Here is a 97270-nt window from a genome sequence, read left to right as displayed (position 1 = left end):
GCCGCGGGTGGCCAGGGCCGGGGTGCCGATACGCAGACCCGAGGTCACCATCGGCGGCCCCGCCCCCCCCGCCCCCAGGTGGCGTGCGCGCGGGGACAAGCCTCGACGGCGATGTCGGGACACTGGCCGGGGCGGGCACGTGCTGCCGCCCCGGCACCGTTGACGGCGAGTGCCGGGCGGCAGAATCAACGAGCGCCAGGGCTACGCTCGGGCGCCAGATTGACCCGATCGGCGGTGCCGACTGCGGCCGGGCGTGGGCGCCGCCTATCGCGTCGCCCCAGCGCCGACCATCACGGCCAATGGCGCCCACGAAAAAAGGATCTGGCAGCTGTGCTGGCGGAGGTGGTCCAGCTCCGGGTAGCGCAGCTCGTGGTGCGGAGACAACGCGTTGGGCCAGCGCACGATTGCTACCTCTACCTCTACCTCGCCACGCTCCGCCATCTGGCGTACCCGCATCCAGCCGCCTCGCTTCTGCGGGACAGGCTCGCCGTACAGGTCTGTGATCGTGGTGACGATCCGCAAGGCATGCTTCTGAGCGAAGGCGTGACCTTCCTCGGTTGCCCGCTCCGTCGCGAGTGTGCTGGTCCCCGCCCGCTCGGCGCAGATGTAGAGCACGGCGGGCGTGCTGATGGTGCTCGGCGTCTCTTGTGGTGCAGTGCTGGTCATCGGGGCCTCTTCGTCAGTGGCGAGGTGGTGCGGCGATGCCTCAGACTCCGCCTGCAGCCGGTGCCATCGCCATGTCGCGCCCGGTGGCAGCTGGCTCTCCTTCAGGTGACAAAGGTGGCGCGCGAGTGGCGCCAACGTGTCATGTGTACGGGGGGTCTTGCGCTGCTTGTTGTGGAGCAGTTCCCCTTCAGGTGAGGGAACCATTGGCGCAGCTGCCGGATGACCAAGGAGCCGACATGAGCCAGGCGACTCGGACGTTGCTCAAAGTCTTGGTGGAACAACGCCGCTGGCGTTACGCGGACTTCGAGCGCCATTTAGGGCGTACGGCGGCTCAGGTGCTCGATGAGCGCGCCCGGAATCTCACGGTCTCCGAGTCGCAGTTCCGGCGTTGGACTTCGGGCAGGATCCAGACCCTCCCCGGGCCTCATACCTGCTTGGTGCTTGAGCACATGTTCGGTGTCGACGCCGCAGCTCTGTTCGGTCCGCCTCCCACGTCGGAATCACCCGCCCCCGCGTTCAACCTGGAAGACGAGATTGCCGTGACCGCACGTGACGCTCAGAGCGACGCCGGCGCCACCGCCGCTGAGTCCATCTCCGAAACAACCCTCGATCAGCTGCGTGATGACGTGATCTCGCTGGCACGCAAGTACAGCAGCACCCCGGCGTTCGACGTCTTCCGCGGAGCGAGGGAACTGCGAGAAGAGGCCGAGACGGAGCGGGACCGTACGCAGGTGCCTGCCCAGAAACAGGAATTGCTGATTCTCGCGGGCCAAGCGTGCGCGCTGCTCTCCACCGCGGCGTTCGACCTCGGGTCCCTCGATAACGCGAGGCGCCTTTCTCGCGCCGCCGCGCTGTACGGCGAGACAGCCCGGTTCGATCCGCTGCGGGCGTTCGCCGGCGGCACCCTTGCCTACCTCGCCTACTTCTCGAACCAGCCTGCCGAGGGGGCGCGCCTCGCACAGCGGGCTCAGATGTTCGCCGGTCTCGGCGATATCGCCCGTCGGCGGCTGGCAGCCATCGAGGCTCGCGCATTTGCGTACCTCGGTGACGTTCCCTCCGCACGACGGGCTCTGGACGCCTCACAGCAGGACGGACATGGCCTCACCGATGACCTCCATGACGAGGTGTCCGGTGAATTCGGGTTCACCGCCGAGCGGCTGGCCATGTCGAAAAGCTCAACATGCCTGCTGGTGGGAGACGGCGAGGGGGCCGAAGCCGCAGCCAAGCGGTCACTGGAACTCGCAGCCGCGAAGCCGCTGGCAGCCCGGTCCGTGCGCGTCGTCGGCGGGGCTGCCGCTGACCTGGCCTCGGCCCGGCTCCTCCGCGGTGACCTCGACGGAGCGGCCGAGGCCATGACGCCGGTGTGGGAGGTCCCGCGGGGACATCGGGCATCCGGTCTGCTGGCCCGTACGGCGCGGGTTCGGCTGGCACTGACCGCCTCCCGGTTCCGGGCTGCTCAGGCGGCGATCGAGCTGGGCGAGCGGATTGAGGATTTCACCCGCCTGTCCGCCGCCCATCAGCTCGGCATCGGCTCAGGGCCGCTTACGCCGTTGGAAGGCTGACCGCCTCAGGTCAGGCGATCGACTCCGAGGGCAGTGAGGGAAGCGACGATCTTCTCCTCCTTCTCGGGGGTGATGCCGTGCTGTGCCCATCGGGGATGGGGGACGGGGCGCCCGTCGGCCTGCAGCCACGCCCAGGTGTCCGCGATCGTCTCGCGCACAGGGCGGCACCGGAGGCCGGCTGCCACCGCCTTGGCGGAATCGACGGACCAGACGCCGGCGTGCGAACGCCACAAGGGCAGCTCCGTCCACTGCTTCACCTCATGCCGGATCAGATGCTCCGGGCTCGCCCACGCCAGGAGTCCGGCACCACCGGTCACCTCCAGGCACGCGGTCACAAAGCTGTCGAAGGTGATGCCCTGGGGGTGGGCCACGTTGTATGCGTCGGATCCGCCACTGACCGCCTGATCCAGGGCGAAGGCCGCCACGTCACGTACATCGACCGGCTGGATGCGCTGCTCCGCCGGTGCCGGGGCGAGGATCCGGCCGCCACGGTGCGCCCGGCCCAGCCACCAGGGAAGACGGCCGACGTACTCACCTGGCCCGAGGATGACCCCCGGCCGCAGGAACACCGCCCGGTCGCCGAACGCCTCGGACACCGCGCGCTCGCCGCCGGACTTCTGGAAGCCGTACTTCGTCGGGGAGCCGTCCGTGCCGGTGTAGCCGTACGTCTCGTCGGCGTCCGGCGGACACTCCAGAAGCTCGGAGTCCTCCCTGAGCGGATGGTGCGGCCAGCCCGCGTATACGGACACGGTGGAGATGTGCACCCAACGGGCCGCCTGGTCGCGCAGGGCTTCTGTGGCGAGGAGTACGTGCCGGGGCGGTAGGTCGGAGCTGGAGGTGTCGATCACGGCATCCCACGGGCCGTTCCGGGCCAACCGGTGCACGTCCTCCGACGATGTCCGGTCCCCGCGGACACGCTCCGTCCCCGGTGCATCCGGCCCCGAGCGCCCGCGGTTGAACGTCGTCACATCCCAGCCGCGCCGTACGGCACCCGCGACGATCTCTCTGCCCAGGAACCACGTACCGCCCAGCACCAGGATTCTCATGGCCTCTGATCCTGCCATCGCACCCGCTCGGCCTCACCCCCTTCTCTCAAGCCCCGCCCCCACCCCCTTGCCCCCGCCCGTTAGGCTCGGCGGCAGGCCGTCGCGATCCGTGGGCGCGAGTCGCGGCGAATCACAGGAGGATTTTCTATGTCCATCCCGACTGTCGACGTCGTCTACACCGCCGTCGCCACCGCTGAGAACGGCCGCGACGGCCGCGTCGCCAGCGACGACGGCAAGCTCGACGTGGTTGTCAACCCGCCCAAGGAGCAGGGCGGCAGCGGCGCCGGCACCAACCCCGAGCAGCTCTTCGCGGCCGGCTACAGCGCCTGCTTCCAGGGTGCGCTCAGCGTCGTCGCCCGCCAGGAGAAGCAGGATGTCTCCGGCTCCCGTGTGACCGCCAAGGTCGGCATCGGCAAGACCCCGGAAGGCGCCTTCGGCCTCACGGTCGAGATCTCCGCCTCGATCCCCAACGTCGATGCGGACACCGCCAAGGCCCTGGTGGAGAAGGCGCACCAGGTGTGCCCGTACTCCCACGCCACCCGCGGCAACATCGAGGTCAAGCTGACCGTCGCCTGACGCGTCCGGCGCGCCTGCCGCAGAGCCCGAAACCGAGGCCGCACCCCAGCGGGGTGCGGCCCTCGGCCATGAGGCAGGCCACTCACTGTGACGCAGGTCACCTTCGCGATGACTTGACCGCACCGCCGTGTAATCGATTACGTAGGGCCTCGCGCAGGGCCACGGAATCGATTACACAGACGGATTCGATGACCCGCCGGTCCCGCGACGGGCCGGCCACGCAACCGGCCGGTTCCGCAACGAGGCGGACCGCACGAAGAGGACGGCAACGGCGCCATGGCGAACATCAAGGATGTGGCAGAGCGGGCGGGAGTCTCCGTCGCCACCGTCTCCCGGGTCCTCAACGGCCACAGCCCGGTCGCCGAGACCCGCGAACGGGTGCTGGCGGCCGTACGGGAGCTGGGCTACCGCCCCAACAACGTCGCCCGCGCCCTGCGCACCGCCCGTACCGGCGCGCTCGGCCTCATCATCAGCGACCTCACCAACCCCTTCTTCACCGAGCTCGCCGACGCCGTCGAGGACGAGGCCCGCAGCCTCGGCTACAGCCTGGTCATCGGCAACGCCGGCGAGCGCGCCGAGCAGCAGGACGACTACATCCGCACCCTGCTCGACCGCCGGATCGACGGCCTGCTGGTCAGCTCGGCAGGCACCGGCTCGGCGATGCTCACCGAGGTCGTCGACTCCGGCACCCCGCTGGTCCTCCTCGACCGCACCGTCCCCGGCATCGACGCCCCCTGCGTACGCGCCGACGGCCGCACCGCGATGACCGACCTCGCCGCCCACCTCGCCGCCCTCGGCCGCCGCAGCCCCGCGATCATCGTCGCCCCGGCCGGCACCCCCACCGGCGAGGAGCGCCTCGACCTCTTCCGTACGGCGCTGGCCGCCCACGGCATCGCCCTGCCCGACGAACGCGTCGGCGCCACCCCCGACCTCCAGCACACCGGCGGCCGCCGGGTGATGAGTGACCTCCTCGACCTGCCGCAGCGGCCGGACGCGGTGCTCGCCACCGACAACCTGATGGCGCTCGGCGCGATGGACGAGCTCAAGGCGCGCGGGCTGCGGGTGCCCGACGATGTGGCGCTGGTGTCCTACGACGACGTGCCCTGGTTCGCCCACACCGACCCGCCGCTGACCGTCATCGCCCAGCCCACCCGCGAACTGGGCCGGGTCGCCGTCCACACCCTGCTGGCGCGCATCGAGGGCCGCCCGGCCGACTCGGTGCTGCTGCCCGCCCGGCTCGTGACCCGCCGCTCCTGCGGCGAGCCGCCCGCCCCCTGACCCAGCCGTACGAGCAACCGGACCCCGCAAGGAGGAGAGGGCACGTATGACCGGCGTCAACGACGACGTACCCGGCGGCCGCGAACTGCTGCGCGTGGAGGGGGTGACCAAGTCCTTCCCGGGCGTGCGCGCGCTGGACGGCGTGGATCTGAGCCTGCGCAGCGGCGAGGTGCATGTTCTGCTCGGCGAGAACGGCGCGGGCAAGAGCACGCTGATCAAGATGCTCGCCGGCAGCCACCGCCCCGACGCGGGCCGCATCCTGGTGGACGGCGAAGAGGTCACCATCCGCTCCGCGCAGGACGCCGAACGCCTCGGCATCGCCACCATCCACCAGGAGTTCACCCTCGTCCCCGGCCTGACCGTCGCCGAGAACCTCTTCCTGGGCCGCCAGCCGCGCACCGCCCTCGGTCTCATCGACAAGAAGGCCATGCGGGCCCGCGCCGCCGAACTCCTGCGCCGGGTACGCCTCGACATCCCCCCGGACACCCCGGTCGCCGAACTCGGCATCGCCCGCCTCCAGATGGTGGAGATAGCCAAGGCGCTCGGCCTCGACACCCGCGTCCTGATCATGGACGAGCCGACCGCTGTCCTGACGTCGGAGGAGATCGAGACCCTCTTCGCGATCGTCCGCGAACTGCGCACGGCCGGCGTCGGCATCATCTTCATCACCCACCACCTCGAGGAGATCGGGGCCCTCGGCGACCGCGTCACCGTCCTGCGCGACGGCCGCTCGGTCGACGAGGTGTCGTCCGCCACCCCCCAGGACGAGCTGATCCGCCTGATGGTGGGCCGGGACATCGCCGAGCAGTACCCGCGCAAGCGGCCCAAGGAGCCGGGCGCGCCCCTGCTGCGCGTCCGCGGTCTGACCCGCAACGGTACGAAGGCGAGGCCCGTTTTCGAGGGCATCGACTTCGAGGTCCGCGCCGGTGAGGTGGTGGGCCTGGCCGGGCTGGTCGGTGCCGGCCGTACCGAGGTCGTCCGGGCGATCTTCGGCGTGGACCGCTACGACTCCGGCACGGTCGAGATCGACGGCAAGGCGCTGGCCCGCGGCGACGTACGGGCCGCGATGCGCGCCGGGCTCGGGCTCGTCCCGGAGGACCGCAAGGCACAGGGCCTGCTCCTGGACGCCTCCCTCCAGGACAACCTCACCCTCGCCCGCCTCGACCGCGACACCCGCGGCGGCCTGGTGGACCGGGTCGCACAGCGGCGCGAGGCGGCCGGCGTCGCCGCCCGGCTGAAGGTACGGATGAGCGGGCTCACCCAGCACGCCCGGACGCTTTCCGGCGGCAACCAGCAGAAGATCGTCATCGGCAAATGGCTGCTGGCGGACACCAGGCTGCTGATCCTCGACGAGCCGACGCGCGGCATCGACGTCGGCGCGAAGGTCGAGATCTACCGGATCGTCAACGACCTGACGGCGGCCGGCCGCGCGGTGCTGATGATCTCCAGCGATCTGCCCGAGGTGCTCGGGATGAGCGACCGGGTGCTGGTGATGTCGCAGGGCCGGCTGGCCGGTGAGCTGACCGCCGAAGAGGCCACCCAGGACGCCGTGGTGGAACTGGCCGTCCGGGCACCCGCACAGAACACCCACGAGAGCGCGAGGGAGGGCTTTGATGTCCGCTGAGACGAAGGCGGTGGCCGCCGCGGAGGCGGCAGTACGGGCGCCGGACCGGGACGGCCCCGGGCAATGGCTGAACCGGGCGGTCCTCAGGAACGGCCCGCTGGGCGGCCTGATCGCCCTGGTCGTCGTCATGGCGGTGCTCTCCCGGGACTTCCTCAACGGCCAGAACCTCCTCAACGTCGGCGTCCAGGCATCGGTCACCGCGATCCTCGCCTTCGGCGTCACCTTCGTGATCGTCTCGGCGGGCATCGACCTGTCCGTCGGCTCGGTCGCCGCTCTCGCCGCCGTCGTCGTGGCCTGGGCGGCCACCGACCAGGGCCTGCCCGTCTGGATTGCCGTACTGCTCGGCCTCGCGGTCGGCGTGGCGGCCGGTCTGGTCTCCGGCGCGCTGGTGGCGTACGGCAAACTGCCCGCCTTCATCGCCACGTTGGCGATGCTCTCCGTCGGCCGCGGCCTGGCCCTGGTCATCTCCGGCGGCTCACCGATTGCCTTCCCCGGCCCGGTCGCCGCGCTCGGCGACACCCTCGGCGGCCGGCTGCCGGTCCCCGTACTCGTCATGATCGTGATGGGGCTGCTCGCCGCGCTGATCCTGGCCCGTACATACTCCGGGCGCGCGATGTTCGCGATCGGCGGCAACGAGGAGGCGGCCCGCCTCTCCGGCATCGACGTGCGCCGCCGCAAGCTCGTCGTCTACGCGCTGTCCGGCCTGTTCGCCGCGGTCGCCGGCATCGTCCTGGCGGCCCGGCTGACCTCGGCCCAGCCGCAGGCCGCCACCGGCTACGAGCTGGACGCGATCGCCGCCGTCGTCATCGGCGGGGCGAGCCTGTCCGGCGGCTCCGGCAAGGCGTCCGGCACGCTCATCGGCGCGCTGATCCTCGCCGTTCTGCGCAACGGCCTCAATCTGCTGAGCGTCTCGGCGTTCTGGCAGCAGGTGGCCACCGGGCTGGTCATCGCGCTCGCCGTCCTGCTGGACACGCTGCGGCGCCGGAGCGCGCGATGAGGGCCCGGATCAGGACGGCGCTGGCGGCCGGGCTGGCCGCGACCTTCGCCCTCGGGACGGCCGGCTGCGACCGCGGCGGCAACACGGACCTGGGGCTCGCCCTCTCCACGATGAACAACCCGTTCTTCGTCGGTATCAAGGAAGGCGCGCAGGCCGAGGCCGACGCCCGCGGCCTGCACCTGAACATCACCGACGCGCAGAACGACCCCACCCAGCAGATCAACCAGATGGAGACGTTCACCAGCCAGAACGTCAAGGCGGCCATCATCAACCCGGTCGACTCCGACGCCGCCGTCCCGGCCGTCGGCGTCGCCAACCGCGCGAACGTCCCGGTCATCTCCATCGACCGTGGCGTCAACGGCGGCACGGTCGGCTCGACCATCGCCTCCGACAATGTCGCCGGCGGCCGCCTCGCCGCCCGTACGCTGGCCCGATCCCTCGGCGGCAAGGGCAAGGTGGCCTTCCTGGAGGGGCAGCCCGGCACCTCCGCCGCCCGCGAGCGCGGCAAGGGCTTCGAGGAAGGCATCAGGAAGTACCCCGGCATCGAGGTCGTCGCCCGGCAGCCCGCCGACTTCGACCGCACCAAGGGCATGGACGTGATGTCCAACATGCTCCAGGCGCACCACGACATCGCCGGGGTGTTCGCCGCCAACGACGAGATGGCGCTGGGCGCGTCCAAGGCGCTGGGCGGCCGCTCCGGCAAGGACGTCAAGGTGGTGGCGTTCGACGGCACCCCGGACGGCGTCACGGCGGTCCGCAGTGGCACCCTGACCGCCACCGTCGCCCAGCAGCCGCAACTCCTGGGCAAGCAGGCCGTGGACTGGGCGCTGAAGGCCGCCCGCGGTGAGAAGCTGCCGCGGACGGTCAAGGTGCCGGTGGTGCTGGTGACGGCGAAGAACGCCGCAAAGTTCGGGACACATGGGTGAGCCGGGCGCACAGGTGAGGGTGAGTGGGGCAGATGAGTGAGATGACGGACAGGAGAGAACGGCGCATGTACGACGTCCTGGTGGTCGGCTCGGCCAACGCGGATCTGACGGTACGGGTGGTCCGGCGGCCCGGCGCGGGCGAGACCGTGCTCGGCACCGACCTGGTCGAATCGGCCGGCGGGAAGGGCGCCAACCAGGCGGCCGCCGCGGCCCGGATCGGCGGACGGACCGCCCTGCTGGCACGGGTCGGCGGCGATGCGTTCGGCGAACTGCTGCTGAACGCCCAGCGCGACGCGGGCACCGATGTCGCGCCGGTCATCGTGGACGAGGCGGCCCGCACGGGCACCGCGATGATCATTGTCAGCCCGGACGGCGACAACAGCATCGTCGTCTCGCCCGGCGCCAACGCCGCCCTCACCCCGGCCGATGTGGCCGCCGCGGCGGACGTCATCGCCGCGTCCTCGGTTCTCTCCCTCCAGCTGGAGATCCCGATGGAGTCGGTACGGGCCGCCGCCGCGGCCGCCGAGGACGCCGGCACCCGCGTCGTCCTCAACCCCTCCCCGGCTCCCGAGGCGGCCCTGGCGCCCGGACTCCTCGCCGTCGCCGACCCGTTGGTGGTCAACGAACACGAGGCGCGGCAGCTGTCCGGCCGCACCGACGGCAAGCCGGGGGAGTGGGCACAGGCGCTGCGCGAGAAGGGCGCCCGCTCGGTGGTGGTCACCCTCGGGGGAGAGGGCGCGCTGGTGCTGGACGCCTCCGGGGTGACCGAGGTCCCGGGCGTACGGGTCAGGGCCGTGGACACCACCGGCGCCGGCGACGCCTTCACCGGCGCCCTCGCCACCCGCCTGGCCCGCGGCGACGCCCTCCCCGACGCGGCCCGCTTCGCCGTGCGGGTCGGCGCCGCCGCGGTCACCAAGCCGGGCGCCCAGCCGTCCTACCCGACGTCGGCGGAGCTGGACGCGCTGCTGGGGGGATGAACGGGGCTGCGGGGCGGCCGGCTCGGCCCGCTCCGGGGCCGCTCCGGGCCGGCCCCGGGCCGCGTCATCGGGGGTCCGGCTCCTTGGCCCCGTACAGGGCATGCTCCGCCCCGGTCATCAGCGCCCAGTAGCGGTCGCCGTACGACCAGTGCCACCACTCGGTCGGGTAGTTGACCAGGCCCGCCGAGGCCAGCGCGGCGCTCAGCACCCGCCGGTTGGCACGAGCGGCGGGCGTCAGGTCCGGGGCGGCGGTGTAGCAGGCGCCGTCGCTCTCCTCCGGGGAGGCATTGATCGGCGTCCCCATGTCGACATGTCCCCCGTCCGTGGTGACGAGGGTCAGATCCACCGCGCCGCCCGCGCTGTGCGGTGCGATGTCCGGCGGGGACACATACCGGCTGGCGGCCTGGTGGACGCGGGCCGCGTCCCAGTCCGGGTGCGCGGCCCGCAGTTCGTCTGCGTACTCCTCGAAGTAGCGGCGCTGGAGCCCCGGCGGCCGGTAGCCCTCGACGACCTCCAGCCGCAGCCCGTCCGGCAGCGCCTCCTGCGCCGCCAGCAGCCGCCGCAGCACCCCCTCGCGCAGCAGGGCGAAGGCGCCCCGTTCGTCGTACCGCCCCTCGGCCACCAGCAGCGCGGGCGCCGCGGTCCGTACGTCCACCAGGGCCTCGCCGCACTCCTTGACCGCAATCGCGGCGATCTCGGGGTCGGCCATCAACGTGATCTGGTCCCGTACATCCGTCAGTACCAGATCCGAGGAGCCGTCGGCCGCCGCCACCTGCTCCCCACTGGGCAGCCAGGCCCCGCTGCGCCCGCAGGCCGGACCGGGACTCCCCACCCCCACCCCGTTGGCCAGCAGCACATGCAGCCCGTTGTCCCGCGCCAGGTCCGCATACCGCGCCACCCGCTGTGCCGCCCCATGGAACGCACTGGCCAGATATACCCGGCACCCGTCCGCGACGGCCCGCGCCGCGACCTCGGGGAAATTGTTGTCGTTGCAGGTGGCGAGCGCGAACCGCACCCCGCCCAGCGTGAACCGGCCGTCGGCCGTCCCCGCCGTGAAGACTGCGTTCTCACCGTTCTCGTCCTCGAACAGATGCCGCTTGTCGTAGCGGGTGAGCAGCCGGCCGTCGGGCCCGTGGACGAACGAGGCGATGGTGGGCGCGGACCCGTCGGCCGACCGCCCCACCGCGTTCACCACGGCGCCGACCCCGGACGCCCGGCAGGCCTCCCGTACGGGCGCCAGGCGGGCGTCATCAGGGGTGACCGCCGACCCCTCCGGATCGCCGGCTATCGCCGCCAGGTCGTAGTGCGTCAGCGCGAGTTCGGCAAAGACCACCAGCCCGGCGCCGCGCCCGGCGGCCTCGGTGATGAGCGCGGCCATCCGCGCGGCATTGGCATCGATGTCACCCGGTACGGAAGCCAGCTGTGCGGCAGCAATGATCATTCGGCCATGATGCCCCGGGTTCAGGAGATCCGTGCCCCGAGCCGACGCGGGATACCGATACTGGAGCCGACCACAAGTCGATCAACGCCGATCGCACACCGATCACCGTACGGGGGACATCCGTTGAGCTCCGAAACCGGCATACCGGCCCACACCGACAAGCCCACGGGGGCACAGGCACCGGACGCCGCCCCCACCACCCGCCGGCCCCGCCTCCGGCGCGACCTCTCCCTCTCCGCCGTACTGGCCGGCTTCGTCGCCGTCGTCGTCTCCTACTCCGGCCCGCTGGTCATCGTGCTCGCCGCCGCGTCGGCCGGACATCTGACCACGGCCCAGACCACGTCCTGGATCTGGGCCATCTCCCTCGGCAGCGGCCTGACCTGTCTGGCCCTCAGCCTGCGGACCCGGATGCCGGTCATCACCGCCTGGTCGACGCCGGGCGCCGCCCTGCTGGTGACGAGCCTGGGGGCCTACTCCTACCCGGAGGCCGTCGGGGCGTTCCTCGTCACCGGCGTGGTGATCACGCTCGTCGGGCTGACCGGAGTCTTCGGATGGCTGATGCGGCAGATACCCCCGGCGGTGGTCTCCGCCATGCTCGCCGGCATCCTCTTCTCCTTCGGTACGGGCGTGTTCACTTCGCTCCGCACCGCCCCGCTGATCGCCGGGGCCGTCCTGCTGGCCTACCTCCTGGGCAAGCGGTGGCTGCCCCGCTACGCCGTACTCCTGGCCCTGGTCGCGGGCGTGGCCTCGGCCGCCGCCACCGCACGGCTGCACGTCCACCTGGACCACATCGAGCTCGCCCGCCCCCACTTCACCACCCCCGCCTTCTCCGTCGCCTCCCTCATCGGCATCGCGGTCCCGCTGACCCTGGCGACCCTCGCCTCACAGAACGCCCCCGGCATCGCCGTCCTCACCGCCTCCGGCTACCGCCCCCACGACCGCCTGCTGATCGGCTCGACCGGCCTGGTCTCCACCGCACTCGCCCCGTTCGGCTCCCACGCGATCAACCTCGCGGCCATCACCGCCGCCATCTGCACCGGCCCCGAAGCACACCGCGACCCCGCACGCCGCTATGTCGCGGGCGTCGCCTCCGGAGCGTTCTACCTCCTCATCGGGGCCTTCGGATCGACCCTTGTGGCCCTCTTCGCCGGCCTGCCCAAGGAGCTGGTCGCCGCGCTGGCAGGCGTCGCCCTGTTCGGCGCGCTGGCCGGCGGCCTGACCGGCGCCGTCAAGGAGGAAAAGGACCGCGAGGCCGCCTTGATCACCTTCCTGGCCACCGCCTCCGGGGTCAGCCTCTTCGGCATCGGATCGGCCTTCTGGGGGCTGGTGTTCGGCGTTGCCGCGCATCTGGCGCTGCGGGTCCGGCGCAAGGACCCGGCCGGCCGCTCCTGACGGCGTCGGCCCCGGGCCTCACACGGCCGGGCCCGGCCCCGTCCCGTCGGCGGCCCCGGTCCGCGGCCCGGGGAACGCCTGCCGGTACGCGCTCGGCGAGACCCCGACCTGCTTGAGGAAGTGGTGGCGGAAGTTGTTCGCGGTCCCCAGTCCGCACAGTGCGCCGATCCGCTCGACCGGCAGATTGGTGGACTCCAGCAGTGCCTGCGCCCGCCCGATGCGCTGGTTGAGCAGCCACTGCAGCGGGGTGGTGCCGGTGGCCGCCTGGAGCCGCCGGTAGAAGGTCCGCGGGCTCATCGCCGCCCGCCGGGCCAGGTCCTCGACCGTCAGCGGGCGGTCGAGCCGGTCCAGCGCCCAGGCCAGTACGGGCCCCAGGCCCCCCTCGTCCGACGCGGGCACCGAGAAGTCGATGAACTGGGCCTGGCCGCCCGGCCGGTGCGCGGGCACCACCATCCGGCGGGCCAGCTGATTGGCGACCTGCGCGCCGAGGTCGCGGCGGACCAGATGCAGACACAGATCGAGCCCGGCGGTCAGCCCGGCGCTGGTGAGCACATCGCCGTCGTCCACATAGAGCACGGAGTCGTCGACCCGCACCTTCGGGTAGCGCCGGGCGAGCGGGCCGGTGTGCATCCAGTGGGCGGTGGCCCGCCGGCCGTCGAGCAGCCCGGCCTCGGCGAGCGCAAACGCTCCGGTGCACAGCGAGACCATCCGGGCGCCCGCCTCATGGGCCCGGCGCAGCGCCTTGACCAGCTCCGGGTCCACCGGCCGGCCGTCCTCGACACAGGCGTCCGGCACCGAGCTGATGATCACCGTGTCCGCGTCGGCGAGATCGTCGAGGCCGTAGTGCGTCCGTACGGCGAGCCCGAACTCGGCCCGGTCCCCGTCCTGTTGGTCCCCTCGGCTGCCGCACAGCCGCAGTTCGTACCAGGGGTCGGCCAGATCGGGCTGCGGCTTGCCGAACACCGTGCACGGGATGCTCAGTTCGTACAGGTCCCAGGAAGGGACCCCGATGTCCTCCGGGACGACCACGGCGACTGATCCGGCGCTCATGCGCCGAGGGTAGAACAGCGCGGCCCGGCCCTGGCAGGAATTTGGTGGCAGCGGGCACTCCGGTCACTGTCCCGGCGCGCTGCGCGCTGCAAATGTGGTCCGTACGTGATCAACCGCCACCGGGCGGAGGGATCAGGCATACACGCCGTACAAGGGGATACCGCATGCATTCCGCACAGGAGACCGCGACCGTCCGTGAGCCCGTAACCGTCATCGGACTGGGACAGATGGGCTCGGCGCTCGCCGCCGCGCTGCTCGACCACGGCCACCCGACGACCGTATGGAACCGCTCGCCGGAGAAGGCCGGACCGCTCGTCGCCCGCGGCGCACGCCTGGCCGCCACACCGGCCGAGGCGGTGGCGGCCGGCTCGCTGGTCATCGCCTGTGTGCTGGACTACGAGGTTCTGCACACGCTGCTGGACCCGCACTCCGACGCTCTCGCGGGCCGGACGCTGGTCAACCTCACCTCGGGCTCTCCCGAGCAGGTCCAGGAGGCCGCCGCCTGGGCGGCCGCGCGGCGCGTCGCCTACCTGGACGGCGCGATCATGACCACTCCGCCGGGCGTCGGCACCCCCGAGGTGATGATCCTCTACAGCGGCTCACCCGAGGTGTTCGCCGCCCACCGCCCGGCGCTGGCCGCGCTCGGCGACCCCCTGCACCTGGGCTCCGAACCGGGGCTCGCCGCCCTCTACGACGCGGCCCTGCTCAGCCTGATGTGGGCGGCCCTGACCGGCTGGCTGCACGGCACCGCGCTGGTCACCGCCGAGAAGAGCGCGGCAACGGACTTCACCCCGATCGCGGTCCGCTGGCTCGGCGCCATCGGCGGATTCTTCGCCACCTACGCGCCCCAGGTGGATGCCGGCCGCTACCCCGGCGACGACGCCACGGTCGACGTCCAGATAGCCGCGATCGACCACGTCCTCCACGCCGCCGCGGCCCGCGGCATCGACAATGCCCTGCCGGAACTCCTCAAGTCCGCCATGGAGCGGGCCAGGAAGGCGGGCCACGGACGCGACAGCTACGCGAGCGTGATCGAGGTGCTCAGGGACCCCCAGGTCCCGTAGCGGGCGGATGCGGGCCGCCGCTCGCGTCCTCCTGGAGCATCGCCACGAAATCCCGGAACGCCCCCGGCATGTCCACGTTCTCCGGGTCCAGCAGCCACTGCAGCTGCAGCCCGTCCATCACGGCGACCAGCAGCGGAGCGGCCCGTTCCGGGGTCAGACCGCCGGGCAGCGTGCCGCCGAACTCGGCGCGCAGCGCGGCCGCCATCGATTCCCGTACGGCGCGGAAGCGGGACTCGAAGAAGGCGCGGGCCGGGTGGTCCTCGGTGACGCTGTCGGCGGACAGGACCGTATAGGTCTGGACGATGCCGGGGCGGGTGGCGTTGTAGTCGACGAGCTGGGTGAGGCTCTCGGTGCGCCAGGTGCCGGCGGCCGCCGCGGCCGAGGAGGCCAGATCCCAGCGGTCGCGCGCCTCCAGGACGGCGACCAGCAGGAGTTCCTTGGTGGGGAAGTGGTGCAGCAGCCCCTGCTGGGTGAGCCCGGCGCGTTCGGCCACGGCCGCGAGGGAGGTACGGCGGTAGCCGCGCTCGGAGATGAGCTCCATGGCGGCCTCCAGGATCGCCTCGCGCCGCTCCGCGCGCTGCGCCTGCCGCCCGCCGGTCCGGCGTGCGCCTTGATCTCGTGCAGTCACCGGCAGAGGGTAACTCCCCAGGACGAACCTCCCCGTGAGGATAACGGAATGATCACGTCACCTACCGTCCGCACGGTGAAGGGGTAAGGATTCGGCCAGGGGTCCGCCGGCGAATCCGCCGCGGAACTGCCACGGGATCCGTCCGTCCACTCAGGGAGCGCCGCATGACCGACCCGTACGAGCCGTACGACCGCGTTGCGGCAGGGGAGCAGGCGAGGGAACAGGCGGTGGAGCGGGCGCTGGCCGCGCTCGACCTCGACACCAAGGCCCGCTTGCTGTCCGGCCAGGACATGTGGACCCTGCCCGCCGTGCCCGGCATCGGCCTGAAATCACTGGTGATGTCGGACGGGCCGATCGGGGTGCGGGGCCGCCACTGGAGTGCCGAGGACCCCTCCGTGGCGCTGCCCAGCCCCACCGCGCTGGCCGCCACCTGGGACCCCGGCCTGGCCCGCCGGGCCGGCCACCTCCTCGCCCAGGAGGCCCGCCGCAAGGGCGTCCACGTACTCCTTGCGCCGACCGTCAATCTGCACCGCTCGCCCCTCGGCGGCCGCCACTTCGAGTGCTATTCGGAGGACCCGCTGCTCACCGGCGCGATCGGCGCAGGGTATGTACGGGGCGTCCAGGAGGGCGGCGTCGGCACCACCGTCAAGCACTTCGTCGGCAACGACGCCGAGACCGAGCGGTTCACCGTCGACAACCGCATCGCGGCCCGCCCGCTGCGCGAGCTCTATCTCGCGCCCTTCGAGCACATCGTCGAAAACGCCCGCCCCTGGGGCATCATGACGGCCTACAACCAGGTCAATGGCTCGACGATGACCGAGCACCGCCTTCTCGTACAGGACGTTCTGCGCGGCACATGGGGCTTCGACGGCGTCAACGTCTCCGACTGGACGGCGGCCCGCCACACGGTGCGCGCACTGCGCGGCGGCCTGGACGTGGCCATGCCGGGACCCCGTACGGTCTACGGCGCACCCCTCGCCGCGGCCGTCCGTGCGGGCAAGGTGACCGAGGCGGAGGTGGACGACGCGGTGCGCCGGGTGCTGCGGCTGGCCGCCCGTACGGGATGCCTGGCGGGAGCGCCGGCCGCCGTCGCCCCGGACGAGGTCCCACAGGGGATCGACGGCCCGGCGCTGGCCCGCGAGATCGCCCGCCGCGCCTTCGTGCTGCTGCGCAACGAGCCGGTGGGCGGGGCGGCGGACGGAGCGGCGGGCGCGGGCGGGGCGGCGGGCGCGGCGCGGCCCGGGATCCTGCCGCTCGACGCCACCGCGCTCCGCAAGGTCGCCGTCATCGGGGCGGCAGCCCGCGACGCGCGCGTCCTCGGCGGCGGCTCCGCCACCGTCTTCCCCGACCGGATCGTCTCCCCTCTGGAGGGCCTGCGCGCCGCGCTGCCCGACGACACCGAGATCACCTTCGCCCTCGGCGCCGACCCCCGCACCCGCGTCCCGCAGGCCCGCGAGGGCTTCACGCTGCGCGCCCGCTACCTCGCCGCGGACGGCCGACTCCTCGCCGAAACACCACAGTTCGACGGCAAGGTCTACGCCGTCGGCAGCTTTCCCGAAGGCGTCACCCCGCAGCACCTCCACACCGTCGAACTGACCGGCACCTTCACCCCGCAGGCCACCGGCAGCCACACGTTCGCCGTCTCCGGCACGGGCGCCCTGCGCCTGACGGTCGGCGGCCCGGCTGTCTTCGACGAGCACTGCGCGCCCGCCGGCAACGACCCCTTCGAGGACTTCCTGAACCCGGTGGAACGGCGCATCGCCGTACCGCTCACGGCGGGCGAGCAGATCGCGGTGACCCTGCGCTACGTCCCCCGCCGCACCGGCCTCGGTGAGGACACGGCCGCCCTGAACTTCGCCCTCGGGCACAGCGAACCGCAGCGCGACCCCGACGCCGAGCTCGACGAGGCCGTCCGTGTCGCGGCCGCCGCCGATGTCGCGATCGTCGTCGTCGCCACCACGGACGAGGTCGAGTCCGAGGGCTTCGACCGCAGCGACATCACGCTCCCCGGCCGCCAGGACGAGCTGGTCGGCCGGATCGCCGCCGCCAACCCGCACACCGTCGTGGTCGTCAACGCCGGCTCCCCGGTGGAACTCCCCTGGCGCGACCAGGTCCCGGCCGTGCTCCTGACGTGGTTCCCCGGCCAGGAAGCCGGCGCCGCACTCGCCGATGTCCTCCTGGGCACCCACGAACCCGGCGGCCGCCTCCCCACCACCTGGCCGGCCCGCCTCGAGGACGCACCGGTCACCGGCGTCACCCCGGCCGATGGCCAACTCCCGTACTCCGAGGGCATCTTCATCGGCTACCGGGCCTGGCAGCGACGCTCCGCCCGCTCCCCGCTGGCCCCCGCCCCCGCATACGCCTTCGGTCACGGCCTCGGCTACACCGACTGGGAGTACGAGTCACTGGACACCACCCCTGACTCGGTACGCGTACGGCTGCGCAACACGGGGCAGCGCCCCGGCCGTGAGATCGTCCAGCTCTACCTCGCCCCCAAGGGCGGCGAAGACACGGCCTCCACCGCCGTCGAGCGGCCGGTCCGCCTGCTGGCGGGGTTCGCCGCCGTCGAGGCCGGCCCCGGCGAGAGCGCGGAGGTCGAGATTCCGCTGCCGGGCCGCGCCTTCGAGATCTGGGGCGCCGCTGCCGAGGACCCGGCAGCGGCCGGAGGCGGAGGGCAGCACAGCGAACACACCGGCGGCTGGCACCGCATCCAGGGCGACTACCTCGTCGAGGCCGCCCACAGCATCGCCGACCGCCGACTGACCGCAGAGGTCACCGCCGTCTGACGCCGCAGGTCACCCCGTGGGACAGCTCCCCCCACACGCCGTCACCTCATACGCCGTCACCCACACGCCCTCACGGCGCCGCGGTCTCCACCGTCACATCCCCACCGCTCGTCTTCGCCGCTATCTTGTGCGCGGAGCCGCCGTCCGTCGGCACCGAGACCGTGCGGGTCCCGCCGCTGGTCGAGGCGTCCACCGCGTACGAACCCTTCGGCACGCGGATGGTGACGTCCCCGCCGCTGGTCTGCCCCGACACCTCGTCAGGCACCGCGGCCAGGGTGAGTTCCACGTCCCCGCCGCTGGTCTTGACCTTCGCCTTGCGCGCGGTGGAGTCCGCGACGGTGATGTCCCCGCCGCTGGTCTCCGCGGAGATGGGGCCGGAGGTGCCGCGCACCGTGACGTCCCCGCCGCTGGTGCGCAGATCGACCGCGGCGTTGCGCGGCAGCAGCACCCGGTAGGACACCTTGCACTGCTTCCCGGAGCCCGTGCACTCCTCGGCCTCGAGCGTGAGCCGGCCGTCCTTCACCGCATGCGCGGGGTGCGGCTTCTCGTCGTTGTACTCGTATTTCTCCGTGACCTTGACCGCGCCGCCGGCCGCTATCGGCACGATCTCGATGTCCCCGCCGTGCGTGGTCGCCTCCACGGCCGTGACCTTGCCGTCCACCGTGTAGGTACGCTGCGCCTTCTCCGTCGGGCCGAACGTCAGTGAACAGGCCGTCAGCGACGTGCCCGCCGCCAGCACGGCGCCGAAGAGAACAAGAGGAAGAGCGCGGAGCCGGGCCATGACGAAATCTCCTGATGCGGTCAAGGGAACCTTTCGTGATCCATCGTTCCGCCTCGCGCGCCCGCGCACGTCACCATTCGGGATGAACCAAGGCTCCCGCACCCCTACGGGTTTTCGGCCCGCAGCTAAGGGTTCCGGCCCGCGCGCTGCCGACGATGCCCGGGGAGGCGGTCACTGACCTGCGGGTTCCGTCGGCTCCGTCACGTACGGGGTCTCCCGGACGGCCGGGTGACGGTCCGGAACGCCAGCTCCGCCAGCTCCCGCTGCCCGCGCAGGCCCGGATGGAACCAGTCCCAGGTGCTCAGCTGACGCCCCGTGAAGCGGTAGTCGAAGACCGACCCGTCGAACCGGCACAGCGCGTCCTTGCGGCACACCCGCGCCAGCGCCCGGTTGTACGCCATCACCCGGTGCCGCACCTTCTTGCGCCGCCGCTCCGCCGTCTGCGTCAGATCGTCGGGATTGCGCAGCATCGACCCGCAGATCCCCAGCTTCCACACCTGCTTGCCGAGCGGGTTCTTGCGCCCCTCCGACCACAGCCGCAGCAGATCCGGCACCGCGGCGACATACACCTGGGTGCGCGGCAGGGCGCGCCGCAGTTTCTTCATCGACTGCTCGAAGCCGGCGCGGAAGGCGCGGGCGGAGGTCATCGCCCGTACATTGCTGCGGCAGGCGTCGTTCGCGCCGATCAGGATCGTGACCAGCTCGGGCCTGCGGGCGGCGGCGGCCGTGATCTGGTCGGGCAGTTCGCTCATCAGGGCACCCGTCCGGGCGTAGTTCCAGCTGCGCTTGGCGGGGTTCTTCACCAGCCGCCGGGCCAGGCTGTCGACCTTGGGGTTGGTGCCGGTGGCCCAGGAGGCCTCCGGGCAGTCGGACAGGACCGTGCAGGCGTCGAAACCGACGGTGATGGAGTCGCCGAGCGCCGCGAGGGAGCCGGGGTCGGTGCGCCAGACGGGCCCCGCCTTTGCGGCCGGGCGCTTGGTGGCCGGGCCGGGGCGCGGGTCGGCGGAGCCGCCGCCGCATCCGGCGAGGGTGAGGGCCAGGGCGGCGGCGACGGCGGCGGAGCGGGTGGCGAGGCCTGCGGAGCGGTGACGCCGAGGGCGAAACAGCCGGTCGATCTGCGTCATCCCCTGTCCCCTCCGGCGTGCGAGTGATATCTCTTCGGGTACCGACGGTACGTCACCCCTCGTCCGGCGCCGCGCGGTAGCTTTGCCCCGTGCCTGCCGGGCGGTGACGCAAAGTGGCATGTGCAGTCGGCACAGATAAATTACATCACGTCATTTCCTGTCCCTTTTGCGGCAAATTACGGCTAATGGTGTTTACTGTAGGTCACCTCGCATGCTGGTGCCGACGTGATCACTGGGGCAGAATGTCAGCTGTCCCGGCCGCAACCGGAACGGGCACGAGGCCGCTGGGGAAGGCGAACCTCGAACCGCACTGGAGGTCCCGGTGACGACACGTGGAGTTCTCTACGTCCACTCCGCTCCGCGCGCGCTGTGCCCGCACGTCGAATGGGCCGTGGCGGGCGTCCTCGGCGTGCGCGTCAATCTCGACTGGATCCGCCAGCCGGCGTCCCCGGGCACCTGGAGAGCCGAGTTCTCCTGGCAGGGCGAGGCCGGTACGGCCTCCAAGCTGGCCTCCGCCCTGCGCGGCTGGCATCTGCTGCGCTTCGAGGTGACCGCGGAACCCTGCTCCACCGCCGAGGGCGAGCGCTACAGTTCCACCCCCGACCTGGGCATCTTCCACGCCGTCACGGGCATCCACGGCGACATCCTCATCCCCGAGGACCGGCTGCGCGCCGCGGTCGCCCGCTCCGCCCGCGGCGAGACCGAGCTGGCCGCCGAGGTCTCCAAACTGCTCGGCAAGCCCTGGGACGACGAACTGGAGCCGTTCCGGTACGCGGGCGAGGGCGCCCCGGTGCGCTGGCTGCACCAGGTCGTATGACGCCGCCGCCCCGCTGTTGCCCTGGAGCGCGCTCCAAGGCCTAGCGTTCCCGGCATGGCTGATCTGGCTGACAACACTTCAGTAGCGGTGCTCGGCACCGGAATCATGGGCTTCGCGATGGCCCGCAACCTCGCCCGCGCCGGTCTGGACGTCCGCGCCTGGAACCGCACCCGCGCCAGGGCGGAGCTGCTGGCCGCCGACGGGATCCGTGTCACGGACACCCCCGCACAGGCCGTGGACGGCGCCGATGTGGTCCTCACCATGCTCCTCGACGGCCCCGCCGTCCTCGACGCCCTGCGCCGGGCCGCCCCGCAACTGGCGCCCGGCACCCTCTGGCTCCAGATGAGCACCGTGGGCACCGAAGCGTTCGCGCCGCTCGCGCAGTGTGCCCGGGAATACGGGCTCCACCTGGTGGACGCCCCCGTTCTGGGCACCAAGATGCCCGCCGAGAAGGGCGAGTTGACGATCCTGGCCGCCGGTCCGCTCGACGTACGGGAGCGTGCCGCCCAGGTCTTCGACATCGTCGGACGCAGCACCCGGTGGATCGGCGGCGACGGCAGGAGCGGCGCCGCCAGCCGCCTCAAGCTCGTGGTCAACAGCTGGGTGCTGACCCTGATCAACGGCGCGGGTGAAGCGCTCGCGCTCGCCAAGGGGCTGGACGTCGACCCGCGCGACTTCCTGGCCGCGGTCGAGGGCGGGCCGCTGGACGTGCCGTATCTGCGGATGAAGGCGGAACTGATCCTGGCCGACGACTACCCGGCGAGCTTCACGGTCTCCGCCGCCCGCAAGGACGCCCGGCTCATCGCGGAGGCGGCGGAGGAGTCCGGCGTACGGATCGATATGGCAGCGGCCGCCGCCGAGCGGTTCCGCCGGGCCGAGGAACTGGGCCACGGCGAAGAGGACGGCGCGGCCGCGTACTTCGCGAGCTTCGACGGCTGAGGGTCACGGCGGCATGCGAAAGGGCCCGCCGGTACGTACAACCAGTACAACCGGCGGGCCCTCAGCGCGTGCGTCAGACCGTACGGAACGCCAGGACGACGTTGTGGCCGCCGAAGCCGAACGAGTCGTTCAGCGCGGCGATCCGGCCCTCGGCGGGCAGCTTGCGGGCCTCGTTCTGGACGATGTCGCCATCCGCGTCGGGGTCGAGGTTCTCGACGTTGATCGTCGGCGGTGCCACCCGGTGGTACAGCGCCAGGATCGAGGCCACCGTCTCGACACCGCCCGCGCCGCCCAGAAGGTGACCGGTCATCGACTTCGTTGCCGAGACGGCCATGTGGTCGAAGTCGTCACCGAAGACCTTGCGCAGCGCCTTCAGCTCGGCCAGGTCGCCCTGCGGGGTCGAGGTGGCGTGCGCGTTGATGTGCACGATCTCGGCCGGGTCGAGGTCGTTGGAGTCGATGAGGTTCTGCAGCGCATGTGCGATGCCGTTGCCGGAGGGCTCGGGCTGCACGATGTCGTGGCTGTCGGCGGAGATGCCCTGGCCGACGGCCTCGGCGTAGACCTTGGCGCCGCGCTTGGCGGCGTGCTCGGCCGACTCCAGGACGATCACGCCGGCACCCTCGCCCATGACGAAGCCGTTGCGCCCGGCGTCGTAGGGGCGGGAGGCGCCCTGCGGGTCGTCGTTGGACTTCGACATCGCCATCATGTTGCCGAACGCGACGATCGGCAGCGGGTGGATGGCCGCCTCCGTACCGCCCGCGACGACGATGTCGGCACGGCCCGTACGGATCATCTCGATGGCGTAGCCGATCGCCTCGGAACCGGACGCACAGGCGCTGACCGGGGTGTGCACACCCGCGCGGGCGTTCACGTCCAGGCCGACGTTGGCGGACGGGCCGTTGGGCATCAGCATCGGCACGGTGTGCGGGGAGACGCGGCGGACGCCCTTCTCCTTGAGCACGTCGTACTGGCCGAGCAGGGTCGTCACACCGCCGATACCGGAGGCGATGACGGTGCCGAGCCGGTCGGGGTCGACGGAGGCGTCCTCGCCGGCCTTCGCGGTGAAGCCGGCGTCGGCCCATGCCTCGCGGGCAGCGATCAGCGCGAGCTGCGCCGAGCGGTCCAGCTTGCGGGCCTGCGCCCGGGGGAGAACGTCACCCGGGTCGACGGCGGCCTGCGCGGCGATACGGACCGGCAGGTCGGCGGCCCAGTCCTGCTCGAGGACACGCACACCGGAACGGCCGGCGAGCATGGCCTCCCAGGTGGAAGCGCTGTCGCCACCCAGCGGTGTGGTTGCGCCGATACCGGTGACGACCACGGTGCGATTGGTCGCGTTCACGGGAATTCTTACTCCACAGGTAGAGGGGTCTGAATCGACGGCGCCACCGCCAGGTGGCGACATGCGCGGGAGCTGGATCAGCCCTGGTGCTTGAGGATGTAGTCCGTCGCGTCGCCGACGGTCTTGAGGTTCTTGACGTCGTCGTCCGGGATCTTCACGTCGAAGCGCTCTTCGGCGGCGACGACGACCTCGACCATGGACAGCGAGTCGACGTCCAGGTCGTCGGTGAAGGACTTGCCCAGCTGGACGTCCTCGGTGGGGATCCCGGCGATCTCGTTCACGATCTCGGCGAGACCGGCGACGATCTCTTCCTGAGTGGCGGCCATGATGGCGCTCCTTCGGTCAATTAGGGGGAAACTGCGTTATTTACGGTGAAGCGATGAAGCTCTGTACAGCGACCGATACTTACGAATGCATGCGGTGCTGCGCAGATCTTGCCTAGGGGAGAGTAACGACCGTCGCGGCGTAGACGAGACCCGCCCCGAAGCCGATGACCAGCGCGGTGTCCCCGCTCTTGGCCTGCCCGGTCGCCAGCAGCCGCTCCATGGCGAGCGGAATCGAGGCGGCCGAGGTGTTGCCGGTGGTCTCCACATCGCGGGCGACCGTCACGCTCTCCGGCAGCTTCAGAGTCTTCACCATCGAATCGATGATCCGCATATTGGCCTGGTGCGGAATGAAGACGTCCAGGTCGTCCGGGCTGACTCCGGCCGCGTCCAGCGCCTGCTGGGCGACCTTCGCCATCTCGAACACCGCCCACCGGAAGACGGCTTGGCCTTCCTGCGTGATGGCGGGGTACCGGATTGCCTCGGGAGCGGTGCGCTCCTCGGGCCCGTCGCCGCCCGGCACCGGAGTGGTCCGGTACGCGTCCCAGGCGAGGGTCTGCTTGATGGTCTCGGACTTGTCGCCCTCCGAGCCCCACACGGTCGGGCCGATCGCGGGCTCCTTGGCGGGGCCGACGATCACCGCGCCCGCGCCGTCACCGAAGAGGAAGGCCGTCGCACGGTCCTCCAGGTCGGTCAGGTCCGAGAGCCGCTCGACGCCGATGACCAGGACGTACTCCGCGGAGCCGTCGGTCACCATGCCCTTGGCCAGGGTCAGTCCGTAGCCGAAGCCCGCACAGCCCGCCGAGATGTCGAAGGCGGCCGGCTTGCCCGCGCCGATGCGGTGCGCGATCTCGGTCGCGATCGCCGGGGTCTGCTTGAAGTGCGAGACGGTCGAGACGATCACGGCACCGATCTGCTCCGGCGCCAGACCCGCGTCGGCGATCGCCTTGCCGGCGGCCTCCACCGACATCATCGCGACGGTCTCCTCCGGGCCCGCCCAGTGGCGGGTGGCGATGCCCGAGCGCGAACGGATCCACTCGTCCGACGAGTCGATGTGCTTGAGGATCTCCTCGTTCGGCACAACACGGGTCGGGCGGTAGCCGCCGACACCCATGATCCGCGCGTACGGGGCACCCTTGGCAGGCTTGATCTTCGAGGTCATGCTCCTGGGTCTCCTTATTCGGCCGAGAGGTCGGCGACGGGAGAAGCGTGCTCGGCGATCAGCGTGCGGGCCGCGTCGAGGTCCTCCGGGGTCTTGAGCGCGAGGGTCTCCACACCGGGCAGCGCGCGCTTGGCCAGACCGACCAGGGTGCCGCCGGGAGCCGCCTCGATAACGGCGGTGACCCCGAGCTCCTTGAAGGCCTCCATGCACAGGTCCCAGCGCACCGGGTTGGCCACCTGGCCCACCAGCCGCCGCACCAGCTCCGGACCGAAAGTGATCACCTGTCCGTCCTTGTTGGAGACGTAACGGGTGTGCGGATCGGCGGGCGAGAGCTCGGTGACCGCGGCCTCGAGGGCCGACACGGCGGGCGACATGTGGTGAGTATGGAACGCACCGGCCACCTTCAGCGGCACGACCCGGCGGGTGCCCTCCGGCTTGTCCTCGGCCAGCGCGGCAATCTGCTCGGCGGTGCCCGCGGCGACGATCTGCCCGGCGCCGTTCACATTCGCCGCCGTCAGACCCAGCTTCTCCAGATGCGGCAGCACGACGTCCTGGTCGCCGCCCAGGAGGGCGGCCATACCGGTCTCGGAGACGGCGGCGGCCTCGGCCATCGCCAGCCCGCGGCGGCGCACCAGCTGCATCGCGGCACCGTCGGAGAGGGTGCCGGCCAGCGCGGCGGCCGCCAGCTCACCGACGCTGTGTCCGGCCGCGGCGCCCACCTGGCGGGAGACGTCCTCGCCGGTCGGGAACAGCTGACGGGCGGAGATCAACGCGGACGCCACCAGCAGCGGCTGCGCCACCGCGGTGTCGCGGATCTCGTCCGCGTCGGCCTTCGTGCCGTAGTGGACCAGGTCCAGGTCGATGGCGGAGGACCACTCACGGAGCCGGTCTTCGACACCGGGGAGGTCGAGCCAGGGGGTCAGAAAGCCGGGCGTCTGAGCGCCTTGGCCGGGAGCGACGAGTACGAGCACCCTCACACTCTCTCTTGCGGGAGGTCCCGTCCGCCCGTGGGGACAGGGACGAAGAACCATCGGGGGAATTGTTGGTGTCGGACAAAAGTCTAGGGCTGCGCCTCACCGTCAGCCAGACGCCCCAGAATCAGCGCGATACGCAGGGTGAACGCCGAGCGCACATCGGATGGTGACCATCCGGTGACGTCCGTCACACGTCGCAGCCGATAGCGCACGGTGTTGGGGTGTACGAACAACATCCGCGCCGCGCCCTCGAGGCTGCTCGCCTGCTCCAGATAAACGCTCAGCGTCTCCAGCAGCGCCGACCCCGCTTCTTCCAGCGGTCTGTAGATCTCCTCCACCAGCTGGGCCCGCGCGACCGGGTCGGAGGCCATCGCGCGCTCCGGCAGCAGATCGTCCGCGAGCACCGGTCGCGGGGCGTCCGGCCAGGCCGCGCAGGCCCGTAGCCCGGCGGCCGCGGCCTGCGCGGAGCGTGTCGCCGCCAGCAGGTCCGAGACCACCGGACCGGCCACCACGGGACCCGCCGCATACGGCCCGATCAGCGCCTTCGCCGCCTTGAGCGGATTGTCCGAACCGCCCGCGATCACCACCAGGCGCGACCCCAGCACCCCGGTCAGCACCTGCAGCTTGGCGTGCCGCGCGGCCCGCCGGATCGCCTCCACGGTCAGCTCGCTGTCCCCGTCGGGCGCCGTACCGAGCACCACACACACATGCTCGGGCGAGTTCCACCCCAGAGCCGCGGCCCGCGACACGGCCCCCTCGTCCGCCTCCCCGGAGAGCACCGCGTTCACGACCAGCGACTCCAGCCGGGCATCCCAGGCCCCCCGCGCCTCGGCGGCCTGCGCGTACACCTGGGCGGTGGCGAAGGCGATCTCCCGTGCGTAGACCAGCAGCGCCTCCCGCAGCACGGACTCGTCGCCCGGCGCCGCGACCTCGTCGATCGCGGACTCCATGACCTCGATCGTGGTGCGGACCATCTCCACGGTCTGCCGCAGCGTGATCGCCCGGGTCAGCTCGCGCGGCGCCGTACCGAAGACATCGGTGCTGATCGCCTGCGGGGTCTCCGGGTGCCGGAACCATTCGGTGAAAGCGGCGATACCGGCCTGTGCCACCAGGCCGATCCAGGAACGGTTCTCCGGTGGCATCGCGCGGTACCACGGCAGCGTGGCATCCATGCGGGCGATGGCCGCGGCCGCCAGTTTGCCGGACGACTTCTCCAGGCGGCGGAGGGTCGCGGTATGCGGGTGCGCGGCGCGCGAAGCGGGTTCAGACACGGGGACAAGCCTGCCCTATCGGGATGAGGGGGTGACGCGGCGGGGCTACGGTGGCGCCATGATTGAGGTGCGCAGAGGCCAGGAACGCTATCGGGGCGGCGATCCGGACGCCGGGATCGAGACATTCCACTCGTTCTCCTTCGGGCCGCATTTCGACCCGGACAACCTCCGCTTCGGCGCGCTGATCGCCTGCAACGAGGAGCGCCTCGCGCCCGGCGCCGGCTTCGACGAGCATCCGCACCGCGATACGGAGATCGTGACCTGGGTCGTCGAGGGCGAACTGACCCACCGCGACTCGGCCGGCCACGACACCACCGTACGGCCCGGTGACCTCCAGCGGCTCAGCTCCGCCGGCGGGGTCCGCCACATCGAGCGCAACGACGGCGCGGCCCCGCTCCGCTTCGTCCAGATGTGGCTGGCGCCCCTCTCCTTCGGCGGGGAGGCCGCGTACGAGGTGATACGCGGTATCGCCGACGGCACCCCCTACGCCCTCCCGCAGGCCGGCGCCATGCTCCACCTGCGCCACCTCGCCGCCGGCGAACGCACCGCCGTCCCTGATGCCGCGCGGGCGTACGTCCATGTCGTACGGGGGGCCGTACAGCTCGCCGCCGACCGCCTGGAGGCCGGCGACGCGGCGCGGATCACGGACGGGGAGGGCCTGGAGCTGCGGGGGCTGGAGGCCGCGGAGTGCCTGGTGTGGGAGATGGGGGCGGAGGTGGATTACCGGTAGGGGCGGCTCGGCCCGCCTCAGTGCAGCTCGGCCAGCACCGCGTCGGTCAGCAGCGGCCAGGCCTCGACGGCCCACGGGCCGAAGGCCCGGTCGGCGAGCGCGATACACGCCGCCCGCGCCTCCGGATCCACCCAGAGAAACGTCCCGGACTGCCCGAAGTGCCCGAAGGTGCGGGGTGAGGACGAGGCGCCCGTCCAGTGCGGCGACTTCCCGTCCCGGATCTCGAATCCCAGCCCCCAGTCGTTGGGCTTCTGGTGGCCGTAGCCCGGCAGTACACCACTCAGCCCGGGGTGGACCACCGACGTCGCCGCGGCCAGCGTCTGCGGCGCCAGCAACCGCGGCTGCTGCAGTTCGGCCGCGAAACGGATCAGATCGGCGACCGTCGAGACGCCGTCCTTGGCGGGCGAACCGGCCAGCTCGGTCGCATCCATGCCGAGCGGCTCGAGCACCGCCTCGCGGACGTACTCCGCGAAGGGGATATCGGTCGCCTTCGCGAGGTGATCGCCCAGCGCCTCGAACCCGGCGTTGGAGTACAGCCGCCGGGTCCCCGGCCCGGCCATCGTCCGCTGCTCGTCGAAGGCCAGCCCCGAGGTGTGGGCCAGCAGATGACGGACCGTCGACCCCTCCGGCCCGGCCGGCTCGTCCAGCTCGACGGCGCCTTCCTCGACGGCCAGCAGCGCGGCATACGCGGCGATCGGCTTGGTGACGGACGCCAGCGGGAATCGGTGCTCCAGCGGTCCACAGGAGCCGGCCACCGTGCCGTCGGCTCGTACGACGGCGGCCGCAGCGGTGGGCACCGGCCAGTTCTCGATCATCCGCAGGCTCTGCATGTCCCGAGCCTACGGGGTGCCCCCGCCCCTTCAAATTCCGGTCAAGTCTGGTCGTGATCGGCACTTGCTTGGAGTGCACTCAAGGTCTCTAGCGTTGGGGATGGTGAGGGAGGCGGGCGGCGATCGGGGCGCGGAGAAGTGCCACCGGCGGGCCGCCCGGCGACAGCGGCGTCCGGCGCAACGCCGGTCGGGCCACCACGCCGGACCGGGGAAATGGGGATACGGGGAATGACGGTCACGCAGAGCGAACCGATGACGGACGACGCGGTCGCAGCCGGCCTATGGGGCCAGGACCGGGACGGGGCCGGGGCGGGCCGCCCGGGGGTGCGGCCGGCCACACCGAACGGCTGCGGCACGGTGCTCACCCACCCGCGGCCGACCGGCCGCGACCGGTACACGATCAGCGAGGTCGCCGAACATACCGGTCTCAGCGCCCACACCCTGCGCTGGTACGAGCGCATAGGCCTGATGCCGCACGTGGACCGCACCCACACCGGCCAGCGCCGCTTCACCAACCGCGACCTGGACTGGCTGAACCTGGTCACCAAGCTGCGGCTGACGGGCATGCCGGTCGCCGACATGGTCCGTTACGCCGAGCTCGTACGGGAAGGCGACAGCACCTTCGCCGAACGCGAACACCTGCTGACCGCGCACCGCGAGGACGTACGGCAGCGGATAGCGGAGCTCCAGAGCACGCTGGATGTTCTCGACTACAAGATCGACATCTATGCCGACGCCCGGCGGGCGTCCGAAAGGTTCTGATTTTTCATGACTGGGGATTCCATGACCGGCAAGAAGATCGCAACGGTCGAGCTGGGCACCGGGGGCCCGCAGGTCGGCGTCCAGGGCCTGGGCTGTATGGGCATGAGTTTCGCCTACGGCCCCACGGACGCCGACGAGGCACGCGCCACCCTGGAGCGCGCCCTGGAGCTGGGCGTCACGCTCTACGACACCGCCGACGTCTACGGCATGGGCGAGAACGAAAAATTCATCGCCCCCTTCCTCCAGGCACACCGCGACGAGGTCGTGGTCGCCACCAAGTTCGCGCTGTCCATCGACCCGGCCGACCCCACCAAGCGCGCCATCCGCAACGACCGGCCGTACATCCGCGAGTGCGTGGAGGCCAGCCTGCGGCGCCTCGGCGTCGACGAGATCGACCTCTACTACATGCACCGCCGCGATGTGCACGTCCCCATCGAGGAGACGGTCGGCGCGATGGCCGAGCTGGTGGCCGAGGGCAAGGTCAAGCACCTGGGCCTGAGCGAGGTCACCGCCTCCGAACTGCGCGCCGCCCAGGCCGTCCACCCCATCGCCGCCCTGCAGTCCGAGTGGTCCCTCTTCAGCCGCGACGTCGAGGAGAGCGTGGTGCCGGCCGCGGCCGAGCTCGGTGTCGGCCTCGTCCCGTACTCGCCGCTCGGCCGCGGCTTCCTGACCGGCTCCTTCGTCAACGCCGACAAGGAGCTGACCTCCGACGACTTCCGCCGCCAGCAGCCCCGCTTCACCGGCGACAACGCGTCCGCCAACGCCGCCCTGCTGGAGCCGGTCCGCAAGATGGCCCAGGCCCATGACGCCACCCTCGGCCAGATAGCGCTGGCCTGGGTCCAGCAGCAGGCCACGGCGCTCGGCCTGGCCGTCGTACCGATCCCCGGTACCCGCAAGCGCACCCGCGTCGAGGAGAACGCCGGCGCCACGCGCATCCGGCTGACCGACCAGGACCTGGCCGTCCTGGAGCCCATCGCGAGCCAGGTGGCGGGCGCGCGCTATGCGGACATGACGTTCACGTCGGCGGGGAGGGAGTAGGCGCCGCGCGGCCCTGCGCGGGCCGGCCGCCGGCCTCAGCCCACATCGCCGTAGCGGCCCAGCACGATGGCGGCGAAATTACGGAGCGAGTCCGTGCCGGGGGCGAGATAGCCGGTGTGGCCCTCGGCCCGCTCGGCCGGGACGCGGCGGGCGCCGAAGGCGGGGTCGGTGGGGTCCTCACCGTGGCCCAGGCCCAGGAGTTCGACGTTCGGGATGTCGCCGATCCAGTCGGACGCGTCCCGCGCCGCCCACACCCGGGCCGAGGTGTGCAGCTCCGCCGTGCTGTCCCGCCGCATCCCGGGCGACGCGAAGACGATCAGGTCCGCGATCGCGCCACGGCCCACCTCCGGTACGGCCATCCCGCAGACCACCGAGCCATAGCTGTGGCACAGCACGGCGGGGGCCGGTACGCCGGTGGCGGCGAGGCCGGTCAGGAAACGGGCCAGCCGCGGCGCCCCGGCCTCGGCCAGCCGCCCGGTCGCGGCATCCGGACCGAGCCCGACCGGGGTGGTGTACCCGGCCCAGGCGACGACGGCGGTACGGGTGGCGGGCGCGGCGGCCGTCATCTGCCGGCGCAGCGACGTGGCCATGCCGGTCGGCGTGCCGTACGGGTCCGTCGTACGGTCGAAGGAACCCAGGTCGGTGTCCGAGCCGGGCACGATCACGGCGACGCGCTCGGCGGTGGTCATGTCCCCGTGGACCTCGGCCACTTGGCCCCGCCCGCGCGGGTCGAAGGCGAGGATGTGGCGCCCGGCCGTGATCAGGCCGGCGCAGCGTTTGGCCGCCTTTCTGGCCTGCCGGTGGTCCTGGAGGGTGCCGGCAGGGTCGGTGGCCCGGGCGAGCTGACGGTCCCGTTCCGCCTTCAATGCCGCGGAGTTGGCCTCATACCGCAGGGTCAGGGGCGCGCCGTCGAGGTTGCCGACGGTGAGCGGATGCCGGGCCGCGAGCGCGTGCCGCCGGGCGTCGGTCAGCGAGGCGAAGAAGCGGGCGACGGTGGCGGGGGCCGCGGTCGCCGGGTCCGGCATCGGCCGGCCAAGAGAGTGGTCCGCGCGCCAGGCGGCGGCGCCCGGCGCGGGTCCGGTAACGGCAGTCTGCGCGGAACCGGCCGCCCAGCCGCCGGTCCCGGCGGCAACGGCCACCGCGAAGGCGGCGGCAATGAGCGTGCGCTTGCTGCGGAGCGCGGCGGTTCGCAGCACGGACATGGTGGTGTCTCCCTCTTCCGGCATGTGACGGAGGGAAACGTAGGAAGCGGGTGCATGACGCGGCGTCACACCGCGGGGCCAACTACCGGGTGATACCTGGGTAGGGGGTACCCGCCACACTCGTCCTCAGGGAGGAGGAGAAGCGAGCGCTCCACGACTCGGTGCCGAGGCACCTGAGCTGCCGGGCCTGCCTGCCGCCCACCCGCACCTCCTGCCCACCCGCACCTCCCCCTCACCGCTCCCCAGGTGCCACCAGCCCCGACTCATACGCGAAGATCACGGCCTGCGCGCGGTCCCGCAGTTCCAACTTGGCCAGTACGCGGCCGATATGGGTCTTCACGGTCTGCTCGGCCAGAACGAGAGAGTCGGCGATCTCCCGGTTCGCGAGACCGCGGGCGATCAGCTCCAGCACCTCCGTCTCGCGCGGGGTCAGGCCGTTCAACCGCAGCGACGCGCGGCCCTTGCGCGGCGCCGGCCGCTGCCGGGCGAAGTCGGCGATCAGCCGACGGGTCACCGAGGGCGCGAGCAGCGCCTCGCCCGCCGCCACGACACGCACCGCGGAGATCAGATCGGCCGGCGGCGCATCCTTGAGCAGGAACCCGGACGCGCCCGCGCGCAGCGCCTCGTAGACATAGTCGTCGACATCGAAGGTGGTCAGCATCAGCACCTTCGGACGGTGGACGACCCCTATCGGCGGATCGAGCAGCTGACGCGCCGCCTCCAGCCCGTCCATCTCCGGCATCCGCACATCCATCAGCACCACATCGGGATGCACCCGACGGCTCAGCTCCACCCCCTGCACCCCGTCCGGCGCATCGCCGACCACATCGATATCGCTCTGCGCCGCGAGCAGCGCGGCAAAACCCGCCCGCACCATGGCCTGGTCATCGACGATGATCACCCGGGTCGTCATTCGGAGTCGGAGTCCTTCGCTGAGAGGGGAGAAGCGGGGGATGTGGGGGACGTGGGAGGAGACGGCGGAGAGGCGGGGGGCGCGGAAGCGGGTGGCGACGCCGGGGCCGACGGTGGCGCAGACGCAGGCCCCGCCAGCGGGAGCTGGGCCGCGACCCGGAACCCGCCGTCGGGCAGCGGCCCGGTGTCCAGTGAGCCGTCCACCAGCCGCACCCGCTCGCGCATACCGATCAGGCCGTGCCCGGTGCCGTTGCGCTCCAGCGGCGCGGACGGGGCGGGCGGCGCGGAGTTGACGACCAGTACGGTCAGCCGTGAGCCGTCTGCCGTGGCCGTCACCGACACACGGGTCTGCGCACCGGGGGCATGCCGCACCACATTGGCCAGCGCCTCCTGCACGATGCGGTACGCCGACAGGTCCACCGCCGGCTCCAGCACCACCGGCTCCTCGGGCAGCGCCAACTCGACCGGCACACCGGCCCGTACGGTCCCGTCGACCAGCTTGGGCAGCTGGCCGATCCCGGGCTGCGGGGCCTTCTCCGGCCCGCCGTCCCGCTCGGTCTCCTCGCTGCGCAGCACCCCCAGCAGCCGGCGCATCTCCGCCAGCGACTCCCGCGCGGTCGCGGCAATCGCCCCGAACTCCTCCTGGGCCTCCTTGGGGATACCGCTGATGCGGTAGGGGGCGCTGTCGGCCTGGACGGTGATCACGGACATGTGGTGGGCGACGACGTCATGCAGCTCGCGGGCGATACGGGTGCGCTCCTCCAGCAGCGTACGGCGGGCGCGCTCGGCCTCGCTGATGGTCTCCTGCTCCATCAACCTCCGCTGGGCATCGCCCCGTTCGCGCAGGGCGGCGCCCATCAGCAGCATCACACCGGAGAGCACGAAGAGCAGTACCCAGGTGCTGGTGATGCGCGGGGGAGTGAACGGCCCGGAGAGGATGCCGGCCGCTCCCGTCATCAGCCATACGGCGATGAGAGTACGACGGGGCTCACGCAGCGACAGTGCGAGCATCAGCACGAAATAGCCGATGATCACCGTGGGCGGCCAGGGCCAGGCGCGTTCCGCCACGCCGCCGACCGAGGTGAGGGCCAGGGCACAGATGACGTCCGCCGCGAAGATCACCCACCAGGCCTGCAGCGGCCGCGTCACCGCGAGCAGCAGCGGCACGGTCTGCGCGGTGGCCAGCGCGCCCGCCGGCCCGAGGTCCATGCCGTACTCGTTGCTGAGGAGATTGACGCCCCCCGGCAACAGGATGACGACGAAGACGAAGGCGACGAAGTAGGGAAGTCGGCGCAGCCAGCGATTCCGGCTCGAGTCGAAGAGGGGGATGCCGGGGTTGGTCGGGGTGCAGAGCGCGTCGGTGAGGACGTGCAGCGCCTGCCGCACGGCGCTCATCGTCCGGCCGCGGGTCGGCTCGCGCTCGGCGCCGCGGGTCGGCCCGCGTTCTGGGGTGAGAGATTGCTTCAACATCGCAGGATGAATGTAAGCGGACCATTCTGGCCGGGGCGTCATACCACGGTTCGGGGTTGCGGGCCGTACCACGGTATGACGCGCCCGCCCCCTTTCAGCCGGCGCACGGCCGGCCCGCCCCCGCCCGCCCCTAGAGCTCCGCCAGCAACTCGGCCTTCTTCGCGCTGAACTCGTCATCCGTCAGCAGCCCCGCGCCGTGCAGCTCGCCGAGATGCCGTATCCGGTCCGCGATATCGGCCGGGTCCCGGCGGGCATCCCCGGCGCGGCGCACCGGCTCGCGTTCCCGCGCGGCCGTCGCCGGCTCCGCGGCCCGTACGGCCTGGAGCACCGAGGCCGCGAACGGCAGCGACTCATGGACCGGGCCGTAGCCCAGCCCGAAGACCACGGCGGCCGGATCCTGGTCCGCCGCGCCCGCCCCCGGCTCGCGCGCCCCGCGCTCCAGCAGCCGCAGATGGCCGTTGAAGATCTCCGGCGAACGCCACTCGACCCCGGCCAGCTCGCCGACCGTGAAGCTCTGGTCGCCGCACTTCCACTTCGCCGACGACGCACCCGTCCAGAACCAGCGGAAGGCGACCGCACTGCCGTCGAAGGACGCCTTGCCGTCGTACGCCTTGAAGTGCAGCGGAGGCTCCGGCGCGGCCACGAGATGGCGGTCGGCGGGCACCTTGGAATCGGGTCCCAGTGCGGCGCGCAGCTCGTCGGCGTAGTACTCGGCGAGCGTCGCGCGCTCGACCGGCAGCAGCAGCCGGTACGGGTCGGCGTCCTCCTTGAGTTGTCCGTCCGCCGCCTCCATCAAGGGGTCGGCGCCGTGCCGGGGCACGGCATGCAGCACCACCGTGCCGCGTCTGCCCTCGGACAGCTCGACGGACCTCAACGCCTCGTACGGAATGCGTCGCTCGCCGAGCGCCTGGAACAGCTTCGGCCTGCGGATCCCCCGTTCGAAGCGGATGAGTACGGAGTCCGTGTCGAACTCCCAGACGGCGTGAAAACCGGCCAGAACATCACCCATGCGGTTCATCGTATGTGGGCGGTTGCCCGCCCGTCCCCCTTCCGGACACCTTGCGCCACCCGCGTCAGGAGCATCCCGGTTACCGGAACTGTGGCGTCCGGCCCTCAGGCCAGGTCGGCGCTGCAGTGCGGGTCGGTGACCGCGCAGTCCACCGAGGTGAGCGCGCCGACCCCGACGAGCGCGAAGTTGTGCAGGCTCTGGGTACCGGGCGCGAAATAGCCCGTGTGCCCCTGGGCGCCCTGGGCGGACAGGATCCGGGCCCCGAAGGACGGCTCGACCGGGTCGGCACCGTGGCCGAGCCCGCCGAGCTCCAGATTGGGCACGTCCTGGATCCAGTCGTCGGCGTCCCGCATCGCCCAGACCCGGGCGTGCGTGCCGAGCCCGGAAAGGCTCTCGGCCCGCATTCCGGGGCTGCCGGCCACCGCGATGTCCTCGACGTTGGACGGCAGATCACGGGCGGCGACGCCGCACACCACGGACCCGTAGCTGTGGCAGAACAGCGAGACGGGGGCGGCGGGCGGCAGTGACTCGGTGAGCGCGCGCAGTCGGACCGCGCCGGCCCCGGCGAGCTGCCCGGTGGCGGCCTCGACGCCCAGTCCGGCCGGTGAGGTGTAGTCGGCCCAGGCGATCACTGCCGTACGGGCGTCCGGGCGGGCCTTGCGCTCGGCCTTGTACAGGGACCGCGCCATGCCCACGGGCGCGGTGAGCGCCTTCGCGGTGCGCTCGAACGTCGACAGGTTGGTGTCCACACCCGGCACCACCACGGAGACCCGGCGGGCCTTCGCGAGGTTGCCGAAGACCTCCGCCGCCCGCCCGTCACCGGCCGGGTCGAAGGCCAGGATCTGCCGGCCGCGGCTCATCATCGACTCGAGGCGGTGCATCAGCCTGCCTGCCGTCTGGCGGCCGACGGGCGTGAGCCGTTTATCGGTCATGCGGCGCTTCGCGATGGCGCGGGCGTCGTCGATCGCCATCCGGTTGGCCCGGTAGCGCAGCTTGACCGGCGCGCCGCCCAAGTTGCCGACGACCAGCGGGTACCGGGACGCGAGCCGCTGCTCTTCGGGCCGGTCGAGCTTGGCGAAGAAGGCCCGGACGGTGGCCGGGGCGGCCATGGGGTCGGGCAGCGGCCGCCCGTGGAAGGTGGCGTGCTGCCAGGCGGTTCTGGCGGTGGCCAGGGGATTGGCGTCCTCCTTGGTGCCTCTGATGGCCGTCCAGCCGGTCAGTGCAAGCATCACGAACACCACCACCAGGGCGAGTGCGGCGCGCCAGGCGGTGGACTGCAGGAAACCGAAGGAGGGGCTGAGGCCCGGGAAGGAATTCACCGCGAGCCACCCTAGGAGACGGAAGAGGGTACCTGCTGGGCTGGTGATCCATATCACGTTTCGCGGCGGGTATTTCGACCAAACCGGACAGCGGGCATCGAATGCCGGTGCTCAGCCGTGCAGACCTGGGCACATCGCGCCACGGAGCGGTCCCGCCAAGGCCGTCGCCCGCCCTCGGCGCGTGAGGAAGGTCACCGGCTTCTTCGCCCCGTTTTTACCGGATTCGCCAGTCGTCGTCGATGGCCGGCCCGATGTGATCCAAGTAGGACTTCGTCAGCTCGCGGATGGACGCCACGCTGCAGTCCTGGCCCTCGCCCCAGACCTTCCCGGCCACCCGCATCACGCCGCAGAACGCCGCGACCACCACCCTGGGCCGCGGATCGGTGTCCACGTCCAGCCCCTCGCGCCCGGCGATCAGTCGCGCTATCTGCTCCTCCAGGTCGGACGAGCGCCGCAGATGCGCGGCGACCAGCGCCGGCGTCGACTCGATCATCCGGTACGAGCGCATGTGCAGCTCCACCGGGACCACCGATTCGATCGCGCTCCCGATCTCGTCCCAGGCGACCATCACCGCGTTGCGCAGCGCGGTCAACGGGGCCTCGCCGGCGGGCCGTTCGTTCAGCTCCGCAAGGAAGCGGGCCTCGACCATCTCCTGGACGGCGAAGACGACCTCTTCCTTGTTGGCGAAGTAGCGGAAGTAGGTCCGCTGGGAGACGTTCACCGCCTCCGCGATCTCGTCGATCGTCGTCGTCTCGTACCCCTGCTCCGTGAACAGCTCCAGCGCAGCCCGGATCAGGGCGTCGCGGGTGCGCTGCTTCTTGCGTTCGCGCAGCCCGCAGGGGGATGCCGCCTGCGGCGTCGGGGTCGCCATCCTGCGCCGCCTCTCCACGGTTTTCTCGCTGATCAGGATACCTGTGAGCTAAATGACAGTTACCGACTGATGATTTGCTTTGTCAACTGTCAGTGGCTGACATTAGCCTCGCGGTATGAGTTCTCAGACCCCGGTTGCCGACGCCGCGCCGGAACTTCCCGTACCGGAGCCCCCGAAGGGGTTGCGTGGCCATCCGTGGCTGACCCTCTTCTCCGTGGCCATCGGCGTCATGATGGTGGCCCTGGACGGCACCATCGTCGCCATCGCCAACCCCGCCATCAAGAACGACCTGGGCGCGTCGCTCGCCGACGTCCAGTGGATAACCAACGGCTACATGCTCGCGCTGGCCGTCTCGCTGATCACGGCGGGCAAGCTCGGCGACCGCTTCGGCCACCGCCAGACGTTCCTCATAGGCATCGTCGGCTTCGCCGCCGCCTCTGGTGCCATCGGGTTCTCCAGCGAGGTCACGCTGGTCATCGTCTTCCGGGTGCTGCAGGGTCTCTTCGGCGCCCTGCTGATGCCCGCCGCGCTCGGACTGCTGCGCGCCACCTTCCCGGCCGAGAAACTCAACATGGCCATCGGCATCTGGGGCATGGTCATCGGCGCCTCCACCGCCGGCGGCCCGATAGTCGGCGGGCTGCTGGTCGAGCGCATCAACTGGCAGTCGGTGTTCTTCATCAACGTCCCCGTGGGCATCCTGGCGCTGGTGCTCGGCCTGGTGATCCTCAAGGACCACCGCGCGCAGAACGCCCCCCGCTCCTTCGACATCCCGGGCATCGTGCTGCTCTCCGGCGCGATGTTCTGCCTCATCTGGCCGCTGATCAAGGCCTCGGAGTGGGGCTGGGGCGACATGAAGACCTGGGGCTTCCTGATCGGCGCGGTCGTCCTCTTCGCGCTCTTCGCCGTCCTGGAGACCAAGGTCCGCGAGCCGCTCATCCCGCTGCGGATGTTCCGCTCGGTGCCGCTGACCGCCGGCACGGTCCTGATGGTCCTGATGGCCTTCGCCTTCATGGGCGGCCTGTTCTTCGTGACGTTCTACCTCCAGAACGTGCACGGCATGAGCCCCGTCGACAGCGGTCTGCACCTCCTGCCGCTCACCGGCATGATGATCGTCGGCTCGCCGCTCGCCGGCGCCCTGATCACCAAGTTCGGCCCGCGGGTCCCGCTGGTGGGCGGCATGGTCCTCACCGCCGTGGCCATGTACGGCATGTCCGGCCTGGACACCACCACCGGCACCGGCCCGATGTCCGTCTGGTTCGCGCTGCTCGGCCTGGGCCTCGCGCCCGTCATGGTCGGCGCCACCGAGGTCATCGTCGGCAACGCCCCGCTGGAGCTCTCCGGCGTCGCCGGCGGTCTCCAGCAGGCCGCGATGCAGGTCGGCGGCAGCCTTGGTACGGCCGTGCTCGGCGCGGTGATGGCCTCCCGCGTCGACAACGACCTCCCGGGCAACTGGCAGTCGGCCGGCCTCCCGCCGGTCCCGCCCGCAAAGGCGTCTCAGCTGTCCGACGCCGTCTCCGCAGGCATCGCGCCGGTGCCGAAGGGCACCCCGCCGGAGATCGCCCAGAAGATCACCTCCGTCGCCCACGACACCTTCGTCTCGGGTATGGGCCTGGCCTTCACCGTCGCCTGCGGTGTGGCGATCGTCGCGGCCGTCGTCGCCACCTTCACCAAGCGCGGCGCGAACGCCGAGGCGGGCGCGGGCGTCGGCCACATCTGACCCGCGGGTCCGCAGGGGCGGACCACCGTGCGGCACCCAGCAGCACCCAGCAGCAGCCGGCGCGCGGCCGGTCGAGGCACTCCCTCGGCCCGCCGCGCGCCGTTGCGTTCACCACCGGAAGTCAACGCGGCTCGTCAACCAGCCGCTCCGGCTCGCCTCCCGGCCCATCCGCCGTGCGCCCGGCGGCAGTTGGACTCCTGTGGCGAGGCGAATCCCTCATCCGGATGAGCCGTCACGGGAACCGGCCGCCCGGGAACGGCCTTCCCGGAGCGGCCCGCACCCAGCGGCATCGGCAGGCCATGGGAGGAACGGTTTCCGCACACCGCCCGCGCTGCACCGCCCGCGTCAACACCGCGCACCGGCGCCCCGCTCCGCGCCGTTCCGGTGATCCCCATACCTGATCCGGGTGGGAGCGCCGCCACGGCCTTGGCAGCCGCGCCGCGCCCTCGCGAAGCTCGATGACGAACCCGCCACGGGCAACCGGCCCGCTGCGGGACGCCATCATCGAACTTCACGGGGGAGAGATTCCTGTGCGCCTGCGTCCGATTCCGTCCCACACCACCGCGCTTCTCACCGGCCTCACCGCACTTGCCGCCGCACTCGCCGTCCCACCCGCTCTCGGGACCCCGGCCGCGCACGCGGCCGCCGGCGGCCGCACCGCCGCCGCCTCGGGCGAGTGCGCAGCGGGCCAGTTGTGCGTCTGGCCTCAGGCGGACTTCGGCGGCGAACGGCGGACCTACGAGCTCTCCGACACCGACATCGAGAGCTGCGTCCCGCTGCCCAAGGGAAGCGGCGCCGCCGCGTTCGCCAACCGCACCGGCCGGCCGGTCACCACGTACCAGAGCGCGGAGTGCGCCGAGACCGCAGAGTTCGACACCTACCCGGGCGGCGGCAGCTGGGTGCCCCGGTCCCCGTACCAGGTACGGGCGTTCAAGGTCTGGGAACGGTGAGGCCGGATGCGCGACGCCCCCGGCAGCGGGGCGCTGTCGGGGGCGTCGTCCGTGCGATGCGGTCCGGTCGGGCGTTACGCGTCGCCGCCGGCCTCGCCCGCCTCGGCGGCCGTGACGTCCAGGAGCTGGTAACGGTCGATCGCCTGCTTCAGCAGCGAGCGGTCGATCTTGCCCTCCCTGGCGAGCTCGGTGAGCACGCCGAGGACGATCGACTGCGCGTCGATGTGGAAGAAGCGACGGGCCGCGCCGCGGGTGTCCGCGAAGCCGAAGCCGTCGGCGCCCAGCGACTGGTACGTGCCCGGAACCCAGCGCGCGATCTGGTCCGGAACGGAACGCATCCAGTCCGAGACCGCCACCTTCGGGCCCTCGGCACCCTGGAGCTTCTGCGTCACATACGGGACGCGCTGCTCCTCCTCCGGGTGGAGCAGGTTGTGCTCCTCGATCTCGACGGCCTCGCGGCGCAGCTCGTTCCAGGAGGTCGCCGACCAGACGTCCGCCTTGACGTTCCACTCGTCCGCGAGGATCTGCTGCGCCTCGATGGCCCACGGCACCGCCACACCCGAGGCGAGGATCTGGGCGGCGTGCCCGCCCTTCTCGCCCGCCGCGACGCGGTGCAGACCCTTCAGGATGCCCTCGACGTCGGCATCGGCCGGCTCCGCCGGGTGCTGGATCGGCTCGTTGTAGACGGTGAGGTAGTAGAAGATGTCCTCGGAGTTCTCCCCGTACATCCTGCGCAGACCGTCCTTGACGATGTGCGCGATCTCGTAGCCGTAGGCCGGGTCGTAGGAGACACAGGCCGGGTTGGTCGACGCCAGCAGCTGGGAGTGGCCGTCGGCGTGCTGCAGGCCCTCACCGGTCAGCGTCGTACGGCCGGCCGTCGCACCGAGCACAAAGCCGCGCGCGAGCTGGTCGGCCATCTGCCAGAACTGGTCGCCGGTCCGCTGGAAACCGAACATCGAGTAGAAGACATAGACCGGGATCAGCGGCTCGCCGTGCGTCGCATAGGCCGAGCCCGCCGCGATCAGCGAGGCCGTGCAGCCCGCCTCCGTGATGCCGTCGTGCAGCATCTGGCCGGTCGGCGACTCCTTGTAGGCCAGGAGCAGTTCGCGGTCCACGGACTCGTACTGCTGGCCCAGCGGGTTGTAGATCTTGGCCGACGGGAAGAACGCGTCCATGCCGAAGGTGCGGTACTCGTCGGGCGCGATCGGCACGAAGCGCTTGCCGATCTCCTTGTCCCGCATCAGGTCCTTCAGGACCCGGACGAACGCCATGGTCGTGGCGATCTTCTGCTGCCCCGAGCCCTTCTTGGCCGTCGCATATGCCTTGTCGTCCGGCAGCTGCAGCGGCTTGGCGCGCACGACACGGGTCGGTACGTAGCCGCCCAGCGCGCTGCGGCGGTCGTGCATGTACTGGATCTCTTCGGACTTCGGGCCCGGGTGGTAGTACGGCGGCAGGCCGTCCTCCAGGTCCTTGTCCGGGATCGGCAGGTGCAGCCGGTCGCGGAAGCCCTTGAGGTCGTCGACCGTGAGCTTCTTCATCTGGTGGGTCGCGTTGCGGCCCTCGAAGTTCGGACCGAGCGTCCAGCCCTTGACGGTCTGCGCGAGGATCACCGTCGGCTGGCCCTTGTGGGCCTTGGCCGCCGCATACGCCGCGTAGATCTTCTTGTGGTCGTGACCACCGCGGCCCAGGTGCAGGATCTGGTCGTCGGTCATGTTCTCGACCATCGCGCGCAGCCGCTGGTCGTCACCGAAGAAGTGCTGGCGGATGTAGGCGCCGGTCTCGGTGGCGTACGTCTGGAACTGGCCGTCCGGCGTGCTGTTGAGCTTGTTGACCAGGATGCCGTCGCGGTCCTGCGCGAGCAGCGGGTCCCAGCTGCGGTCCCACACGAGCTTGATGACGTTCCAGCCGGCGCCGCGGAACTGCGACTCCAGCTCCTGCATGATCTTGCCGTTGCCGCGGACCGGGCCGTCCAGGCGCTGCAGGTTGCAGTTGACGACGAAGGTCAGGTTGTCCAGGCCCTCGCGGGCGGCGATGGACAGCTGGCCGAGCGACTCGGGCTCGTCCATCTCGCCGTCGCCGAGGTAGGCCCACACATGCGAGTCGGAGGTGTCGGCGATGCCGCGCGCCTGCATGTAGCGGTTCATCCGGGCCTGGTAGATCGCGCCGAGGGGGCCAAGGCCCATCGAGACGGTCGGGAACTCCCAGAAGTCCGGCATCAGCCGCGGGTGCGGGTAGCTGGAGAGACCGTTGGGGGCCTTGGACTTCTCCTGGCGGAAGGCGTCGAGCTGCGTCGCGGTGAGCCGGTCCAGAAGGTAGGCGCGGGCATACACACCGGGGGAGGCGTGGCCCTGGAAGAAGATCTGGTCGCCGCCCTTGCCGTCGTCCTTGCCCCGGAAGAAGTGGTTGAAGCCCACGTCGTAGAGGGAGGCGGAGGAGGCGAACGTGGCGATGTGGCCGCCGACACCGATCCCCGGGCGCTGGGCACGGGAGACCATGACGGCCGCGTTCCACCGGGTCGCGTTCAGGACCTTGCGCTCGATCTCCTCGTTGCCCGGGAAGAACGGCTCGTCCTTGGTCGCGATGGTGTTGACGTAGTCCGTGCTGCGCATCTCGGGCACGGCCACACGCTTCTCGCGGGCCCGCTCGATCAGCCGGAGCATGAGGTAGCGGGCACGTTCCCGGCCTCGCTCATCGACGGCTGCGTCGAGCGAGTCGAGCCATTCCTGGGTCTCTTCTGGATCGAAGTCCGGGACCTGGCTGGGAAGGCCGCCAATGATGATCGGGTTTCGATCGGATCCGGAAGCCACGCTGTTCCTTCGGTGTTCGGTTCGTGTCGTGCTCGGCACGCTATTGATGCTGCGCACGCGGACGAATGCTGTCTCTGCCTTGTGTCGCGCCGTCTTCCATCGTGTACCGAGTCACTGGGATACGTCATCTCTACCGTTGGGTAACCACCGGTTGAGAGATGGGCGCGGAATGGGCCGATTCTCAGGTCGGCCAAATCGCAACCATACGCCCATGTCGAAAGTGCCTTGCGTACGACCGTGCGGCTCCCGAATCCGTGAGCCCGGCGGGCGCCGGGCGCCCCCGATGGACCAGTCACGCGCGACTACCCGATAAACCCGCCAGAACGCTGTGGTGTGAATCACTTCAGGCTGTCCTGATGGGGTCGTGGTTGCGGTGAGACGCGTCCAATCGTCACCGTTTCGGCGGTCTCGGCCGCCGGGTACTTGCGCGATCCGCCCGGCCCGTGTGGACTACGCCCAAAGCTCCGCGCACGCGTGGGGTCCCAAAAATTTCCGAAACATGACTGGAGGCAATCCGTGAGCGCGACCGCGGACCACGCGGAGGAGCGGACCAACCTGGCCGTCAGGCTGGGGTTCGAGCCCGGACAGGTGGTCCAGGAGATCGGCTACGACGATGACGTCGAGCAGGAGCTCCGTGAAGCCATTGAGGCCGTGATCGGCCAGGAGATCGTTGACGAGGACTACGACGACGTTGCCGACGTCGTCGTGCTGTGGTTCCGCGATGACGACGGCGACCTCACGGACGCGCTGGTGGATGCCATCGGGCTGATCGACGAGGGCGGCGAGATCTGGTTGATGACGCCCAAGACCGGCCGCGACGGCTATATCGAGCCCAGCGACATCAATGAGGCCGCGCAGACCGCGGGTCTGTCCCAGACCAGGAGCATCAACGCGGGCAAGGACTGGACCGGCAGCCGACTGGTCACGCCGAAGGCGGCGAAGTCCGGCAAGCGCTGATCCGCACCATCTCGACGTTCCACACCGAGCCCTCTCCGGCCTGTTCCGGAGGGGGCTCGGCGCTGTTCAGGAGCGGTTTTCGGGGCGTTCGGCCCGGCGCGTAGGCTTGGGCGCGTCCAGTTGTGCGTGAGCGGAAGGGAAGCAACCCCCATGGCGATCGAGGTCGGCACGAAGGCTCCGGATTTCGAGCTGAAGAACCAGCACGGCGAGTTGGTCAAGCTCTCCGACTTCCGCGGCGAGAAGGCCGTCGTCCTCCTCTTCTACCCCTTCGCCTTCACCGGTGTGTGCACCGGTGAGCTGTGCGCGCTCCGCGACGAGCTCCCCAAGTTCGCCAACGACGATGTCCAGCTGCTGGCCGTCTCCAACGACTCCCCGTTCTCGCTCCGCGTCTTCGCCGAGCAGGAGGGTCTGGAGTACCCGCTGCTGTCGGACTTCTGGCCGCACGGCGAGGCCTCGCGGGCGTACGGCGTCTTCGACGAGGAGAAGGGCTGCGCGGTGCGCGGCACCTTCGTCATCGACAAGGAGGGCGTGGTGCGCTGGACGGTCGTCAACGGCCTGCCCGACGCCCGCGACCTGAACGACTACCTCAAGGCGCTCGACGCCCTCTGAGCCACTTCTCCGGGCCCCTGCGGGCGCCCGCCCGACCGGCATCCGTGTGCATCCGAGTGCGATATCTGTAATCGGTGGGAACCGGTCACTAGGATCAATTCGTTGATCCGATGCCATGCACGATGGGGGCGCAAAACTTTACGTACCCCTCGAATCTATGGGAGGACTCGTGGGAGTCAGCCTCAGCAAGGGCGGCAACGTCTCGCTGACGAAGGAAGCCCCCAATCTGACCGCCGTCCTCGTCGGTCTGGGCTGGGATGCACGTACCACCACCGGTACGGACTTCGACCTCGATGCCAGCGCCCTGCTGACCAACGACCAGGGCAAGGTCGGCAACGACCAGAACTTCGTGTTCTTCAACAACCTGAAGAGCCCGGACGGTTCGGTCGAGCACACCGGTGACAACACCACCGGTGAGGGCGAGGGCGACGACGAAGCGATCAAGGTGAACCTCGCCGGGGTGCCGGCCGATGTCCACAAGATCGTGTTCCCGGTGTCGATCTACGACGCCGAGACCCGTCAGCAGAGCTTCGGCCAGGTCCGCAACGCCTACATCCGCGTCGTCAACCAGGCCGACGGCAATGAGCTGGCGCGCTACGACCTCAGCGAGGACGCCTCGACCGAGACCGCCATGGTCTTCGGCGAGCTGTACCGCAACGGCGCGGAGTGGAAGTTCCGTGCCATCGGTCAGGGCTACGCCTCGGGCCTGCGCGGCATCGCGCAGGACTTCGGCGTCAACGTCTGAGCGAGCACATTTGCCGCGTCCGGCGCCGTACACCCCATCCGGGGAGTGCGGCGCCGGGCCTGCTTGAAAAGGGACGCGGGCCGGGCGTGAGCGCGGCCCGCACCAACACAGGGGAGGAAGCGAACATCATGGGCGTCACGCTCGCCAAGGGGGGCAACGTCTCCCTGTCCAAGGCCGCGCCGAATCTTTCGCAGATCATGGTCGGCCTCGGCTGGGACGCGCGCTCCACCACCGGAGCGCCGTTCGACCTCGACGCCAGCGCGCTGCTGTGCCAGTCGGGTCGGGTGCTGGGGGACGAGTACTTCGTCTTCTACAACAACCTCAAGAGTCCCGAGGGCTCCGTCGAGCACACCGGTGACAACCTCACCGGCGACGGGGAGGGCGACGACGAGTCGATCCTCATCGACCTCACCGGGGTGCCCGAGCAGGTCGACAAGATCATTTTCCCGGTCTCCATTCATGAAGCCGAGCTGCGCGGCCAGAGCTTTGGCCAGGTCAGCAATGCTTTCATCCGCATCGTCAATCAGGCCGACGGCAGCGAACTCGCCCGCTACGACCTGAGCGAGGACGCCGCCGGCGAAACCGCGATGATCTTCGGCGAGGTCTACCGCTACAACGACGAATGGAAGTTCCGGGCCGTGGGGCAGGGGTACGCGTCGGGCCTGCGAGGCATCGCTCTAGACTTCGGGGTCAACGTTTCGTAAAGCACCGCGCGCTGCGCGCGGGGGACCCACACAACGAGGGATTGGGTAGGCAGTGCTCCTGAAAACCTTCGGCTGGTCGTTCGCCATTACGGCGCTCGGCCTTGCCTTGGCGGGCAGTCTCTGGGGGTGGCAGGGGCTCGCAATTGTCGGGATCCTGTCCATCCTGGAGATCTCGGTCTCGTTCGACAACGCCGTCATCAACGCAGGCATCCTGCGCAAGATGAACGCCTTCTGGCAGAAGATCTTCCTGACCGTCGGCATCCTGGTCGCGGTATTCGGCATGCGGCTGGTCTTCCCGGTCGTGATCGTCGCGGTCACCGCGAAACTGGGGCCGATCGAGGCGGTCAAACTCGCCATCAATGACAAGGCGCATTACCAGGAACTGGTCACCGGCGCCCATCCGGCCATCGCGGCCTTCGGCGGGATGTTCCTGCTGATGATCTTCCTCGACTTCATCTTCGAGGAGCGCGACTACAAGTGGCTGTCGTGGATCGAGAAGCCCATGGCCAAGATGGGCAAGCTCGACATGCTGTCCGTCATCATCGCGCTGGTCGTCCTGCTCGTGAGCGCGATGACGGTGGCCACCGACGTCGCACACGGGGGCGGTGACAAGAGCGCCACGGTGCTGCTGTCCGGCGTCGCCGGCCTCATCACGTATCTCGTCGTCGGCGGCATCTCCGGCTACTTCGAGGACAAGCTGGAGGACGAGGACGAGGACGACGCGGAGGACGGCGAGACCGCCGCGCAGCCCGAGACGAAAAACGTCGGGACCGGCGCGGCCGTGGGCCTGGCCGGCAAGGCCGCGTTCTTCTTGTTCCTCTACCTCGAGGTCATCGACGCGTCCTTCTCCTTCGACGGCGTCATCGGCGCGTTCGCCATCACCAACGACATCTTCATGATGGCGCTGGGTCTGGGCATCGGCGCGATGTACATCCGGTCGCTGACGGTGTTCCTGGTCCGCAAGGGGACCCTGGAGGACTACGTCTACCTGGAGCACGGCGCGCACTACGCGATCGGTGCGCTGGCGGTCATCCTGCTCATCACGATCAAGTACGAGATCAGCGAGGTCATCACCGGCCTGGTCGGCGTCGTACTGATCGGCCTTTCCTTCGCCTCGTCCGTGCTGCGGAACAAGCGCGAGGGCAAGCCGGGTGACGAAGAGGGGGCCAGGTCGGAGGTCACGTCCGGAGTGTGACGCGGCTCTGATTGAGGAACGCTCTCTGCGGGGCGGCCATGGGGTGCAGACCTCGGGGCCGCCCCGCGGTAATTGGGGTCGAGCAGTGGGGTGGGCAAAATGTCGTTCCTGGGGAACTGGTGGCGTGGCGGGGCGCCGAAATACGCATTCGACAGCGGTGGAGCGTCGTATGTCGTCGAACTGACGAAGCGGAACCCGGTCGTCTCCCTGAGCAAGCAGGGGGCGGCCAGCGGGCATCTGCGGGTCAATCTGCACTGGCAGATGCGGACATCGGACCTCGGCGAGCGGGGCGGTCAGCGCGCGGGCGGTCTGCTGCGACACCCTGGCCGGCTGTTCAAGCCCGAGGTCGTGCAGGCGCAGGGGCCGGCCGTGGTCAAGATCGACCTGGATCTGGCCTGTATGTACGAGCTCAAGGACGGCACCAAGGGCGTGGTGCAGCCGCTCGGCAACTTCCTGGGCGAGCTCAATGCCCCGCCGTATGTGCAGCTCAGCGGCGACGACCGGTTCGGCTCGCCGTCCGGCGAGACGCTGTACATCAACATGGACCACCGCGACGAGATCAAGCGGCTGCTGATCTTCGTCTACATCTACGACGGAACACCCGCCTTCGACCGCACGCACGCCGTTGTCACGCTCTATCCGAGCACCGGGCCGCGGATGGAGATCAAGCTCGACGAGCGGGCGCCACAGGCCCGTTCCTGCGCCATCTTCACGCTCGAGAACACCAAGGGCGAGCTGACGGTGCGCCGCGAGGTGAAGTACGTCTACGGCTTCCAGGCGGAGCTCGACCGGCTGTACGGCTGGGGCCTCCAGTGGGGGCGGGGGTACAAGTCGAAGGTCTGACGCCCTGACGGTGCGTGCCGCCGGCCGCCGTCCTACCGGCGTTGGAACTGCGGGCCCTGCGGCGGCAGGACAAACGACGGGTCCGGCACAAACGGCTGCTGCTGCGTCGGATAGCCGTACGCCGGGGCAGACTGCTGCTGGGGCGCTTGAGGATAGCCGTACGCGGACGGCGGCTGCTGCGGCTGGTACTGGGGCTGCTGCGGCGGCGGGCCCGGGTAGCCGTACGAGGGCTGGGCCGGAGGCTGCGCCGGCGGTGGCGGAACGCTCTGCCGAGCGCCGTAACCGCCACCGGTGGGCTGCTGCGGCGGCACCGCAGGGGCAGGTGGCGGCGGGGCCGATGAGTACGGCTCCGGCGCCGGGTCCGGCATGTGCTGGGTGACGGCATCGGGGTCCGGCACCGAAGACGGGGCGGTCGCCTCCTCGGGCCAGGCGCTGGGCGGCGGGCTCACCGGGGCAGCAGGGCCGGCGGACGGGGCGGGCGCGGGCGGCGCGGCGGCTTCGGGGCCCGCCGTGGGTGCCGAAGCGGGGGGTGTCGAGGCGGGGGTGGCCGAGGCCTCCGGGGCCGGTGCCGCCGCAGACCCGGAGCCCGTGGAGCCGTTCTCCTCCACCGAGATCCCGAACTCGGTCGCCAGGCCCACCAGTCCGCTCTCGTAGCCCTGGCCCAGCGCGCGGAACTTCCAACTCTCGGCGCGGCGGTAGATCTCCCCGCAGATCAGTGCCGTCTCGTCGCCCGTGTCCGGCACTACGTCGAACACCGCGATCGGGTCGCCGTCGCTCGTCACGGCGTCGTACAGCATGACGCGTAGATCCGGTACGAGCCCGAACGCGCCGCCGTCCGACGACGCGGTCAGCACCACCCGGTCCACGGACGGGTCCAGTGCGGCCAGATCCGCCTCGATGGTCTCGGTCAGACCGTCGGCGAGGCGGGTCCTGGGCAGGTGCCGGACGAGGCCGCTGGGGTGCCGTGGCTGGTTGTAGAAGACGAAGTCCTCGTCGGAGCGCACGTGTCCCTCGGGCCCCACCAGCAGGGCCGAGGCATCGACATCGGGTACACCGGCGCCGGGCGTCCAGCGCAGGACGGCCCGGACAGCCGTGGCATCGAGGGGTACGTTCGACCCTTTCAGCATCGCGTGCGTCATGCCGCAATCCTGCCTTCCCGGAGGTCGCAGGGACAACGCGGGGGCCTGCCGGACGTGGGCGCGTCGCGTACACGGACACCTCGTCGCCGCATGTGGGATACGAGATTTTCACGCACGGGGGAACTAACGGCACTCCACCACACGTACGATTACCGGCTGGATCCAGACAGCGAGACGCAGCGGGGGTGCAGTGTCCCGCCTGTAGACGGGGAGTTGTATGCGGCACTTTGGGCACCTTGCGCCCGACATCCGGAAGGCATTGTTCCACCAGGAGCCAGGGGAATTCACTGCCGAATCCCCGGCCCGCACGCTCGCGGTCGCCCTCGGCGCCACGCTCTACAGCCCCGCAACCCGCCCGCGGCTTTCTGCCGACATCCTCAAGCAGGCCGACCGGGGCGTGATGTCCATGGTGCTGTGCCTTGAGGACTCCATAGGGGACGGGGACGTGGAGGCCGGCGAAGAGAACCTCGTGCGGCAGTTCGCCCTTCTGGACGAGGCGGCAACCGCGGGCACGGAGCTGCCGCTGCTCTTCATCCGCGTCCGCGAGCCCGGTCAAATACCGGATCTGGTGCGCCGGATGGGGCCCACGGTGCGCCGGCTGTCGGGATTCGTCCTGCCGAAGTTCACGGCGGAGCGCGGGGTGCCCTTCCTGGAGGCGCTGACTGCGGCCGAGTCGGCCTGCGGCCGGCGACTGTTCGCGATGCCGGTGCTCGAATCCCCGCAGCTGCTGCATCTGGAAAGCCGCGCCGAGACCCTCCAGGGGATCGCCGAAACCGTCGACAAGTACCGCGACCGCGTGCTCGCCCTGCGGCTCGGCGTCACGGACTTCTGCTCCGCCTACGGGCTGCGCAGGGCCCCCGACATGACGGCCTATGACGTCCACATCGTCGCTTCCGTGATCGCCGATGTGGTGAACGTGCTGGGCCGGGCGGACGGCACCGGCTTCACGGTCACCGGCCCTGTGTGGGAGTACTTCCGGCTGCACGAGCGGATGTTCAAGCCGCAGCTGCGTCGTAGCCCGTTCCTCGGCCGGGCCGAGGAGCTGCGCACGGCACTGATCGAGCACGACATGGACGGCCTGCTGCGCGAGATCGAACTGGACCGGGCGAACGGGCTGCAGGGCAAGACCTGCATCCACCCCTCCCATGTCGCGCCGGTGCACGCCCTCTCGGTCGTCAGCCACGAGGAGTTCAGCGACGCGGCGGACATCCTGCGGCCCGAACGCTGCGACGGCGGGGTCCTGCGCTCCGCCTACACGAACAAGATGAACGAGGTGAAGCCGCACCGCGCCTGGGCAGAGCGCACCCTGCTGCGCGCCGAGGCGTTCGGCGTCGCCCGCGAGGGCATCGGGTTCGTGGAACTGCTGACCGCAAGCCTTCCGCAGAACTGAGATCCGGTGAACGACATGGACGAAACGATGGAGAAGACGGAACGCGTGGTGTGGTCGGGAGAGTGGGTGGCCGGGCGGCTTGGTGTCTCGCTGAGCGGCGGGGACGAACTGCCGGAACTGCTGGGCCTTGCGCTGCGACGCAATCCCAAGCGGGCCCATTTGCTCGTGTCGAACGTGCTTGGCAAGCACGTACCGCAGCGCCCCGGAGTGGTCCAGGGCGCCGGCTACGGGCTCGGTCGCCGGGTACGCGAACTGCTGGGTGACGAGGCCGCCGCGCGTTCCGTCGTCCTGGGGTACGCCGAGACCGCCACGGGTCTGGGGCATTCCGTGGCCGACGGGCTGGCACTTGCGCCGTATCTGCACTCCACCCGCCGACCGGTGAGCGGCGTCGACCAGGTGGGCGGCTTCGAGGAGGAGCACAGCCACGCCACCTCGCATCTGCTGCTCCCGGAGGACCGTGACCTCCTCGCCGGGGACGGGCCGCTGGTGCTGGTCGACGACGAGTTCTCCACCGGCCGGACCGTCCTCAACACCATCAAGGCGCTGCACTCGCGCTTCCCCCGAGAGCGGTACGTCGTCGTCGCCCTGGTCGACATGCGCTCGGACGCGGACCGCAGCCACTTGGAGAAGTTCGCGGCGGAACTGGGCGCCCGCGTGGACCTCATATCCCTGGCCGCGGGCGGTGTACGCCTGCCGGCGGACGTCCTCGAGCGTGGCCAGGAACTTGTCGCCGCCCATGAGGCCGCCGGGAGCGCGGTGCCCGCGACCGGAGGCCCGGCTGCCGCCCGTGCGTCGGCGGGCGGCGGTCGAGGGGACGTCATACGGGTCGACCTCGACTGGCCCGCCGGGGTGCCCGACGGCGGACGGCACGGCTTCACACCGTCGCACCGCGAGCGGCTGGAGGCCGGCCTCCCGGCCATGGCCGCCCGCCTCGCGGAGCAGCTGGACGGCGCCCGCCGCATCCTCGTCCTCGGCAACGAGGAACTGATGTACGCGCCGCTGCGGATCGCCGAGGCCCTGGACACCCGGGCCGCCGCTCCGGCCGAGGGCGCGGAGGTCCACTTCTCGACCACCACCCGCTCGCCCGTGCTCGCCGTGGACGACCCCGGCTACGCCATACGGACCCGGCTCTCCTTCCCCGCCCACGACCGGCCGGCCGACGGACCGGGGGAGCGGTACGCGTACAACGTCGCGCCCGGAAGCGACCCGGCGCGGCGCTTCGATGCCGTCGTGGCCGTCGTCGACTCGCACGGGGACAGCGCCGACCTGCATGCCGCCGGCGGTCTGCTGGACCGGCTCGCCGAGCACACCGACCGGCTGCTGCTCGCCGTCGTCCCGTCGTACACCCCGCAGCCGGCCGCCCAAGCGGCGGAGGAACTCCCCGCACCGCAAGCCCCGCAAGAACAGGCCCGTTCCATGACCCTCCCCGAGCCGCTGCGCGGCCCCGCCTTCTCCTCGTACGCTGCCGACGAGGTCGGTTGGCTGCTGCAGGACCTCTCCGACGTCACCCTGGAAGCGCCCACCGAGGAGCGAGAGGAAGCGATCCAGAGCGGCGGCGCCCACTACGCCGAGTCGCTGCCTGTGGAGTACCAGCCGAGCGAGCAGTACCAGGCGCTGTTCCACAGCGCGTTGCAGACCTCGGCGACCCGGATCGCGCGGGCGGTCGGGGCCGTCACCGAGACCGTGCTCGCCGAGCGCACGAAGAGCCCGGTCCTGGTGTCGCTGGCCCGGGCCGGCACGCCCGTCGGTGTGCTGATGCGCCGCTGGGCGCTGCACGTCCACGGCCTGGACCTGCCGCATTACGCCGTCTCCATCGTGCGCGGCCGGGGGATCGACACCACCGCACTGCGCTGGCTGGCCGCCCACCACGATCCGGCGGATGCCGTCTTCGTCGACGGCTGGACCGGCAAGGGCGCCATCACCCGCGAGCTCGCCCAGGCGCTGGCCGACTTCCCGGGCTTCGACCCGCGGATCGCCGTGCTCGCCGACCCTGGTGGCTGCGTCGAGACCTACGGCACCCGCGACGACTTCCTGATCCCGTCCGCCTGCCTCAACTCCACCGTCTCCGGGCTCATATCGCGCACCGTCCTGCGCGACGACCTCGTGGGCCCGGACGACTTCCACGGCGCCAAGTTCTACCGGGAGCTGGCCGGCGCCGATGTCTCGGGTGCGTTCCTCGACGCGGTCAGCGCGCGGTTCGACGAGGTCGCCGACGCCGTCGCCGCGGATGTGAAGGAGCTCGCCGCCGCCGACCGGGCCCCCACCTGGGAGGGCTGGGCGGCCGTCGAGCGGATCAGTGAGGAGTACGGCATCCACGACGTCAACCTCGTGAAGCCCGGTGTCGGTGAGACCACGCGCGTCCTGCTGCGCCGGGTCCCCTGGAAGATCCTCGCCCAGCGGGGCGCCGGGGCCGATCTCGATCATGTGCGCCTCCTGGCGGAACAACGGGGCGTACCCGTCGAAGAAGTCGACGAACTGCCCTACAGCTGTGTCGGGTTGATCCACCCCCGCTTCACTCGCGGAGCCACGGGTACTGACGGAAAGGCAGTGGCCTCCTGATGAGCGCGATCGTCGCCAGCGACCTCGACCGCACCCTGATCTATTCGGCTGCGGCGCTGAACCTCGCCATGTCCGACGCCGAGGCCCCCCGCCTCCTGTGCGTCGAGACCTACGAACGCAAGCCCCTCTCCTATATGACGGAGACGGCGGCCGGGCTGCTGGCCGAACTGGCCGGCTCCACCACCTTCGTCCCGACCACCACGCGCACCCGCGAGCAGTACGGACGGATCCATCTCCCCGGCCCGGCACCCGAGTTCGCCATCTGCGCCAATGGCGGCCACCTGCTCGTACGGGGCGAGTCGGACCCGGACTGGCAGCGCACCGTCGCCGAGCGCCTCGCCTCGCAGTGCGCACCCCTGGACGAGATCCGCGCCCACCTCATCCGCACCGCCGACCCCGCCTGGCTGCTGAAGGAACGCGTCGCCGAGGACCTCTTCGCCTACCTCGTCGTGGAGCGCCCGCTGCTGCCGGAAACCTGGGTGAAGGACCTCAGCAACTGGGCGGAGGCACGTGGTTGGACCGTTTCTCTGCAAGGCCGCAAGATCTACGCCGTGCCGAAGCCGCTCACCAAGAGCGCTGCCGTCGCGGAGGTGGCCCGGCGCACCGGGGCGTCCGAGATCCTCGCGGCAGGCGACTCTCTTCTCGACGCCGATCTGCTGCTGGCTGCGGACCGCGGCTGGCGGCCCGGGCACGGCGAGCTGGCGGACTCGGGCTGGCAGGCCCCGCATGTCACGGCGCTCGACGAGCGTGGCGTCGCGGCGGGTGAGGAGATTGTGCGGGCCTTCATCCGCGGCGTCGCAGCCCCGGGCCGCGCCTGCTGACGCGTACGGCGACAAAGGCCGCCACCGCCGGCGCCGCTGCCACGAGCACCACCTTCGCATAGACATCCACATAACCGGTCACCTCCTCCCAGTTCTCGCCGAGCAGATAGCCGGCGAGGACGAAGACCGCGTTCCAGATGAGGCTGCCGAGGGTGGTGAGGCCGAGAAAGACCCGTATCGGCATGCGCTCGATGCCGGCCGGTATCGAGATCAGGCTGCGGAAGAGGGGGATCATCCGGCCGAAGAACACTGCCTTGGTCCCGTGCCGCTGGAACCAGCGCTCCGTCTTCTCGACGTCGGAGGCCCTGACCAGCGGCAGCTTCGCCGCGATCGCGACCGTAGGCTCACGCCCGAGCAGCGCGCCCACGCCGTACAGCGCCAGAGCGCCGGTCACCGAGCCGAGCGTCGTCCACACGAGCGCGGACGTCAGCAGCATGCTGCCGCGGCTCGACGCGAAGCCCGCCAGCGGCAGGATCACCTCGCTCGGCAGCGGCGGGAACAGATTCTCCGCGGCGATCGCCAGACCCGCGCCGGGCGCGCCGAGCGCGTCCATGAGGTCCGTGATCCAGCCGGGTGCGGTGTTTCCGATGCTCTCGATCATGTTTTCAACGCTATGAATTCGTGAGCGGCGGCACATTGCGGAAAGCCGCAGAGAAGACTGCGGTTTTCCGCAGTGTGCGCCCGGCCCGGCCCCGCTAGCGTCATGATCGTGCGAGGAGTGATGCGGCGCATCGTGCGCCTGACAACGAGTCTGGGGATCGGCGCCTGCACGGCGGTCGCCGAGCTTTTCTTCACGCTGCTCTGTGCCCTCGTTCTGCCCTTCCTCCTGGCCTGGCCGCGCGGACGGCGGGTCGTACCGACCCCGCTGACCGCCGTCGCCGGGCGCCTGGCCGAGGTCGAGCGCCGGAGGCTTGCGCGGTTCGGTGAGGCGGAGGTCTCCCACGCGTACGCGCGCGTTCGGGCGCTCCAATATGTGGCGGTGCGCTGGGTGCTGGGCGTAGTGGGAATGGTGGTGGTTTTCGCCCCGCTGACGGGGATAGTGCTGTGGGCGGTGGTGGTCTGGCCGTTCACCGATCTGCGGCACCCCGGTGATGTCGCCCTGACCGGCGTCGGCAATCTCTTCTTCCTCTTCATCGCCCTGCAGGGCGTGTTCGGGGTCTCGCATCTGGAAGGACTGCTGGCGCGGCGCTTCCTCGGCCCCAGTCAGCAGGAGGAATTGGAGCGCCGCATCGAGCAGTTGGCGGCCAGCCGGGCCGGCGTCGTCGCGGCGGTCAACGACGAGCGCCGCCGTATCGAGCGCGATCTGCACGACGGCGTGCAGCAGCGGCTGGTGGCGCTCGGGATGCTGCTGGGCCGGGCGCTGCGCAGCCGGGATGGACTGCATGCGGACCAACTCCTGCGCCAGGCCCATGAAGAGAGCCGCCAAGCGTTGACCGAGTTACGGGAAGTGGCATGGCGGATCTACCCCACGGTCCTGGACGAGGCAGGGCTGCGGGCCGCCCTGGAGACGGTCGCCGAACGCTCCGCCGTTCCCGTACGTCTCGACTACCGACTTACCTGTGAGCCCGACACCGCCGTTGCGACGGTCGCCTATTTCGTGGTCTGCGAAGCCGTCACCAACGCCGTCAAGCATTCGGGTGGCGGGCTGATAACGGTCCGCGTCGCCCCGGGCGAGGACAGCGTGCTCGTATCTATCGAGGACGACGGACTGGGCGGCGCGGACCTCTCCGGCAGCGGTCTTTTCGGGCTGGCCCGCCGGGTTGCCGCCCTCGACGGCCGCTTCCGGGCGGACAGCCCGCCCGGCGGACCCACCACCATCACAGCGGAGCTGCCGTGCGTGTAGTGCTTGCCGACGATTCGATCTTGCTGCGGGAAGGGCTGGTGCGGCTGCTGGCCGAGGAAGGGCACGAGGTTGCAGCCGCGGTCGGCGACGCCGATCGGCTGATCGCCGTACTGGAGTGGGCGGAGAGGACGGAGGAGAAGCTCGACGCGGTGGTCGTGGACGTCCGTATGCCGCCCACGCACACCGATGAAGGGCTGCGGGCGGCGGTGCAGATCCGGGAGCGCTGGCCGGGTGTCGGGGTGCTGGTTCTGTCGCAGTATGTCGAGCGCCGCTATGCGACGGAGCTGCTGACCGACGACAGTGAGGGGGTCGGCTACCTCCTCAAGGACCGGGTGGTGGAGGTGGACGAATTCCTGGACGCTCTGGAGCGGGTGGCGGCCGGGCAGGCGGCCTTCGACCCGGAAGTCGTACGGCAGTTACTGGTACGCACCAAGCGCAAGGACCCGCTGGGCACGCTCACAGAGCGCGAGCGGGAGGTGCTCGGCCAGATGGCGGAGGGGCACACCAATGCGGCGATCGCCGTCCGGCTGCATATTTCGCAGAGCGCCGTGGAGAAACACATCAATGCGATCTTCGAAAAGCTCGGCCTCACGGGCGCCACGGGCTACTCGCGCCGGGTGCTGGCGGTGCTGCGCTATTTGGGGGCCTGAGGAGCGCAGAGTGAGGGAACGAGCCGACCGGGATATGGCGACGACCTGCGGAGGGAAGAGTGAACCCGATGGGAGGAGACCCAGTGACCAAGTCCAAGAGCACACCGATCACCCCTGAGCTGTACGACTACGTCCTTGCGCACAATCCGCCGTTGGACTCCGTACAGCGCGGCCTGGTGCAGATGACTCGCCAGCGGTTCCCGGACGTGGCGGGAATACAGTCGGCGCAGGAGCAGGGGCCGCTGCTGGCGTTCCTGGTACGGCTGATCGGGGCTCGGCACATCGTCGAGCTGGGGACGTTCACCGGGTTCTCGGCGCTGTCGATGGCCCAGGCGCTGCCCCCGGACGGCAGGCTGATCGCCTGCGACATCTCCGAGGACTGGACGGCTTACGGCCGGGAGGCCTGGGTGGAGGCCGGGGTCTCGGACCGTGTCGAGCTGCGGATCGGGCCCGCGCTGGACACCCTGCGGGCGATGCCGGCCGAGCCGCACATCGACCTCGTCTATGTCGACGCGGACAAGGCCAACTACATCCCCTACTGGGAGGAAGTGGTGCCCAGACTGCGGCCCGGCGGCCTGGTCGTCGCGGACAATGTCCTCTTCCACGGCCAGGTCGCCGATCCGGCGGTGACCGGACCGGCCCTGGCGATCCGGGAGTTCAACGACCATGTGATGGCCGACGACCGGGTGGAGGCGGTGATGCTCACGGTGGCGGACGGACTGACGGTGGCACGCAGACGGTAACGCAGGACCCGTGCGACGCCCTCTAGCCGCAGCAGCCGCCCCCGCAGCAACCGCCGCCCCCGCCGCCACTGGGGGCGGGGGCGGATGCGGAGCCGCCGACGGCGACTGCGGAGAGGAGCTTCACGGTGTCCTCGTGGCCGTCGGGGCAGATGGCCGGGGCGGAGGACTCGGCCATCGGCCGGTTCAGCTCGAAGGTGGTGCCACACGGGCGGCACCGGTATTCGTAACGAGGCATGGCCACAGGTTAGCCGCGGTGCGGTCAGCGCACGACCGTGCCCGGCGGCGCGCCCAGCATGCCCAGCTCCCCGCGGGTGGGTGCGCCCTCCCAGTCCCCGGGGGAGGCGACCGCGAACGCACCGGTGGTGACCGCACGCGCCAGGCGTCCGGCGAGGTCGGCGCCGTCCAGCAGCGCCGAAAGGTAGCCCGCCACGAAGGCATCGCCCGCACCCACGGCGTCCACCGCCCGTACCGGCTGTACGGGCCGGTGGAGTGAACTGTCGCCGCTGAAGGCCGTCGCTCCGTCCGCGCCCAGTTTGACCACGACCTCGCCGACGCCCAGCTCCAGCAGCCGCGTGGCCTGCGCCGCGATGGCGGCGCTCGGGTCGTGTTCCGGCTCAGGGCCCGCGATCGCGTCGGCGGGCAGACACAGCGGCAGCTCGTCGTCGGAGGCGATCAGGGCGTCGACGAAGGGAATCCACTCACGCAGGACCGGGGAGGCCTCCTCCGCGGTCCAGAGACGAGAGCGGTAATTGACGTCGAGGCAGACCAACGACTCGTGCTGCCGGGCAAGTTGGAGTGCGCGCCGGACCGCGGCAAGGGCTGCCGGGCTCAGCGCGGGGGTGATCCCCGTCAGGTGCAGGATGCGGGGCGGCGCGGCGGAGAAGGCCCGCTCGAGCGCGCTTGCCTGGAGCCGGGAACCGGCCGACCCGGCCCGGTAGTAGTGCACCCGGGTGACCTCGGGGAGGCGGGGCTCAAAAAGGATCAGCCCCGTCGGGGCGTCCGGGTCCGTCGAAGCGGCGGACACGTCGACGCCCTCGGCCCGCAGCGTACGGAGCACCAGCTGCCCCGCCTCGTCGTCGCCGACCGCGCCCGCCCAGTGCACCCGGTGGCCGAGCCGGGACAGACCGATCGCGACATTGCTCTCCGCTCCGGCGATGGAGACGTTCATCGTGCCGCCGAGTTTCAGCGGACCGCTGCCGCGCAGGGCGACCATCGTCTCGCCGAAGGTGAAGACGTCCGGCCCGGAACGCGGATGCCCCTCCCGCAGCGCCGCCCGACGCTCGTCCCAGCCGGTGCGCCCCCTTGCCCGGCCCTCCGCCTGCCGCTCTTCCCGCCCGGTCACCGTGCGCACGCCGCCTTGAACTCCGCCGCGCGCCCGCGCAGCGCGTCCAGGTCGCCGCCGTCCGCCGCGTCCCCGATCAGCGGCGATCCGACGCCCACCGCCACCGCCCCGGCCGCGAAATACGCGCTTGCCGTGGCCGCGTCCACCCCGCCGACCGGAACGAACGGCAGCTCGGGGAAGGGCGCCCGCAGCGCCTGCAGATAGCCGGGCCCGCCGACGGACGCCGGGAAGAGCTTCAGCGCGGACACCCCCAGGGCATCGGCCGCGATCACCTCGGACGGCGTCAGCACCCCGGCGAGCGTCGGCAGCCCCTGCCGTACGGATTCCTCCAGACCGGCCCCGAGACCGGGCGTGACCACCAGATTCGCCCCCGCCTCGGCGGCGCGGCGGGCATCGCCGGCGGACAGGACGGTGCCCGCGCCGAGCCACGCCGCATCGCCGAGTTCGGCGCGTGCGCGCCCTATGACCGTGAGGGCGTCGTGTCCGCTGAGCGAGACCTCGACCAGCGGAATGTCTTCCTCCGCCAAGGTCATGACCGTACGGAAGGACGCCTCCGCATCCTTGCCCCGGATGATGGCGACCAGCCGCTCGGCCCGGAGTGCCGTGCTGAAGTCCATGGGTTTCCTGCTCTCTCCTGCTCCCGTGCCCGAAACGGTCACCATTCTGCGAAGGCGCCGTCCTCATAACGCCAGACGGGGTTCCGCCAGGCGTGGCCCTTGGCATCGGCCGCCCGTACGGAGGCCTCGTCCACCTCCACGCCGAGTCCGGGGCGTTCGGTCCGCAGCAGCGCCCCGCCGTGGAAGCGGAACGGCTCCGGGTCCGCGACGTAATCCAGCAGCTCGGCGCCCTGGTTGTAGTGGATGCCGATGGACTGCTCCTGGATGAGGAAGTTCGGTGTGGTGAAGGCGATCTGGAGGCTGGCGGCCAGCGCGACCGGGCCGAGCGGGCAGTGCGGGGCGAGCTGCGCCCCGTAGGCCTCGGCGAGGGCGGCGATCCGGCGCAGCTCGGAGATGCCCCCGGCATGCGAGATGTCGGGCTGCAGGATCGACACGCCGGCTTGGAGCGGAGCCAGGAACTCACGGCGGGTGAAGAGACGTTCACCGAGTGCGATGGGAATGGTGGAGGTGTTCACGAGGTCATGGACGGCATGCATGTGGTCGCAGAGGACGGGCTCCTCGACGAACATCGGCGCGTATTCGGCCAGCAGCGGAAGCAGTCTGCGGGCGTTGGCGGGGGAGACCCGCCCGTGGAAGTCGAGCCCGAAGTCCCGTTCGTCGCCGAGGACTTCGCGCGCGGTCTCGGCGCGCCGCAGACACGCCCGTACCTCGGCGCGGGTGGCCACCGGGGTCATCCGGCCGCAGCCGTTCATCTTGACGGCGGTGAAGCCCGCCTCGATCTGAGCGGTGAGCGCGTCCCGGATGGCGTGCGGCTCGTCGCCGCCGATCCAGGCATAGGCGCGGATCTTCTCCCGTACGGGACCGCCGAGCAGCTGATGGACGGGGACGCCGTACTGCTTCCCCTTGATGTCCCACAGCGCTTGGTCCAGACCGGCGACGGCGGACGAAAGGACCGGGCCGCCACGGTAGAAACCGCCCTTGGTCATGACCTGCCAGTGGTCCTCGATACGCGATGCGTCCTGCCCCAGGAGGTACTCGGACAGCACCTCGACGGCTGCCCGGACCGGTTCGGCCCGTCCCTCGACCACCGGCTCGCCCCAGCCGACGACGCCCTCGTCGGTCTCCACACGGACGAACATCCAGCGCGGCGGGGCGAGGAACGTCTCGATGCGACTGATCTTCATGGAACGGACCGTCCTTTCGGCGCGGGGTTCGTACGCGTCGTCCTGCCCGCGGCCGTCATGGCTGCGGCCAGGGCCGTCGCCATGGCCATCGCCGTGGTCATCGTGATTGTCGCGCGGAACCGATCAGGAACAGGAGGCCGCCTAAGGGTGTTCGCGGGCGGACTTGTCGAGCAGTTCGAGCATCGCCATGTAGGCGCCGTCGACGTCCCGGTTGTGGACGGCCTCGACGACCGCGGCATGTACGGCATGCGGATGCTCGAATTCGCCGCCGCCGGCGTGCATCGCCCGGTTGCGCTCGATGAGCACGGGCACGATCACCCGGCGCATCTGCGCATAGAAGCGGTTGTTCGACGCCAGCAGCATCGCCGTGTGGAAGGAGGCGTCGGCGCGCACCAGCTGATCCGGATCACGCTCGGCGGCGGCCATCGCGCTCAGCGCGGCGTCGAGCGCCGCGAGATCACCATCGGTACGGCGCTCCGCGGCGAGTGCGGCCGCGGCGGGCTCGATGGACCGGCGGAGCTCGAGCATGTCGGCGAAGAAGTCGGAGGAGGCGCCGGCCGCGAGTTTCCAGCGCATCACGTCGCTGTCCAGGAGATTCCAGTCCTCGCGGGGGCGGACCAGGCTGTCGCCCTTCTGGCGGGCGTCGACCAGACCCTTGGCGGCCAGCACCTTGACCGCCTCGCGCACCATGGTCTGGCTGACGTCCAGCTCCGCCATCAGATCCGGCAGCGAGAGGGTGTCGCCCGTGCCATAGGTGCCGTCGAGGATCCGCCTGGCGAGCGCTTCGACGGTCGCTTTGTGCCCCCCGTGTCCCGCGTCCGAGGCGGCGTTCCCCGACTGCGTCATCCTGCTGCTCCCTGCTCCGCCCCGCGTGTCCGGCCAGCCGTCAGGGCGTACCGAGTCACGACCCCGCCTCGGTACGCCCTGACGTCCTGTTCCCCCGGCTCACGACTCCTTGCTGCCCGTGCCGGTCCCCGTGCCTGCCCCACTGCCGGTCCTGGTGCCCCGGTGGTGGCCGGTGACGCTGGTGCCGGGACCGAGCGAGCCGAGCCCGGCGTGCAAAGTGCCCTGGATCCGCACGCGGAACGACTGCCGTCCGGCCGTCATGCCGGCCACGGGATGCAGCTGTCCGCGGTCGAAGAGCTCCGCTTCCTCCGGGTGCCGGGCGCGCCAGTACGGATTGTCCTGCGACAGCCCGCCGCTCACCCGTCCGTACATCCCGAAGACCAGCAGCATCAGCCCGACCACGAAGCTGAAGAGAACGTTCTGGATCTGGAAGGCGAGGAAGTTCGCCCCCGTCTGCAGCAGGGCCAGGTTCACAAACCCGCTCAGGAGGAAGAGGACGCCCCACACGATGTTGAGGGTCGAGGCGTAGTTCCCACCGATCACCATGCCGGCGACGAGTATCGCTCCGACGACGATCGAGAGCACGCTCAGCGCGCCGTTGGTGTTCAGCCCGGCCACGGTGTCGCCGCCGGTGTCGAAGAAGCCGATGTTGTGGGTCAGGCCGAGGATGCCGAAGGCGACCAGCACCAGCCCCATCAGCCCGGCCCCGATGCGGTAGATCTTGCTGAGCCGGTGATCCACGGGCAGATGCTCATCGAGCCGGGTGTGATGCCGCTTGCCCCGGTGGAAGAGGTTCGCGGGCCCGTGCAGGGTCTGGTCCGTAGCCCCAGTAGCCATATCCGGCCTCCTTCGCGCAGAGGTGCCGCCTGGGCCGTGCTCATTCCAGCATCCGGCAACGCACCGCCGAACGCCATCGCGCCCGGCAACGGACCGGGCCCCGCCCCGCCGGCCGCTGCCCGCGCCTCAGCTGCCGGCCGTGCCGCGTGCGTCCCGGATCTCCTGCACCACCCGGGCCGCCGTCTGCCGTACCGCCTCGGTCTCGGTCAGGAAATGCCACCAGTCCGGATGCCGCCCCTCCAGGCCCGCAACGGCCCGGTCCAGCCGCGCCACCGCCTCGTCCAGCGGGCCGGCATGCCGCGGGTCGGGGGTGTTGCGCCCGGTCATCGCCAGCCGCTGCGCGTCCCGGATCACGAAGCGCGTCCGCTCGACCTCCTTCTGCCGGTCGAACGACACCGCATCGAGCCGCTGCAGCCGGTCGCCCGCCGCCGACACCGCCTCGTCGGTGCCGTCCAGCAGTGCCCGTACGGTCCCCAGCCGGCTCGTGGCATCGGCCCAGCGCTGCTCGTCGCGGGCCTGCTGCGCCTCGCGCAGTTTGACCTCGGCCTGCTTGACGGACTGCGCGGCCTGCTCCGGCACCTGCTGAAGGTCCTGCCAGCACGCCGCGCTGTACCGCCGCCGCAGCTCGCTCAGGACCGGATCGACCTTTGCGGCGCGTGTCGTGATCGCCTGCGCACGCGTCCGCAGCGACACCAGCCGCTTGTCGATCTCCGCCGCCTTCTCCGGCAGCCGCTCGGCCTCGGCCCGTACGGCCTCGGCCTTGCGCAGGACGTCGTCGGCGCGCCGGATCGTCTCCTGTACGCCGTGCTGCCCGGCACCCTGATTGAGCTTGGTCAGCTCCGGGGCGAGCGCCGCCAGCCGGGCCGCCAGCTCGTCGGCCTTCAGCCCCCGGGCCCGGACCGCATCCAGCGCATTGCTCGCCGCCAGCAGCGCCTGCCGCGCCCGCTCCACCGCCGGGGCCAGCCGCGCCAGCTGCGTCTCGGCGCTCTGCAGCAGTGGCCCCAGCCCCTGCGCGAAGCGGTCGAGGTCACCCTTGACCCGGTTCAGCTCGTCCTTGGCCCGCGTCAGATCCGCCCGCGCCCGCGACACCGCCGCGCCGTCCAGGTCGTCCCGGTCAAGATCATGGGAGTCGACGGCGGTGATATAGCCCTGGCTCACCTCATCGATACGGCGGCCGATCCCCTCGTACTCCTCCGCGGCCCGCCGTGCCGCCGGCGAGTTGTCGACCGCGATGATCGTCTCTATGGAGATCCGCAGATCCCGCTGCGCGGTGTCCAGTTCGTAGAACGCCGCCGCCGCGGCATCCTTCGCCGCCTGCGCCTCGGCCCGCTGCCCCTCCCCGCGCCCGAACCACCGGCGTGTACCCCCGCCCGCGAACGACTGCGGAACCATCGCCACCAGCAACGGCAATGGCAGCAGGGCGAGCGTCATGATGTCCCTGACGGGGCCCCCTCGGGGACGACGGCGTGCTCGCTGCTCATGCGGCTGAGTGTGTGTCGCCGTCACTTCCCTCTCCCGATCGGATTCGCCCCACAACCGACTGTCATTCTCCCACTCCCCGGAAACGAACACACCGGCCGGTAAGTTCGCAGTTCGAGCATGGGTTTGCCGTGCAGCCCAGTCGGCAAGGTAGTCTGTCGGCTCGGCCAGGGCGCATAGCTCAGCGGTAGAGCGCTGCTCTTACAAAGCAGATGTCGGCGGTTCAAATCCGTCTGTGCCCACCAGCGCAAAGACCCCCCGTTGACCATGACGGGGGGTCTTTGCCATCCAGGTCTGACATCAGCGGCGCTGGTCAGCCCGCCGCGGGCCGTCTCTTGAGCAGCCTGTCCCTGTGGCTCACGGCCTCACGCTGCGTGTCCTGCACGACGTGCGTGTACGTATTCATCGTGATCGCGATCTGACTGTGCCCAAGGATCTCCATCACGACGCGCGGCGCCACCCCAGCGGCGGTCAGCAGTGTCGCGCAGCCATGCCGGGCATCGTGCAGCCGGACGACACGAAGGTCCGTGTTCTTCGCGACGCGGGCGAAGGAGCGATACGGGTTCCGCGGTTCGATCGGCCGGCTTGCCTGGAGGGTCGGTCGCGTCGGTCTTCACCGATAACTGCGTTCATCCACAGCCGTGCGCTTCGGCCTGCTGAGCAGTAGCACGGCGCATCGGTGGTGCTCTCAGGATCAGGCCCCCAAGTTGTGATCCATCCGGTGCTCTCGCATGGACAGGGAGCGGTGTCATCGCACGGGATCGGTACTCCCTTGTGGCCGTCACTGACGCGTTGTCCAACTTCCCTACTCCCCGCCCTTGCCCCAGCGAGCGACGGTGGCGCGGGAGATTCCTGTCAGCTCGGCGACACGGCGATAGGGCACGTCAGCCTCGATGGCTTCGAGAATCAACGGACGGAGCTTGGCCGCAGGGAACACCTGGCACAGATGAGCCCGTAGGGTTTTGCCCATGGTGACTGCGACTGTCCGCGAGTGGCGTGACGAGGAAGGGTGGGGCGTGCTCGACTCCCCCGAGACACCAGGCGGCTGCTTCGGCCACTACTCCGACATCCAGACGGCCGGCTTCCGTACGCTGTCGCCCGGACAGCAAGTCGACCTCACATGGGAAGCCCCCGGGTTCAAGCAGGACGGGTACGACTACCGCGCGGTGATCATCGTGCCTCGGTCTGCCTGACATCCACACCTGACATCAGCAACGGTGCACGCCCGCGGCTCCTAGTGGCCTGCTGTGTCCTTGAGATATCTCTCGCCGCATGCGGCGGCGCCCGGTTGATCGAACTCACAAAGCGGATGTCGGCGGTTCAAATCCGTCTGTGCCCACCATGCGTGAAGAGCAAAAAGGCTCCGTACCAAGAAAGGTACGGAGCCTTTGTTGTTTCTCCGTGGCGCGCCCCGCCGACCTGCGCTTCTGCGCCGTCGTGTGCCCGTCGTCCGTAGTGCCATGGCTCGCTACGGCCGTGCATGCAGCAGGGAGATATCGCCGGATAGAGGGGCGTAGTCATCACGTGGAGAATTTCGATCGCGTCCTGGGTCGACTCGCGGCGGCAGGCCCGGATCGGCAGGGAAGTCAACGAGATCAGCCATAAGCAGGCGGAGGCGGCCGAGCGGCGGGCGCGTGCGGTGGAGGACGCGCTTGCCGTGGCGCTGCGGATCCTGGGGGACGGGGCGTCCGGGGCCCCGCTGGAGTTCCCCGGGTCGGTGGGCGAGGCGCACGGCGAGGTGCGGCGGGAGGCGCGGCGCCGCGGTGGGCATGGGTTCGCGCTCCGGAATGTGGGGTCGTCGACCGCGTTCGGGGTCCGTGCCGATCCCGACGGCTTGGGGGCGATCGCGCGCAATCTCCCGGAGGATGCCACGGTCTGGCCGGAGGCGCGGGCGGTGGCGGCGGGCTGACGGCGTTCTCGGGGCTCGTGCGAGTTGTTCGGCTTGTTTGTGGTTGTTCGTCGTAGGGCGGCTGTGTATCGTCGCCAGGGATGACTTGAAGTTTCAAGTAAATCTTTGCCCGCCCCGACCTGACACGGGAAGAGCGCTCGCGATGACGTCCCCCCTCGGCACACTCCAGCCCCTCCGGCCCGGTGCGGACACGCGCCACGCCCCTTCTCCGCACGGCTACGACATCGGTCTGCTCCTGCTGCGGATCGCGCTCGGGCTGACCATGGCCGTCCACGGGACGCAGAAGCTGTTCGGCTGGTTCGGTGGCGCCGGGCTCGAGGGGACCGGGCAGTTCTTCGCGCTGAGCGGCTATCCGTCGGGCAGGACGATGGCCCTGGTGGCGGGGTTGAGCGAAGTGCTCGGCGGGCTGGGGCTGGCGATCGGGCTGCTCACGCCGCTCGCGGGTGCGGCGGTCGTCGGCACGATGATCAATGCGCTCGCCGTGAAGTGGGGCGGCGGATTCTTCGCGCCCAAGGGCGTGGAGTACGAGCTGTTGCTGACCGCGGGTGCGGCCGCTCTGGCGCTGACCGGTCCCGGGCGCTATGCCGCCGACCGCCTTCTGCCCGTGTTCCGCGCGCACCGGCTCGTCCATGGTGTGGCCGCGCTGGTGCTCGCCGCGGTGGTGGCCGGGGGTGTGCTGCTGTTTCGGAAGTAGCGCAGGCAGAGGCACGGAAGAACAGTCGGGCCGAGCGTCCCAGGGGCGTTGCGGCGGAAGTTGGGAGTGGGTCTTGTCCGTACGACGTCTCAATCACGCGGTGCTCTACATCCGCGATGTGGCGCGGTCCGTCGCCTTTTACACCGAAGCCCTCGGGCTCACGCTGGACATGGAGATACCGGGCCGCGCCGCCTTCCTCAGCGCCGCAGGCTCGCTCAACGACCACGATCTGGGGCTGTTCGCGGTGGGGCCGGACGCGCCGGGCCCCGAGGCGGGCCGGGCCGGGCTCTACCACCTGGCCTGGGAGGTCGGCACCCTCGGCGAACTGGCGGCGACCGAGGCACGGCTCGCGGCCCGTGGCGCCCTGGTCGGCGCCACCGACCATCTCGTGTCCAAGTCCCTGTACGCCAAGGATCCGGACGGCAATGAGTTCGAGGTGATGTGGCGGGTCCCGCGAGAGGACTGGCCGGGCCCGGACGAGCCGAACCGGCTGCGGCCGCTCGACCTCGCGGCGGAGCTGAAGCGCTGGGGGCCGGACCTGATGACCGGCGCGGCGGCCGGCTCGGCCACCTGACGGGCCGCGCGGTGCCAGGGCCGTACGGGCCGGGGCCGTACGGGCCGGCGGCGTACGGGTCGGGTGTACGGCCGGGTGCACGGGTCCAGGAGCTCGACGCCGCCCGTTCAGAAGGTGATGCCGAGCCCGACGCCGAAGATGTCGCGTTCCACGGTGTCGTGCTGTGGGACCACCGACCGGCAGGAAGAGCATGCGGGGTGTACGCGCCCAGCCCCGTCGGCCGCGGGGTGCGGTCAGTGGCGCCCTGCGCGTGAGTGGGGCAAGGAGGACAGGAAGGCGCGCAGTTCGTGGTCGTAGAGCGCGGTGTTCTCCAGATTGACCATGTGGGCCGCGCCCGGTATTCGGATCCTGCGGGCACCCGGGACGGCGAGGGCGATCGCATGCGCGTTGGCGGCGATGTCCGTGCTGTCGAGGTCGCCGTCGAACACGACCGTCGGCACCCGTATCCCGGACAGCCGGTCTGCCGCACCGACCTCTATGGGCATTCCGGCGCCCATGCCGTCGGCGTGTGCCTCGACCGTAGCGGCGGCCGAGGCGCGCATCCGCTCGCGCAACCCGGGGTGGACGTCGGACGGTTGGCGGTGCGGGCCGTCCACCCACATCCGTAGGAAGTGCTCTACATACCGCTCCATACCGTCCGGTGCGCCGATCGCCGCCACCTGCGCCCTGATGTGCTCCAGGACGAAGGGGTCGGTGAAGGCGCGACCGCTGACCCCCGGTGAGGCGAGCGCCAGGGCACTGACCCGGTCCGGGTGGGCGAGGGCGGCGTCGAGGGCGACCCGGGAGCCGTGGGAGAGGCCGACGAGAACGGCGCTCGGCACATCGAGGGCGTCGAGGAGGGCGCAGAGGTCGTCGTGGTTGGCCCAGTCGCCGGTGACGGTGGAGGAGAGGCCGTGGCCACGGGAGTCGTAACGGATCACGCGATGGCCGGAGCCCGCCAGCCAGGAGAACTGTTCGTCCCACATGCGCACATCGAGCATGCCGCCATGTATCAGCACCACCGCGGGACCCTCACCGGCCGTCTCGTAGAACAGCTCGCCGCCCTGGACCGGAACGGTGCCGTTGTCGAGCTCGGCCCATGCGGCGAATGGGTGGGTCATTGCCTGTGCGCTCCCTTGTGTGACATGGGTGAGTGATGCGGTGGTGTTGAGCCCTGGAGGTCCGGGGCATCGGGTGAGCCCTGGAGTTACGGGGCTCTGGGCTCATTCGAGTTGGTTGTCCTTGTTGTCGGGTTCTTCTGGGGCAACGCGCGAGCCGTTTGCCAGGTGCCGGAATTCCTCGCCGAGTCGGTCGAGTACGCGAAGGGTCGTCGTGACGTCGTCGCTGGACAGGTCGGTCAGCCTGCGGTGCAGCTCGGCGGCCTCGAATTCCTGGATTCCGCGCATCACCTCGCCGCCCTCGGCGGTGAGCTGAATCAGGGACGAGCGGCGGTGTGCGGGATTGGGGGCCGTCACCACCAGGCCCAGCTCCGCCGCGTGGTTCACCCAGCGCTGGACCGGTTGCCGGTCGAGCCCCAGGGTGCGGGCCAACTGCGGCACCGTCCGGGGGCCTTCGCTGCGCAGGGCGTCGAGCAGTGCGTGTTCGCCGGCGGTCATGCCGGTGCCTTCCAGCTCGCGCTCCACTGCGCGCACGATCGTGCGATGCAGGGGCCACAGGCGTCGTATGACGTCGTACAGCAGCTCCTCGGCGGGCTCCGGCCGGCCGCCGCCGTTATGTGCCTCAATGTCGGCCGCGGTGTCCGTCGCGGTGTGGGTCGCGGTGTGGGTCGGAGTATTCGTCGAGCTGTCCGTCGGGCTGTCCGTCGAAGTGTCTGTCGAGCTATCTGTCACGGCATCCCCTTAATGACACTGATGATGTCATGATGACATCGAAGATGTCGTTTGGGAAGGCGCTTTGCGCGGAAGGATGTTGGTGAGGCGAGAGGCGGTCGAGGATGGGAGGCGGGGTGGAGGATGACGGTGCGTCTGCTGCGTGTGGTGGGGGCGGCCACCGCGGTGTACGGGGTGGCGGTGACCGTGATGCCGGACCTGCTCGCCAGGCCCTCGGGGCTCGTCGACGAGGAAGGGCGGAGTGCACGGGCGACCCGGACGTCGCTGCGTCCGCTCGGCTGGCGGGATGCGGCGAGCGGGCTCGCCATGGTGCTGGCGCCCGAGGGGCCGGCGCTGCGCACGGCGGCGTATGTGCGTATCGCGGCGGACTTCGGGGATGCCGCGCTGCTCGCGGCGACCTTGCCGGGGCGCGGACGGAAGGTGAAAGCGGTGGCGGTGTCGCTGGGGTGGGGTGCGCTGTCGGTTGTGGGATTGCTGGGTGATGCCTAGTCGGTCCGGGGGAGAGGGGCTTCTTCAGGGGTGAAGGTAACGATGAGGTCGGCGCGGTCGCGGGTCGCTGCCACGGTGCGGGCGTTGGCCTCGTCCGAGGCGTGGACGAACCGTTCGGCGTCGGCGCGTGGGCGGCCGAACCGCTCGTGGCGGTCGACCAGGCGCCGAACGCGTTCCGGGGCGTCCAGATCGACGTACCAGACCTCGTCGAGCAGGGAGCGGATGCGGGCCCATGGTGCGGAGTCGAGAAGGAGGTAATTGCCCTCGGTGACGACAAGGGAGATGTGGGGTGCCACGGGGATGCTCCCGGCGACCGGCTCCTCAATGCGGCGGTCGAAGGCCGGGGCGTAGACGGCGGTGCCGGGGTCCGGGGAGCGCAGGCGGGTCAGCAGGGCCGCGTATCCGGCGGGATCGAAGGTGTCGGGCGCGCCCTTGCGGCCGGTGCGGCCGAGGCGGTGCAGCTCCGCCTCGGCGAGATGGAAGCCGTCCATCGGGACGAGCGCCGCCTGCCCGGCAAGCTCCGCCACCAGATGTGCGGCGAGGGTGGACTTGCCGGCGCCCGGCGGGCCCGTGATGCCGAGCAGTCGGCGGCGGTCCGGGCGTGCGGACGCGGCGAGCCGGCGGGCGCGGGAGAGGAGGCGCTGGGGATCCATGGTGCCTCCATCGTGCCCGATCGCCCGCCGGTCGCCGGTGTGGGGCCCGGCCGCGCCGAGGGTCAGCGCTGGTACTCCATCCCGTACTTTGCGCCGATCTCATTGAGGCGCTCGAGATCGGGGTGTCCGTCCTTCGTGGCCACCGGTCCGGCCTCGAACATGTCCTCCACGAACTCCTCCCAGCCGCCGGGTGACGAGATCTGCAGACATCGTGCGGGCGGCTGGGAGGCGTTGCGCAGCGCATGCGGTACGCCGTGCGGCAGCAGGGCGCAGGTGCCGGCGGTCAGTCGGTGGGTTGCGCCGTTGATGTCGACCTCCATCTCGCCCTCGAGGATGTAGAGGATCTCGTCGGCGTCGTGGTGGATGTGCGGCGGGATGTCGATATGGAGCTGGGTCTCCAGGACGGAGAGCCGGCCCTCGGTGTCGTCGGTACGGGCCTTTACGGCGAAGCCCGGCGGGAGGGGGACCCGGCCCGGCCGTCGTTCGCCGGCCGGCAGTACGAAGAAGCGTTCTGCCGGCGGCCTGGGCTGCCTTGTCTCCTTGGGCATGGTCATCGCTGATCCTCTCCGGGACGGGAAGGTGTGAACGAGAGGGGGAAAGCATAAGTGGAAACGGAATCCTGTTCCGTTTGTCTACGCTAGCAGTAGCATCGGCGATGTGGCAGCCTCCTCGACCTCCCCCGCACCGCAACGCAGGCCGCGTGCCGATGCCGAGCGCAACCGCACCCGTGTGCTCAACGCCGCGCGCGAGGTGTTCCGCGCGCGCGGCGACGAGGCGCAGATGCCCGAGGTGGCCCGTGCGGCCGGGGTCGGAATCGGGACCGTCTACCGGCACTTCCCGAACCGGGTGGCTCTGATCGCCGCCGTGGGGGAGCAACGGCAGGCGGAGATCGTCGAGTTCGGGCGTACGGCATGTCTGCCGTGTGCGGAGGCAGTGGAGGGGCTGGCCGCCTACCTCCGGCACATCGGGGAGGTGCTCAGCGCCGAACGCGGGCTGTCCGCGTCCATCGAGGCGGCATTCGGGTCCACCGAACCGGCCGGGGAGGGGCGGGCGGGGGCCGAGGCCGTCGCCGCCCAACTGCTCGCCCGCGGCAAGGAGGAGGGCACCGTACGGGCGGATGCCGAGGTCGTGGATGTGGTGATGATCGTGTGCGGGCTGGCCGCGGTGATCCGTAATGACGCGGGGGACTGGCGCCGCTATGTGCGCAACGCGTGCGCGGGGCTGAGGGCTTAGGGGTGGCGGCGGGACCGGGACCGGGGTTCAGGCCGGGACCGAGGTTCAGGCCGCCGCCGGGACCGAGGCGCGGGCCGGGACCGGCCCGCGATACGGGTCGCCTGCCGCCTGCCTACGGTGTCAGCCCGCCGCGCCCAGCCGCCACAGGGACGTGACCTCGGCCGTACGGGCCACATGGAGCGGGTCGGAGGTGTCACGGGCGCGCGGATGGCGCGGCGTGATGTCGAGCCGGTCCAGGACCGTGAGGCCGCCCCGGGCGAAGGCGTCGAGGAGCTCGGCGCGTGGCCGCAGCCCGAGGTGTTCGGCCAGGTCGGAGAGGATCAGCCACCCCTCGCCGCCCGGGGCCAGATGATCTGCCAGGCCGTCCAGGAAGCCGTGCAGCATCTGGTTGCCCGGGTCGTACACCGCGCGCTCCACCGGGGACGTCGGTTTGGCGGGCACCCAGGGGGGATTGCAGACGACCAGCGGGGCGCGCCCGGCCGGGAACAGATCGGCCTCGACCACCTCCACCTGCCCGGCGACGCCCAGCCGTTCGGTGTTCTCGCGGGCGCACGCCAGGGCGCGCGGGTCCTGGTCGGTGGCCACGATCCGCCGCACCCCGCGGCGTGCGAGCACCGAGGCCAGTACGCCGGTGCCGGTGCCGATGTCGAACGCCAGGTCCTGGCCGGGCAGCGGCGCCTCGGCCACCAGGTCGACGTACTCGCCGCGCGCCGGTGAGAAGACGCCGTAGTGCGGATGGATCCGGTCGCCGCCGAGCGCCGGGATCTCGACGCCCTTCCTGCGCCATTCGTTGGCGCCGATGAGGGCGAGCAGTTCGCGCAGGGAGAGGACGGAGGCGGTGCCGGGGGCGGCGCGCTCCGTGGATTCCGGGGCCGTCGGCGGGCCGTACGCCCTGGTGCAGGCCTCGCGGACGTCGGGTGCGCGGTGCAGCGGGACGGCGTAGGACGCGTCGAGGGGGACCAGCAGCATGCCCAGGATGCGGGCGCGCTGGTTCTGGGCGGCGCGGTGCAGATGGAATGCCTGGGTGACGTCGGCGGGGGTCGTCTTGCGGGGGCGGCGGTCGATACGGCGGGCCATCGCCGTCAGCAGCTGGCGGGCGTTGTGGAAGTCGCCGCGCCAGAGGAGAGCGGTGCCCTCGCAGGCGAGCTTGTAGGCGTCGTCGGCCTTTGTGCGGTCGTCGGCGATGACGATCCGGCGGGGCGGCGGGGAGGCGTTCTCGGAACGCCAACGGGCGGAACGGGCCTCGTCGGCCTCGGTCCATTCGACGACCGGCGGAGAGTTCACCGAAATGTGCCTCGCGATAGTGGTTCGGGCCCCGCCCTGCGGAGGGGGACGGTCGACTTTACTCCGTGCCGGGGCGGGACCCTCGTCCGCTGTCGCCGGCAGCCCGGCGGGAGCAGGATGGAGAGAGTCGGGCAAGGCGGGAGGAAGTGAGATCAGGGCGCAAAGCGCTGTTACTCGGTACATCGATCGATGTGGGGCGTACATGGCGGATCGCGGCAGCCTCCCGGTCATCGTGGCCGTGGATGGATCCGTGGACAGTGAGCGGGCGTTGCGCTGGGCCGGGGAGGCGGCGCGGCTGCGCTCCGCGGCGCTCCAGGTGGTCCATGTCTGGCCGTATGTCACCGCCGTGCGGGTCGCCGACGACGACGGATCCGGTGATCCCGTGCTGGACGAGCTGCGCGCGCAGCCGCTGGCCTGGAGCCTGCCGCAGGTCGAGTTCCGCAGCCTCAGCGGGCTGCCCGACACCCAGCTGCCCGCGCTCGGCGCCGAGGCGCAGCTGCTCGTCCTGGGCTCGCGCGGCCGAGGCGGCTTCGCCAGCCTGCTGCTCGGCTCCAACGGCCTGGCCTGCGCCGCCCAGTCGGCCTGCCCGGTCGTGGTCGTGCCCCGACCGGACCGGGACGGCACCGGGCGCGACGAGGAAAGCGAGGACGGCGAGGATGGTGAGGACGGCGAGGCACTTCCGCCAGCCGTCCTGCAGGTGACCCTCGGCGTGGACGCGACCTGCGAGGAGCCCGGCGCGATCGGCTTCGCGCTCGCCGAGGCGAGCCGCCGCGGCGCCCGGCTCAAGATCGTCTCCGGCTACTCCTGGCCGATGCTGATGCCGCCAGACTTCGCCTACGTCCCGGCGGTCTACGAGACCACGCAGCAGCAGTACGAGGACGCGCTCGGCAGCCGGCTGGCCGATGCCCTCGCCCCGCACCGCGCCCGGTACCCGGAGGTCGGCGTCCAGGTGGAGCTGCGGAACGCGGACGCCGCCGGGCAGTTGGTGGAGGCATCCAGGGCCAGCGATCTCGTGGTGGTTGCGCGGCGCCGTCGTCGGCTCCCGATCGGCCGGCGGCTGGGCTCGGTGGCGCATGCCGTACTGCTGCATGCCCTCTGCCCCATCGCCGTTGTGCCGGAGGATCCGGAAGGGCCGGCGAGTCCGGAGCGTCCGGCAGCGTAGGCGACCGGCCGTCGGTACGCCGACGTGCGGCCTGAGTCCGGGCAGTCGGACCGGGCGGTCGGACCGGCCAGCCGGGCCGGGCGGTCGGAGCCGTCAGTCGATGCCGAAGGGTGCCGCATAGCGGACGGTGCCGCGCGGAGGTATGGAGTCGTCCAGGGAGAGCGCCATAAAGGCCTCGTCCGGCCAGGGCTGCGGGGGCAGGATGCCGAAGCGGGGCGCGGCCGGCACGAAGCCGAAGCGCGGGTAGTACGGCGGATGGCCGAGGACGATCGCGGTCCGCTCACCGGCCGCCCTCGCCGACTCCAGCAGTGTCCGGATGACCGTGCCGCCCGCGCCCCGCTTCTGGTGCTCGGGCAGCACCGCGACCGGGGCGAGTGCCACGGCAGGGACATCGTCGACGTAACACCGCGTCAGCAGGGCGTGGGCGGCGACCGTGCCGTCGGGAGCGTCGGCGACGTAGGACAGACCGGGCAGCCAGGCCGGGTCGCGGCGCAGCGCGTCGACGAGATCCGCCTCCTCCGCCGTCTCGAACGCGGCGAGGCCGACCCGTCGGACGGCCGGTATGTCAGCGGAGGTCTCGGGGCGGGGACGCCAGATGCCGGCCCGCCCGCTGCCGGTGCCCGTGTGGGTGCAGCTGCTGGTGCCGGCCGGGCCGCTCATGCCGCTCGTCCTGTCCGTATTGCTCGCCTCGCTCGAACCGCTCATGCCGGCAATCGTCGCACCGGGGTCTGACAACGGGCCAGGCGTTTTCTGCCTGCCGGCGGGCATGACAGTCACCACGGCACCGGCGGTCACAACAGCCCCGCCGCCCCGCCGCCGTCAGCGCGCCGCCCGGCGCTCCGGCCGCCGCATCAGGAACACCGCCGCCGACCCCGCCGCGAACAGGGCGAACACCGACAGCGCGGTGCCCACCCAGGACACCCCGAGCCACTGGCCGCCGAAGTAGCCCAGGCTCACGCTGTACGCGGCCCAGGCGAGCCCGGCCAGTGCGGACCAGGGCAGGAACTCGCGGACCGTACGGTGCGCGACGCCGGCGCCGAGGCTGACCACCGAACGTCCGGCGGGCGCGAAGCGGGCCAGGACGACGAGGCCGCCGCCCCCGCGGGTGAGCGCCGCGCCGAGACGTTCCTGCGCGGCGGACAGGCGGCGGGAGCGGCCGATGGCCCGGTCGAAGCGGTCGCCGCCGCGCCAGGCCAGGCGATAGGCGACCATGTCGCCGAGCACCGAGGCGGTGGCCGCGCACAGCACCAGGGAGAACATTTCGGCCAGGTGGTGGCCACCGCCGTGGACGGAGGCCGCGGCGCGCACGGAGTCGACCGCGTCCGAGGCCGTGCCGGTGCCGGCGGCCGTGGTGGCCGCGGTGATCACCAGGACCCCGCTGGGCAGGATCGGCACAAAGACATCGAGGACGATGGAGAGGCTGACGATCACATACACCCAAGGGGTGCCACTGAGGGCCCCCAGGTTCTCCAACAACGCGCCACTCCCGGTCCGGACCCCGCCGCGACGTCGCTCGGTGCGGCAGGGGCGGCTCTACAGCCATACAGCGTACGCCTGGCCTTCTTGGCCTCCTGACCTGGGGCGGTGTGTGTTAAGTGGGTCACGGACCCAGGTGGCGAAGGGGCCTTGTACGACGACACGGCCCGTACGGCAGCTGCACCGTACGGGCCGTGAAAAGCGCCGGGATCCGAAGGCCCCGGCACAGGGAACGTCAGGCCGCGCTCGGCTCGCGCTGGGCGGCCGGCGCCTGCTCGGCCTGGCGGTCGCCGAAGAAGAGGCGGTCGAGCGACCAGGAGCCGGGGCCGGTGAAGATGATCAGCAGGAAGGCCCAGCAGAACATCGCGGACGCCTCGCCACCGTTCTGAATCGGCCACAGCGCCGAGCCCTGGTGGGCGGAGAAGTACGCGTACGCCATCGAGCCGGAGCTGATGAGCGCCGCCGCGCGGGTGCTGAGGCCGAGCATCACCAGGATGCCGCCGGCGAGCTGGATGACCGCGGCGTACCAGCCCGGCCAGGCGCCCGTCGGGACGGTGTGGCCGCTGCCCATCGCGCCGCCGAGGATGCCGAACAGCGAGGACGCGCCGTGGCAGGCGAAGAGCAGCCCGGTGACGACGCGGAACAGCGCGAGGACGTGCGGCGTGGATCTCTCGGTGAACGACGTCAGGGGACTGGACATGGGGACTCCTACGGCTTCTGGGGACGAGGTAACCGCTGGAAGCATAGGTTAGGGCAGCCTAATCAGTACTTGCAAGTTCAACATTTGGACGGATTGCCGCCGGCGCCGGCGTCCGCACCGCCACCTGGAGCGCCGCCCGCGCCACCGCGTCCGTATCGGCCAGTGTCACCGACCCCACACCGGGGCGCGCCCCCGCCGCCGTCACCCAGTGCACCCCCTCCGTCGGCACACCGACCGCGAACCGCCGCGGATGGCGCCGGCCGTCGGCCCCGATGAGGTGGTACGGGCTCGGCGACACATCCAGCCCGCCGGTCTCGTAACCGTCCACCGTGTGCGGCCGGCAGCCCCCGTCGGCCAGCAGCCCGGCCAGCAGCGCATCGGCGGTGCGCCGCACGTCCGGCTCCGGCAGCCGCGCCTCTATCAGGGCCGCCGCCGTCACCTCCGACCCCGGTACGTCCCGCGAACGGGCGGTGAAACCCGGCCCGCGGCCGTCCGGAGCGCCGAGCCGTACCTCCATCCGGGGCCCGATCACCTCCAGCACCCCCGCCTCCATCAGCGCCGCCATCTCCTCTATCCGGCGCCGCGGCGGCCCGATGGACAGGAACGCGTTCAGCGGCGTGTACCAGCGGTCCAGGTGGTCGCGGCGGGACGTGCCCCGCAGCCCGCCGTGGTCGACGATCTGCCGCAGCTCGTTGCGCAGATCCCGCAGCACGTCCAGCGCCGCCTTGACCGGGCCCGAGACATTGTCCTGCCGGGCGTCCGCGACGTCCTGCCGCAGCCGCGCCAGCAGCCAGCCCCGGAAGGCGGCGCGGTCGGCGAAACGCCGACCCGCGTGCGGGCGGGCGACCCGGTCCCAGTCCCAGCGTTCGGCCGGCCCGATGCCGAACGCCTCGAGCGCGTCGGCCTCTTCGGGGCTGCGGTGCGCGCTGCCCAGGAACCGCTCGCGGAACCGGTCCCCGGCCGCGGCGCCACCTGGAGTGCGGCGGCCCAGCAGCGCCTCGTAATAGACCGTCTCCACCTCCTTGGCCACCAGGGGCCACACCTCCGCCAGGAAGTCGGGCAGGTCACCGGAGTCGGCACGCTTACGGAAGGCGGCGATCACATCCGGTGTGAGCAGCAGCGGCAGATGCCGGCCGTGCGCGCCCTTCGCGTTGTCCCCGCGCGCGTGGTACGGCACACCGCGCCGGGAACCCGCGTACAACCGGGGCTCGCGGCCGGACGGCTGATAGGCCAGCGTGCCGTCCGCGCCCCGGGCGAACCGCCCGCCGCGGGCCGTCGTCAGCAGCGCCATGTGATCGAAGAAGTTCAGGCCGAGCCCGCGCAGCAGTACGGGGCGGCCGGGTGCCAGCGCCGACAGGTCCCCGGCGAGGTCGGCCGGGTTGGCGGGCGGGAGGTGGCGCAGGCCGTGCCCGGCGGCGTAGTCGGCGAGCCGCCGCTCCTCGGGGGCGGGCTCGGCCGGCAGATGGCCCTGGGCGAGCACCACCGCGCCCAGACCGTGCAGCGCCCGCCCGTCGTCCAGGTGGAGCGACTGGGAGCCGTCGGGCGCCTCGGCCAGCCGCACCGCGCGGGCGGCGTGCGCTACGACCGTCACCCCCTCTGGAGCGGTGCGCACCACCTGGCCGTGGAACCACTCCAGATAGCGGCCGTACAGGGCGCGCCCCGGATAGTCGTCCGGGCCGACGTCGCAGCCCTCCCAGGCGTACAGGCTCGGTCCGGTCCGTATCGGCCCCGCGCATTCCACGCTCTCGTCGGTGAACAGCGTGACCTGCGACGCCACGGTGTTCATCAGCAGCTCGGGCGACTGGGCGGTGCGCCATACCTGGCCGGCGCCGGGCGGCGTGGGGTCGATGACATGTACGGTCAGGAGGGTGCCCGGGGCCAGTTCGGCGGCCGAGGCGCAGACCCGCTCCAGCACACTCGTCCCGCGCGGCCCCGCGCCGACGACGGCGATGGCGGGCTGAGTGTGGCAGTCGGCGAGGTGGTCGGCGGCCAAGAGGGGCGCTCCCTGGGGCGACGGGCGAAACGTGCGCCCTATCATCACTGCCCGCCGCCGCGTCGCAGCACCCGGGGCGGCAAAAGGAGTTCGCCGGATCCGCGGGCTGTCCGCCCGGTGGCCGGCGGCCCACGGGCGCCGAACCTCCCGCATCACCGCTTTCCCTGGCAACCCGCCCACCCGCCGCGGAAAGCCGCCATAACGCCCCAAGCCGACTGCCGCCCGCAGGGCGTGGCGCCCGCCGCCCGGTGGCCCCGGACGGCGGACGCGCAGAACTGCCGGAGGGCTCAGCAGCCGTCCAGGATCTTCTTCAGCGCGGCCTTCTCCGCGGAGTCCGCGGTCATGCCGTACTCGTGCTTCACCCACACCCACATCCGGGCGTACTCACAGTGGTACGAAGCCTTCGGCGGCAGCCACTTCGCCGGGTCCTGGTCCCCCTTCTCCTGGTTGACGTTGTCGGTGACGGCGATCAGCTGAGAGTGCGTCAGGTCGTTGGCGAGCTCCTGGCGGCGCTCCGTCGTCCACTGGGCGGCGCCCGACTTCCACGCCTCCGACAGGGGTACGACATGGTCGATGTCCAGATCGGACGCCTGGGTCCAGGTCGCCCCGTCGTACGCCGAGACCCACTTGCCGCTCACCGCCGCACAGCTGCCGTCCTGCTGTACGTCCGTACCGTCCCTCTTGAGCACGACCTCGCGGGTGTTGCAGCTGTTGCCCTGGTCGATCCAGTGCGGGAACTTGTCGCGGCTGTATCCGTCCTGCGGACCCTCGGGCTGCTCCTTGATCTCGGTGAGGTACGTCTTGGCGGTGGCCGCGTCCGGCGGGCTGGGCGGCGCGGCCTGGGCGCTCTGGCCGCTCAGGACCAGCGTGCAGACCAGCGCCGTGGCCGCGCCCGCGGCGACGGACACGCGACGCGCGTAGACCTTTGACATCGGAACTCCCTTGAAGTGGGGGGAAGTCGAGCTGTGATGCGGGCCCATGGTGGCGACGTGGGGTTTCCACCGGATGGGCTTCAGGTAACAGAGTGGCGACATGCCCACGTCAGTTCAAGGGCCTGGCGGAACCCGCTGACGGAGCGCCATGCACGTGGCGGAGCCGCCCGGTTGGGGCATACCGGGGCGGACGCCCCCCTACAGTGAGCGCGTGCTGCTGCCGGTGAACATCACCCTCGGTATCGTCCTCGCTGTCCTGTTGGCCGCCGCCGTGGCCGTCGCCGCCGTGGCGCGCCTCGGCCATGCCAGGGCCATCGCCGTCGCGGGCCTGCGCGCCGCCGCCCAGTTGGCGGCCGTCTCGTACCTCATCGGCTGGGTGGTGGGGGCGCTCCCCTGGCTGGTGTGTTTCCTGGTGCTGATGTTTGCGGTGGCGGTACGGACCGCGGGCCGCCGGATCACCCGGAACCACACCTGGTGGTGGGCCGCCGTGCCGATCGCCGTCGGGGTCGCCCCGGTCATCGGCATCCTGCTGCTCACCGGCCTCCTCCCGCCGCGCGGCCTCACCCTCATCCCCGTCACCGGCATCCTCATCGGCGGGGCGCTGACCGCCACCGTCCTGGGCGGGCGGCGCGCGCTGGACGAGCTGGAGACCCGCCGTGGGGAGTTCGAGGCGGGGATCGCGCTCGGGCTGCTGGACCGGGACGCGCGGATGGAGGTGGCCCGCCCGGCAGCTTCGGACGCGCTGCTGCCGGGGCTGGACCAGACCAGGACGGTGGGGTTGGTCACGCTGCCCGGCGCCTTCGTCGGGATGCTGCTGGGCGGTGCCTCGCCCGTACAGGCCGGTGCGGTACAGCTGTTTGTGCTGGTCGCCCTGCTCGCGGTACAGGTCGCGGCCTGCGCGGTCGTGCTCGAGCTGGTGGCGTGCGGGCGGATGCACCGCGTACCCTCGACGGCAGCAGAAGGGGAGTAGCTCTCTGCCGGACCGTCGACATACTGCTGTCCCTCGTGGTCAGCCGGCGCCCGGAGGCCCGGTATGTACGTACCGCGCCAGCGAGACCTTCGGCCGCAGTGTTCAACGCTGCCGTGCCGAAGCGACCCCTCTTCCGGGCCCCTTGGGTGCGGCCCGACCGATCGAGGTAAGCACTTCGTGTTCAGCTTCACCGTCGCCGCCGTGGTCTTCGGCGTCATCTTCCTTGCCGAGCTGCCCGACAAGACCGCCCTCGCGGTGCTGATGCTCGTCACCCTCCCCCACTCTCGACTTCGCTCGAGCGGGGGGACCCCCATCCGGGCCTCGTACGTCTTCGCCGGCGTTGCCGCCGCCTTCCTGGTGCACGTCGCGCTCGCCATCGCCGCGGGCAGCGTGCTCACCCTGCTCCCGCACCGCGTGGTCCAGGCGGTGGTGGGGGTGCTCTTCCTGGCGGGCGCCGCCGTCCTGCTGTTCAAGAAGGACGACGACGAGGAAGAGGTGAAGAAGCCCGCCGACCAGAGCTTCTGGAAGGTCTCCGGGGCGGGCTTCATGATGATCATGGTGGCCGAATTCGGCGATCTGACCCAGATCATGACGGCCAACCTCGCCGCCCGTTACGACGACCCCGTCTCCGTCGGCGTCGGCGCCGTTCTGGCCCTGTGGGCCGTGGCGGGCCTGGGCATCCTGGGCGGCCGCACGCTGATGAAGTACGTACCGCTCAAGCTGATCACCAAGGTCGCGGCCGGGGTGATGGCACTGCTGGCGGCGTTCAGCCTGTACGAGGCGATCGGCGGCTGAGGCGGCGGCCGGGGTGGTGGCCGGGGCGGGCCGGGGCCGTCGGCCGTGGGTCCGCCCGCGGTCGGCAGGTCGGCGCGTTGGCAGGCCGGCCGCTCGGCCGCTCGGAGGGGCGCCGCTCGGCGGCTCAGGCCGCGATGTGCAGCGCTATCAGGCCGTCCGCCTGCGCCTCGACGCGGATCTGGGTGAGGTCGCGTACGTGAGCGGTGGGCGCGAAGGCGGGGGCGCGGTCGCCGACCCCGACGACGCGCATGCCCGCCGCCCGGCCTGCCAGGATGCCCGCCTCGGAGTCCTCGAGGACGAGGCAGTCCTCGGGGCGGTGGCCCAGCTCGGCGGCGCCCTTGAGGAAGCCCTCCGGGTCGGGCTTGCTGGCGCCCACGGACTCCGCGGTGATCCGTACGGACGGCATGGGCAGCCCGGCGGCGCCCATCCGGGCATCGGAGAGGGAAATGTCGGCGGAGGTCACCAGGGCGTGCGGGAGCCGGGCTATGGCGTCCATGAAGGCGGGTGCGCCGGGGACCGGCACCACGCCGTCCATGTCGGCGGTCTCCTGCGCCAGCATCCGGCGGTTGTCCGCCAGGTTGAGCTCCATCGGGCGGTCCGGGAGCAGCGCGGCCATGGTGGCCCAGCCCTGGCGCCCGTGGACGACCTTGAGGACCTCGTCCGCGTCCATCCCTTGCTCGGCGGCCCAGCGGCGCCAGCAGCGCTCCACGACGGCTTCGGAGTTCACGATCGTGCTGTCCATGTCCAGCAGCAGGGCGCGGGCGGTGAGCGTGGTGGTGGCCGTCATCGGCGGGCTCCTGGGCGCTACGGGCGGAGGGACAGGCACGGCCTGTGGAGACACAGACGAATACACAAGCGGTCCCGCCCGCCGGTCAGGGAATGCGGGCGGAACCACTTTGTTCCTACACGATACAAAACGGCCGGGGGTGCCGACAACCACCCTGGTCAGCGAGGGGGCCGGCCCCGCTTTCTATGGCTCGTCGGTCTGCGACTCCAAGGACGCCCGGGTCTGCTCCCCGTAGACGCCGTCCGGGTCGCCCGTCACCCCGTACGCCTCCTGATAGCGCGCGACCGCGGCCCGTACGTCCGCGTCGTACCGGCCGTCGTCGGGGCCCAGATAGCGGGCCAGCTGCCGCAGCCGGTTCTGCAGCTCCGCCACCTCGGGGCCGCTGGACCCCTCGCGCAGCGCGATCGGACCGGTGGGCGCGGTGCTCGGCTGCCCGTCCGGGGGGCGGCTGACGCTGCCGGAGGCCCGCGTGGGGGCGGGCGGCCGCGGCGTCGGCGTCCGGTGCGGCGTGAGCGTGTCCCTGGAGGTCGGGCGGGAGCTGGGGCGCTGCGAGGGTGCCTGGCTCGGGTGCGGGGAGGAGGGGCCGGTGGCGGAGGGGCCGGGGCTGCCGTGCGTCGGGAAGGCGGCGGTGGGGGCGACCGTGCTGTGATCCGGTGGCGCGGCGCGGTCGCGTTCGCCACCGGAGAGCATGTCGGTGCCGAGCAGTACCGCGGTGGCCGCCACCGCCGCCCCGGTGACGGCCAGTACGGCCGGCAACGCGCGCTTACGGGGTGCGGCGTGGCCACCAGGGGCAGCCGGGGTGCCCGGGGGAGTTTCGGACGACGAGGTGAAGGTTCTGGAGGTGGGACCGGAACGGAGCGGCCTGGGGACGGCCGGCGGCGCCTGAGGGGCGGCGGTGCGCATTCCCGTACGGGCATCAGGGATCCCCCCTGAACCGCCTAACAGGTCGTCCCGCTCATCCAGGTGGTCCCGCTCATCCCAGCCGTCCTGCCCATCCACGGCGTCCCGGTCCTCGTCGCCGTCCTGACCGGCCAACGACACATAAGGCCGGATGCGCAGCGGATCAAAGTCCTCCGCGCCGGCCGCCGCGCACAGGCAGGTCGGCAGGCCGCCGCCGCGTACGGGGGCAAAGCAGTGCGGGCAGGTCTGTGCCGTCACGAACGGTCGCCTCCAGGGAGCCGTGAGCCCTCGAACAGGCAGCGATTATGCAGAGCCCGCCGGGGTCTGCACAGGCGCTCCGGGACATCCGCCGGGCATCTCCCGGATGTCCACCAGGTGACCACGGCACCGGAGGCACCCGCAGGCGAGCCATATCGCTGTTCAGCGGGCCATATCGGGCGGAACCCACCACGATGGAAGGAACGCGAAGGGCGGCCCGCGCCGGGGGAGGGCCGTCCCGAACCGAGGGAGAAGCTCATGGCGCAGGACACCAGCGCCCCGGCCATACCCGGCGAGGGCCAGTCCCAGCAGACGGTCCTCGTCGCGATCGGCGCACTGCTGCTCGGCCTGCTGATCGCGGCACTCGACCAGACCATCGTCGCCACCGCACTGCCCACCATCGCCAGCGATCTCGGCGGCCTCAACCACCTGTCCTGGGTGGTCACCGCCTACCTCCTGGCCTCGACGGCCGCAACCCCGCTGTGGGGCAAGCTCGGCGACCAGTACGGCCGCAAGAAGCTGTTCCAGACGGCGATCGTGATCTTCCTGATCGGCTCGGTGCTGTGCGGCATCGCGCAGAACATGGGGGAACTGATCGCCTTCCGGGCCCTCCAGGGCCTGGGCGGCGGCGGCCTGATCGTGCTGTCGATGGCGATCGTCGGCGACATCGTGCCGCCCCGCGAACGCGGCAAGTACCAGGGCTTGTTCGGTGCCGTCTTCGGCGGCACCAGCGTCCTCGGCCCGCTGCTGGGCGGGCTGTTCGTCGACCATCTCAGCTGGCGCTGGGTCTTCTACATCAACGTCCCCGTCGGCATCGTGGCGCTGGCCGTCATCGCCGCCGTGCTGCACATCCCGCGCCACCGCACCCCGCACCGGATCGACTACCTGGGCACCGCCCTGATCGCCGCCGTCGCCGCCTGCTTCGTCCTGATGACCTCGCTCGGGGGCGTGAGTTACGGCTGGGGCTCCTGGCAGATCGTGGGATTCGGGGTGCTCGGCGTCCTCCTGCTCGGCGCGTTCGTCCTGGTGGAGCGCCGGGCCGCGGAACCCGTACTGCCGCTGCGCCTGTTCACCCTCCGCACCTTTACGCTGTGCGCCGTCATCGGCTTCGTCATCGGCTTCGCGATGTTCGGCTCGATGACCTATCTCCCGACGTTCCTGCAGGTCGTACAGGGAGTCACACCGACCATGTCCGGTGTGCACATGCTGCCGATGGTGCTCGGCATGCTGCTCTCGTCCACCGGCTCCGGCCAGATCGTCTCCCGTACCGGCCGCTACAAGGTCTTCCCGATCGCCGGCACCGCCGTGGTGGCCGTCGGCCTGCTGCTCCTGCACCGACTCGACCCGGCCAGCAGCGTCGCCGAAATGAGCGCCTGCTTCTTCGTCTTCGGCTTCGGACTCGGCCTGGTCATGCAGGTCCTGGTGCTCATCGTGCAGAACGCCGTCCCCTACCAGGACCTCGGCGTCGCCACTTCTGGCGCCACCTTCTTCCGCTCGATCGGCGCCTCGTTCGGAGTCTCCATCTTCGGCACCCTCTTCGCCAACAGACTCGGCCCGCGGATCGCGCACGCCCTTGGCGGGCAGCAACTGCCTCCCGGCGTCGCCCCGTCGAAGATCGCCGAGGACCCGCGCACCATCGCCCAGCTCCGGCCCGGACCGGCGGCCCGCGTCCTGGACGCCTACTCCCTCTCCATCACCGACGTCTTCCTCTACGCCGTCCCGCTGGTCCTCGTGGCCTTTGCGCTGGCCTGGTTCCTCAGGGAGGAACCGCTGCGCCGCAGCGTCACCGCCCCCGACACCAGCGAGGTGGTCTCCTCCAACCCCGTCCAACGGTCCTCGCGTGAGGAATGCGCCCGTGCGCTGTCCAAACTGGGAAGCATGGAAGGCCGCAAGCACATCTACGAGAAGATCACCGCGCGAGCCGGCCTCGACCTCAAACCCGCCTCCGCCTGGCTGGTGCTGCGTATCCACCGCCATGGATCGGTGGAAGCGGCGCTGCTCGCCGAACGCACCAATGTGCCGCTCGGCGTGATCACCGAAGCCATCCGCCAGATCGAGGAGCGCGGCCTCGCCGAACGGGAAGGGCTGATGCTGCTGGTCACCGACCTGGGACGCGACACCGCCGCCCGACTCTCGGCCGCCCGCCAGGAGTCGCTGGCGGAACTGCTGGGCGACTGGTGGACCAAGGACCGGCCCACGGATCTGACCGAACTCGTCCGGGAGCTGACGGCGGAACTCTGCGGCTCCGACGCGGAGGAACCGCACAACGGCGACGCCCGCCGGACCGTGCCGCGCACGCCGCGGGGGGTGTCGAGGCCGCCGGGCGTGACGCACTGACGGCCTGCCCCGCCGCACGCCGGGGGGATTGTCAGTGGGGTCGGTTACGGTCGGGAGCAGATGAGGTGAAGCGTCGTCGGGCGCTGCGGGGGAGAGGGGAATCCGGTGGGAGGGGCGAATGCACCGCGCGAACACTTCGGCAGTCCGCTGCTGACGACAACGCTCCAGATATTCCCCGAGCTTTTCCCGGAGCTCCTTCCCGAGCTCTTCCCGGAGCACGGCCACATACCTCCGCGGAAGCGGCTGGACCAGCAGCTTTAGAAGGCCTCGTCACCCGAGCGGCCCAACGGCTTCTCGAAGAAAACCTCCGCGTAGATGTCGTCGTGGTACGGCGCGATCTCGACGAAGCCGTGCCGCCGGTAGAGCGCGACCGCCTCCACCAGATCCAGCCGGGTGTCCAGCCGGATCCGCGCGGCGCCCAACCGGGCCGCGGCCGCCTCGGCGGCCATGAGCAGGCCGCCTGCGCCACTGCGGCCGCGGTGCGGGACCCGTACAAACATCTGCTTGAGCTCTGCGGTCCGCTCGTCCAGCAGCCGCACCCCGGCACATCCGGCGGCGACGCCGCCGTGCCGGGCCACCAACAGCACACCGTCAGGAGGTGTCAGATGGTCAGAGGGGTACTCCGCCAGGCCCTGCGCGATCTCTTCAGGCGTCGCGCGACGGCCCTCGTGCAATTGGTAGTAGCGGTCTGCCACCTCGGTGTAGTACTCGCGCAACAGCGCCCAGGCGTCCGGCGAGTCGAAGGGTTCGGCGGAGACGGCCCAGGGCAGCCGGAGGGCGGTGGTGTCGCTCATGGCGACATTGATGCCATGAGCGAGGAACGCCGTGCAACGGATTTCGGCGGGGAGAAAGGGGCGGGCGTCCGGCGCGCCCGCCCAACCGCCTTGTGGTCAGCCCTTCTTGGGGCCGGCCTGCTGCACCACCTCGAAGGACCACAGCGTGGACCCGGACGCCGCGGGCTTGGGCCGCTCGCCGCCCTCGGCGCCGCCACCCTGGTGCGCGGCCTTCATCGGGCCCTCCATCCATGCCTGGAAGGACTCCTCGTCCCGCCAGCGCGTGTAGACGAGGTACTGGTCGGTGCCCTCGACGGGCCGCAGCAGCTCGAACCACTCAAAGCCGTCCGAGGAGTCCACCGTCCCGGCGCGCGCTCCGAAGCGCTTCTCCAGAACCTCCCGCTGCTCGGCGGGCACGGACAGTACGTTGATCTTTACTACGCTAGGCACATGGCACCTCTCAGGAAACGGGAGTTAGGCTCCACGCCTAACCTGGATCATGTGCGAGCAGTCTCCTACATCCGTCAGAGCAAGCGTCGCGACGACGACTCCCAGGCATCACCGATGGCCCAGCGCGAGCGTTGTTCGTCCCTCATCGCATCCAAGGGCTGGGACGACGCGGGTCACGTCGAGGACGTGGGGAAATCGGGTTGGGACCCCAGCGTGCACCGCCCGGGATTCGAAGAGATGATGGCCGCCGTCCGTGCCGGTCACGTGGACGCGGTGGTCGTGTTCTCCCTGTCCCGGCTCACCCGGCGGGGCGCGCTGGAGGCTATGAAGATCATCGATGAGCTGGAGCGATACGGCGTCCGCCTGGTCTCGGTGGAGGAGCCCTACCTGGACACCTCCACCCCCGTCGGCGTCGGCATCCTGGCCATCATCGCCGGACTCGCACAACAAGAATCGGACCTGAAGTCCGCGTACATCACCTCCACCAAGGACACGCTCCGCCGAGCCGGTAGCCATGTCTCCGGCGTCGCTCCCTTCGGCTTCCAGCCGGAGCGCGAGACTCGGGGCAAACTCACTGTGATCCGTCTCGTTCCGGACCCTGTAGAGGCCCCCGTAGTCCGGGACATGGCGTCGTGGATCGCGGACGGACTCACCGCCTCCGCTGTGTCCAAGCGGCTGAATGAGTCACGCGTGCCCACGAAGATGACCGGCTTGGGAGAAGCCGGAGCGAAGCGAATGGAGGTGCGACGCGCCCGCATCGGTTCATCCGAAGCAGCCGACCGGGCGGGCTGGACCTCCTCCACGGTCCTGCGCATCCTTCGGGATCCGCGCCTGGCCGGATACGCCATGGAGTGGCAGGGGCGTCAGGAGAAAACCACGGACGCGGACGGGAACGTGGTCCCCGGCAAGGCCGGGAAGCGGGTGATCCTTCGCGACGATGAGGGGCGCCCGGTGGAGTCGCACGAAGCGATCATTCCGGCGGATGAGTGGTGGAAGCTCCAGGACGTGTTGGACGGCCGGACCAAGACGGTCGTGCGGTCCGGGCGCCGTGTGCCCACGCTCTTGGCGGGACACGGCCTCCTCTTCTGCGATGTGTGCGGTTCGGTCATGGTCACTGACAAGCGCTCGGGGAAGCTCTACTACAAGTGCAATCGTGCGGGTGGCGTTGTCCCTGGCCATGGTGGCTTGGTCATCAGCATGGGCGGCGCGGACGACGAAGTGGCCCGCCGGGTATGGGCGCGACTCACGGCGATGGACCCCTCAGACGAGGACGACAGGGAATGGCTGGCGGAGGCCGCTCGCCGGTTCGCCCACCAACAGGACACCTCTGAAAGGGAGACGGAACACGCAGCGGCCCGTTCGGAACTGGATCATGTCCGGGAGTCGTTGCGCGTCCTCTACCAGGACCGCCAAGAGGGCCTGTACGCGGGACCCGTGGGAACCAATATGTTCCGCGAGTCCGTGGAGCGACTGACGGCCCATGAACAGCGGACACAGGAGCGCTTGAACGAGCTGGAGGCGGCGGCGGACGTGGCCGCGGCGATCCCCGGAGAGTGGACGACGGTGGACGGTGGCCCGATAGGGGAGGGATCCCCGTGGGCTGCCTGGGATCTGCAAGAGAAGCGGGAGTTCCTGGCGCTGTTCATCGACTCTGTCCGGATCGCCAAATCGGTGGGCAGGGGAAGGAACGCCAATACGTGTGACCGTGTCCTGGTCCGGTGGGCGGAGCTTCCCCAGAAAGACGACGACGGCATGGCGTAGCAGCGCGCCGGCGCCTTAATCGGTCGTGTGCGACGGGGAGACGACAAGTAACCGGCGGAGCCCCTTGGGCCCGTTCCTCCGCGGAGGGGCGGGTCCTTCGCCTTGTCCGGCCACGTGCCCCGTCACGGCTTCTGTAACTGCCCCCAGATAACTCCAGTGAGAGGACCCGCGCAGGCGTCGTGACGCCTTGCGTGAACCCGTTGCGCTCCCTCTATGGGGAGGGCCGCAACGGGCCCGGCATGAGACAGGAAGGCCGACATGAGCGAAACACCGACCCCCGCCGCGCAAGCGCACGCGCGCATCACAGCTCTGATCAAGTGGCTGGAATCCCTGGTGGACGACCTGAGGTACTGCGACCACATGAGTGTTTATGAGCCGATCTTCAAGGACCCGTATCCGCAGAGCGAAAGCAACGCTCGCAAGCCGCGTCGCAGCTTGGGCAGCCGTGATGCCTACCTTGCTGCGGTGACCGGACGACGGGAGGGCGGCGCATGAGCCTGGCCATGCCGGAGATTGCCCCGGAGGTTCTGCCGTCGCTGACGCTCAAGGACGGCACGGACGTGGACCGGGCTAAGTTCCTTGCTGACCAGGTCGCTGGCCGGCTGATCTACGTGGAGGGGCCGGGCTGGTACGCGTGGGACGGTCGGGTCTGGGTCAACGACTCCACCCGTGACTCGGTGGCCCGCAGCATGGTCCATGAGGTGTCGGACCGTCTCCTGGCCTACGCCGCCAACGGCGGAGACGACGCCTACATAGATGCGGCGCGCGCCCTGCGCACCTCGTGCTGCATCACGGCGGCGCTGACCGAACTCCAGTCGATGCCGGGCATCCGGTACCGGGTGGACGAGTTGGACGCCCACCCGAACGTGATGGCCTTCCGCAACGTCGCGGTGAACCTGACCACCGGTGAGTGGTACCACCACGACCCGACGCTGTTGGTGACACGGCTGGTCGAAGTGGACTATCAACCCGATGCGCCGTGTCCGCAGTGGGAGGCGTTCTTGGAGTCCAGCCACCCGGGCGATCCCCAGATGCACACCTTCTTGCAACGCCTGGCCGGGTACGCGATCACCGGGTACACGCGGGAGGAGTGCCTGGCGTTCTTCTATGGCTCCGGCCGCAACGGCAAGGGCGTGTTCACCGAGACCCTGGGCAAGGTATTCGCGGCGATCACGACGGCGCAGGAGGCGGAGTTCTGGGAGAAGCAGCGGCACGGCCGGAACGGCTCCCTGGTCGCCAAGCTCCACGGCGCCCGTCTGGTGCTGTCCAGCGAGATGACGGACGCGCGCCTGGACGAGGCGTTCATCAAGCTGTTCACGGCCGCCGACCGGATGACCGCGAACCAGAAGTACAAGCCCGCCTACGACTTCACACCCACCGGCTTGCTGATCATGTCCGGCAATGACAAGCCGACGATCCGCGGCACCGATGACGGGATCTGGCGGCGCTTTCGGTGCGTGCCGTGGGACGAGTCGTTCGTGGGCCGTGAGGACCCTGGACTGAAGGAACGCCTGGAACAGGAGGCCGAGGGCATCGCCGCATGGGTGGTGCGCGGGGCTGTGGACTGGTGGCGGCACGGGCTCAACGAGCCGGAGCGCGTCACCCTGGCCACTGACGAATACCGCCAGGAGTCCGACCCCTTCGCCGACTGGGTGGAAGCCAACTTCGAGGCCGAGGCGGGCGGGTTCGTGTCCAGCGCCGAGATCAAGGGGCGCGGCGAGAGCCAGCACCCCCGGCTGCCAGGCCGCCCCCAGGCGTGGTCCAAGGCGATTGCCCGCCACTTCAGTGCTGAGACCGGCAAGCAGGGCGGCAAACGCGGCGTGGTAGGCGTGAGCGCCAAGAAGGCCGACATCTTCGGTCAGCCCGCGTAACTCCTGCCCCCGCAGCGGCGGCGCAGCCCAGAACGCCAGGACTCGTGGACACCTTAAGTGTCCATTTCCCAGACCTTCCCCATACGCGTGTTGGGAGAGGTTTCGGCACTTGGCGCCGAAGGCGTCCAGGGCGTCCACCCCGCTGCCGCGACAACCCCACATCGACCTCAAGGCTCGCTGATCCCTGGCGGGCCTTTCGCATGCCCTGGAGGCAATCCGTGGCGATCGTGCCACCCAAGCTGTACGCGGCCCTGGCTCGCCAGGCAGAACAGGAATACGGCGTCCCGCTGATCGCGGACGGCCACGAACATCGCTACGACCCAACGTCAGAGGAAGATGCGATGGCGCATCTGGTGTGGACCGGTGTCGGCGACGAGGGCGCGGCGGAGATACGGGCCGACCACCGGGCCGTGTCCGCACGCGGAGACGACCTGCACGGTGCCGCCTTCCACCCGCTCAGGGGCACCGCACCCAACCCCGCGCAGGGCAAGAGATGGGGAGAAGATCCGCCGAGCGGGACGGCGCCTGGACTTCGCCCAGCCCTATCCCGAGGTGACTGTGGCCCGTATGGACCCCCGCCTGCACGCGGCCCTGCTGCGGCAGCAGGAGGAATGCCTCCGCGCCGACACGGAACCGCGCCGCTACGAGACAGTCGGCGGCACCGTGACCCTGGCCGGAGGCGTCAAGCACTACACGGCCGAATGCCTGGAGTGCGGGCAGGAGTTCACCGTCCGGCGTCCCGCCTCACAGCGCCGCAAGTGGCCGACCGTGTGCGATGGGTGCAAAACCGAGCGCAGGCGCCGTCTCGCCGCCGAGCGGGCCCGCCGCTACCGCCGGCGCCGTACCGACACCGGGGACCAGGCCGTGTAACGCCGTACCTACAGGGGGGGGAGCGGACCACGCGCCGTACATCGGCACGGCACCCGCTCCACCTCCGATCCGGCACCTGGAAGGAGCCCCTTTGGACGCGCACGAGATCCGCGACCGCATCAACCTGTCCCGCTGCTACATCGCCGCCTTGTCCGACCTGGTTTGGTCGGCAGCTGAGGTCCGCGACGCCACAACGCTGCGCTACTACGCCGACAAGCGTCAGCAGGCCGCGCAGGACCTCAAGGCCCGCACCATTTGCGGGCAGCGCGATGGACTGCTCACCGACGAGGACGCAGAGAGCGCACTGTCCCCGATGAGCGGTTTGGAGGACGCCCTTGTCTTCACTGACTGAGCCCACGCCGAACTCCGCGGCGGAGCCGGAGGCCCCGCCCCAGGGCGACGCGGAGAGCAACCCGCCCCAGGCCACCCAGGACGCAGGTACTGCCCCTGACGCCGACATCGCCGAACTCAATGCCCAGATTGCTCAGTTGGAGCAGGAGAAGGCGGCACGGGAGCAGGAGGACACGATCCAGGATCTTGCCCGCCGCTATCCCTACATGACCCCCGAGATCCTGCGCGCCTTCGGCAACGCCCCCACGGCGGAGCTGCAGGAACGCGCCCGCGTCCTAAGCGCCGCGATACACGAGCGGGACACAAGCCCCGCACACGGACACGTTCACCTCGGCCGTGGAGGACTCAGCCCGAACGAGAGCCCCCGCCCGACCAGCTGGGCGGACGCGTTCCGGCGGGGGCCCGCGAGCAGCGCCGCAGCGGCCGCCGCCACGGCGAACTCTGAGGAAAGGAAACCTAGTTGAGCATGTTCACCACCGTCCCCGGCGCCGGAGGCATCACCCCCGACCAGTACGCGGCGCTGATCGTCCAGCCCGTTCAGGCCGGATCGGTAGCCTTCCAGGTCGCCACGCGACTGGACACCGACGCCACTCGCACCCACCTGCCGATCGTGCAGGAGGACGCGGGCGCGGCCTGGACCCGGGAGGGCGACGAGATCCCCGTGGAGGACGCCACCCTTGGCGAGGAGATCGTCACTCCCACCAAGGTCGCGGGCCTTACTGTCGTCTCCTCCGAACTCGCGGAGGACTCCAACCCGCAGGCCACGCAGATCGTCGGGGACGGCCTGGCCCGCTCCATCGCCCGTCAGGTGGACGCAGCATTCTTCGGCAGCCTGCCCGCTCCGGCGCCGCGTGGCCTGGAGGTCGTGCCGAACGTCAACACCGTGACGGCGGGCAAGAAGTGGGCCAATCTGGACCCATTCCTTGAGGCGATCGCCCAGGCCGAGACAGCCGGCGCCACGTTGACCAGCTTCACCGCTCACCCCTCCGACGCGCTGGCCCTGGCTCAGCTCAAGGAACAGACAGGAAGCAACCGACCGTTGCTCGGCTCGGACCCGACCACGCCGACGCGCCGTGTGATCGCTGGAGTGCCGCTGTATGTGTCTCCGGCGGTCACCCCGGGCACAGTGTGGGGACTCCCCAAGGATCGTGTGTTCGTGGTGCTGCGACGTGATGTGAAGGTGGACCTGAGCGCGGACGCGTACTTCCAGTCCGACCAGGTGGCCGTGCGCGGCACCATGCGCGTCGGGTTCGGCTACCCGCACTCCGCAGCGATCACGAAGGTGACGGTTGCGGCGTAGCCCCTGGGGGCAACCCCCGCCGCGCGTCACGCCAGACCGCAAGCGTATAGCAGCTCAGATTCTGTACGCGTTCCAGGGTCAACACAGTTACACGTTGGATTCAGTGAGATACCGAATCTGGCGAATGCACTCGGTCAGCTCATTTTCAATTTCAATCCGCACTACGGCCAGGTGTTCCGACGCCCTGTCGCCTCTGTGGTAGGCGTACATCCGTCTCAGGTATCCAGTTTCCCGTTCAAATAAATCGAAAAGTTCGGCAACCTGCGACGACAACTTAAAGGGTCCTTCGAGTTCCACCGCAACGGCGAACCGGCCGAGGGATTCAATCCTCCTGTCTATTTCCGCGAATTTTTCATTAGCTTCATCGATGGGATTCGCGCTCCTGCTGACATTTTGGGCCATCCATGTTGAAAGCCGACCGAAATAGGGAGGAAGGCTTCTCATCTCTTCCAGAAATGCGCGATACGCCTCTCTGCGGGCCTGCTTCTTCTGAACGCGTTCCGCAGATACAGAGGCGAGGGCAGCAGCACTTCCTGTAGCCAGCGCACCAACTACTGCGCCCAGTACGGCGGCCAAACCCTGGTCCATCAGTCCCCCGTTCGGTGCTCTCAGACCATCTCAGCAAACCTTATTGGAGGTGACACCATGCCGGGCCCCGTTCCGAAGCGCAGTGACCAGCGTCGCCGGCGCAACAAGGGTGACGGTCCGGAGCTGATGAAGGCCCCCGGCGGAGATGAGATGGGTCCCCTTGGCCTGCGACTGGCATTAGATCGCCTGGGAGCTCGACGCCAGCCGGGAGCTTCACAGCCGGCTGGCGGTCCGGCGGCCACACATCTCTAACAACACCGCCCCGCCCTTGCCCCCGTGACTACCTCCTGCGCCGGGGTGGTTTCGGGGGCATTCCTCGTTCTATGACGCCTCTACCTCTGCCATCAGAAGCCGGAGCGTCAACGAGTGCTTTTCTGGGGGCAGCGCGTCCATCGCTCCCCGCGCGTAGGAAACGCCCCCAGCCCTGTCTCCGGACCTGGCCAGCATCAGCCCACGGTGCATTTCAAGATGTGTCGCGAAGCGAGGCAGGGTTGCGGGTAGTTCGCGTCGCGCGGCTTCTTGCGCCTCAACGGCTCCCCGCTCATCCCCAAGTCTGGCGAGTAGCAGCGAGCGGAAGACGTTCACTCGCCACCAGGGAACGGCATAGTCACTGGTCTGCTCATGCGACCCTGCCTTGTCGAACACCCGCTGGCCCTGCTCTGACAGCCTGAGTGCCGCCCCACGATCTCCTCGTAGCGCGGCAGCGTGCGCCTTGCCGTAGATAGCGTTGAGGAGCCCTAGCGAGGGTTTCTGGCTGATGGACATGGCCTGATCGGCCAGTACGTCAGCGACGCCGAGTGATGCCCCCTCGTATCCGAGCGCAATTGCTGCGCGACCGCGTACCCATACGCGGGCCTGATCGTCGCCGGACTCGTCCGCAGCTTCGGCAGCGAGCCGGTACCAGTTGACCGCCTTGGCTCCGTCCGCCCCGGGGAACGTCTTGGCGTAAAGGGTCATGAGCCGGGACGCCACAGACCACAGCCGAGGATTCTCAAGCTGTTGCTGCACCACCACTAGCTCACTGGACACGCGACGCTGAATGTCTGCGGCGCCGAGGCTCATGTACTCCGTGCCGTAGGTGTCTAGTTTGCTCTCCCATTCGTCTACGGATGGACCGCCCCGGAGCCTGGCGGCGAAGCCCACGGACAGGAGGTCAGAGGCCACTGCGGGAGCTATGGCAGCCCCCGCAGCATCGGTCAGGAAAGTGCGTCGCTTCACGTCGTCCTCAAGCACAGCTAGGGGAACATCGAGCACTGCGGACAGGCACCGGAGGTAGTACGCCCCCGGCTTCACCTTGCAACGCTCCCAGCGGCTGACGTACTCCCGATCAAGATTCGTTCCAAAGGCGTCGTTGATCGCTGATGCCAGTCGCCCTTGGCTCCATCCGCGTGCCTGGCGTAGATCCCTGATCAGCTCCCCAATGGACATGACCCCATCTTGCTCCTAGCACTGCCACTAGGCAGGTCAAGAAGGGGGTTTCGGAGGCCACTTGCCCCTACAGATGCCACTACGTTGCCCTACCGGCTCTCGGGACTATCACGGGCATGACCGAGCCGACGAGATACACGACTCCAACGGTAGAGCTGCCTTTACGGCTGGAACTTGAACCCGTGCCGGTGGACGGCTGCGATGTGTGCGTAGCGCTGGGGAACGAACGAGAGACATCGCGGTTGGCGGGCAACGGCTCGAAGGTCTCTGACTGCAATGTCGAGATCGGGAAACACCCGCATCCGACGAAGAAGCGGGGGCGCGGGTGAGCACGGTCGAGAGGCCGGCAGAGCCTGAGTTGTGGGAGCCGTACGCCGGTTCTCCCGAGGGATGGTGGACGGAGTACGGCGGACGGCTGGACACGCGCTCTGGAGTCGTGCACCTGCCGCCGGAGACGCCGTTGCCGCCGTGCCAGTTCCCGTGTGTCAACTGCCGTGCCAAGGGCCGTCAGTAGCACCAAAGCTCCGTTGTTCTGAGCGCTCAGGGCGACGGCGGGCCATCCCCCGATGGGAACGAGCGCGACCACGGCAGACGTGCTGGGGCTCCCGCCCCATCCGCCCTTAGCCGGGGTGCCGCTTCAGCGGTGAGGGATGCCGGATCGGCCCCGCCCGGCGACGGCGAGAGACACAGCCGGGCGGGGCACTCTATGTGCGTAGCTTGACAGACTTATTGATCTTGACGATGCTCATGCCGACCATCGTGCCGTACGGCCCGCAGGGGATACCGACCAGGGCCAGGACCTGTCGGCAGGCTCACCCGTGCAGCCCGACGGAGGCGGCGCCGTGCCGCTCTTCGCGCCGCCGGTGGCCGGTGATCCGGTGCCGGGGCGGGCGCTCCGCGGCCTGTGCCCCGGGAGCCGCCCGCCGGGCCGTCGTCCGTACGCAACGGGACCGGCCCGATTACGTCAGCCGCGCACCGGCACCCTCGTGCGACGGCATGCCGCGCCGCCGCCTGCGCCTCCGTACCACCAGCGCGACCACCAGAAGCGCCAGTCCTCCGCCCGCTGCAAGGACCCAGGCCGGGACGTCTCCCACTCTCATCAGCACATAGGTGTAACGGACCCGCTGATACGGCGTATCGGTGGCCGCCCGCCGCAGCTCATGATCGCTGGTGATCCGCTCGGGATGTGGAAACTGCTGGTCGATGGCGGTCAGATAGGCCCCGCCGGCACCGGTGAGGTCACGGAGCGAGGCCCCCTTGGGCTTGATCCGGCCGGCGAAGAAGACCTCCGGCGCCGAACCGCCGATGGCGCCGCGGGGCTCCATCCGGTGCGGCGCGAGCACATAGAGACCCAGCGACTGGGACGTCTTGGCGAGCCGGGAGAGCCGCATCGCATAGATCAGCCGGTCGCTGGCGAAGGACAGCCGCAGCGGGTCGAGGGTGCCGTTCAGATAGGTGTTCCGTTCGGCGGGGGCCAGCCGGATCGCGACGTACTCCCAGTGCTGGGCCACGTAGGGGCGCAGTTCGGCCGCGAGCGCAGCGGGCAGCCGGAAGCCGTTGGTCTTCAGCCAGCCGCGCAGGGCGTCCGGGTCGGTGGCGGTCAGCCGGGCGACATCGAACGGGCCCAGGCGCTCCCGGCCGACGACGGAGACCTGCGGGCCGCCGGCGCCGGGCATCGGGGCTCCGGCGCCGTCCGATTCGCCCCGGGCGAACGGCCAGTCGCCGCCTCGGGGCCAGAAGTAGGTGCGTTTCTTGTCGGCCGGCTCCGTGAGCGCGGCAAGGTCGTCGAACAGGGCGGAGTCGCCCAGCTCCACCGTGGCGCGGTGCGGCACCGGCATGATCCAGGCGGCGTCCCGGGCGTTCCCGGCCACCGTCAGGCTCATCACGATCTGCTCGGTCCTGCCGTCCCAGCGCACCGCGGAGGTCTCCCGGTCCACCGCCATGGTGGTCTTCGGGTCGACCACCATCGCACCGCAGCCGCAGGCGTATGCCGGCCGGGCCAGCGACACCAGCTGCACGGCCAGCAACAGCAGCACCACCGTCAAGGCCTGCCGCCGTCGGATGCCCCGGGCACCGCGAAGGCCCCGAATGCGGTGAGTGCGCTGAATTCCGTGGTGCGCCGTGGCCGCGCCCATTCTCGTCCCCCGTCCGCCGCTCGCCGATCGAGGTGGATCGGCAGCGACACAGACGGGCGCGGCGGTGCCGGCGGTTCCCCCTGCAAGCGTGCTTGTCGGCCCGGGATCACCGCCTCGGGTCGGTCAGGCCGCCGATCCCGCCTCGGCGCGGCGGGACGCGCGGACGATCTCGAGGGCCTCCGCCTCTGTCTCGACGGCCGGCGGCGAGCCGGGCAGCGGCTTGCGGGCGCTCTCCGACATCAGCCATACGGCGATCCCGCCGATCACGGCCGCCGCCATCATGTAGTAGGCGGGCATCATCTTGTTGCCGGTCGCCCCGATGAGCGCGGTGACCACCAGGGGGGTCGTACCGCCGAAGAGCGAGACCGAGATGTTGAAGCCGATCGACAGCGAGCCGTAGCGCACCTTGGTCGGGAAGAGCGCGGGCAGGGTGGACGGCATCGTCGCGGTGAAGCACACCAGCAGCAGCCCCAGCGCCGCCATGCCCAGCGCGATCGCCGCCAGCGAGCCCTGCCGGATCAGCAGCAGCGCCGGAACGGACAGCACCAGGAAGCCGGCGCAGCCCGCCGCGATGACCGGTCGTCGGCCGAAGCGGTCGGCCAGCTTGCCGGCGAACGGCTGCACACCCATCATCACGACCATCACGCCGAGCACGACCAGCAGCCCGTGCGTCTCGTCGTACTTCAGCTCCGAGGTCAGATAGCTCGGCATGTACGACAGCAGCATGTAGTCGGTGACGTTGAAGACCAGGACCAGCCCGATGCACAGCAGCATCGCCCGCCACTGGCCGAAGATCATCTCGCGGACACCGATCCGCTTCTCGGCCTCACGGCGCGTCTTTTCCTTGGTCCGCGCCTCCTTCTCCAGCCGGGCGAAGGCCGGGGTCTCCTCGAGGCGCATCCGCAGGTAGAGGCCGATGATGCCCATCGGGCCCGCGATCAGGAACGGAATCCGCCAGCCCCACGAGTTCAGGTCGTGGGTGGAGAGGAGCGCGGTCATCAGGGTGACCAGGCCGGCGCCGCCGACGTAGCCGGCCAGCGTGCCGAACTCCAGCCAGCTGCCGAGGAAGCCGCGCTTCTTGTCGGGCGCGTACTCGGCGATGAAGGTGGAGGCGCCGCCGTATTCACCGCCGGTGGAGAAGCCCTGCACCAGGCGCGCGACGAGCAGCAGGACGGGTGCGCCGACGCCGATGGTGGCGTAGGAGGGGATCAGGCCGATGGCGAAGGTGCCCGCCGCCATCATGATCATGGTGATGGCCAGGACCTTCTGCCGCCCGATCCGGTCGCCGAGAGGCCCGAAGACCATGCCGCCGATGGGCCGCACCAGGAACGCCGCCGCAAACGCACCGAAGGTCGACAGTAGCTGTGCGGTCGGGTTCCCGGACGGGAAGAAGACATGTCCGAGGGTGACCGCGATGTAGCTGTAGACGCCGAAGTCGAACCACTCCATCGCATTGCCGAGGGCGGCCGCGGACACCGCGCGCTTGACCATCGCGGGATCGACGACGGTGACCTCGTCCGACGTCCGCTCCTCCAGGTCAGGTGTGGCATCGGTACGGCTGGAGCCACGGCCGTGGTTAAGGGGCCCGGGTGCGACGGGGGACTGCGTCGGCACGTGTTCGCTCGCCTGCGCTCTCTTGGTCGACTGCATGACATCGCCCGCCGTGGGGTGACGGGGCGGAGCCCGCCATGGGATGACGGGCAAAGGTCGACCATAGGGGCAGAACGGATCATCACGGACAGTGTGCGGATGACCGCGCGCTCGGTCGTATACCCGCTCCTTGCTGGGCAAACGCGTGTCCGGGCGGATTTCCGTGGGACTTTCGTCTGTGATCCATCTCGCGGTAATCCGCTGCAACCATCACGTTCCGTGATGCATGGGGTGGCGGTTCCTGTGACGCGCGGC

General features: G+C 70.6%; 92 protein-coding genes, 1 tRNA gene and 2 pseudogenes. 47 read left to right on the top strand and 48 right to left on the bottom strand.

Annotation, left to right across the window (positions count from 1 at the left end; all coding sequences use genetic code 11):
- Positions 1 to 264 precede the first annotated feature (264 nt).
- A complete protein-coding gene (locus tag AB0D04_RS15320) occupies positions 265 to 666 on the bottom strand; it encodes a hypothetical protein (RefSeq protein WP_362703040.1) in 402 nt (133 codons plus the stop codon).
- Positions 667 to 902: 236 nt separating this feature from the next.
- On the opposite strand from AB0D04_RS15320, the gene AB0D04_RS15315 reads away from it, so the two are divergent.
- Positions 903 to 2228, top strand: a complete 1326-nt coding sequence (locus AB0D04_RS15315; protein ID WP_362703039.1) for a DNA-binding protein — start codon at positions 903 to 905, stop codon at positions 2226 to 2228.
- A gap of 5 nt (positions 2229 to 2233) precedes the next feature.
- Here the strand turns inward: AB0D04_RS15315 and AB0D04_RS15310 are convergent, their stop codons facing one another.
- Positions 2234 to 3274 (bottom strand): NAD-dependent epimerase/dehydratase family protein, encoded by a 1041-nt coding sequence (locus tag AB0D04_RS15310; protein ID WP_362703038.1) that lies wholly within the window; start codon positions 3272 to 3274, stop codon positions 2234 to 2236.
- 147 nt (positions 3275 to 3421) lie between these two features.
- Between AB0D04_RS15310 and AB0D04_RS15305 the strand changes: the two genes are divergently transcribed.
- The 5 genes and pseudogenes from AB0D04_RS15305 (at position 3422) to AB0D04_RS15285 (ending at position 9652) form a co-directional block, all read left to right on the top strand.
- Positions 3422 to 3850 carry an organic hydroperoxide resistance protein gene (locus AB0D04_RS15305; protein WP_362703036.1) on the top strand — a complete coding sequence of 143 codons (429 nt, stop codon included), beginning with the start codon at positions 3422 to 3424 and terminating at the stop codon, positions 3848 to 3850.
- A 276-nt stretch (positions 3851 to 4126) separates the two neighbouring features.
- A complete protein-coding gene (locus AB0D04_RS15300; RefSeq protein WP_362703035.1) occupies positions 4127 to 5128 on the top strand; it encodes a LacI family DNA-binding transcriptional regulator in 1002 nt (333 codons plus the stop codon).
- Between the two features lie 46 nt (positions 5129 to 5174).
- Entirely contained in the window at positions 5175 to 6752 is a 1578-nt protein-coding gene (locus AB0D04_RS15295; protein WP_362703033.1) for a sugar ABC transporter ATP-binding protein, read from the top strand.
- A gap of 10 nt (positions 6753 to 6762) precedes the next feature.
- Positions 6763 to 8675 (top strand): annotated as a pseudogene (locus AB0D04_RS15290) (substrate-binding domain-containing protein).
- A 65-nt stretch (positions 8676 to 8740) separates the two neighbouring features.
- Positions 8741 to 9652 (top strand): ribokinase, encoded by a 912-nt coding sequence (locus AB0D04_RS15285; RefSeq protein WP_362703050.1) that lies wholly within the window; start codon positions 8741 to 8743, stop codon positions 9650 to 9652.
- Between the two features lie 64 nt (positions 9653 to 9716).
- Here AB0D04_RS15285 and AB0D04_RS15280 read toward each other — a convergent pair whose 3' ends face one another.
- The gene (locus AB0D04_RS15280) at positions 9717 to 11093 is read right to left on the bottom strand and encodes a nitrilase-related carbon-nitrogen hydrolase (protein WP_362703032.1); all 1377 of its coding nucleotides are present in this window, start codon (positions 11091 to 11093) and stop codon (positions 9717 to 9719) included.
- A gap of 123 nt (positions 11094 to 11216) precedes the next feature.
- On the opposite strand from AB0D04_RS15280, the gene AB0D04_RS15275 reads away from it, so the two are divergent.
- Positions 11217 to 12485, top strand: coding sequence for a benzoate/H(+) symporter BenE family transporter (locus AB0D04_RS15275; RefSeq protein WP_362703030.1), 1269 nt, complete (start codon positions 11217 to 11219; stop codon positions 12483 to 12485).
- A gap of 18 nt (positions 12486 to 12503) precedes the next feature.
- Here AB0D04_RS15275 and AB0D04_RS15270 read toward each other — a convergent pair whose 3' ends face one another.
- Positions 12504 to 13535, bottom strand: coding sequence for a helix-turn-helix domain-containing protein (locus AB0D04_RS15270; protein ID WP_362703028.1), 1032 nt, complete (start codon positions 13533 to 13535; stop codon positions 12504 to 12506).
- A gap of 164 nt (positions 13536 to 13699) precedes the next feature.
- Here AB0D04_RS15270 and AB0D04_RS15265 point away from each other — a divergent pair, with 164 nt between their 5' ends.
- Positions 13700 to 14599 carry an NAD(P)-binding domain-containing protein gene (locus tag AB0D04_RS15265; protein WP_362703026.1) on the top strand — a complete coding sequence of 300 codons (900 nt, stop codon included), beginning with the start codon at positions 13700 to 13702 and terminating at the stop codon, positions 14597 to 14599.
- Here AB0D04_RS15265 and AB0D04_RS15260 read toward each other — a convergent pair.
- Entirely contained in the window at positions 14577 to 15227 is a 651-nt protein-coding gene (locus tag AB0D04_RS15260) for a TetR/AcrR family transcriptional regulator (protein ID WP_362703024.1), read from the bottom strand. The genes AB0D04_RS15265 and AB0D04_RS15260 overlap by 23 nt on opposite strands.
- 164 nt (positions 15228 to 15391) lie before the next feature.
- Between AB0D04_RS15260 and AB0D04_RS15255 the strand changes: the two genes are divergently transcribed.
- Positions 15392 to 18013, top strand: coding sequence for a glycoside hydrolase family 3 C-terminal domain-containing protein (locus tag AB0D04_RS15255; protein WP_362703023.1), 2622 nt, complete (start codon positions 15392 to 15394; stop codon positions 18011 to 18013).
- 70 nt (positions 18014 to 18083) lie between these two features.
- Here the strand turns inward: AB0D04_RS15255 and AB0D04_RS15250 are convergent, their stop codons facing one another.
- Positions 18084 to 18794: a DUF4097 family beta strand repeat-containing protein gene (locus AB0D04_RS15250; RefSeq protein ID WP_362703021.1), complete on the bottom strand. Its 711-nt coding sequence runs from the start codon at positions 18792 to 18794 to the stop codon at positions 18084 to 18086.
- A 200-nt stretch (positions 18795 to 18994) separates the two neighbouring features.
- Positions 18995 to 19918 carry an SGNH/GDSL hydrolase family protein gene (locus tag AB0D04_RS15245; RefSeq protein ID WP_362703019.1) on the bottom strand — a complete coding sequence of 308 codons (924 nt, stop codon included), beginning with the start codon at positions 19916 to 19918 and terminating at the stop codon, positions 18995 to 18997.
- A 322-nt stretch (positions 19919 to 20240) separates the two neighbouring features.
- Between AB0D04_RS15245 and AB0D04_RS15240 the strand changes: the two genes are divergently transcribed.
- Together AB0D04_RS15240 and AB0D04_RS15235 are read left to right on the top strand one after the other, a co-directional pair.
- Positions 20241 to 20735 (top strand): DUF3145 domain-containing protein, encoded by a 495-nt coding sequence (locus tag AB0D04_RS15240; protein ID WP_362703018.1) that lies wholly within the window; start codon positions 20241 to 20243, stop codon positions 20733 to 20735.
- Between the two features lie 54 nt (positions 20736 to 20789).
- Complete coding sequence (locus AB0D04_RS15235) at positions 20790 to 21674, top strand: NAD(P)-dependent oxidoreductase (RefSeq protein WP_362703016.1); 885 nt, start codon at positions 20790 to 20792, stop codon at positions 21672 to 21674.
- A gap of 73 nt (positions 21675 to 21747) precedes the next feature.
- Here AB0D04_RS15235 and AB0D04_RS15230 read toward each other — a convergent pair whose 3' ends face one another.
- The 5 genes from AB0D04_RS15230 to AB0D04_RS15210 form a co-directional block, all read right to left on the bottom strand.
- Positions 21748 to 23013 (bottom strand): beta-ketoacyl-[acyl-carrier-protein] synthase family protein, encoded by a 1266-nt coding sequence (locus tag AB0D04_RS15230; RefSeq protein WP_362703015.1) that lies wholly within the window; start codon positions 23011 to 23013, stop codon positions 21748 to 21750.
- A gap of 77 nt (positions 23014 to 23090) precedes the next feature.
- Positions 23091 to 23339 (bottom strand): acyl carrier protein, encoded by a 249-nt coding sequence (locus tag AB0D04_RS15225; RefSeq protein ID WP_362703014.1) that lies wholly within the window; start codon positions 23337 to 23339, stop codon positions 23091 to 23093.
- 112 nt (positions 23340 to 23451) lie between these two features.
- Positions 23452 to 24498 carry a ketoacyl-ACP synthase III gene (locus AB0D04_RS15220; RefSeq protein WP_362703012.1) on the bottom strand — a complete coding sequence of 349 codons (1047 nt, stop codon included), beginning with the start codon at positions 24496 to 24498 and terminating at the stop codon, positions 23452 to 23454.
- A 14-nt stretch (positions 24499 to 24512) separates the two neighbouring features.
- On the bottom strand, positions 24513 to 25469 hold the full coding sequence (locus AB0D04_RS15215; protein ID WP_362703011.1) for an ACP S-malonyltransferase: 957 nt from the start codon (positions 25467 to 25469) through the stop codon (positions 24513 to 24515).
- Positions 25470 to 25558: 89 nt separating this feature from the next.
- Entirely contained in the window at positions 25559 to 26743 is a 1185-nt protein-coding gene (locus AB0D04_RS15210; protein ID WP_362703009.1) for a helix-turn-helix domain-containing protein, read from the bottom strand.
- A gap of 58 nt (positions 26744 to 26801) precedes the next feature.
- On the opposite strand from AB0D04_RS15210, the gene AB0D04_RS15205 reads away from it, so the two are divergent.
- Positions 26802 to 27473, top strand: a complete 672-nt coding sequence (locus tag AB0D04_RS15205) for a pirin family protein (RefSeq protein ID WP_362703008.1) — start codon at positions 26802 to 26804, stop codon at positions 27471 to 27473.
- Positions 27474 to 27490: 17 nt separating this feature from the next.
- Here the strand turns inward: AB0D04_RS15205 and AB0D04_RS15200 are convergent, their stop codons facing one another.
- A complete protein-coding gene (locus tag AB0D04_RS15200; protein WP_362703006.1) occupies positions 27491 to 28303 on the bottom strand; it encodes a serine hydrolase domain-containing protein in 813 nt (270 codons plus the stop codon).
- 228 nt (positions 28304 to 28531) lie between these two features.
- Here AB0D04_RS15200 and AB0D04_RS15195 point away from each other — a divergent pair, with 228 nt between their 5' ends.
- Positions 28532 to 29065, top strand: coding sequence for a MerR family transcriptional regulator (locus AB0D04_RS15195; RefSeq protein WP_362703004.1), 534 nt, complete (start codon positions 28532 to 28534; stop codon positions 29063 to 29065).
- A gap of 21 nt (positions 29066 to 29086) precedes the next feature.
- Positions 29087 to 30103, top strand: a complete 1017-nt coding sequence (locus AB0D04_RS15190; RefSeq protein WP_362703049.1) for an aldo/keto reductase — start codon at positions 29087 to 29089, stop codon at positions 30101 to 30103.
- Positions 30104 to 30138: 35 nt separating this feature from the next.
- On the opposite strand, the gene AB0D04_RS15185 is transcribed toward AB0D04_RS15190, so the two are convergent.
- The 6 genes from AB0D04_RS15185 to AB0D04_RS15160 form a co-directional block, all read right to left on the bottom strand.
- On the bottom strand, positions 30139 to 31305 hold the full coding sequence (locus AB0D04_RS15185; protein ID WP_362703003.1) for an alpha/beta hydrolase: 1167 nt from the start codon (positions 31303 to 31305) through the stop codon (positions 30139 to 30141).
- Positions 31306 to 31537: 232 nt separating this feature from the next.
- Positions 31538 to 32218, bottom strand: a complete 681-nt coding sequence (locus tag AB0D04_RS15180; protein ID WP_362703001.1) for a response regulator transcription factor — start codon at positions 32216 to 32218, stop codon at positions 31538 to 31540.
- Entirely contained in the window at positions 32215 to 33612 is a 1398-nt protein-coding gene (locus AB0D04_RS15175; RefSeq protein ID WP_362703048.1) for a sensor histidine kinase, read from the bottom strand. Before AB0D04_RS15175 ends, AB0D04_RS15180 begins: the two co-directional genes overlap by 4 nt.
- 205 nt (positions 33613 to 33817) lie before the next feature.
- On the bottom strand, positions 33818 to 34696 hold the full coding sequence (locus tag AB0D04_RS15170; RefSeq protein WP_362702999.1) for a DUF4429 domain-containing protein: 879 nt from the start codon (positions 34694 to 34696) through the stop codon (positions 33818 to 33820).
- Between the two features lie 104 nt (positions 34697 to 34800).
- A complete protein-coding gene (locus tag AB0D04_RS15165) occupies positions 34801 to 36015 on the bottom strand; it encodes an alpha/beta hydrolase (RefSeq protein ID WP_362702997.1) in 1215 nt (404 codons plus the stop codon).
- Positions 36016 to 36229: 214 nt separating this feature from the next.
- Positions 36230 to 36886: a TetR/AcrR family transcriptional regulator gene (locus AB0D04_RS15160; protein ID WP_362702996.1), complete on the bottom strand. Its 657-nt coding sequence runs from the start codon at positions 36884 to 36886 to the stop codon at positions 36230 to 36232.
- Positions 36887 to 37001: 115 nt separating this feature from the next.
- Between AB0D04_RS15160 and AB0D04_RS15155 the strand changes: the two genes are divergently transcribed.
- Both AB0D04_RS15155 and AB0D04_RS15150 read left to right on the top strand, forming a co-directional pair.
- Positions 37002 to 38603 carry an MFS transporter gene (locus tag AB0D04_RS15155; RefSeq protein WP_362702995.1) on the top strand — a complete coding sequence of 534 codons (1602 nt, stop codon included), beginning with the start codon at positions 37002 to 37004 and terminating at the stop codon, positions 38601 to 38603.
- A 530-nt stretch (positions 38604 to 39133) separates the two neighbouring features.
- On the top strand, positions 39134 to 39553 hold the full coding sequence (locus tag AB0D04_RS15150; RefSeq protein WP_362702993.1) for a peptidase inhibitor family I36 protein: 420 nt from the start codon (positions 39134 to 39136) through the stop codon (positions 39551 to 39553).
- Positions 39554 to 39627: 74 nt separating this feature from the next.
- Here the strand turns inward: AB0D04_RS15150 and aceE are convergent, their stop codons facing one another.
- Positions 39628 to 42360 (bottom strand): pyruvate dehydrogenase (acetyl-transferring), homodimeric type, encoded by a 2733-nt coding sequence (gene aceE, locus AB0D04_RS15145; RefSeq protein ID WP_362702992.1) that lies wholly within the window; start codon positions 42358 to 42360, stop codon positions 39628 to 39630.
- A 516-nt stretch (positions 42361 to 42876) separates the two neighbouring features.
- Here aceE and AB0D04_RS15140 point away from each other — a divergent pair.
- The 6 genes from AB0D04_RS15140 to AB0D04_RS15115 all read left to right on the top strand — a co-directional run bounded on the left by AB0D04_RS15140 (position 42877) and on the right by AB0D04_RS15115 (position 47413).
- Positions 42877 to 43317 carry a DUF3052 domain-containing protein gene (locus AB0D04_RS15140; protein WP_362702990.1) on the top strand — a complete coding sequence of 147 codons (441 nt, stop codon included), beginning with the start codon at positions 42877 to 42879 and terminating at the stop codon, positions 43315 to 43317.
- Positions 43318 to 43467: 150 nt separating this feature from the next.
- Complete coding sequence (locus tag AB0D04_RS15135) at positions 43468 to 43926, top strand: peroxiredoxin (protein WP_362702989.1); 459 nt, start codon at positions 43468 to 43470, stop codon at positions 43924 to 43926.
- 169 nt (positions 43927 to 44095) lie between these two features.
- Positions 44096 to 44671, top strand: a complete 576-nt coding sequence (locus tag AB0D04_RS15130) for a TerD family protein (RefSeq protein ID WP_030068391.1) — start codon at positions 44096 to 44098, stop codon at positions 44669 to 44671.
- A 128-nt stretch (positions 44672 to 44799) separates the two neighbouring features.
- Positions 44800 to 45375 (top strand): TerD family protein, encoded by a 576-nt coding sequence (locus AB0D04_RS15125; protein WP_362703046.1) that lies wholly within the window; start codon positions 44800 to 44802, stop codon positions 45373 to 45375.
- 52 nt (positions 45376 to 45427) lie between these two features.
- The gene (locus tag AB0D04_RS15120; protein WP_362702988.1) at positions 45428 to 46570 is read left to right on the top strand and encodes a DUF475 domain-containing protein; all 1143 of its coding nucleotides are present in this window, start codon (positions 45428 to 45430) and stop codon (positions 46568 to 46570) included.
- Between the two features lie 99 nt (positions 46571 to 46669).
- Positions 46670 to 47413, top strand: a complete 744-nt coding sequence (locus AB0D04_RS15115; protein WP_362702987.1) for a Tellurium resistance — start codon at positions 46670 to 46672, stop codon at positions 47411 to 47413.
- 32 nt (positions 47414 to 47445) lie between these two features.
- Here AB0D04_RS15115 and AB0D04_RS15110 read toward each other — a convergent pair whose 3' ends face one another.
- Positions 47446 to 48552 carry a TerD family protein gene (locus AB0D04_RS15110; RefSeq protein ID WP_362702986.1) on the bottom strand — a complete coding sequence of 369 codons (1107 nt, stop codon included), beginning with the start codon at positions 48550 to 48552 and terminating at the stop codon, positions 47446 to 47448.
- A gap of 217 nt (positions 48553 to 48769) precedes the next feature.
- On the opposite strand from AB0D04_RS15110, the gene AB0D04_RS15105 reads away from it, so the two are divergent.
- Genes AB0D04_RS15105 through AB0D04_RS15095 form a run of 3 tightly spaced genes read left to right on the top strand, consistent with a single transcriptional unit; the run spans position 48770 to position 53322 of the window.
- The gene (locus AB0D04_RS15105; RefSeq protein WP_362702985.1) at positions 48770 to 49942 is read left to right on the top strand and encodes an HpcH/HpaI aldolase/citrate lyase family protein; all 1173 of its coding nucleotides are present in this window, start codon (positions 48770 to 48772) and stop codon (positions 49940 to 49942) included.
- Positions 49943 to 49957: 15 nt separating this feature from the next.
- Positions 49958 to 52501, top strand: a complete 2544-nt coding sequence (locus tag AB0D04_RS15100; protein WP_362702983.1) for a phosphoribosyltransferase — start codon at positions 49958 to 49960, stop codon at positions 52499 to 52501.
- Positions 52501 to 53322: an HAD family hydrolase gene (locus tag AB0D04_RS15095; RefSeq protein WP_362702981.1), complete on the top strand. Its 822-nt coding sequence runs from the start codon at positions 52501 to 52503 to the stop codon at positions 53320 to 53322. The genes AB0D04_RS15100 and AB0D04_RS15095 overlap by 1 nt, the downstream gene beginning before the upstream one ends.
- On the opposite strand, the gene AB0D04_RS15090 is transcribed toward AB0D04_RS15095, so the two are convergent.
- On the bottom strand, positions 53285 to 53923 hold the full coding sequence (locus AB0D04_RS15090; RefSeq protein ID WP_362702980.1) for a DedA family protein: 639 nt from the start codon (positions 53921 to 53923) through the stop codon (positions 53285 to 53287). The two genes, AB0D04_RS15095 and AB0D04_RS15090, sit on opposite strands and share 38 nt — an antisense overlap.
- Before the next feature lie 120 nt (positions 53924 to 54043).
- Here AB0D04_RS15090 and AB0D04_RS15085 point away from each other — a divergent pair, with 120 nt between their 5' ends.
- The 3 genes from AB0D04_RS15085 to AB0D04_RS15075 all read left to right on the top strand — a co-directional run bounded on the left by AB0D04_RS15085 (position 54044) and on the right by AB0D04_RS15075 (position 56558).
- Positions 54044 to 55165, top strand: a complete 1122-nt coding sequence (locus AB0D04_RS15085; RefSeq protein ID WP_362702979.1) for a histidine kinase — start codon at positions 54044 to 54046, stop codon at positions 55163 to 55165.
- Positions 55156 to 55815 (top strand): response regulator transcription factor, encoded by a 660-nt coding sequence (locus AB0D04_RS15080; protein WP_362702977.1) that lies wholly within the window; start codon positions 55156 to 55158, stop codon positions 55813 to 55815. The genes AB0D04_RS15085 and AB0D04_RS15080 overlap by 10 nt, the downstream gene beginning before the upstream one ends.
- Positions 55816 to 55898: 83 nt before the next feature.
- Entirely contained in the window at positions 55899 to 56558 is a 660-nt protein-coding gene (locus AB0D04_RS15075; protein ID WP_362702976.1) for an O-methyltransferase, read from the top strand.
- 22 nt (positions 56559 to 56580) lie between these two features.
- Here the strand turns inward: AB0D04_RS15075 and AB0D04_RS15070 are convergent, their stop codons facing one another.
- From AB0D04_RS15070 to AB0D04_RS15040, 7 genes are all read right to left on the bottom strand, one after another.
- Positions 56581 to 56793, bottom strand: coding sequence for a zinc ribbon domain-containing protein (locus AB0D04_RS15070; RefSeq protein WP_362702974.1), 213 nt, complete (start codon positions 56791 to 56793; stop codon positions 56581 to 56583).
- Between the two features lie 24 nt (positions 56794 to 56817).
- Complete coding sequence (locus AB0D04_RS15065) at positions 56818 to 57825, bottom strand: sugar kinase (RefSeq protein WP_362703044.1); 1008 nt, start codon at positions 57823 to 57825, stop codon at positions 56818 to 56820.
- A gap of 71 nt (positions 57826 to 57896) precedes the next feature.
- On the bottom strand, positions 57897 to 58517 hold the full coding sequence (locus AB0D04_RS15060; RefSeq protein WP_362702972.1) for a bifunctional 4-hydroxy-2-oxoglutarate aldolase/2-dehydro-3-deoxy-phosphogluconate aldolase: 621 nt from the start codon (positions 58515 to 58517) through the stop codon (positions 57897 to 57899).
- 38 nt (positions 58518 to 58555) lie between these two features.
- A complete protein-coding gene (gene dgoD, locus AB0D04_RS15055) occupies positions 58556 to 59701 on the bottom strand; it encodes a galactonate dehydratase (RefSeq protein ID WP_362702971.1) in 1146 nt (381 codons plus the stop codon).
- Between the two features lie 141 nt (positions 59702 to 59842).
- Positions 59843 to 60547 (bottom strand): FCD domain-containing protein, encoded by a 705-nt coding sequence (locus AB0D04_RS15050; protein ID WP_362702969.1) that lies wholly within the window; start codon positions 60545 to 60547, stop codon positions 59843 to 59845.
- Between the two features lie 99 nt (positions 60548 to 60646).
- Entirely contained in the window at positions 60647 to 61384 is a 738-nt protein-coding gene (locus tag AB0D04_RS15045; protein WP_362702967.1) for a DUF4383 domain-containing protein, read from the bottom strand.
- 126 nt (positions 61385 to 61510) lie between these two features.
- The gene (locus tag AB0D04_RS15040; protein WP_362702965.1) at positions 61511 to 62815 is read right to left on the bottom strand and encodes a hypothetical protein; all 1305 of its coding nucleotides are present in this window, start codon (positions 62813 to 62815) and stop codon (positions 61511 to 61513) included.
- 218 nt (positions 62816 to 63033) lie between these two features.
- Between AB0D04_RS15040 and AB0D04_RS15035 the strand changes: the two genes are divergently transcribed.
- A tRNA-Val gene (locus tag AB0D04_RS15035) sits at positions 63034 to 63108 on the top strand.
- Positions 63109 to 63176: 68 nt separating this feature from the next.
- Here AB0D04_RS15035 and AB0D04_RS15030 read toward each other — a convergent pair.
- Positions 63177 to 63446, bottom strand: a pseudogene (locus AB0D04_RS15030) (tyrosine-type recombinase/integrase); the annotation flags it as partial.
- A gap of 385 nt (positions 63447 to 63831) precedes the next feature.
- Between AB0D04_RS15030 and AB0D04_RS15025 the strand changes: the two are divergent.
- From AB0D04_RS15025 to AB0D04_RS15010, 4 genes are all read left to right on the top strand, one after another.
- Positions 63832 to 64056, top strand: coding sequence for a cold shock domain-containing protein (locus tag AB0D04_RS15025; RefSeq protein ID WP_362702963.1), 225 nt, complete (start codon positions 63832 to 63834; stop codon positions 64054 to 64056).
- A 446-nt stretch (positions 64057 to 64502) separates the two neighbouring features.
- Entirely contained in the window at positions 64503 to 64772 is a 270-nt protein-coding gene (locus AB0D04_RS15020) for a hypothetical protein (protein WP_362702961.1), read from the top strand.
- Positions 64773 to 64914: 142 nt separating this feature from the next.
- A complete protein-coding gene (locus AB0D04_RS15015; RefSeq protein WP_362702960.1) occupies positions 64915 to 65466 on the top strand; it encodes a DoxX family protein in 552 nt (183 codons plus the stop codon).
- A 73-nt stretch (positions 65467 to 65539) separates the two neighbouring features.
- Positions 65540 to 66040 (top strand): VOC family protein, encoded by a 501-nt coding sequence (locus AB0D04_RS15010; protein ID WP_362702959.1) that lies wholly within the window; start codon positions 65540 to 65542, stop codon positions 66038 to 66040.
- A gap of 233 nt (positions 66041 to 66273) precedes the next feature.
- On the opposite strand, the gene AB0D04_RS15005 is transcribed toward AB0D04_RS15010, so the two are convergent.
- Both AB0D04_RS15005 and AB0D04_RS15000 read right to left on the bottom strand, forming a co-directional pair.
- Positions 66274 to 67140, bottom strand: coding sequence for an alpha/beta fold hydrolase (locus AB0D04_RS15005; protein ID WP_362702957.1), 867 nt, complete (start codon positions 67138 to 67140; stop codon positions 66274 to 66276).
- Between the two features lie 102 nt (positions 67141 to 67242).
- Complete coding sequence (locus AB0D04_RS15000) at positions 67243 to 67869, bottom strand: MarR family transcriptional regulator (RefSeq protein ID WP_362702956.1); 627 nt, start codon at positions 67867 to 67869, stop codon at positions 67243 to 67245.
- Between the two features lie 123 nt (positions 67870 to 67992).
- Between AB0D04_RS15000 and AB0D04_RS14995 the strand changes: the two genes are divergently transcribed.
- A complete protein-coding gene (locus AB0D04_RS14995) occupies positions 67993 to 68358 on the top strand; it encodes a hypothetical protein (protein WP_362702955.1) in 366 nt (121 codons plus the stop codon).
- Here AB0D04_RS14995 and AB0D04_RS14990 read toward each other — a convergent pair.
- Together AB0D04_RS14990 and AB0D04_RS14985 are read right to left on the bottom strand one after the other, a co-directional pair.
- Entirely contained in the window at positions 68355 to 69011 is a 657-nt protein-coding gene (locus tag AB0D04_RS14990) for a nucleoside/nucleotide kinase family protein (protein WP_362702953.1), read from the bottom strand. The two genes, AB0D04_RS14995 and AB0D04_RS14990, sit on opposite strands and share 4 nt — an antisense overlap.
- A 62-nt stretch (positions 69012 to 69073) precedes the next feature.
- Positions 69074 to 69565, bottom strand: coding sequence for a cupin domain-containing protein (locus tag AB0D04_RS14985; protein ID WP_362702952.1), 492 nt, complete (start codon positions 69563 to 69565; stop codon positions 69074 to 69076).
- A 103-nt stretch (positions 69566 to 69668) separates the two neighbouring features.
- Here AB0D04_RS14985 and AB0D04_RS14980 point away from each other — a divergent pair, with 103 nt between their 5' ends.
- Positions 69669 to 70244 carry a helix-turn-helix domain-containing protein gene (locus AB0D04_RS14980; protein WP_362702951.1) on the top strand — a complete coding sequence of 192 codons (576 nt, stop codon included), beginning with the start codon at positions 69669 to 69671 and terminating at the stop codon, positions 70242 to 70244.
- Between the two features lie 120 nt (positions 70245 to 70364).
- Here the strand turns inward: AB0D04_RS14980 and AB0D04_RS14975 are convergent, their stop codons facing one another.
- The gene (locus tag AB0D04_RS14975; RefSeq protein ID WP_362702950.1) at positions 70365 to 71528 is read right to left on the bottom strand and encodes a class I SAM-dependent methyltransferase; all 1164 of its coding nucleotides are present in this window, start codon (positions 71526 to 71528) and stop codon (positions 70365 to 70367) included.
- Positions 71529 to 71730: 202 nt separating this feature from the next.
- On the opposite strand from AB0D04_RS14975, the gene AB0D04_RS14970 reads away from it, so the two are divergent.
- Positions 71731 to 72690, top strand: a complete 960-nt coding sequence (locus AB0D04_RS14970; protein ID WP_362702948.1) for a universal stress protein — start codon at positions 71731 to 71733, stop codon at positions 72688 to 72690.
- Positions 72691 to 72783: 93 nt separating this feature from the next.
- Here the strand turns inward: AB0D04_RS14970 and AB0D04_RS14965 are convergent, their stop codons facing one another.
- The 5 genes from AB0D04_RS14965 to AB0D04_RS14945 all read right to left on the bottom strand — a co-directional run bounded on the left by AB0D04_RS14965 (position 72784) and on the right by AB0D04_RS14945 (position 77791).
- Positions 72784 to 73395 (bottom strand): N-acetyltransferase, encoded by a 612-nt coding sequence (locus AB0D04_RS14965; protein ID WP_362702946.1) that lies wholly within the window; start codon positions 73393 to 73395, stop codon positions 72784 to 72786.
- A gap of 114 nt (positions 73396 to 73509) precedes the next feature.
- Positions 73510 to 74166 (bottom strand): VTT domain-containing protein, encoded by a 657-nt coding sequence (locus AB0D04_RS14960; protein WP_362702944.1) that lies wholly within the window; start codon positions 74164 to 74166, stop codon positions 73510 to 73512.
- 235 nt (positions 74167 to 74401) lie between these two features.
- Positions 74402 to 74866, bottom strand: coding sequence for a DoxX family protein (locus tag AB0D04_RS14955; protein WP_362702942.1), 465 nt, complete (start codon positions 74864 to 74866; stop codon positions 74402 to 74404).
- A gap of 58 nt (positions 74867 to 74924) precedes the next feature.
- Complete coding sequence (locus AB0D04_RS14950; RefSeq protein WP_362702940.1) at positions 74925 to 76859, bottom strand: FAD/NAD(P)-binding protein; 1935 nt, start codon at positions 76857 to 76859, stop codon at positions 74925 to 74927.
- 287 nt (positions 76860 to 77146) lie between these two features.
- The gene (locus AB0D04_RS14945) at positions 77147 to 77791 is read right to left on the bottom strand and encodes an HNH endonuclease family protein (RefSeq protein ID WP_362702938.1); all 645 of its coding nucleotides are present in this window, start codon (positions 77789 to 77791) and stop codon (positions 77147 to 77149) included.
- A gap of 211 nt (positions 77792 to 78002) precedes the next feature.
- Between AB0D04_RS14945 and AB0D04_RS14940 the strand changes: the two genes are divergently transcribed.
- Both AB0D04_RS14940 and AB0D04_RS14935 read left to right on the top strand, forming a co-directional pair.
- A complete protein-coding gene (locus AB0D04_RS14940) occupies positions 78003 to 78761 on the top strand; it encodes an ABC transporter permease (RefSeq protein WP_362702936.1) in 759 nt (252 codons plus the stop codon).
- 177 nt (positions 78762 to 78938) lie between these two features.
- A complete protein-coding gene (locus tag AB0D04_RS14935) occupies positions 78939 to 79556 on the top strand; it encodes a TMEM165/GDT1 family protein (RefSeq protein WP_362702935.1) in 618 nt (205 codons plus the stop codon).
- 124 nt (positions 79557 to 79680) lie between these two features.
- On the opposite strand, the gene AB0D04_RS14930 is transcribed toward AB0D04_RS14935, so the two are convergent.
- Positions 79681 to 80343: an HAD-IA family hydrolase gene (locus AB0D04_RS14930; protein WP_362702934.1), complete on the bottom strand. Its 663-nt coding sequence runs from the start codon at positions 80341 to 80343 to the stop codon at positions 79681 to 79683.
- 183 nt (positions 80344 to 80526) lie between these two features.
- Positions 80527 to 81501 carry a peptidoglycan-binding protein gene (locus AB0D04_RS14925; RefSeq protein ID WP_362702932.1) on the bottom strand — a complete coding sequence of 325 codons (975 nt, stop codon included), beginning with the start codon at positions 81499 to 81501 and terminating at the stop codon, positions 80527 to 80529.
- Here AB0D04_RS14925 and AB0D04_RS14920 point away from each other — a divergent pair.
- Together AB0D04_RS14920 and AB0D04_RS14915 are read left to right on the top strand one after the other, a co-directional pair.
- Complete coding sequence (locus AB0D04_RS14920; RefSeq protein ID WP_362702930.1) at positions 81478 to 83838, top strand: MFS transporter; 2361 nt, start codon at positions 81478 to 81480, stop codon at positions 83836 to 83838. The genes AB0D04_RS14925 and AB0D04_RS14920 overlap by 24 nt on opposite strands.
- 105 nt (positions 83839 to 83943) lie before the next feature.
- A complete protein-coding gene (locus AB0D04_RS14915) occupies positions 83944 to 84099 on the top strand; it encodes a hypothetical protein (protein WP_362702929.1) in 156 nt (51 codons plus the stop codon).
- Here the strand turns inward: AB0D04_RS14915 and AB0D04_RS14910 are convergent.
- Both AB0D04_RS14910 and AB0D04_RS14905 read right to left on the bottom strand, forming a co-directional pair.
- Entirely contained in the window at positions 84096 to 84632 is a 537-nt protein-coding gene (locus AB0D04_RS14910) for a GNAT family N-acetyltransferase (protein ID WP_362702928.1), read from the bottom strand. The genes AB0D04_RS14915 and AB0D04_RS14910 overlap by 4 nt on opposite strands.
- Before the next feature lie 96 nt (positions 84633 to 84728).
- On the bottom strand, positions 84729 to 85061 hold the full coding sequence (locus AB0D04_RS14905) for an antibiotic biosynthesis monooxygenase (protein WP_362702927.1): 333 nt from the start codon (positions 85059 to 85061) through the stop codon (positions 84729 to 84731).
- On the opposite strand from AB0D04_RS14905, the gene AB0D04_RS14900 reads away from it, so the two are divergent.
- The 7 genes from AB0D04_RS14900 (at position 85062) to AB0D04_RS14870 (ending at position 91214) form a co-directional block, all read left to right on the top strand.
- Positions 85062 to 86822, top strand: a complete 1761-nt coding sequence (locus AB0D04_RS14900) for a recombinase family protein (protein ID WP_362702925.1) — start codon at positions 85062 to 85064, stop codon at positions 86820 to 86822.
- A gap of 258 nt (positions 86823 to 87080) precedes the next feature.
- Entirely contained in the window at positions 87081 to 87317 is a 237-nt protein-coding gene (locus AB0D04_RS14895) for a hypothetical protein (RefSeq protein WP_362702923.1), read from the top strand.
- Positions 87314 to 88693 carry a phage/plasmid primase, P4 family gene (locus AB0D04_RS14890; RefSeq protein WP_362702922.1) on the top strand — a complete coding sequence of 460 codons (1380 nt, stop codon included), beginning with the start codon at positions 87314 to 87316 and terminating at the stop codon, positions 88691 to 88693. Before AB0D04_RS14895 ends, AB0D04_RS14890 begins: the two co-directional genes overlap by 4 nt.
- Positions 88694 to 89260: 567 nt before the next feature.
- Positions 89261 to 89563 (top strand): hypothetical protein, encoded by a 303-nt coding sequence (locus AB0D04_RS14885; RefSeq protein WP_362702920.1) that lies wholly within the window; start codon positions 89261 to 89263, stop codon positions 89561 to 89563.
- Between the two features lie 91 nt (positions 89564 to 89654).
- On the top strand, positions 89655 to 89915 hold the full coding sequence (locus AB0D04_RS14880) for a hypothetical protein (protein WP_362702918.1): 261 nt from the start codon (positions 89655 to 89657) through the stop codon (positions 89913 to 89915).
- Positions 89899 to 90378 carry a hypothetical protein gene (locus AB0D04_RS14875; protein ID WP_362702916.1) on the top strand — a complete coding sequence of 160 codons (480 nt, stop codon included), beginning with the start codon at positions 89899 to 89901 and terminating at the stop codon, positions 90376 to 90378. Before AB0D04_RS14880 ends, AB0D04_RS14875 begins: the two co-directional genes overlap by 17 nt.
- 2 nt (positions 90379 to 90380) lie before the next feature.
- Entirely contained in the window at positions 90381 to 91214 is an 834-nt protein-coding gene (locus AB0D04_RS14870; protein ID WP_362703043.1) for a phage major capsid protein, read from the top strand.
- 87 nt (positions 91215 to 91301) lie between these two features.
- Here the strand turns inward: AB0D04_RS14870 and AB0D04_RS14865 are convergent, their stop codons facing one another.
- From AB0D04_RS14865 to proP, 4 genes are all read right to left on the bottom strand, one after another.
- Complete coding sequence (locus AB0D04_RS14865; RefSeq protein WP_362702915.1) at positions 91302 to 91802, bottom strand: hypothetical protein; 501 nt, start codon at positions 91800 to 91802, stop codon at positions 91302 to 91304.
- Positions 91803 to 92123: 321 nt separating this feature from the next.
- Positions 92124 to 93230, bottom strand: coding sequence for a helix-turn-helix transcriptional regulator (locus AB0D04_RS14860; RefSeq protein ID WP_362702914.1), 1107 nt, complete (start codon positions 93228 to 93230; stop codon positions 92124 to 92126).
- A 959-nt stretch (positions 93231 to 94189) separates the two neighbouring features.
- A complete protein-coding gene (locus AB0D04_RS14855; RefSeq protein WP_362703042.1) occupies positions 94190 to 95266 on the bottom strand; it encodes a DUF2330 domain-containing protein in 1077 nt (358 codons plus the stop codon).
- 222 nt (positions 95267 to 95488) lie between these two features.
- Complete coding sequence (proP, locus tag AB0D04_RS14850) at positions 95489 to 97015, bottom strand: glycine betaine/L-proline transporter ProP (protein ID WP_362702912.1); 1527 nt, start codon at positions 97013 to 97015, stop codon at positions 95489 to 95491.
- Positions 97016 to 97270 lie beyond the last annotated feature (255 nt).

It is taken from the genome of Streptomyces sp. NPDC048483, from assembly GCF_040651455.1.
Lineage (GTDB): Bacteria > Actinomycetota > Actinomycetes > Streptomycetales > Streptomycetaceae > Streptomyces.
This window is presented reverse-complemented; position numbering and strand designations above follow the sequence as displayed.

Excerpts from the sequence above, each read along its gene's own strand:
- AB0D04_RS15320 (WP_362703040.1), bottom strand. The coding sequence starts at position 666 with ATGACCAGCACTGCACCACAAGAGACGCCGAGCACCATCAGCACGCCC.
- AB0D04_RS15315 (WP_362703039.1), top strand. The coding sequence starts at position 903 with ATGAGCCAGGCGACTCGGACGTTGCTCAAAGTCTTGGTGGAACAACGC.
- AB0D04_RS15310 (WP_362703038.1), bottom strand. The coding sequence starts at position 3,274 with ATGAGAATCCTGGTGCTGGGCGGTACGTGGTTCCTGGGCAGAGAGATC.
- AB0D04_RS15305 (WP_362703036.1), top strand. The coding sequence starts at position 3,422 with ATGTCCATCCCGACTGTCGACGTCGTCTACACCGCCGTCGCCACCGCT.
- AB0D04_RS15300 (WP_362703035.1), top strand. The coding sequence starts at position 4,127 with ATGGCGAACATCAAGGATGTGGCAGAGCGGGCGGGAGTCTCCGTCGCC.
- AB0D04_RS15295 (WP_362703033.1), top strand. The coding sequence starts at position 5,175 with ATGACCGGCGTCAACGACGACGTACCCGGCGGCCGCGAACTGCTGCGC.
- AB0D04_RS15285 (WP_362703050.1), top strand. The coding sequence starts at position 8,741 with ATGTACGACGTCCTGGTGGTCGGCTCGGCCAACGCGGATCTGACGGTA.
- AB0D04_RS15280 (WP_362703032.1), bottom strand. The coding sequence starts at position 11,093 with ATGATCATTGCTGCCGCACAGCTGGCTTCCGTACCGGGTGACATCGAT.
- AB0D04_RS15270 (WP_362703028.1), bottom strand. The coding sequence starts at position 13,535 with ATGAGCGCCGGATCAGTCGCCGTGGTCGTCCCGGAGGACATCGGGGTC.
- AB0D04_RS15265 (WP_362703026.1), top strand. The coding sequence starts at position 13,700 with ATGCATTCCGCACAGGAGACCGCGACCGTCCGTGAGCCCGTAACCGTC.
- AB0D04_RS15255 (WP_362703023.1), top strand. The coding sequence starts at position 15,392 with ATGACCGACCCGTACGAGCCGTACGACCGCGTTGCGGCAGGGGAGCAG.
- AB0D04_RS15250 (WP_362703021.1), bottom strand. The coding sequence starts at position 18,794 with ATGGCCCGGCTCCGCGCTCTTCCTCTTGTTCTCTTCGGCGCCGTGCTG.
- AB0D04_RS15245 (WP_362703019.1), bottom strand. The coding sequence starts at position 19,918 with ATGACGCAGATCGACCGGCTGTTTCGCCCTCGGCGTCACCGCTCCGCA.
- AB0D04_RS15235 (WP_362703016.1), top strand. The coding sequence starts at position 20,790 with ATGGCTGATCTGGCTGACAACACTTCAGTAGCGGTGCTCGGCACCGGA.
- AB0D04_RS15225 (WP_362703014.1), bottom strand. The coding sequence starts at position 23,339 with ATGGCCGCCACTCAGGAAGAGATCGTCGCCGGTCTCGCCGAGATCGTG.
- AB0D04_RS15220 (WP_362703012.1), bottom strand. The coding sequence starts at position 24,498 with ATGACCTCGAAGATCAAGCCTGCCAAGGGTGCCCCGTACGCGCGGATC.
- AB0D04_RS15205 (WP_362703008.1), top strand. The coding sequence starts at position 26,802 with ATGATTGAGGTGCGCAGAGGCCAGGAACGCTATCGGGGCGGCGATCCG.
- AB0D04_RS15200 (WP_362703006.1), bottom strand. The coding sequence starts at position 28,303 with ATGCAGAGCCTGCGGATGATCGAGAACTGGCCGGTGCCCACCGCTGCG.
- AB0D04_RS15195 (WP_362703004.1), top strand. The coding sequence starts at position 28,532 with ATGACGGTCACGCAGAGCGAACCGATGACGGACGACGCGGTCGCAGCC.
- AB0D04_RS15190 (WP_362703049.1), top strand. The coding sequence starts at position 29,087 with ATGACCGGCAAGAAGATCGCAACGGTCGAGCTGGGCACCGGGGGCCCG.
- AB0D04_RS15185 (WP_362703003.1), bottom strand. The coding sequence starts at position 31,305 with ATGTCCGTGCTGCGAACCGCCGCGCTCCGCAGCAAGCGCACGCTCATT.
- AB0D04_RS15180 (WP_362703001.1), bottom strand. The coding sequence starts at position 32,218 with ATGACGACCCGGGTGATCATCGTCGATGACCAGGCCATGGTGCGGGCG.
- AB0D04_RS15175 (WP_362703048.1), bottom strand. The coding sequence starts at position 33,612 with ATGAGCGCCGTGCGGCAGGCGCTGCACGTCCTCACCGACGCGCTCTGC.
- AB0D04_RS15170 (WP_362702999.1), bottom strand. The coding sequence starts at position 34,696 with ATGGGTGATGTTCTGGCCGGTTTTCACGCCGTCTGGGAGTTCGACACG.
- AB0D04_RS15160 (WP_362702996.1), bottom strand. The coding sequence starts at position 36,886 with ATGGCGACCCCGACGCCGCAGGCGGCATCCCCCTGCGGGCTGCGCGAA.
- AB0D04_RS15155 (WP_362702995.1), top strand. The coding sequence starts at position 37,002 with ATGAGTTCTCAGACCCCGGTTGCCGACGCCGCGCCGGAACTTCCCGTA.
- AB0D04_RS15135 (WP_362702989.1), top strand. The coding sequence starts at position 43,468 with ATGGCGATCGAGGTCGGCACGAAGGCTCCGGATTTCGAGCTGAAGAAC.
- AB0D04_RS15125 (WP_362703046.1), top strand. The coding sequence starts at position 44,800 with ATGGGCGTCACGCTCGCCAAGGGGGGCAACGTCTCCCTGTCCAAGGCC.
- AB0D04_RS15115 (WP_362702987.1), top strand. The coding sequence starts at position 46,670 with ATGTCGTTCCTGGGGAACTGGTGGCGTGGCGGGGCGCCGAAATACGCA.
- AB0D04_RS15110 (WP_362702986.1), bottom strand. The coding sequence starts at position 48,552 with ATGACGCACGCGATGCTGAAAGGGTCGAACGTACCCCTCGATGCCACG.
- AB0D04_RS15105 (WP_362702985.1), top strand. The coding sequence starts at position 48,770 with ATGCGGCACTTTGGGCACCTTGCGCCCGACATCCGGAAGGCATTGTTC.
- AB0D04_RS15100 (WP_362702983.1), top strand. The coding sequence starts at position 49,958 with ATGGACGAAACGATGGAGAAGACGGAACGCGTGGTGTGGTCGGGAGAG.
- AB0D04_RS15095 (WP_362702981.1), top strand. The coding sequence starts at position 52,501 with ATGAGCGCGATCGTCGCCAGCGACCTCGACCGCACCCTGATCTATTCG.
- AB0D04_RS15090 (WP_362702980.1), bottom strand. The coding sequence starts at position 53,923 with ATGATCGAGAGCATCGGAAACACCGCACCCGGCTGGATCACGGACCTC.
- AB0D04_RS15085 (WP_362702979.1), top strand. The coding sequence starts at position 54,044 with ATGCGGCGCATCGTGCGCCTGACAACGAGTCTGGGGATCGGCGCCTGC.
- AB0D04_RS15070 (WP_362702974.1), bottom strand. The coding sequence starts at position 56,793 with ATGCCTCGTTACGAATACCGGTGCCGCCCGTGTGGCACCACCTTCGAG.
- AB0D04_RS15060 (WP_362702972.1), bottom strand. The coding sequence starts at position 58,517 with ATGGACTTCAGCACGGCACTCCGGGCCGAGCGGCTGGTCGCCATCATC.
- dgoD (WP_362702971.1), bottom strand. The coding sequence starts at position 59,701 with ATGAAGATCAGTCGCATCGAGACGTTCCTCGCCCCGCCGCGCTGGATG.
- AB0D04_RS15050 (WP_362702969.1), bottom strand. The coding sequence starts at position 60,547 with ATGACGCAGTCGGGGAACGCCGCCTCGGACGCGGGACACGGGGGGCAC.
- AB0D04_RS15045 (WP_362702967.1), bottom strand. The coding sequence starts at position 61,384 with ATGGCTACTGGGGCTACGGACCAGACCCTGCACGGGCCCGCGAACCTC.
- AB0D04_RS15040 (WP_362702965.1), bottom strand. The coding sequence starts at position 62,815 with ATGACGCTCGCCCTGCTGCCATTGCCGTTGCTGGTGGCGATGGTTCCG.
- AB0D04_RS15025 (WP_362702963.1), top strand. The coding sequence starts at position 63,832 with ATGGTGACTGCGACTGTCCGCGAGTGGCGTGACGAGGAAGGGTGGGGC.
- AB0D04_RS15015 (WP_362702960.1), top strand. The coding sequence starts at position 64,915 with ATGACGTCCCCCCTCGGCACACTCCAGCCCCTCCGGCCCGGTGCGGAC.
- AB0D04_RS15005 (WP_362702957.1), bottom strand. The coding sequence starts at position 67,140 with ATGACCCACCCATTCGCCGCATGGGCCGAGCTCGACAACGGCACCGTT.
- AB0D04_RS14995 (WP_362702955.1), top strand. The coding sequence starts at position 67,993 with ATGACGGTGCGTCTGCTGCGTGTGGTGGGGGCGGCCACCGCGGTGTAC.
- AB0D04_RS14990 (WP_362702953.1), bottom strand. The coding sequence starts at position 69,011 with ATGGATCCCCAGCGCCTCCTCTCCCGCGCCCGCCGGCTCGCCGCGTCC.
- AB0D04_RS14985 (WP_362702952.1), bottom strand. The coding sequence starts at position 69,565 with ATGACCATGCCCAAGGAGACAAGGCAGCCCAGGCCGCCGGCAGAACGC.
- AB0D04_RS14970 (WP_362702948.1), top strand. The coding sequence starts at position 71,731 with ATGGCGGATCGCGGCAGCCTCCCGGTCATCGTGGCCGTGGATGGATCC.
- AB0D04_RS14965 (WP_362702946.1), bottom strand. The coding sequence starts at position 73,395 with ATGAGCGGTTCGAGCGAGGCGAGCAATACGGACAGGACGAGCGGCATG.
- AB0D04_RS14955 (WP_362702942.1), bottom strand. The coding sequence starts at position 74,866 with ATGTCCAGTCCCCTGACGTCGTTCACCGAGAGATCCACGCCGCACGTC.
- AB0D04_RS14945 (WP_362702938.1), bottom strand. The coding sequence starts at position 77,791 with ATGTCAAAGGTCTACGCGCGTCGCGTGTCCGTCGCCGCGGGCGCGGCC.
- AB0D04_RS14930 (WP_362702934.1), bottom strand. The coding sequence starts at position 80,343 with ATGACGGCCACCACCACGCTCACCGCCCGCGCCCTGCTGCTGGACATG.
- AB0D04_RS14910 (WP_362702928.1), bottom strand. The coding sequence starts at position 84,632 with ATGAGCGACACCACCGCCCTCCGGCTGCCCTGGGCCGTCTCCGCCGAA.
- AB0D04_RS14900 (WP_362702925.1), top strand. The coding sequence starts at position 85,062 with ATGGCACCTCTCAGGAAACGGGAGTTAGGCTCCACGCCTAACCTGGAT.
- AB0D04_RS14895 (WP_362702923.1), top strand. The coding sequence starts at position 87,081 with ATGAGCGAAACACCGACCCCCGCCGCGCAAGCGCACGCGCGCATCACA.
- AB0D04_RS14890 (WP_362702922.1), top strand. The coding sequence starts at position 87,314 with ATGAGCCTGGCCATGCCGGAGATTGCCCCGGAGGTTCTGCCGTCGCTG.
- AB0D04_RS14885 (WP_362702920.1), top strand. The coding sequence starts at position 89,261 with ATGGACCCCCGCCTGCACGCGGCCCTGCTGCGGCAGCAGGAGGAATGC.
- AB0D04_RS14870 (WP_362703043.1), top strand. The coding sequence starts at position 90,381 with ATGTTCACCACCGTCCCCGGCGCCGGAGGCATCACCCCCGACCAGTAC.
- AB0D04_RS14865 (WP_362702915.1), bottom strand. The coding sequence starts at position 91,802 with ATGGACCAGGGTTTGGCCGCCGTACTGGGCGCAGTAGTTGGTGCGCTG.
- AB0D04_RS14860 (WP_362702914.1), bottom strand. The coding sequence starts at position 93,230 with ATGTCCATTGGGGAGCTGATCAGGGATCTACGCCAGGCACGCGGATGG.
- proP (WP_362702912.1), bottom strand. The coding sequence starts at position 97,015 with ATGCAGTCGACCAAGAGAGCGCAGGCGAGCGAACACGTGCCGACGCAG.